Source organism: Sphingomonas sp. 4RDLI-65, assembly GCF_049472435.1.
Classification (GTDB): domain Bacteria; phylum Pseudomonadota; class Alphaproteobacteria; order Sphingomonadales; family Sphingomonadaceae; genus Sphingomonas.
On the sequence record NZ_JBCEBT010000001.1, the window covers coordinates 915,184 to 1,028,229 of the forward strand.

Annotated in this window: 104 protein-coding genes, 2 tRNA genes, 1 pseudogene and 2 riboswitches (2 of these 109 cut by a window edge); of the genes and pseudogenes, 61 read left to right on the forward strand and 46 right to left on the reverse strand. The window is 67.0% G+C overall.

The genetic code is table 11. From position 1 onward, the window contains the following. The 3 genes from VH567_RS04025 to VH567_RS04035 all read left to right on the forward strand — a co-directional run. On the forward strand, window positions 1–2,102 hold the 3' portion of the coding sequence (locus VH567_RS04025) for a molybdopterin cofactor-binding domain-containing protein (protein WP_423323346.1). The gene continues 103 nt to the left of window position 1, outside the view; 2,102 of the gene's 2,205 nt are visible here — the last part of the coding sequence; its start codon lies off the left edge, out of view; the stop codon is at window positions 2,100–2,102. Window positions 2,103–2,244: 142 nt separating this feature from the next. After that, the gene (locus VH567_RS04030; RefSeq protein WP_423323348.1) at window positions 2,245–3,168 is read left to right on the forward strand and encodes an XdhC family protein; all 924 of its coding nucleotides are present in this window, start codon (window positions 2,245–2,247) and stop codon (window positions 3,166–3,168) included. Next, window positions 3,155–3,772, forward strand: a complete 618-nt coding sequence (locus tag VH567_RS04035) for a nucleotidyltransferase family protein (protein WP_423323350.1) — start codon at window positions 3,155–3,157, stop codon at window positions 3,770–3,772. The genes VH567_RS04030 and VH567_RS04035 overlap by 14 nt, the downstream gene beginning before the upstream one ends. Here the strand turns inward: VH567_RS04035 and VH567_RS04040 are convergent. The 4 genes from VH567_RS04040 to VH567_RS04055 all read right to left on the reverse strand — a co-directional run bounded on the left by VH567_RS04040 (window position 3,747) and on the right by VH567_RS04055 (window position 8,706). Continuing rightward, window positions 3,747–4,955, reverse strand: a complete 1,209-nt coding sequence (locus VH567_RS04040; RefSeq protein ID WP_423323352.1) for an ABC transporter permease — start codon at window positions 4,953–4,955, stop codon at window positions 3,747–3,749. The two genes, VH567_RS04035 and VH567_RS04040, sit on opposite strands and share 26 nt — an antisense overlap. Before the next feature lie 190 nt (window positions 4,956–5,145). Continuing rightward, the gene (locus VH567_RS04045) at window positions 5,146–5,802 is read right to left on the reverse strand and encodes an ABC transporter ATP-binding protein (RefSeq protein WP_423323722.1); all 657 of its coding nucleotides are present in this window, start codon (window positions 5,800–5,802) and stop codon (window positions 5,146–5,148) included. Between the two features lie 58 nt (window positions 5,803–5,860). Further along, window positions 5,861–7,246, reverse strand: a complete 1,386-nt coding sequence (locus tag VH567_RS04050) for an efflux RND transporter periplasmic adaptor subunit (RefSeq protein ID WP_423323354.1) — start codon at window positions 7,244–7,246, stop codon at window positions 5,861–5,863. Continuing rightward, window positions 7,246–8,706: an efflux transporter outer membrane subunit gene (locus VH567_RS04055; protein ID WP_423323356.1), complete on the reverse strand. Its 1,461-nt coding sequence runs from the start codon at window positions 8,704–8,706 to the stop codon at window positions 7,246–7,248. Before VH567_RS04055 ends, VH567_RS04050 begins: the two co-directional genes overlap by 1 nt. A 335-nt stretch (window positions 8,707–9,041) precedes the next feature. On the opposite strand from VH567_RS04055, the gene otsB reads away from it, so the two are divergent. From otsB to VH567_RS04070, 3 genes are read left to right on the forward strand one after another with little or no spacing between them, the layout of a single operon-like run. Further along, window positions 9,042–9,824, forward strand: a complete 783-nt coding sequence (gene otsB / locus VH567_RS04060) for a trehalose-phosphatase (RefSeq protein WP_423323358.1) — start codon at window positions 9,042–9,044, stop codon at window positions 9,822–9,824. Beyond that, on the forward strand, window positions 9,821–11,629 hold the full coding sequence (locus VH567_RS04065; RefSeq protein ID WP_423323360.1) for a glycoside hydrolase family 15 protein: 1,809 nt from the start codon (window positions 9,821–9,823) through the stop codon (window positions 11,627–11,629). Before otsB ends, VH567_RS04065 begins: the two co-directional genes overlap by 4 nt. Continuing rightward, window positions 11,626–13,014, forward strand: a complete 1,389-nt coding sequence (locus VH567_RS04070) for an alpha,alpha-trehalose-phosphate synthase (UDP-forming) (protein WP_423323362.1) — start codon at window positions 11,626–11,628, stop codon at window positions 13,012–13,014. Before VH567_RS04065 ends, VH567_RS04070 begins: the two co-directional genes overlap by 4 nt. Window positions 13,015–13,146: 132 nt before the next feature. On the opposite strand, the gene VH567_RS04075 is transcribed toward VH567_RS04070, so the two are convergent. Further along, the gene (locus tag VH567_RS04075) at window positions 13,147–14,220 is read right to left on the reverse strand and encodes a mechanosensitive ion channel family protein (RefSeq protein ID WP_423323364.1); all 1,074 of its coding nucleotides are present in this window, start codon (window positions 14,218–14,220) and stop codon (window positions 13,147–13,149) included. 308 nt (window positions 14,221–14,528) lie between these two features. Here VH567_RS04075 and VH567_RS04080 point away from each other — a divergent pair, with 308 nt between their 5' ends. The 6 genes from VH567_RS04080 (at window position 14,529) to VH567_RS04105 (ending at window position 22,380) form a co-directional block, all read left to right on the forward strand. Then, entirely contained in the window at window positions 14,529–16,199 is a 1,671-nt protein-coding gene (locus VH567_RS04080) for an MFS transporter (RefSeq protein WP_423323366.1), read from the forward strand. Beyond that, complete coding sequence (locus VH567_RS04085) at window positions 16,196–17,353, forward strand: HlyD family secretion protein (protein ID WP_423323368.1); 1,158 nt, start codon at window positions 16,196–16,198, stop codon at window positions 17,351–17,353. The genes VH567_RS04080 and VH567_RS04085 overlap by 4 nt, the downstream gene beginning before the upstream one ends. Before the next feature lie 302 nt (window positions 17,354–17,655). Next, complete coding sequence (locus VH567_RS04090) at window positions 17,656–19,068, forward strand: efflux transporter outer membrane subunit (RefSeq protein WP_423323370.1); 1,413 nt, start codon at window positions 17,656–17,658, stop codon at window positions 19,066–19,068. A gap of 147 nt (window positions 19,069–19,215) precedes the next feature. Next, window positions 19,216–19,932: an NTP transferase domain-containing protein gene (locus VH567_RS04095; protein ID WP_423323372.1), complete on the forward strand. Its 717-nt coding sequence runs from the start codon at window positions 19,216–19,218 to the stop codon at window positions 19,930–19,932. Then, window positions 19,929–21,059, forward strand: a complete 1,131-nt coding sequence (locus VH567_RS04100) for a hypothetical protein (RefSeq protein WP_423323374.1) — start codon at window positions 19,929–19,931, stop codon at window positions 21,057–21,059. The genes VH567_RS04095 and VH567_RS04100 overlap by 4 nt, the downstream gene beginning before the upstream one ends. Before the next feature lie 202 nt (window positions 21,060–21,261). Further along, a complete protein-coding gene (locus tag VH567_RS04105) occupies window positions 21,262–22,380 on the forward strand; it encodes a CDP-alcohol phosphatidyltransferase family protein (RefSeq protein ID WP_423323376.1) in 1,119 nt (372 codons plus the stop codon). A gap of 25 nt (window positions 22,381–22,405) precedes the next feature. Here the strand turns inward: VH567_RS04105 and asnB are convergent, their stop codons facing one another. Further along, window positions 22,406–24,349: an asparagine synthase (glutamine-hydrolyzing) gene (gene asnB, locus VH567_RS04110; protein ID WP_423323378.1), complete on the reverse strand. Its 1,944-nt coding sequence runs from the start codon at window positions 24,347–24,349 to the stop codon at window positions 22,406–22,408. Between the two features lie 114 nt (window positions 24,350–24,463). Here asnB and VH567_RS04115 point away from each other — a divergent pair, with 114 nt between their 5' ends. From VH567_RS04115 to VH567_RS04150, 8 genes are all read left to right on the forward strand, one after another. Next, window positions 24,464–25,807, forward strand: coding sequence for a lipopolysaccharide biosynthesis protein (locus tag VH567_RS04115; RefSeq protein WP_423323380.1), 1,344 nt, complete (start codon window positions 24,464–24,466; stop codon window positions 25,805–25,807). Between the two features lie 132 nt (window positions 25,808–25,939). Beyond that, window positions 25,940–26,404 (forward strand): DUF2141 domain-containing protein, encoded by a 465-nt coding sequence (locus tag VH567_RS04120; protein WP_423323382.1) that lies wholly within the window; start codon window positions 25,940–25,942, stop codon window positions 26,402–26,404. Window positions 26,405–26,582: 178 nt separating this feature from the next. Then, window positions 26,583–27,557 (forward strand): diacylglycerol/lipid kinase family protein, encoded by a 975-nt coding sequence (locus VH567_RS04125; RefSeq protein WP_423323384.1) that lies wholly within the window; start codon window positions 26,583–26,585, stop codon window positions 27,555–27,557. 13 nt (window positions 27,558–27,570) lie between these two features. Then, window positions 27,571–28,476, forward strand: coding sequence for a hypothetical protein (locus VH567_RS04130; RefSeq protein ID WP_423323385.1), 906 nt, complete (start codon window positions 27,571–27,573; stop codon window positions 28,474–28,476). Then, window positions 28,473–29,228, forward strand: a complete 756-nt coding sequence (locus tag VH567_RS04135; RefSeq protein ID WP_423323387.1) for a nucleotidyltransferase family protein — start codon at window positions 28,473–28,475, stop codon at window positions 29,226–29,228. Before VH567_RS04130 ends, VH567_RS04135 begins: the two co-directional genes overlap by 4 nt. A gap of 212 nt (window positions 29,229–29,440) precedes the next feature. Next, a complete protein-coding gene (dapB, locus tag VH567_RS04140) occupies window positions 29,441–30,223 on the forward strand; it encodes a 4-hydroxy-tetrahydrodipicolinate reductase (RefSeq protein WP_423323389.1) in 783 nt (260 codons plus the stop codon). 4 nt (window positions 30,224–30,227) lie between these two features. Next, the gene (nth, locus tag VH567_RS04145) at window positions 30,228–30,905 is read left to right on the forward strand and encodes an endonuclease III (RefSeq protein ID WP_423323391.1); all 678 of its coding nucleotides are present in this window, start codon (window positions 30,228–30,230) and stop codon (window positions 30,903–30,905) included. Window positions 30,906–30,972: 67 nt separating this feature from the next. Beyond that, window positions 30,973–31,049, forward strand: a tRNA-Arg gene (locus VH567_RS04150). Between the two features lie 63 nt (window positions 31,050–31,112). On the opposite strand, the gene VH567_RS04155 is transcribed toward VH567_RS04150, so the two are convergent. Further along, window positions 31,113–31,994, reverse strand: coding sequence for an aldo/keto reductase family oxidoreductase (locus VH567_RS04155; protein WP_423323393.1), 882 nt, complete (start codon window positions 31,992–31,994; stop codon window positions 31,113–31,115). 94 nt (window positions 31,995–32,088) lie between these two features. Here VH567_RS04155 and VH567_RS04160 point away from each other — a divergent pair, with 94 nt between their 5' ends. From VH567_RS04160 to VH567_RS04175, 4 genes are all read left to right on the forward strand, one after another. Continuing rightward, a complete protein-coding gene (locus VH567_RS04160) occupies window positions 32,089–32,994 on the forward strand; it encodes a LysR family transcriptional regulator (RefSeq protein ID WP_423323395.1) in 906 nt (301 codons plus the stop codon). Between the two features lie 140 nt (window positions 32,995–33,134). Beyond that, window positions 33,135–33,857, forward strand: a complete 723-nt coding sequence (locus tag VH567_RS04165; RefSeq protein WP_423323397.1) for a response regulator — start codon at window positions 33,135–33,137, stop codon at window positions 33,855–33,857. After that, on the forward strand, window positions 33,854–35,287 hold the full coding sequence (locus VH567_RS04170) for a sensor histidine kinase (RefSeq protein ID WP_423323399.1): 1,434 nt from the start codon (window positions 33,854–33,856) through the stop codon (window positions 35,285–35,287). Before VH567_RS04165 ends, VH567_RS04170 begins: the two co-directional genes overlap by 4 nt. Before the next feature lie 237 nt (window positions 35,288–35,524). Next, entirely contained in the window at window positions 35,525–36,376 is an 852-nt protein-coding gene (locus VH567_RS04175; protein ID WP_423323401.1) for an EF-hand domain-containing protein, read from the forward strand. Window positions 36,377–36,441: 65 nt separating this feature from the next. On the opposite strand, the gene VH567_RS04180 is transcribed toward VH567_RS04175, so the two are convergent. After that, on the reverse strand, window positions 36,442–37,032 hold the full coding sequence (locus VH567_RS04180) for a hypothetical protein (RefSeq protein ID WP_423323403.1): 591 nt from the start codon (window positions 37,030–37,032) through the stop codon (window positions 36,442–36,444). A gap of 53 nt (window positions 37,033–37,085) precedes the next feature. Continuing rightward, the gene (locus VH567_RS04185) at window positions 37,086–37,292 is read right to left on the reverse strand and encodes a hypothetical protein (RefSeq protein WP_423323404.1); all 207 of its coding nucleotides are present in this window, start codon (window positions 37,290–37,292) and stop codon (window positions 37,086–37,088) included. Between the two features lie 146 nt (window positions 37,293–37,438). Here VH567_RS04185 and VH567_RS04190 point away from each other — a divergent pair, with 146 nt between their 5' ends. Then, window positions 37,439–38,734 (forward strand): glycoside hydrolase family 130 protein, encoded by a 1,296-nt coding sequence (locus VH567_RS04190; protein WP_423323406.1) that lies wholly within the window; start codon window positions 37,439–37,441, stop codon window positions 38,732–38,734. 114 nt (window positions 38,735–38,848) lie between these two features. On the opposite strand, the gene VH567_RS04195 is transcribed toward VH567_RS04190, so the two are convergent. Further along, the gene (locus VH567_RS04195) at window positions 38,849–39,454 is read right to left on the reverse strand and encodes a cysteine hydrolase family protein (protein ID WP_423323408.1); all 606 of its coding nucleotides are present in this window, start codon (window positions 39,452–39,454) and stop codon (window positions 38,849–38,851) included. A gap of 84 nt (window positions 39,455–39,538) precedes the next feature. On the opposite strand from VH567_RS04195, the gene pncB reads away from it, so the two are divergent. Then, window positions 39,539–40,843 (forward strand): nicotinate phosphoribosyltransferase, encoded by a 1,305-nt coding sequence (pncB, locus tag VH567_RS04200; protein WP_423323410.1) that lies wholly within the window; start codon window positions 39,539–39,541, stop codon window positions 40,841–40,843. Window positions 40,844–41,002: 159 nt separating this feature from the next. Continuing rightward, the gene (locus VH567_RS04205; protein WP_423323412.1) at window positions 41,003–43,924 is read left to right on the forward strand and encodes a TonB-dependent receptor domain-containing protein; all 2,922 of its coding nucleotides are present in this window, start codon (window positions 41,003–41,005) and stop codon (window positions 43,922–43,924) included. 72 nt (window positions 43,925–43,996) lie between these two features. On the opposite strand, the gene VH567_RS04210 is transcribed toward VH567_RS04205, so the two are convergent. Then, window positions 43,997–44,335 (reverse strand): DUF2794 domain-containing protein, encoded by a 339-nt coding sequence (locus tag VH567_RS04210; protein WP_423323414.1) that lies wholly within the window; start codon window positions 44,333–44,335, stop codon window positions 43,997–43,999. A 13-nt stretch (window positions 44,336–44,348) separates the two neighbouring features. Further along, window positions 44,349–45,053 (reverse strand): serine O-acetyltransferase EpsC, encoded by a 705-nt coding sequence (gene epsC, locus VH567_RS04215; protein ID WP_423323417.1) that lies wholly within the window; start codon window positions 45,051–45,053, stop codon window positions 44,349–44,351. 174 nt (window positions 45,054–45,227) lie between these two features. Here epsC and VH567_RS04220 point away from each other — a divergent pair, with 174 nt between their 5' ends. The 4 genes from VH567_RS04220 to VH567_RS04235 all read left to right on the forward strand — a co-directional run bounded on the left by VH567_RS04220 (window position 45,228) and on the right by VH567_RS04235 (window position 48,539). Continuing rightward, window positions 45,228–45,995, forward strand: coding sequence for a sulfite exporter TauE/SafE family protein (locus tag VH567_RS04220; protein ID WP_423323419.1), 768 nt, complete (start codon window positions 45,228–45,230; stop codon window positions 45,993–45,995). 134 nt (window positions 45,996–46,129) lie between these two features. After that, window positions 46,130–47,032, forward strand: coding sequence for a hydrogen peroxide-inducible genes activator (locus tag VH567_RS04225; RefSeq protein WP_423323421.1), 903 nt, complete (start codon window positions 46,130–46,132; stop codon window positions 47,030–47,032). A 101-nt stretch (window positions 47,033–47,133) separates the two neighbouring features. Further along, window positions 47,134–47,766, forward strand: coding sequence for a fasciclin domain-containing protein (locus VH567_RS04230; protein ID WP_423323423.1), 633 nt, complete (start codon window positions 47,134–47,136; stop codon window positions 47,764–47,766). A 137-nt stretch (window positions 47,767–47,903) separates the two neighbouring features. Beyond that, window positions 47,904–48,539, forward strand: a complete 636-nt coding sequence (locus tag VH567_RS04235; RefSeq protein ID WP_423323425.1) for a fasciclin domain-containing protein — start codon at window positions 47,904–47,906, stop codon at window positions 48,537–48,539. Between the two features lie 121 nt (window positions 48,540–48,660). On the opposite strand, the gene VH567_RS04240 is transcribed toward VH567_RS04235, so the two are convergent. The 3 genes from VH567_RS04240 to pgsA are packed head-to-tail and all read right to left on the reverse strand — an operon-like array spanning window position 48,661 to window position 49,921. Next, window positions 48,661–49,110: a molybdenum cofactor biosynthesis protein MoaE gene (locus VH567_RS04240; RefSeq protein WP_423323427.1), complete on the reverse strand. Its 450-nt coding sequence runs from the start codon at window positions 49,108–49,110 to the stop codon at window positions 48,661–48,663. Further along, entirely contained in the window at window positions 49,107–49,367 is a 261-nt protein-coding gene (moaD, locus tag VH567_RS04245) for a molybdopterin converting factor subunit 1 (RefSeq protein ID WP_423323429.1), read from the reverse strand. The genes VH567_RS04240 and moaD overlap by 4 nt, the downstream gene beginning before the upstream one ends. A gap of 2 nt (window positions 49,368–49,369) precedes the next feature. Then, window positions 49,370–49,921, reverse strand: a complete 552-nt coding sequence (gene pgsA, locus VH567_RS04250) for a CDP-diacylglycerol--glycerol-3-phosphate 3-phosphatidyltransferase (protein WP_056419973.1) — start codon at window positions 49,919–49,921, stop codon at window positions 49,370–49,372. 114 nt (window positions 49,922–50,035) lie between these two features. Here pgsA and VH567_RS04255 point away from each other — a divergent pair, with 114 nt between their 5' ends. Further along, entirely contained in the window at window positions 50,036–51,361 is a 1,326-nt protein-coding gene (locus VH567_RS04255; RefSeq protein WP_423323431.1) for an MFS transporter, read from the forward strand. Between the two features lie 104 nt (window positions 51,362–51,465). On the opposite strand, the gene VH567_RS04260 is transcribed toward VH567_RS04255, so the two are convergent. Next, complete coding sequence (locus VH567_RS04260; protein WP_423323433.1) at window positions 51,466–51,630, reverse strand: hypothetical protein; 165 nt, start codon at window positions 51,628–51,630, stop codon at window positions 51,466–51,468. A gap of 195 nt (window positions 51,631–51,825) precedes the next feature. Between VH567_RS04260 and VH567_RS04265 the strand changes: the two genes are divergently transcribed. The 3 genes from VH567_RS04265 (at window position 51,826) to VH567_RS04275 (ending at window position 56,014) form a co-directional block, all read left to right on the forward strand. Continuing rightward, window positions 51,826–52,944 carry a DUF47 family protein gene (locus VH567_RS04265; protein WP_423323724.1) on the forward strand — a complete coding sequence of 373 codons (1,119 nt, stop codon included), beginning with the start codon at window positions 51,826–51,828 and terminating at the stop codon, window positions 52,942–52,944. 168 nt (window positions 52,945–53,112) lie between these two features. Next, complete coding sequence (locus VH567_RS04270) at window positions 53,113–54,111, forward strand: inorganic phosphate transporter (RefSeq protein WP_423323435.1); 999 nt, start codon at window positions 53,113–53,115, stop codon at window positions 54,109–54,111. Window positions 54,112–54,220: 109 nt separating this feature from the next. Continuing rightward, window positions 54,221–56,014, forward strand: coding sequence for an autotransporter domain-containing protein (locus VH567_RS04275; RefSeq protein WP_423323437.1), 1,794 nt, complete (start codon window positions 54,221–54,223; stop codon window positions 56,012–56,014). A gap of 108 nt (window positions 56,015–56,122) precedes the next feature. On the opposite strand, the gene VH567_RS04280 is transcribed toward VH567_RS04275, so the two are convergent. Next, window positions 56,123–56,198 (reverse strand) — tRNA-Ala (locus VH567_RS04280). 83 nt (window positions 56,199–56,281) lie between these two features. Further along, a complete protein-coding gene (locus tag VH567_RS04285) occupies window positions 56,282–56,608 on the reverse strand; it encodes a TIGR02300 family protein (RefSeq protein ID WP_031395784.1) in 327 nt (108 codons plus the stop codon). Window positions 56,609–56,707: 99 nt separating this feature from the next. On the opposite strand from VH567_RS04285, the gene aroA reads away from it, so the two are divergent. Together aroA and cmk are read left to right on the forward strand one after the other, a co-directional pair. Continuing rightward, window positions 56,708–58,042 (forward strand): 3-phosphoshikimate 1-carboxyvinyltransferase, encoded by a 1,335-nt coding sequence (aroA, locus tag VH567_RS04290; RefSeq protein WP_423323440.1) that lies wholly within the window; start codon window positions 56,708–56,710, stop codon window positions 58,040–58,042. Window position 58,043: 1 nt separating this feature from the next. Continuing rightward, window positions 58,044–58,679 carry a (d)CMP kinase gene (gene cmk, locus VH567_RS04295; protein ID WP_423323442.1) on the forward strand — a complete coding sequence of 212 codons (636 nt, stop codon included), beginning with the start codon at window positions 58,044–58,046 and terminating at the stop codon, window positions 58,677–58,679. 260 nt (window positions 58,680–58,939) lie between these two features. Here the strand turns inward: cmk and VH567_RS04300 are convergent, their stop codons facing one another. After that, window positions 58,940–59,197, reverse strand: a complete 258-nt coding sequence (locus VH567_RS04300; RefSeq protein ID WP_056486791.1) for a SemiSWEET family transporter — start codon at window positions 59,195–59,197, stop codon at window positions 58,940–58,942. A gap of 275 nt (window positions 59,198–59,472) precedes the next feature. Between VH567_RS04300 and rpsA the strand changes: the two genes are divergently transcribed. Both rpsA and VH567_RS04310 read left to right on the forward strand, forming a co-directional pair. Further along, the gene (gene rpsA, locus VH567_RS04305) at window positions 59,473–61,191 is read left to right on the forward strand and encodes a 30S ribosomal protein S1 (protein ID WP_055879635.1); all 1,719 of its coding nucleotides are present in this window, start codon (window positions 59,473–59,475) and stop codon (window positions 61,189–61,191) included. A 160-nt stretch (window positions 61,192–61,351) separates the two neighbouring features. Next, complete coding sequence (locus tag VH567_RS04310; protein WP_128454226.1) at window positions 61,352–61,630, forward strand: integration host factor subunit beta; 279 nt, start codon at window positions 61,352–61,354, stop codon at window positions 61,628–61,630. A gap of 435 nt (window positions 61,631–62,065) precedes the next feature. Here the strand turns inward: VH567_RS04310 and VH567_RS04315 are convergent, their stop codons facing one another. From VH567_RS04315 to VH567_RS04325, 3 genes are all read right to left on the reverse strand, one after another. Then, window positions 62,066–63,958 (reverse strand): hypothetical protein, encoded by a 1,893-nt coding sequence (locus VH567_RS04315; RefSeq protein WP_423323445.1) that lies wholly within the window; start codon window positions 63,956–63,958, stop codon window positions 62,066–62,068. After that, window positions 63,955–64,608 (reverse strand): TonB-dependent receptor, encoded by a 654-nt coding sequence (locus VH567_RS04320; protein ID WP_423323447.1) that lies wholly within the window; start codon window positions 64,606–64,608, stop codon window positions 63,955–63,957. The genes VH567_RS04315 and VH567_RS04320 overlap by 4 nt, the downstream gene beginning before the upstream one ends. A gap of 324 nt (window positions 64,609–64,932) precedes the next feature. Continuing rightward, on the reverse strand, window positions 64,933–65,115 hold the full coding sequence (locus tag VH567_RS04325) for a hypothetical protein (RefSeq protein ID WP_423323449.1): 183 nt from the start codon (window positions 65,113–65,115) through the stop codon (window positions 64,933–64,935). Between the two features lie 313 nt (window positions 65,116–65,428). Here VH567_RS04325 and VH567_RS04330 point away from each other — a divergent pair, with 313 nt between their 5' ends. Continuing rightward, window positions 65,429–66,499, forward strand: coding sequence for a PA0069 family radical SAM protein (locus VH567_RS04330; protein WP_423323452.1), 1,071 nt, complete (start codon window positions 65,429–65,431; stop codon window positions 66,497–66,499). 382 nt (window positions 66,500–66,881) lie between these two features. Here the strand turns inward: VH567_RS04330 and VH567_RS04335 are convergent, their stop codons facing one another. Beyond that, window positions 66,882–67,241, reverse strand: a complete 360-nt coding sequence (locus tag VH567_RS04335) for a VOC family protein (protein WP_423323454.1) — start codon at window positions 67,239–67,241, stop codon at window positions 66,882–66,884. 123 nt (window positions 67,242–67,364) lie between these two features. Further along, window positions 67,365–68,900 carry an aminoacyl--tRNA ligase-related protein gene (locus VH567_RS04340; RefSeq protein WP_423323455.1) on the reverse strand — a complete coding sequence of 512 codons (1,536 nt, stop codon included), beginning with the start codon at window positions 68,898–68,900 and terminating at the stop codon, window positions 67,365–67,367. An 85-nt stretch (window positions 68,901–68,985) separates the two neighbouring features. On the opposite strand from VH567_RS04340, the gene VH567_RS04345 reads away from it, so the two are divergent. Continuing rightward, on the forward strand, window positions 68,986–69,879 hold the full coding sequence (locus VH567_RS04345; protein WP_423323456.1) for a DMT family transporter: 894 nt from the start codon (window positions 68,986–68,988) through the stop codon (window positions 69,877–69,879). A gap of 3 nt (window positions 69,880–69,882) precedes the next feature. On the opposite strand, the gene VH567_RS04350 is transcribed toward VH567_RS04345, so the two are convergent. From VH567_RS04350 to glmU, 8 genes are all read right to left on the reverse strand, one after another. Further along, entirely contained in the window at window positions 69,883–70,395 is a 513-nt protein-coding gene (locus VH567_RS04350; RefSeq protein ID WP_423323457.1) for a CcdC protein domain-containing protein, read from the reverse strand. A gap of 52 nt (window positions 70,396–70,447) precedes the next feature. Beyond that, complete coding sequence (gcvPB, locus tag VH567_RS04355; RefSeq protein ID WP_423323459.1) at window positions 70,448–72,052, reverse strand: aminomethyl-transferring glycine dehydrogenase subunit GcvPB; 1,605 nt, start codon at window positions 72,050–72,052, stop codon at window positions 70,448–70,450. A gap of 139 nt (window positions 72,053–72,191) precedes the next feature. After that, the gene (gene gcvPA, locus VH567_RS04360; RefSeq protein ID WP_423323461.1) at window positions 72,192–73,550 is read right to left on the reverse strand and encodes an aminomethyl-transferring glycine dehydrogenase subunit GcvPA; all 1,359 of its coding nucleotides are present in this window, start codon (window positions 73,548–73,550) and stop codon (window positions 72,192–72,194) included. Between the two features lie 132 nt (window positions 73,551–73,682). Continuing rightward, entirely contained in the window at window positions 73,683–74,054 is a 372-nt protein-coding gene (gcvH, locus tag VH567_RS04365; protein ID WP_423323463.1) for a glycine cleavage system protein GcvH, read from the reverse strand. Window position 74,055: 1 nt separating this feature from the next. Continuing rightward, a complete protein-coding gene (gcvT, locus tag VH567_RS04370; RefSeq protein WP_423323465.1) occupies window positions 74,056–75,303 on the reverse strand; it encodes a glycine cleavage system aminomethyltransferase GcvT in 1,248 nt (415 codons plus the stop codon). A 47-nt stretch (window positions 75,304–75,350) separates the two neighbouring features. Next, a riboswitch (glycine riboswitch) is annotated at window positions 75,351–75,458 on the reverse strand. Beyond that, window positions 75,459–75,562, reverse strand: a riboswitch (glycine riboswitch). Window positions 75,563–75,818: 256 nt separating this feature from the next. Beyond that, complete coding sequence (gene glmS, locus VH567_RS04375; protein ID WP_423323467.1) at window positions 75,819–77,642, reverse strand: glutamine--fructose-6-phosphate transaminase (isomerizing); 1,824 nt, start codon at window positions 77,640–77,642, stop codon at window positions 75,819–75,821. A 17-nt stretch (window positions 77,643–77,659) separates the two neighbouring features. After that, entirely contained in the window at window positions 77,660–78,094 is a 435-nt protein-coding gene (locus VH567_RS04380) for a hypothetical protein (protein ID WP_423323469.1), read from the reverse strand. Then, window positions 78,091–79,389: a bifunctional UDP-N-acetylglucosamine diphosphorylase/glucosamine-1-phosphate N-acetyltransferase GlmU gene (glmU, locus tag VH567_RS04385; RefSeq protein WP_423323726.1), complete on the reverse strand. Its 1,299-nt coding sequence runs from the start codon at window positions 79,387–79,389 to the stop codon at window positions 78,091–78,093. Before glmU ends, VH567_RS04380 begins: the two co-directional genes overlap by 4 nt. A gap of 167 nt (window positions 79,390–79,556) precedes the next feature. Here glmU and VH567_RS04390 point away from each other — a divergent pair, with 167 nt between their 5' ends. Further along, on the forward strand, window positions 79,557–80,225 hold the full coding sequence (locus VH567_RS04390; RefSeq protein WP_423323471.1) for an HAD-IA family hydrolase: 669 nt from the start codon (window positions 79,557–79,559) through the stop codon (window positions 80,223–80,225). Then, window positions 80,222–80,581, forward strand: a complete 360-nt coding sequence (locus tag VH567_RS04395) for a hypothetical protein (protein WP_423323473.1) — start codon at window positions 80,222–80,224, stop codon at window positions 80,579–80,581. The genes VH567_RS04390 and VH567_RS04395 overlap by 4 nt, the downstream gene beginning before the upstream one ends. Window positions 80,582–80,623: 42 nt before the next feature. On the opposite strand, the gene VH567_RS04400 is transcribed toward VH567_RS04395, so the two are convergent. The 4 genes from VH567_RS04400 to VH567_RS04415 all read right to left on the reverse strand — a co-directional run bounded on the left by VH567_RS04400 (window position 80,624) and on the right by VH567_RS04415 (window position 83,256). Next, window positions 80,624–81,586: a nucleotidyltransferase domain-containing protein gene (locus VH567_RS04400; RefSeq protein WP_423323728.1), complete on the reverse strand. Its 963-nt coding sequence runs from the start codon at window positions 81,584–81,586 to the stop codon at window positions 80,624–80,626. Window positions 81,587–81,678: 92 nt separating this feature from the next. Further along, window positions 81,679–82,539 carry an HprK-related kinase A gene (locus VH567_RS04405; RefSeq protein WP_423323475.1) on the reverse strand — a complete coding sequence of 287 codons (861 nt, stop codon included), beginning with the start codon at window positions 82,537–82,539 and terminating at the stop codon, window positions 81,679–81,681. Next, entirely contained in the window at window positions 82,536–82,811 is a 276-nt protein-coding gene (locus tag VH567_RS04410; RefSeq protein WP_423323477.1) for an HPr-rel-A system PqqD family peptide chaperone, read from the reverse strand. Before VH567_RS04410 ends, VH567_RS04405 begins: the two co-directional genes overlap by 4 nt. Window positions 82,812–82,815: 4 nt before the next feature. Further along, complete coding sequence (locus VH567_RS04415) at window positions 82,816–83,256, reverse strand: hypothetical protein (protein ID WP_423323479.1); 441 nt, start codon at window positions 83,254–83,256, stop codon at window positions 82,816–82,818. A 127-nt stretch (window positions 83,257–83,383) separates the two neighbouring features. On the opposite strand from VH567_RS04415, the gene VH567_RS04420 reads away from it, so the two are divergent. From VH567_RS04420 to VH567_RS04460, 9 genes are all read left to right on the forward strand, one after another. Further along, the gene (locus VH567_RS04420; protein ID WP_423323481.1) at window positions 83,384–84,610 is read left to right on the forward strand and encodes an ATP-binding protein; all 1,227 of its coding nucleotides are present in this window, start codon (window positions 83,384–83,386) and stop codon (window positions 84,608–84,610) included. A 46-nt stretch (window positions 84,611–84,656) separates the two neighbouring features. Beyond that, window positions 84,657–85,715 carry a substrate-binding domain-containing protein gene (locus VH567_RS04425; RefSeq protein ID WP_423323483.1) on the forward strand — a complete coding sequence of 353 codons (1,059 nt, stop codon included), beginning with the start codon at window positions 84,657–84,659 and terminating at the stop codon, window positions 85,713–85,715. A 235-nt stretch (window positions 85,716–85,950) separates the two neighbouring features. Further along, the gene (gene pstC, locus VH567_RS04430) at window positions 85,951–87,327 is read left to right on the forward strand and encodes a phosphate ABC transporter permease subunit PstC (RefSeq protein WP_423323485.1); all 1,377 of its coding nucleotides are present in this window, start codon (window positions 85,951–85,953) and stop codon (window positions 87,325–87,327) included. After that, entirely contained in the window at window positions 87,320–88,618 is a 1,299-nt protein-coding gene (gene pstA / locus VH567_RS04435; protein ID WP_423323487.1) for a phosphate ABC transporter permease PstA, read from the forward strand. Before pstC ends, pstA begins: the two co-directional genes overlap by 8 nt. Next, a complete protein-coding gene (gene pstB / locus VH567_RS04440; protein ID WP_423323489.1) occupies window positions 88,618–89,382 on the forward strand; it encodes a phosphate ABC transporter ATP-binding protein PstB in 765 nt (254 codons plus the stop codon). The genes pstA and pstB overlap by 1 nt, the downstream gene beginning before the upstream one ends. A gap of 14 nt (window positions 89,383–89,396) precedes the next feature. After that, a complete protein-coding gene (gene phoU, locus VH567_RS04445; protein ID WP_423323491.1) occupies window positions 89,397–90,080 on the forward strand; it encodes a phosphate signaling complex protein PhoU in 684 nt (227 codons plus the stop codon). A 5-nt stretch (window positions 90,081–90,085) separates the two neighbouring features. Further along, on the forward strand, window positions 90,086–90,778 hold the full coding sequence (phoB, locus tag VH567_RS04450; protein WP_307086425.1) for a phosphate regulon transcriptional regulator PhoB: 693 nt from the start codon (window positions 90,086–90,088) through the stop codon (window positions 90,776–90,778). A gap of 116 nt (window positions 90,779–90,894) precedes the next feature. Further along, on the forward strand, window positions 90,895–91,242 hold the full coding sequence (locus VH567_RS04455) for a hypothetical protein (RefSeq protein ID WP_187504877.1): 348 nt from the start codon (window positions 90,895–90,897) through the stop codon (window positions 91,240–91,242). Window positions 91,243–91,349: 107 nt separating this feature from the next. Continuing rightward, window positions 91,350–92,249, forward strand: a complete 900-nt coding sequence (locus tag VH567_RS04460; RefSeq protein WP_423323494.1) for an SDR family NAD(P)-dependent oxidoreductase — start codon at window positions 91,350–91,352, stop codon at window positions 92,247–92,249. Window positions 92,250–92,431: 182 nt separating this feature from the next. Here VH567_RS04460 and VH567_RS04465 read toward each other — a convergent pair whose 3' ends face one another. The 3 genes from VH567_RS04465 to VH567_RS04475 all read right to left on the reverse strand — a co-directional run bounded on the left by VH567_RS04465 (window position 92,432) and on the right by VH567_RS04475 (window position 94,457). After that, the gene (locus VH567_RS04465) at window positions 92,432–92,788 is read right to left on the reverse strand and encodes a PilZ domain-containing protein (RefSeq protein ID WP_423323496.1); all 357 of its coding nucleotides are present in this window, start codon (window positions 92,786–92,788) and stop codon (window positions 92,432–92,434) included. Window positions 92,789–92,988: 200 nt separating this feature from the next. Then, window positions 92,989–93,357 carry a phasin family protein gene (locus tag VH567_RS04470; protein ID WP_423323498.1) on the reverse strand — a complete coding sequence of 123 codons (369 nt, stop codon included), beginning with the start codon at window positions 93,355–93,357 and terminating at the stop codon, window positions 92,989–92,991. A gap of 86 nt (window positions 93,358–93,443) precedes the next feature. Further along, window positions 93,444–94,457, reverse strand: coding sequence for an NAD-dependent epimerase/dehydratase family protein (locus VH567_RS04475; protein ID WP_423323500.1), 1,014 nt, complete (start codon window positions 94,455–94,457; stop codon window positions 93,444–93,446). A gap of 123 nt (window positions 94,458–94,580) precedes the next feature. Between VH567_RS04475 and VH567_RS04480 the strand changes: the two genes are divergently transcribed. From VH567_RS04480 to VH567_RS04510, 7 genes are all read left to right on the forward strand, one after another. Further along, window positions 94,581–95,882 carry a UDP-glucose dehydrogenase family protein gene (locus VH567_RS04480; RefSeq protein WP_423323501.1) on the forward strand — a complete coding sequence of 434 codons (1,302 nt, stop codon included), beginning with the start codon at window positions 94,581–94,583 and terminating at the stop codon, window positions 95,880–95,882. 64 nt (window positions 95,883–95,946) lie between these two features. Beyond that, window positions 95,947–96,561: a TetR/AcrR family transcriptional regulator gene (locus VH567_RS04485; protein ID WP_423323502.1), complete on the forward strand. Its 615-nt coding sequence runs from the start codon at window positions 95,947–95,949 to the stop codon at window positions 96,559–96,561. A gap of 344 nt (window positions 96,562–96,905) precedes the next feature. Next, a complete protein-coding gene (locus tag VH567_RS04490; protein ID WP_423323504.1) occupies window positions 96,906–97,304 on the forward strand; it encodes a hypothetical protein in 399 nt (132 codons plus the stop codon). Then, complete coding sequence (locus VH567_RS04495) at window positions 97,301–98,578, forward strand: efflux RND transporter periplasmic adaptor subunit (protein ID WP_423323506.1); 1,278 nt, start codon at window positions 97,301–97,303, stop codon at window positions 98,576–98,578. Before VH567_RS04490 ends, VH567_RS04495 begins: the two co-directional genes overlap by 4 nt. Before the next feature lie 137 nt (window positions 98,579–98,715). Next, complete coding sequence (locus VH567_RS04500; protein WP_423323508.1) at window positions 98,716–101,892, forward strand: efflux RND transporter permease subunit; 3,177 nt, start codon at window positions 98,716–98,718, stop codon at window positions 101,890–101,892. Between the two features lie 10 nt (window positions 101,893–101,902). After that, the gene (locus VH567_RS04505; RefSeq protein ID WP_423323510.1) at window positions 101,903–103,315 is read left to right on the forward strand and encodes an efflux transporter outer membrane subunit; all 1,413 of its coding nucleotides are present in this window, start codon (window positions 101,903–101,905) and stop codon (window positions 103,313–103,315) included. A gap of 97 nt (window positions 103,316–103,412) precedes the next feature. Continuing rightward, window positions 103,413–103,715, forward strand: coding sequence for a hypothetical protein (locus VH567_RS04510; RefSeq protein WP_423323512.1), 303 nt, complete (start codon window positions 103,413–103,415; stop codon window positions 103,713–103,715). A gap of 51 nt (window positions 103,716–103,766) precedes the next feature. On the opposite strand, the gene VH567_RS04515 is transcribed toward VH567_RS04510, so the two are convergent. Then, window positions 103,767–104,030 carry a hypothetical protein gene (locus VH567_RS04515; protein ID WP_423323513.1) on the reverse strand — a complete coding sequence of 88 codons (264 nt, stop codon included), beginning with the start codon at window positions 104,028–104,030 and terminating at the stop codon, window positions 103,767–103,769. Between the two features lie 124 nt (window positions 104,031–104,154). Here VH567_RS04515 and VH567_RS04520 point away from each other — a divergent pair, with 124 nt between their 5' ends. Further along, the gene (locus tag VH567_RS04520; RefSeq protein ID WP_423323515.1) at window positions 104,155–104,307 is read left to right on the forward strand and encodes a hypothetical protein; all 153 of its coding nucleotides are present in this window, start codon (window positions 104,155–104,157) and stop codon (window positions 104,305–104,307) included. A gap of 61 nt (window positions 104,308–104,368) precedes the next feature. After that, window positions 104,369–105,475, forward strand: coding sequence for a lactonase family protein (locus tag VH567_RS04525; RefSeq protein WP_423323517.1), 1,107 nt, complete (start codon window positions 104,369–104,371; stop codon window positions 105,473–105,475). On the opposite strand, the gene VH567_RS04530 is transcribed toward VH567_RS04525, so the two are convergent. The 6 genes and pseudogenes from VH567_RS04530 to VH567_RS04555 all read right to left on the reverse strand — a co-directional run. Continuing rightward, a complete protein-coding gene (locus VH567_RS04530; RefSeq protein ID WP_423323519.1) occupies window positions 105,447–105,722 on the reverse strand; it encodes a hypothetical protein in 276 nt (91 codons plus the stop codon). The genes VH567_RS04525 and VH567_RS04530 overlap by 29 nt on opposite strands. A gap of 92 nt (window positions 105,723–105,814) precedes the next feature. Continuing rightward, window positions 105,815–107,359, reverse strand: a pseudogene (locus tag VH567_RS04535) (DHA2 family efflux MFS transporter permease subunit). 286 nt (window positions 107,360–107,645) lie between these two features. After that, a complete protein-coding gene (locus VH567_RS04540) occupies window positions 107,646–108,806 on the reverse strand; it encodes an efflux RND transporter periplasmic adaptor subunit (RefSeq protein ID WP_423323521.1) in 1,161 nt (386 codons plus the stop codon). Then, window positions 108,803–110,206 (reverse strand): efflux transporter outer membrane subunit, encoded by a 1,404-nt coding sequence (locus VH567_RS04545; RefSeq protein WP_423323523.1) that lies wholly within the window; start codon window positions 110,204–110,206, stop codon window positions 108,803–108,805. The genes VH567_RS04540 and VH567_RS04545 overlap by 4 nt, the downstream gene beginning before the upstream one ends. Then, window positions 110,203–110,673 carry a MarR family winged helix-turn-helix transcriptional regulator gene (locus VH567_RS04550; RefSeq protein WP_423323525.1) on the reverse strand — a complete coding sequence of 157 codons (471 nt, stop codon included), beginning with the start codon at window positions 110,671–110,673 and terminating at the stop codon, window positions 110,203–110,205. The genes VH567_RS04545 and VH567_RS04550 overlap by 4 nt, the downstream gene beginning before the upstream one ends. A 126-nt stretch (window positions 110,674–110,799) precedes the next feature. Next, a protein-coding gene (locus VH567_RS04555; protein ID WP_423323527.1) for an autotransporter domain-containing protein crosses the window boundary here: on the reverse strand, window positions 110,800–113,046 show its 3' portion. Its footprint extends 1,266 nt past the window's final position; 2,247 of the gene's 3,513 nt are visible here — the last part of the coding sequence; its start codon lies beyond the right edge, outside the window; its stop codon occupies window positions 110,800–110,802.

Sequence of the window (113,046 nt, forward strand, 5' to 3'; positions counted from 1 at the left end):
AGGTCACCGGCGTTGCGGACTATGCGTATGAGGGTACGCCAGATGGTATCGCCTATGCCGCGATCGTCGGTACGCCGGTCGGCAGCGGGCGCATCCTCGGTATCGACGTTAGCGCTGCTGAGGCTTTGCCCGGCGTCATCGTGGTCATTCATGGCGATGCGCGCATGCCTGCCGGCGAGTCCAATTCCCGCGCGATGCCGCTGTTCGATACCGATGTCATTCTCCACCTCGGCCAGCCGGTCGCGATCGTCGTTGCCGAGGATCAGGCGATCGCGCGCGATGCCGCGGCGCTGGTCGTGGTTCGCACCGAGGCGGGCGAGGATCGGTTCGACGTCGAGGCACAGCCGGTCGACACAGCGCCGAAGATCGGCTTCCTCCCGCCGATCGACAATGGCGATCTCGACGCGGTGATGGCGGATGCGGCGGTGACGTTCGACCGGACCTACACGACGCCCGTGCATTTCCCCGCCGCGCTGGAGCCGCATGCGACCACCGCTTGGTGGGAGGGCGACAAGCTGACCGTGCGGTCGAGCAACCAGGTGATCGGCGGTGCGCGGAAGACGATCGCGAAGGCACTGAAGATCGATGCGGACAGGGTGCGCGTGCTGGCGCCGTATGTCGGCGGCGGGTTCGGCGGGAAGACCGGCGTCGGTCCCGAGGCGATCCTCGCGGCGATCGCGGCGGAGGTCGTCGGGCGGCCGGTCAAGGTCGCGCTGCCCCGTCGCCAGACCGCGTATATGGTGCATCACCGCTCGCACACGACGCAGCGGATCCGGATCGCCGCCGACGAGCACGGCGTGATCTTCGGCATGGGGCATGAGAGCGTCGTCGCGCAGAACGACGATGGCGAGTTTCTCGAGCCGGTGCCGTTCGGGACGCTGCCGCTGTACCGGGGCGCCGCGCGGCGGTTCAAGACCGACCTTGTGCGCGTGGATTTGCCCGCAAGCGGTGCTGTGCGTGCGCCGGGCGAGGCGGTCGGCACGTTCGGGGTCGAGTGCGCGATGGACGAGCTGGCCGAACAGCTCGGGATCGACCCAATCGAACTACGGCGTCGCAACGAGCCCGAGACCGATCCGGTGAGCGGCAAGCCGTTCTCCACGCGGCGGATGCTCGATTGCTATACGCAGGGCGCGGAACGGTTTGGTTGGCCGGCGAAGGTGCCGGCGCCGGGCTCGGTGCGGGACGGCGAATGGCTGGTCGGGATCGGCATGGCGGCGAGCCTGCGCGGCAACTTCACGGTCGAGGCACAGGCGCGCGTGCGGCTGGAGGCAGACGGGCGCGCGACGGTCGAGTGCGACATGACGGACATCGGTACCGGGACGTACACGATTCTGGCGCAGACCGCGGGCGAGATGTTGGGGCTGCCGGTGGCGGACGTGACGGTGCGGCTCGGCGACAGCGACCTGCCGCCGAGCGCCGGCTCGGGCGGGTCGTTCGGGGCTGGCAGCGCGTGTTCGGCGGTGGTGCTGGCGTGCGGGGATATCCTCGGCGAACTCGCGCTCAGGATGAACGCGGCGCCTGAGGATCTGAGCCTGCGCGACGGGTGCGTGAGTGCTGGCGGACGGTCGGTGAAGCTTGCCGATCTGGTGCGCGGCGAGGCGATCGTGGCGATGGGCAAGACCGGGCCGGGTGCCGAGAGCAAGCGCACCAGCCAGGCTAGCCACGGCGCGCACTTCGTCGAGGTCGCGGTGAACGCGGTGACGGGCGAGACGCGGGTGCGGCGGATGCTCGGCGTGTTCGATGTCGGGCGGGTGCTTAATCGCAAGACGGCGACGAGCCAGATCACCGGCGGGATGGCGTGGGGGATCGCCTATGCGCTCAGCGAAGAGGGCATCGTCGACACTCGGACCGGGGCGTTCGTGAACCCCGATTTCGGCGAGTATCATGTCGCGGTGAATGCCGACATTCCGCAGCTTGAGGTGCATTTCATCGAGGAGATCGACGACTCCGCGAACCCGGTCGGGGCGAAGGGCGTTGGCGAGCTTGGGATTTCCGGCGCCGGCGCGGCGGTGGCGAATGCGATCTACAACGCGACCGGGGTGAGGGTTCGGGATTTTCCGGTGACGCTCGACAAGCTGTTGGCGGGTTTGCCCGCAATCTGATCCTCCCCGGCACGGGGAGGGGGACCGCGCCTCTTGGCGTGGTGGAGGGGGCGACCCCAAGCGTAACGTCTGCGGCTGGCCCCCTCCACCAGCTGCGCTGGTCCCCCTCCCCGCGTGCGGGGAGGATTAGAAGAGAGACAACATGGCCGAAAACGATAGCGTGCTCGCTGCTGCGAAGGCCTGGAAGGGCGAGAAGATGGCGATCGCCACGGTCGTCTCGACCTGGGGATCCGCGCCGCGGCCCAAGGGAAGCCATATGCTCGTCCATGCCGACGGGCGGTTCGAGGGATCCGTCTCCGGGGGCTGCGTCGAGAGCGACATCCTCGCCACCGCCGCCGAGGTGATCGCCGGCGCGCCGTTCCAGCTGCGCAACTACGGCGTCGCGGATGCGGCGGCGTGGGAAGTCGGGCTGCCGTGCGGCGGCGAGATCGCAGTGATGGTGCAGCCGGTGTCGGCAGAGGGGTTCGATCCCGAGTTGTTCGACCGGATCGCCGATGCGCGGGATCACGGCGATGCGCTGACCGTGACGACCGACCTCAAGACCGGGCACAGCGATGCTCGGCCGCTGGAAACGGGCGAGATGTTCGTCAATCGCTACGATCCACCACGCCGACTGCTGATCGTCGGCGCGGTGCAGATCGCGCAGGCCTTGGCGGGGCTCGCGCGCGAACTCGGGATTGAGACGGTGGTGATCGATCCGCGCGCGCGCTTCCTCACCGAGGAGCGGTTTCCGGGCGTGACGCTCGACGATCGCTGGCCGGACGAGGCGATCGCCGCGCTCCGCCCGGGACCTTCCACCGCGGTCGTGACGCTGAGCCACGACATCAAGATCGACGATCCTGCGCTGATCGCGGCGCTCGCGTCCGACGCCGCCTATGTCGGTGCGCTCGGCAGTCGCAAGAGCCATGCGGCACGGCGCGAGCGGCTTGCCTCGGAAGGCGTTACGGCCGAGAACATCGACCGGATCGATGCGCCGGTCGGGCTCGACATCGGCGCGATCGGGCCGTCGGAAATCGCGCTGTCGGTGGCCGCGGCGATGATAGGAGCGTTCAATGATCGCCGCTGAAAACGTCTTTCTCATCCTCCTCGCCGCAGGACGCTCGGAGCGGTTTGGGATCCCCAACAAGCTCGAAGTGCCGTTCCTCAACAAGCCGCTCGGGATGCACGTTGTCACCGCGTTCGAGAACATTCCGTTCAAGCGCCGGCTGGTTGTCACCGATGGCTGCAAGCTCGACTTCATCAGCCATCATTTCGAGGTGGTGCATAACGACGATCCGTCGACGGGCATGTCACGGTCGGTGAAATTGGGCGTGCAGCGCGCCAAGGACGAGGGCGCGGAGGCGGTGCTGATCGCGCTCGCCGACATGCCGCGCGTGACCGCGGCGCATATCTACCGGATGCTCGATGCCGCCGACAGCGCCGATGCCGTCGTTGCGTCAAGCGATGGCGAGAAGCCGAGCCCCCCTGCCCTGTTCGGGCGCGATCGGTTCGATTTTCTGCTCACGCTCGACGGCGATGCGGGTGCGCGCGACCTGGTGAAGGCAGGGCGGCACGTCGTGACCGCACCCGCCGAGCTGATCGATATCGACACGCCCGAGGATCTGGACCGGCTGCAGGCGCTGGTCCACGATCCCAAGGCAGCGATCACTCGTGCCTTAACGCGTCGATAGGGTTCATCGCAGCCGCACGACGGGCGGGGAAATAGCCGAACACCACGCCGATGACCGCCGAGATGACGAAGGCAAAGATGTTGATCTCGGGCACGAATATCCACTGAACCTTGATCAGCGGCGCGATGATCGCGATCGCCAACTGCGCGATGACGAGGCCGATGACGCCGCCGAGGCACGACAGCGCGATCGCCTCGACGAGGAACTGCATCAGCACCTCGCGGGCGACTGCGCCGATCGCGAGGCGGATGCCGATCTCGCGCGTGCGCTCGGTCACCGACACCAGCATGATGTTCATGATGCCGATCCCACCGACCACCAGGCTGATCCCGGCGACCGCGGCGACGATGCCGGTGAGCAGCGTAGTCGTGCCGGTCAGCGTGTCGGAAATCTGCTTGGTGTCGAAGATGTTGAAGTCGTCTTCCTTGCCCGCGGTGATCGTGCGGCGTTCGCGGAGCAGGTCGGTGATCGAGGCCTGGACAGTCGCGGTCGAGAATTTCTGGTCGACGCCGACAAGCATCAGGCGGATGTCCCGGCTGCCGGTGAAGCGGCGCTGGACCGCCTTGATCGGCATGATGACGACATCGTCCTGATCGCCGCCGAACCCGGCCTGGCCGCGGGCTGACAATACGCCGACCACGTCGCAGCTGATCGCGCCGATTCGCATGCGCAGGCCGACCGCGTCTCCGCCGCGGAACAGGTTGGTGCGGACCGTGTTGCCAATGATGCAGACGGCCTTGCCCGCGGCTTCCTCGACGGGCGAGAAGATGCGGCCTGCGGCGAGCGGCCAGGGCTGGACCTGGAAATAGGCGGAGGTGGTGCCGTTGATCGTGGTCGACCAGTTGGCGCCTTCGTAGATGGCGGTCGCGGTGGCTTGCGCCTGCGGGGCGACCGCGGTGACCCCGGCGATCTGGTTAGCGATCGCCTCGACGTCCTCGGGCTTGAAGTCGGGCGGACGCGGGCCCCCGCCACCGCGGCCGAAGCCCTGGCCGGGGCGGACCTGCAGGATGTTGGTGCCGAGCGCGGAGATCGACTGCTGGACGGCGGCGGTGGTCGCCTTGCCGAGGGTTACCATCGTGACGACCGCACCGACGCCGATGACGATGCCGAGGATGGTCAGGAATGACCGCAGGAGGTGGCGGCGGATCGAGCGGAGCGCGAGGGACAGGGTGGTGCCGAACATCAGCCTGGTTCCCCGCGCGAGACTTCTTCCCCCCCGCCCGCTTGCGGGAGGGGGTTGGGGGGTGGGCTCACGGGTTCGGCCGATGCTGCCGTCGAGATACGCGCTGGAGCTACGGCTGGCGGTGCGTTCGGCGTGAGCGCGTGCCCACCCCCGGCCCCTCCCGCTTGCGGGAGGGGGGAAGATAGGGCGCTCACGATTCCACCCTCTGGCCTTGGCGGTGCTGGCTTTCGATGCGTTCCACCAGGCCGTCCTTGAAGTGGACCACGGTGCGCGCGAACGCAGCCATGTCAGGTTCGTGGGTGACCATCAGGACCGTGATGTTCTTCTCCGCGTTCAGCCGCGTGAGGAGCTGCATGATCTCGACCGAGCGTTCGCTGTCGAGGTTGCCGGTCGGTTCGTCGGCAAGCAGCACGTCGGGGCTCGTCACCAGCGCGCGGGCGATTGCGACGCGTTGTTGCTGGCCGCCGGAGAGTTCCGCCGGGGTGTGGTCCCACCAGTCCGCGAGGCCGACCGTGTCGAGGCTCGCCATCGCCGCGTCCCTGCGCGCGCGCTTTTCGTCGCCGCGGTAGAGCAAGGGGAGTTCGACATTCTCCAGCGCGGACGTGCGCGATAGGAGGTTGAAGCCCTGGAACACGAAGCCGAGATATTTGCGACGGAGCAGCGCGCGCTGGTCGCGGTCGAGCGTCTCGACATGGTGGCCGCGGAACAAAAAGGTCCCGTCGGTCGGCACGTCGAGACAGCCGAGGATATTCATCGTCGTCGACTTGCCCGACCCCGACGGGCCCATCACCGCGACGAAATCGCCCGCCGCGATGTCGAGGTCGACGCCCTTAAGCGCCTGGAACATCGTCGCGCCCTGCCCGTACGTCTTGGTGACGCCGCGCAAGGAAATGAGCGGGGGCGGATTACTGGCCACCGCCCCCACCCTTGCTCGCGCCGCCCGAGCGACGGGCGCCGCCGCTGCGCTTGGTGTCGTCCGACCCGCTGGCAAGCTGCCCGGTGATGACCTGCGCGCCGGGCTGGAGATTGCCCGACAGGACTTCGGTCATCGTGCCGTTGGTGTCGCCGGTGGTAATCTGCACAGGTTGCGGCGTGCCGTCCGCACCCTTGACGTAGATCGTCTGCTGCGCGCCGCGGCCGAGCGTCGCGGTCCGCTCTGCCCCGCCGCCGCCACGCCGCGGCCGGAAGGTCAGCGAGCCGGCGATGCCGCCGCCTGCATCGCCGGTGGCGGCGGTCGGCTTGAAGCGCAGCGCGGCGTTGGGGACGAGCATGACGTTGCGCTTGTCCGAGGTGACGATGTCGGCGGTCGCGGTCATGCCCGGGCGCAGCGTCAGCGACGGGTTCGCCACGGTGAGGTCGGCGGCGTAGGACACGACCTGACCGGTGGTCGATGTCGTGGTCGTTGTGCTCGACGAGGTCGCCGAGCTGACCGTCAGGTTCGACCCGAGATCGACGCGGCTGATCGTCGCCGGGAAGGTCTGGCCGGGGAACGCGTCGACGGTAAAGCTGGCCTTCTGGCCGATCTTGACCTCGCCAACGTCCGCTTCGTCGATCGCGACCTCGAGTTTCATCTTGGTGAGGTCTTCGGCGATCACGAACAGCGTCGGCGTGTTGAACGACGAGGCGACGGTTTGGCCGGGATCGATCTGGCGCGCGAGCACCACCCCCGTAACCGGCGAACGGATGATCGCCCGCGCGCGCTGCGTCTGGTTCTGTGCGAGGAGCGCGCGGCTGGCGACGACGTTGGCTTCGGCAACCTTCTGTGCGGCGACGGCGCGTGCGTAGTCGGCGCGGCCGGTCTGGAGCTCGGTCTTCGACGGCACGCGACCACCCGAAAGTCGCGAAACCTCTTCGAGGCGGTTCAGCTGAGCACGCGATTCGGCGACGGTCGCCTGAGCCTGCGCGACCTGCGCCTGGTTCGCCGCGAGCTGGGCGCTGGTCTGGCGGATCTGGTCGTCGAGCTGTTCGGGGTCGATCAGCGCGAGCGGCTGGCCGGCGACGACGCGGTCGTTGACGTCGACGACGACCTTGGTGACGAGACCCGACAGCTGCGAGCCGACCGTGACCTGCGTCGTCGGCGCGAGCTTGCCGGTGGCCGATACCGTGACCGTCAGGTTGCCGCGCTGGGCGGCTTGCGTCGAATATTGCGTCTGTTCCTTCGCGCCGAAGCACTTCGCGAGCAACAGGCAGAGCAGGACCACGCCGACCGCGATCACCACCCATTTTATGTAGCGTTTCCAGGGGGCCTGCGGCTTTACGCCGAGGAAGTCGTCGATCGATGCGTCGGCCATCAGCGTGCCTCTGGATTGGATTGGGGCGCTTCGGGAATCACGGTGGAGTCCCAGCCGCCGCCGAGTGCGGCATAGAGTGCGATCAACGCGTTGGCGGCATCGGCGCGTGCTTGCGTCGCGCCGTTGCGCGCGGACAGGAGCGCGGTTTCCTGCTGGTTGAGCGTGGTGAAATCGGTGAGGCCGGTGCGGTATTGGCTGCGGCTGAGGATCGCGGAATTGTTCGACGCGTCGAGCGCGATGGCGAACTGGCGCTCGCGTTCCTGTGCGGACTGGAGCGCGACGACGGCGTTCTCGACGTCCTCCAGCGCGGTGAGGATGGTGGACTTGTAGAGCGCCAACGCGCCGTCGGCGGCGGCTTCGCTGGTGCGGACCTGGCTTCGCAGACGGCCGCCGTTGAAGATCGCCTGCGTCAGGCCGGCGAACAGGCTGCCAGTGATCGCGTCGCCGATGTTGCCGATCGAGGTCGCGTTGGTGTTCAGATTGCCGGTGATCGCGAGCGCCGGATAGAGTTGCGCCTTGGCGACGCCGATCCGCGCGGTTGCGGCGGCGAGCGCGCGTTCGGCGGAGCGGATGTCGGGACGCTGGCGCAGCGTGTCGGCGGGGATGCCGACGCCGACCGCGGCGGGGCCGGTCGGGATCGCCTTGGCAGGCGCCATCAGCGGGCGGAGCGCGCCCGGGGCCTGGCCGGTCAGCACGCCGATCCGCGCGACCGCGGCGGCATATTGCTGGTCGAGGCTCGGGATCGTCGCGGCGGTCTGCGCGCGCTGGGCGCGCGCCTGTTCGGCGTCGACGCTGGAGACGAGGCCGGCTTGTACGCGGAAGCCGGCGATCTCGAGATTGTCGTCCTGGATGGCAAGCGAGGCGCGGGCGTTGGCGAGTTGCTGCTGGTACAGCCGCGCGAGGACATAGTTGCGCGCGACCTCGCTTTCGACGGAAATGAGCACGGTGGCGTAGTCGTAGCCCGACGCGGCGTAATCCGCGCGGCTGGCCTCGACGGTGCGGCGGATCTCGCCGAACACGCCGACCTGGTAGCTGGCGCTGGCGCCGAGCGTGAAGCTGTTGGCGCCGCCGCCGCCGGTGTCGACGACGGTGCCGTCGGGCAGCGTGAACGAGCGCCCGCCGCCGCGGACATTCTCGTTGCGCTGATAGCCGGCCGAGCCGCTGAGCGTGGGGAGCAGCGAGGCGCGGTTCTGGATCAGGCTCTCGCGCGCCTGGCGGAGGCGGGCGACCGATTGCGCGATGTCGAGATTGGCGGCGGCGGCTTGCTCGACGAGCTGGCCGAGGACCGGGTCGTCGAACTTCTGCCACCAGCGGGTGAGGTCTTCGGGCTTGGTTTCGGGGGTGACCGAATAGGCGTCGGGAACGCCGAGTTCGGCGGCGACCTTCGGGTGGTAGTCGGGGCCGACGGTGCAGCCCGCCAAAAGCACTGGAACGACGAGGAGGGCGCGGACGCGAGACATGGGGGCGAGGCATGGCCAACGGGCGTTTGCTAGTCCAGCGGTTTTGTGTCGCGAGGTGTCGCAGCTGGGGTCGATGCTGGAGAACTTCGACCGGCTTCGTAGCCCCTGACGTGTTCGGCACCGATCCAGATCGAACGTGTAGGCGCGGCGCAGAGCAGGTCACGCCCGCTTCCTTGTTCTCCCGAAAGCGGGAGCCCAGTCTGGTCCCCGCCTTCGCGGGAGAACAAGGAGAGGCGGCACGGATTTCGTTGAGGTCACCCAAAATAATCGAACCGGCTCCGTTCCAATTTTGCAGTGCAGCGGAACGTAGCGGCACCTCTACGGGTTGGACGATAATGCTAGCCGAACGCCAGCCCGCGACTGATGTCCTCGCGCCGCCGCCTGTCGTGCTCGATCCGCCACCCGTGGCCCTCGACAATGTCAGCCTCTTCTTCGATTTCGACGGGACGCTCGTCGATCTCGCACCGACGCCCGATGCCGTGTTGGTCGATCAGCGCCTGCTCGACCGGCTCGATACGCTCGCCGACCGCTTCCCCGGACGCGTCGCGATCATCAGCGGGCGCTCGATCAGCCAACTCGATGCGATGCTGGGCCGTCATGCGCAGCTGTTCGCTGTCGCTGGCAGCCACGGCGCCGAACGTCGCACCCCCGAAGACGGTCACATCGCCGCCGATCGCCCGGCTTCGCTGGAAGCCGCCGCGGACGCGTTGCGCGCGTTCGCCGATGCCAATGGACTCGTCTACGAAGCCAAGAGCCTCGGCGCCGGGTTGCATTACCGGATGGCGCCGGACTTCGAACCCGACGCCGTCCGCCTCGCCGAGGATCTCGCCGCCACCCACGGCCTTACGCTCCAGCGCGGCAAGATGATGGTCGAGCTGCGGACCCCCGGCGACAAGGGTGCGGCCTTGCGCGATCTGATCGCTGCGCCGACAATGGCAGGGAGCATACCGTATTTCTTCGGCGACGACGTGACCGACGAAGACGGGTTCGAAGCCGCGCGCGCCCTTGGTGGTGCGGGTATTCTCATCGGCGAGCCGCGCGCGACCGCAGCCGCCTATCGCCTGAACGACGTTGCCGCGCTCCGTGACTGGATCGCCGCCATATTGGAAACACGATGACCGCAGCTACCCCCGCCCTCGCCAAAAAAGCCGACATGAACCTGTGGCCGATCGGCAATTGTCAGGTTTCCGCGCTGATCGACAAGACCGGCACGTTCGTCTGGGGCTGCGTCCCGCGCGTCGATGGCGACCCGGCATTCTGCGCGCTGCTCGGCGGCGATGCACCCGAGACCGGATTCTGGGCGATCGAGCTCGAAGGCGGCGCGAAGACCACGCAAAGCTATATCCGCAACACGCCGATCCTGGTGACCCGCCACGAGGACGAAGCCGGCAACGCGGTCGAGGTGATCGACTTCTGCCCGCGGTTCGTCCGCGAAGGTCGCACCTATCGTCCGACCAGCTTCGTCCGGATCGTCAAGCCGGTCGCGGGCTCGCCGCGGATTCGCATCCGCATGCGCGTCGCGACCAACTGGGGCAAGCCGACCGAGCATACGCAGGGGTCGAACCACATCCGCTTCCTGATGGACGACCAGACGTTGCGGCTGACCACCGATGCGCCGGTCGGACACATAGTCGGCGAAAACTGGTTCCGGCTCGAACGCCAGATGCACCTGTTCCTCGGTCCCGACGAGAGTTTCGCGGGCGTGCTGCACGAGGCGGCCGAGGCGATGCTGTCGCGGACCAAGGACGAGTGGCGGCACTGGGTGCGCGGGTTGGCGACGCCGGTCGAATGGCAGGACGTCGTCATCCGCGCGGCGATCACGCTGAAGCTGTGCCAGCATGAGGAGACCGGCGCGATCGTCGCCGCGCTCACCACCTCGATCCCGGAGCATGAGGGGTCGGAGCGCAACTGGGACTATCGTTACTGCTGGATCCGCGACGCCTATTACACGGTGCAGGCGCTGAACCGTTTGGGTGCGCTCGATGTGCTCGAAGGGTATCTCGAATATCTGCGCAACATCGTCGACGCGTCTAAGGGGGGCCATGTCCAGCCGCTCTACGGAGTCGGCGGCGAATCAACGCTGGTCGAGCGGATCGAGAGCGATCTCCCCGGGTATCGCGGGATGGGTCCGGTCCGCGTCGGCAACCAGGCGTATGAGCAGATCCAGCACGACGCGTACGGCCAGATCATCCTGTCCGACGTCCAGGCGTTCTTCGACAAGCGGCTGTTCCGGATGTCGAGCGAAGAGGACTTCAAGAGCCTCGAACTGGTCGGCGATCGTGCGTGGGAGACGTACGACAAGCCCGACGCCGGGCTGTGGGAGCTGCGCACCAAGGCGCACGTCCACACCTATTCGGCGGCGATGTGCTGGGCAGCGTGTGACCGGCTGGCCAATGCGGCGGAGGTTCTCGGGCTCGAGGATCGCCGGACGTTCTGGGAGGAGCGGGCGAACACGATCCGCACCACGATCGAGCAGTCGGCGTGGCGCGAGGATACGCAGCGTATCTCGGCGACGTTCGGTGGCGACGATCTCGATGCGAGCCTGATCCAGCTGCTCGACCTGCGCTTCTTCAAGCCTGACGATCCGCGGTTCCAGTCGACGCTGAAGGCGGTCGAGGAGGGGCTGCGGCGCGGCAGCCACATGCTGCGCTATGCGACCGAGGACGATTTCGGCCTGCCGCATACCGCATTCAACGTCTGCACCTTCTGGCTGATCGAGGCGCTGCACGCGACCGGTCGGACCGCCGACGCGCGCGCGCTGTTCTGCGAGATGGTGGCGCGGCGTACGCCTGCGGGCCTGCTGTCGGAGGATATCGATCCGAATACCGGCGAGCTGTGGGGGAATTACCCGCAGACCTATTCGCTGGTCGGGCTGATCAACTGCGCGGTCCTGCTCAGCAAGCCGTGGAGTGCCGTCCGATGAGCCGCCTCGTCGTCATCTCGAACCGCGTCCAGTCGGTCGATGCACCTTCGGGCAACCAGGGCGGCCTCGCCGTCGCGCTGCTTGCCGCTCTCCGGGAAAAGGGCGGCGTATGGTTCGGGTGGTCGGGCGAAACGACCGACAAGTTCACCGGCCACATCAATTTCCAGCAGGGCAAGGGCGTCACCACCGCGACGATCGACCTCGAAGAGCAGGATTTCGACGAATATTATAACGGCTATGCGAACCGCACCTTGTGGCCGCTGTTCCATTACCGAATCGACCTGACCGAGTTCGAACGCGACTTCTCCAGCGGTTACGCGCGGGTGAACAAGCGGTTCGCGGAGACGGTGCTGCCGCTGATCGAGCCCGACGATCTGGTGTGGGTCCACGATTATCATCACGTCCCGCTCGGCCAGGAACTGCGCAAGCTCGGCGTCGAGAACAAGATCGGGTTCTTCCTCCACATTCCGTGGCCGCCGATGGCGATGCTGCTGTCGCTGCCGAGCCACCGCGCGCTGGTCGAATCGATGTTCGCCTATGACGTGGTCGGGTTCCAGACGCAGGACTGGCTCGACAGTTTCCTGCATTACGTCACCAGCCAGCTCGATGGCGTGGTCGGCGAGGATGGCTGGGTGACAGTCGGCGACCGGACGATCAAGGCGATCACGACGCCGATCGGGATCGAGACCGCCGACTTCGAGAAGTCGGCGAACAGCGACACCGCACGGCATGCCAAGGAGCGGATGTACATGTCCGCGACCGGCCGCAGCCTGATCGTCGGGGTCGACCGGCTCGATTATTCGAAGGGGCTGGCCGAGCGGTTCGCCGGGTATGAGCGCTTCCTCGGGTCGCATCCCGACCGTGCGGGGCTCGTCTACATGCTCCAGATCGCGCCGCCGAGCCGCGAGAAGGTCGACACGTATCAGGAGATCCGCGCGAACCTCGACTCGATGTCGGGGCGGATCAACGGCGAATATTCGGACATCGACTGGACGCCGATCCGCTACGTCAACCGCGGCTTCCCGCGCGACGTGCTGGCGGGCATTTATCGCGCGGCACGCGTCGGGCTGGTGACGCCGCTGCGCGACGGGATGAATCTGGTCGCGAAGGAATATGTCGCGGCGCAGGACCCGAACGATCCGGGCGTGCTGATCCTGTCGCACTTCGCCGGCGCGGCGACGCAGTTGAAGGATGCGGTGCTGGTCAATCCGTACAGCCCCGAGGAGATGTCCGACGCGATCGCCAAGGCGCTGGCGATGCCGCTGGCGGAGCGCAAGGCGCGCTGGGAGAAGCTGATCGACAACGTCCGCAAGGAGGACGTGATGTGGTGGTGCGAGCTGTTCATCACTGCGCTCGAAGCAGTGCCGGAGCACGTCGAGGCGTAACCAATCCTCCCCTGCAAGGGGAGGTGGCTGGCGCTTGCCAGACGGAGGGGTGATCCGCCCTCGATAGCGCGCCTCCCCTCCGGCAGTCCCTTCGGGCTGCCACCTCCCCATGAGGGGGAGGATTAACTGGGGCTAGCCGCGGCTCACCGGGTCCGCCGCCATCAACAGGCGGTTGCGTGGGATCGCCTCGGGCATTTCCTCGCGGATATATTTCAGCAGCGCCTCTCGGACATCGCAACGCAGGTCGAACGCAATCGCCGCATCCTTGGCCGTCATCAGGCCGCGCAGTTCGATGCAGTCCGCCTTCACGTCCGTCACCTGGAGGTTGTAGAACCGCTTGTCCCAACGCGGGTTGGACGTGACGATCTCGCCCAGTTTTTCGCGCAGCCGCGGCACGTCGGCCGACGGATCGAGATACCAGAACACCGAGCCCATCAGCTGACTCGTCTCGCGCGTCCAGTTCTGGAAGCTCTGCTCCAGGAACTTCGAGACCGGCACGACAAGACGGCGTTCGTCCCAGATCTTGATGACCACGAAGGTCAGGTTGATCTGCTCGACCCGGCCCCATTCGCCGTCGACGATCAGCACGTCGTCGATCCGGATCGGCTCGGTAAACGCCATCTGCACGCCCGCGATCAGGTTCTTCAGCGCGGGCTGCGCCGCGGCACCGACCACGAGGCCGGCGATACCGGCGGAGGCCATCAGCGTGACGCCGATCGAGCGGATGCCGGGCACGCTCAGCAGCATCAGGCAGACGCTGATGAAGACGATGAAGAACGTGCCGATGCGGCCAAGGATCGCCGCGCGCGTGCGCTTGCGGCGGGCGCGGAGATTGTCCTCGACCGAGATATCGGCGCGGATCTCGATCACGTCCTGGAACGCACGGAGCGCCGCAACCGCCAGCCACCCGAGTAATGCGGGCACGAGAAAGCCGAGCAGCTGCTTCCACAGATCCTCGATATCGTTGTCCATCGGCAGGATCCGCGCGACGAACGCGACCGACACCGAGACGAACACCGCACGCAAAGGGCGGCGGACGCGGGCGAGGACGAGGCCGTCGGTCTTGGCGGTCGAGCGGCGCTGCGCATGCCCGCCGATCCGCATCGTCAGCCAATGCGCGACCAGCGCGACGAGGATGGCCGCCGAAACGACGGCGACGCTCTCCAGCCAGACCCATTCGGGGGGTATGTGGAGCGATCTGAACATGCGCATTCTGGCGCAACGGTCGGGGGAACGCGGATGTTCCGCTGCAGTGCAGCATTTTGGGTCGCGTTGAACCTAGGAAGGCCATCAGGCCAGCGCAGGCCACCACCCTTACCGAAGCCACCACCCCGGCGGAGGCCGGGGCCCAGTTGGAAAGGTCGAAGTAACGACGGACCGTCCACAGTTAATCCCGTCCCCCAACTGGGCCCCGGCCTCCGCCGGTGTGGTGACGTTTTTTTGCTGCCGTTTACTTGCCGTCTCTAGCGATAGCCGATGACGCCCCGCCCCGATCATGCCAGAACCACCCGACCATGGTCGCCCAGAGAATCAGACACTTCCTGAGCGAAGAGAACTGGCAGTTCGCCGATCACGAACGCCCCGTCCTCCCCGGCTCTCCGGGCTCTCCCGCGCACCCGAGACATCGCCAGATCGCCTATGCGCTGATCGGCATCCTGCTCGGCCTCACGGTCGGGTTCGGCAACGCGCTGATCAGCGCCAACACCTACACGCTCCAAGGCGCACTCGGGCTCGATCCTGCCGAGATTGCTTGGCTGCCGACGGTCTACGTGATGACCAACGTCAGCATAAACCTGCTGATGATCAAGTTCCGCGCGCAGTTCGGGCTGCGGCCGTTCGCGATGATCTTCCTCATCCTGTACGTGCTGATCACGCTCGCGCATCTGTTCGTCCACGGCTTCGCGACCGCGATCGCGGTGCGCGCGATCAGCGGGATGGCGGGCGCCGCGCTGAGCAGCCTGTGTCTCTATTACGTGATGCAGTCGCTCCCCGCGAAATGGCGATTGAAGGCCGTCGTGCTCGGCATCGGCATCCCGCAATGCGCGACGCCGCTCGCGCGGCTGTTCTCGCCCGACCTGTTGGCGATGTCGCAGTGGCGGACCTTGTACCTGTTCGAACTCGGGCTCGCGCTGCTGTCGCTCGCCGCGGTCGCAGCCCTCCGCCTGCCGCCGACGACGCGGAGCAAGGCGTTCGAGCCGCTCGACTTCCTCACCTTCGTGCTGTTCGCCGGCTCGACCGCGCTGTTCGCCGCCGTCCTCGGCCTCGGCCGGATCGTGTGGTGGACCAACGCACCGTGGATCGGCTGGGCGCTGATCGTCGCGATCCCGATGTTCGCCGCCGCGATCGTCGTCGAGCATCACCGCGCCAACCCGCTGCTCAACACACGCTGGCTGGGCAGCGCCGATATCGTCCGCTTCACGATCGTCATCGTGATGGCGCGGATCGTGCTGTCGGAGCAGACCTATGCGTCGGTCGGACTGCTGACGGTATTGGGGCAGAACAACGACCAGCTTGTGCCGTTCTTCCTGATCATCTTCGTCGCTTCGGTTTGCGGCGTGATCGCGAGTGCGGTGACGCTCGACGTCGAGCGGCTCGGCCACCCGATCATGTTGGCGATTGGGCTGGTCGCGGTGGCCGCGTGGTTCGATTCCTACGCGACCAGCTTGACGCGCGCGCCGCAGATGTACGTGACGCAGGCGATCATCGGCTTCTCGGCGACGTTCTTCCTCGGCCCCGCGCTGCTGTTCGGGATGACCCGCGCGCTGAAGGAAGGCGCGGGCCACATCATCAGCTTCATCGCGCTGTTCGGGATTATCAATTCGCTCGGCGGGCTTGGCGGCACCGCGCTGCTCGGCAGCTACCAGGTGATCCGCGAGAAGGCGAACAGCGCGGCGCTGGTCCAGCAGATCTCGCCGACGGACCCGATCGTGACGCAGCGCATCGCCGCCGGTGGCGCCGCGGTCGGCCGGGTGATCGTCGACCCGACGCTGCGCAATGCCGAGGGCGCGGCGATCCTGTCGCAAACCACGACGCGCGAGGCGAACGTGCTTGCGTATGCCGACGTCTTCCGGTTGATCGCCGTTCTTGCTGGCGCGACGTTCGGGTATCTGCTGTTCCTGCTGGCGAGACGCGCGCGACGCGAAAGACGGGCGCGGCTTGAGGGCCCGGTTGAGGGGACGACATGAGCGACGCACGCAGCCCGGTGGCCGAGGGGCCGGCGACCGAAGAGAAGATGGCGGAGGCGCCTGCTGCGGCGGTGCCGGCCACCCCGGTCGGGTCGGGCTGGCGTCCGCAACCGCCGAGCTCGACGGTCATCGTCATCATCGTCCTGCTCGCGGTCGCGGGCGTGTGCGCGGTGCTGGCGGCGTGGCGGCTGCCGCCGTTCGCGACGAGCTATCAGTCGACCGACAACGCCTATGTCCGCGGGCGGACGACGGTGATCAGCCCGCAGGTCAGCGGCTATGTGACGCAGGTGCTGGTGCGCGATTTCGCCGACGTGAAGCAGGGCGATCCGCTGGTGAAGATCGACGACCGCATCTATCGCCAGCGCGTCGATCAGGCGCAGGCGCAGGTCGATGCGCAGGCAGCCACGCTCGCCAACAGCCGCCAGACCGCGGCCAGCCGCGAGGCGACGTTCGCCGCGCAGGACGCCGCGGTCGCCAATGCGGAGGCGCAGCTGATGCGCGCGCAGGCCGACATGGCGCGCGTCAACGACCTCGTGACCGATGGCTCGGTATCCTTGCGCGAACGCGACCAGACGCTGGCGGCGTTGCGGCAGGCGCAGGCGCAGGTCCGGCAGGCGAAGGCGGCGCGGGAGATCGCCCGGCAGGATATCCGCACGGTCGAAGTCGGGCGTGGTGGCCAGCAGGCGGGGGTCTCCGGGGCCGAGGCTGCGCGGCAACTCGCGCGGATCGACCTCGCCAACACCGTGATCCGCGCGCCCGAGACGGGGCGGTTGAGCGAGGTCGGCGTGCGCCTCGGGCAATATGTCACGGCGGGGTCGCAACTGATGTTCCTGGTGCCGCCGGAGACGTGGGTGATCGCGAACTTCAAGGAAGCGCAGACCGCGCGGATGGTGGTCGGCCAGCCGGCGTCGTTCACGGTGGACGGGTTGGCGAACGCGCGGCTGACCGGGCGGGTCGAGCGGATCTCGCCCGCGGCGGGGTCCGAGTTCGCGGTGCTGAAGGCGGACAATGCGACGGGGAATTTCACCAAGGTGCCGCAGCGGATCGCGGTGCGGATCCGGGTGGATGCGGGGCAGCCGCTGAGCGCGCGGTTGCGGCCGGGTATGTCCGTGCAGGCGCGGGTGGATACGGCCGGCGGGCCGGGGGTTCGGTGATGGGGCCTGAGCTTGGCATTGCGCTCGCTGCTTGTTCTCCCGCGAAGGCGGGAGCCCAGTCTGGGTTCCCGCCTTCGCGGGGAAACATGGTTTGCTCTGGTCGCGGGCCTGGCAGCGTGAAAGAGCGGCTAACTTCTGCTCGAACAATCCTCACCCCGACGAAGTTCACCCCCCCGGCGGAGGCCGGGGCCCAATTGGGGGACGGTCGTAACGAAGCGCTGTCCACCGTTACTGCGACCTCTCCAATTGGGCCCCGGCCTTCGCCGGGGGGGAAGCGTTTTCCGAGATGGTATTCGCGCGAGTTGTGGCGCTCGGTAGGAGCACGATCAGCGAGCGCGGGCGCCGCCCTCCCCCTCGCCCTCCTCGCGACCGCCTGTATCGGCCCCCGCCCCGAAGCCCCTGCAACCACCGCCGTCGCCCCGCCCCCGGCATGGCGCACCGCGCTCGGGACCGGCGCGCCGATCCGTGCGGACTGGTGGAGCGCGTTCGGCGATCCGGTCCTCACCGATCTCGTCGCCCGAGCACTCGCCAACAGCCCCGACCTTGGCTCCGCCGCTGCGCGCATCGACGAAGCCCGCGCCGCCGCGCGCCTTGCCCGCGCGCAGCAGACGCCGCTCGTCAGCGGCTCGGCACCTAGCACCACCGGCCAGACCGTCAGCCCGCTCGGTACGCCCTCCGACGCGATCGGCGCGCAGCCGGCGGTCTCGATCAGCTATGATCTCGACCTGTTCGGCCGCCTCCGTCTCGCGAGCCAGGCCGCGCGCGCGCAGTTGCTGGCCAGCGAGGCCGCGCGCGACACCGTCCGGCTCGGCATCGCGAGCAGCGTCGCGACCGGGTACATCACGCTCCGCGCGCTCGACCAGCGCCTCGCCGTCGCCCGCCAGACGCTGGCCGCACGCGCGGAAGGCCTGCGGATCGCGCGGCGACGGGCGGAGACCGGCTACACCTCGAACCTCGAACTGCGGCAATCGGAGGCGGAATTCCACGCCACCGAACAGCTCGTCCCTGCGGCGCAGCTCGCGATCAGCCGGCAGGAGAATGCGCTGAGCCTGCTGCTCGGCGACAATCCCGGCCCGATCCCGCGCGGGCGCACGCTCGACCAGTTGGCGGCGCCCGCGATCCCCGACGGCCTGCCCGCCGACCTGCTCCGCCGCCGCCCCGATCTCTACCAGGCCGAGCAGACGCTGGTCGCGACCGACCGCTCGCTCGACAGCGCGCGCGCGGCGATGTTGCCGAACCTGGCGCTGACCGGCTCGGCGGGTGTGGTGCTGTCGACCGCGCTGGCGAACCCGATCGCGGTGTTCTCGATCGGGGCGAGCGTGCTCAGCCCGATCTTCGACGGCGGGCGATTGGGGGCGCAGGCCGATGCCGCCACCGCGCGCCGCGACCAGGCCGCGTTCGCGTATCGCCGGACGGCGTTGCAGGCGTTCCGCGAAGTCGACGACAGTCTCGCCGGCGTTCAGCGTTCGGGGCAGCAGGCGGTGGCGCTCGCGGGGCAACGTGATGCGCTGGCGGGGGCGCTGCGCAATGCCTCGAATCGCTACCGCGCAGGATATTCGGCGTATATCGACCAGCTCGATGCGCAGCGCGGGCTGCTCACCGCGGAGCTCTCGCTGGTGCAGGCGCGGGCGGATCGGCTTACCGCGTATGTGACCTTGTACCAGGCGATGGGTGGTGGCTGGTCTCGGGAGGATGCGGCGGCGGTTCGACGATAATGTTCCCCCGCGAAGGCGGGGGCCCAGGATCAAGCAGCGCAGCGTTCGTTACCCTGGGCTCCCGCCTCCGCGGGAGAACACGCAGCAGGTAGAAGGTCGCGCGACCATGCATTTTCCTGCCACACTTCGCCCGTACAGCCTCACGCCATGAAGGCCATCATCCTTGCCGCGGGTCACGGATCGCGGCTCCTGCCACTCACGCTCACCACGCCGAAATGCCTGGTCGAGGTGGGCGGTCGCGCGATCCTCGATCACCAGCTCGACGCGGTCGCCGCGGCCGGGTTCGAGGGGGCGGTGGTGGTCGGCGGCTACCGGATCGACCAGATCGCTGCGCATCTGGATGCGCGAGACGGGGGACTGCCGACCGAGCTCGTCTTCAACCCGTTCTGGGCGATCGCCAACAGCATCGGCAGCGTCTGGGCAGCGCGTGCGTATCTCGAAGCGCCGTTCGCGTTGATGAACGGCGATACGGTGTTCGAGCCGACGATCCTGCGCACCGCGCTCGGCGGCGACACGGGCGGCGTGGCGTTGCTGGTCGAGCCGCTCGACGATGCCGGGCTCGACGACATGCTGGTGGAAGCAGACGGCGACCGCGTGATCGCGGTCGGCAAGCACCTCGTCGGCCATGAGGCGACGGACCGCTCGCTGGGGCTGATCGTGTCGCACGGCAGCGCGGCCTATGCCGAGGCGTTACGCGAAGTGATCGGCGAGGAGAACGGCATCCACGCCTATCACCACGCCGTCGTCGCCCGCGTCGCGCGGGGGCCGGGCGTCCGCGCCGTCCGTATCCCGCCGGACGCGCACTGGCAGGAGATCGACCGGCCCGAGGATATCGCGCTGTGGGAAGGCGATAACCGGGCATGACCCGCCCCGGCGCGCGCGGAAAGGTCGCGTTCCTGTTTCTCGGCGAGACGCTGCTGATCCCGCATCTCTATCCGATCGTCGAGGCGCTTGCCGCGACGTCGGACGTGCCGATCGAACTCTGGGTGAGCACGTCGGTGCACGAGACGTTGCTGACGCGCTGGACGGCGCCCTTCCCGACCGTTCGCATTCGCCGCGCGCCGGGGTTTCGTGTCGTTGCGGATGACGGCAGCGGGCGTAATCCCGTGTTGCCGGCGAAGATGCCTATGCTGTTGCGGTTGCTACCCTATTTGCGGAGTGCACGCGTCGTCGTGTGTGCCGAGCAGACGAGCTTGTGGCTCCCGCGGCTGTTTCCGATGCGCGCGAAGTTCGTGAAGACCTCGCACGGGGTTGGGTCGATGAGCGCGCGCGACGACCCGCGCAGGCGCGCGGCGGCGTTGACGCTGGTGCCGAGCGAACTGGAGCGGCAGACGTACCTCGATCGCGGGTTCGCGCCGGAGAAGTTCGTCGCGACCGGCTATGTGAAGGCGGACTTCACGCATCGGACGCATACCGCGCCGCCGTTCGCGGATAGCCGACCGGTGGTGTTGTATACGCCGCACTGGCAGCAGCATCGCTCGTCGTGGTGGCGCTGGGGGGCGGAGGTGGTGCGGCGGATCGTCGCGGACGGGCGCTACAATCTGATCTTCGCGCCACACCAGCGTTTGGTCGAGAAGGCGCCGGAGGTGGCGGATCTGATGCGGGAGATCGGTGATCTGCCGCATGTGCACTGCGACATCGACGGGTTCGCGATGGTCGACGGGAGCTATACCGGGGTGGCGGACGTGTATCTCGGCGATACGTCGAGCCAGGTGATCGAGTATCTGATGCGGCCGCGGCCTTGCGTGTTTCTCAATGCGGGGGGTGCCGCGTGGGAGGGAGATCCGAACTACGCGATGTGGGTTTGCGGGGAGGTAGTTTGGGACGTTGCGGATGTTGTTGCGGCGGTGGATCGGGCGGCGCTCGTCCATCATCAATACGAAGTGATTCAGGCAGAGTTTGCCGGGCAATCGCTCGGCGCGGTTGAAGGGGGCGCGGCGCGGGCGGCGGGGGAAATCCTTCGTCTGCTGGAAGCCACGCCGGCCCCGTAAATTCTCCACCACCCCGGCGAAGGCCGGGGCCCAATTGGGGGACGTTGCCAACGAAGGACTGCGCGAGGTTACTCCGGTCATTCCAATTGGGCCCCGGCCTTCGCCGGGGTGGTGGTTCGGGGTGGTGTTTCGGGAGGGCATGCACCGCCACCTAACTCCGCCCCCTCTCGCTTTCACGACCAGATCGGGTAACGGGTGCGTCATGGTAGATTCAACCGCCCCCACGCCAGCGCTCCGAACCGTCCGGGCGAACGACACGCTGCTCTGGGGCATGACCAATGCCGAGCGGATCCGGCGGATCGGCGTCGCGCAGGGGTTGCCGGAGGACGGTGGCGAAGGCCCCGTCATCCTCGCCAACCTCGCCTACGCCTTCGATCCGGTGTGGATCGCGCATCTGAAGTCGCGACCCGGTACGGTCGTGACTCGCACCGGCGTGCCCGTCCTCGCGCATGTCCGCGACGCCGACGAGCGCGCGCGGATGACCGCGGCGATGCTCGGCGAGGCGCCGCTGGTGACCGGGCTGACGGTGATCGCCGCCGAAGCCGAGGAAGGTATTCTCAACGAGGCGCTGCGCAAGCGCGAGCGGCCGTTCGCTGAACTGCTGACCCCCGCCGCGGTGCCGGCGATCGAGCGCGCGAGCTATGTCGGCGCGTACAAGGGCGTCACCGACCTGCTGACCAAGTATCTGTGGCCGGAATGGGCGCTGGCGATCACGCGGGTCTGCGCGCGCGCGGGGATCACGCCGAACCAGGTGACCGCGCTCGGATCGGTGCTGTGCATCGTCGCGACCGTGGCGTTCTGGTATGGCTGGTTCTGGACTGGGCTCGCGACCGGGCTTTTCTTCATGGTGCTCGATACGGTCGATGGGAAGCTGGCCAGGTGCACGATCACCTCGTCGAAGCTTGGCAACGCGTGGGATCACGGCGTCGACCTGGTGCATCCGCCGTTCTGGTGGTGGGCGTGGGCGGCGGGCTGCGCGCCGTATGGGCGGCCGCTCGAGGATGGCGTGTTCTGGGCGGTGATCGGGACGATGCTGTTCGGCTACGTCGCGCAGCGGCTGATCGAGGGGGCGTTCATCGTCCGGTTCGGGATGCACATCCATGTGTGGGAGCGGTTCGACAGCTGGTTCCGGCTGATCACCGCGCGGCGGAACCCGAACATGGTGATCCTGTTCGCGGGGTTGCTGGTGACGCGACCGGACTGGGGAATCATCGGGGTCGCCGCGTGGACCGCGATCTCGCTGGTAGTGCATCTGGTGCGGCTGGTGCAGGCGATGCTGCGCAAGGCCAAGGGCGAGACGTTGGTGAGCTGGTTGGCGTAAAAATCCTCCCCCGCCAGGGGGAGGATCAGGCGATGTGCAGCGCCTTGGGCCGTCCGATCCACCACAGGCAGTAGATCGCCAGCGCGTACAGGAAGCGGCTGTAATCCCGCTTGCCCGCGCGGTGATCCGCGAACACCTTGTCGACCGCGCCGGCGCGCCAGATGCCCTGCTCGCGAACGCCGCTGTCGCGCCACAACTGCTCAGCATACGCGCCGAAATCGCCGGCGAACCACGCCGCCAGCGGCATCTGGAAGCCTTGCTTGCGGCGGTCTAGTATCCCTTCCGGCAGCCACGGAGCGATCGCCTGGCGGATTACGTGTTTCCCGACCTTGCCCTTCAGCTTCATGTCGGCGGGCATCGACAGCGCCAAGTCGACCATCCCCTGCCCCAGCATCGGTACGCGTACCTCGAGCGAATGCGCCATGCTCGCGCGGTCGACCTTGGTCAGCATCGCCCCCGGAAGGTTCAGCGCCAGATCGGCGAGCCCGAACTGCTCGAGCGTGTCGGTCGAGATCGCGTCCGCGTCGGGGAAATATTCCGCACACAGCGCGGCGATCCCGCCCTCTTCCTCGGCGATGAACTCGGCCGAGAATATCTCGCGGCGGAAAGCTTCGTTCGTGATCTGCGTCTTGGCGAAGAATCGCGCGATGCCGTTCGGGAGTGCGGCGCTGCCGGTGGTTTTCCGCCAGCGCTGCAGGACCGCGTTCGCATGACGCGACGGCAGAGTCGGCACCGCATCCAGCGCGCGTGCCAACCGCCGCAGCGGTGCCGGCAATGCCCCGATCCGGCGTTCGGTCGCGTGGCGCTTGTAGCCGAAGAACAGTTCGTCGCCGCCGTCGCCCGACAGCGCGACGTTAACCTCCTGCGCGGCGATCTGGCTGACGTACCAGGTCGGCACCGCGGAGGGATCGGCGAACGGCTCGTCATAACAATGCTGGACCTCGGGCAGCATCGCCTGCGCATCCGCGAGTTCCAGCGTGCGCGTCACGTGGTGGCAGCCGAGATGCCGCGCGATCGCCTCGGCATGCGGCGATTCGTCGAAGCGGGGGTCGGGGAAGCCGATCGTGAAGGTGCGCACCGGCCGATCCGAGACCTGCGCCATTGCCGCGACGACCGCGGAGGAGTCGACGCCGCCCGACAGGAACGCACCGACATCGACGTCGGCGACCATCTGCTTGCCGATCGTGTCGAGCCATTGGTCGCGGAACTGCTCGATCCACTCCGCCTCGGAGCGCGGCTCGGCCGGATGATACGCGGGCGTCCAGTAAGCGCGCATCGTTGGCGCGCCGCTCGCTTCGACGGTCATCACATGGCCCGGCGGCAGCGTGCGGACCTGCGCGTAGATCGAGCGCGGGGTGCGGACATGGCCGAAGCTGAAATAATCGTGGAGCGCGCGGCGGTCCACGTCGAACGCCATCCCCGGCAGCAACGTCAACGTCTTGAGCTCGGAACCGAACGCGAACCCCGCCGCCTGATCGGTATAATAGAGCGGCTTGACCCCGATCGGGTCGCGCGCGAGGATCAGGCGTCGGGCGTGCGTGTCCCACACCGCGACCGCGAACATGCCGTCGAGCTTCGCCCAGACGTCGTCGCCCCAGCGTTCGTAGCCGGCAAGGATGACCTCGGTATCGCCCGCGCTGTCGAACACCCGCCCGAGCGCCTGCAACTCGCGCCGCAATTCGCAAAAATTGTAGATCTCGCCATTGAAGACAAGTGCATAGCGGCCGTCGGGCGAATGGAACGGTTGGTGCCCGCCCTCGATATCGATGATGCTCAGCCGGCGCATCCCGAAGCCGAAATCGCCGTCGGTCATCACGCCCTGGTCGTCGGGCCCGCGGTGTAGGATCGCGTCGCACTGCGCGGTGATGAGGTGTGCAGCGACGAGGCGGGGCGAAACCGCACCGCTGCCCCGTGCGTAAAGGCCGGCAATTCCGCAGATGACGAACGATCCCTCGCATGACGGCAGCACCGCCGCCCGATCGCGCGCGGTCTAGGAGCCGCCTGCCGCTTTGTCACCTCCGCGCACCCCTTTGCCGCCGCGTAGCTTGCCGCCTCCGCGATCCCGCTCTAGGGGCCGATCCAGATGGTTCAGGACCCCGCTCCTATTCCGGGCCCGGCGGCTTCACCGGCTCGTGCCGGCACGACCGGGATTTTCCGGGCGGCAGCGCGCAACCTCGGCTGGCTGCTCGCGAGCCGCAGCGTGCTGGCGATCCTGTCGCTCTTCTATCTCGGGTTCGCGACGCGCACGCTGGGCGTGGTCGATTTCGGCCGGTTCGCGCTGATCTCGGGCGCGGCGCAGGCGCTGGCGACCTTCGTCGGCTTCCAGACGTGGCAGATCATCGTCCAATACGGCGTCGAGCCGATCCAGCACGGCGATACGCCCCGGCTCGCGCGGCTGCTGCGGTTGTCGGCGATCCTCGACCTGTGCAGCGCGCTGGTCGGTGCGGTGCTGAGCGTGGGTATCCTGTATGCCTGGAGCGACGGGTTCGGCATCCCGCCCGACCTGATGCGCGACACGCTGATGTTCGCGGTGGTGCAGTTGGTGACGATCCGCTCGACCCCGCTCGGCATCCTGCGGCTGCGCGACAAATTCTCGCTGTCCGCGCTCGCCGACAGCATGACGCCGATCATGCGCTTCATCGGCGCGGGTGCGGCGATCCTGTTCGAACCGACCATCCGCGGCTTCATGATCGCCTGGGCGGTCGCCGAGATCGTGACCGCCGCGACCTACTGGATCATGGTCGCCAAAAGCGGCGACCTGCACCTGCTTGCGCGCGGGCGTGGCAGTTGGGCGCAGATCCGCGACGAGAATCCCGGTATCGTCCGCTTTTCGCTGAGCACCAACGCCAGCGCGACGCTGGGCCTGTCGAGCAAGCAGATCCCGCTGCTGCTGGTCGGCGCGTCGATCGGCCCGGCGGCGGCCGGCGCGTTCCGGCTCGCGACGCAGCTGGCACAGGCGCTGGCGAAACTGTCGCAGATGATGTCGCGCGCCGCCTTCCCCGAGATCGTGCGCGCGGTACGGACGGCCGAGCCGACGCGCCTGCGCCGCATCCTGGTCCGGACGATGCTGGCGAGCACCGCCGCCGCGCTCGTCATCCTCGCCATCGTCGCGCTGGTCGGCGAACCGATCCTGAAGCTGGTCGGCGGCAAGTCGTTCGGTCACGCCTATCCGGTGCTGCTGTGGCTCGCCGCCGCCGGCTGTTTCGATCTCGCCACCGTCAGCCTCGACACGGTGATGACCGCGTTGCACCGCGCGGGCACGGTGTTTGCGATCCGTGCGGTTGGCGTGCTGCTGCTGTTCGTCACGGCGTTCGCGCTGATGCCGACCTATGATTCGACCGGGGTCGCCGCCGCGGTCGCGGTCGGATCGGTTGCGGTCGCGATCCTGCTCGGCTTTGCCGCCGCGCGGATGACGCGCCCCCGATAAAGGCCCCGGCAAGGACCCCGATAAGGACCGGATGCGGCGAACGGGCCGGTCGGCACGATAAAGGCGGCGTTCACGTCGACGCTGTCATCGCGTCGCCCCGCTATCGCCACTTTTCCGGGTCTTTATATACCGATGAAATACCTATCATCCCTGGGTCTGGCCGCGCTGGCCGGTCTGTTCGCGCCCGTCCAGGCACAGGCGGCGGAGACGTGCGAGGGCACGCCCGGCACCGGCAAGGCAAAGCTCGTGCTCGAGGCGACGACGCTGCACAATGCAGTCGGCGAAGTCGCCTTCACGGTGTATGCCGATGACAAGAAGCGCTTTTTGGCGAAGGGCGCGAAACTGGTGCGCGCCCGCGTGTCGGCGGCGACGCCGCGCGCCTGCTTCTGGCTGAAGCCCGGCTATTACGCGATCGCGCAGTATCACGACGAAAACAGCGATCACAATTTCAACCGCACGCTGTTCATGCCGAAGGAGGGCTTCGGCTTCTCCAACGACGCGCCGACCTCGATCGGTCTTCCTTCGTTCGAATCGGTACGGACGCCGCTGTCTGCGCCCGGAACGGTGGTGCGGATGAAGATGCGCTATCGCCGGTAAGTGAACCGACTGACGCCAAACAGAAATCTTTCTGACATAAATCTATGGCGGTTACGTGCCATGATGGGTAGTTTATATTGTGGCTGATGCGGTTTCCAATTTTCAGGCGTTTCAGGGGCACTCACTCGCGCCGCCCGTGCCGTCGCCAGTCCCGGCGCCCGTCGTCTGGCGTCCCGGCGTGAGCCCGCGCGATGCAGCGGCGAAGATCCGTACCGGCATCATCTGCAACCCCAAGAGCCATCGCAACCGCAGCAGCGTCGAGGCGACCAAGCCGTTCCTGTCGGGTACCGTGGTGGCGGTGACGCCGCGCACGCAGGCCGAACTCGCCGAAGTGCTGACCGATTTCGCGCGCCACGGGATCGAGTTGCTGGTGATCGACGGCGGCGACGGCACGATCCGCGACGTGATGACCGCCGCCGCGCGCGTCTGGACCGGCGCTGCACCGCGGGTGGCGATCGTACCGTCGGGCAAGACCAATGCGCTCGCGCTCGATCTCGGCATTCCCGACACCTGGACGCTCGACCAGGCGCTGACCGCCGCGCGCGACGGCAACGTCAAGACGCGCAGTCCGATCGAGATCGTCCGCAAGGACACCGGGTTGCGCCTCCACGGCTTCCTGTTTGGCGCAGGCGCGTTCGTCCAGGCGACCGCGCTTGCCCAGCGCACGCACCGCGCGGGCGCGTTCAACGGCGTCGCGGTCGGGCTGGCGCTATGCTGGGCGATCCTCCAGACGCTGTTCGGCGGCGCCAACAGTGCGTGGCGCGCGGGCAACCGGATGCGGATTCGCTTCCAGGGTGGCGACGTGACCGGACCGCATGCGCCCGGTGCGAACGCGGACACCGATCGGGCACGCTATATCATGCTCGCCTCGACGCTGAAGCGGATGCCGGTCGGGATCCGTCCGTTCGGCGTGCCCCGCGGCGGCATGAAGACGCTGGTGGTCGACGCGCCGCCGCGCTGGCTGGCCGCCGCGACGCCGCTGATCGTGGCGGGGTCGCCCGCCGCCTGGCTCGATCGTGCGGGCTATCACCGGATCGATGCGCCATCGCTCGAGCTGTCGATCGAGTCGGGGTTCATCCTCGATGGCGAGATCTATCCCGGCGGCGACCTGATCGTACGCGAAGGCAAGCCGCTCCGCTTCGTCGTCCCGTGATCAAGCGCAGGCCGTGACCACATTGGACGACGTCGTCCGGCGCCAGCTTCGCGCGTCGACGATTCCTGCGGTGCGCGACGTGGCAGCGCTGCTCGCCGAGCCTTGGGACGTGGTGGCGGTGCTGTTCTACGGCTCCAACCTGCGCACCGGGCTGACCGAGGGCGTGCTCGACTTCTACGTGCTGACCGCCGGGCCGCCCGAGCGCGGCATCTGGCCGACCGTCAGCTACCGCGAGTTCGCGCTGCACGGCGAGACGCTGCGCGCGAAGATCGCGACGATGCGGCTCGCGACGTTTGCGAAGGCCGCCGCGGCACGGACGCTCGACACCACCATCTGGACGCGGTTCGTGCAGCCGTCCGCGCTGGTTTGGGTACGCGACGACGCGACGTCGGAGGCAGTCGTGACCGCGATCGGTGATGCGGCGAAGTCGGCGGCGCGGTTCGCCGCCGCGCTCGGCCCCGCGAGCGGGACGGCCGACGACTATTGGCGCGCACTGTTCCGCCAGACCTATGCCGCCGAGCTGCGCGTCGAGCGCAAGGGTCGCGAGGGGCAGATCCTCGGCTTCGATCCCGATCGCTACGCTGCGCTCCTCCCGCTCGCCTGGACGGCGGACGGGATCGCATTCGCGGATAGCGCAGGCGTCCTCCAACCGACACTCACGCTCTCCCGCCGCGCGGCACTGGTGCGCGCGTGGGGCCACCGGCGGCGCGCGGGCAAGCCGCTTAACGTCGTCCGCCTGATGCGCGCCGCGTTCACCTTCGAAGGTGCCGCGCGGTACGGCGCGTGGAAGGTCGAGCGGCATACCGGGATCCCGGTGCCGTTGACGCCGTGGCGCGAAAAGCACCCTATTCTCGCGGCGCCCGGCGTGTTCTGGCGGGTCTGGCGTGCGCGCACCAACGAGGCGGCGAAACCGGCATGAACGATGGTTTCGGCGCGCTGATCCTCGCCGGCTCGCGTGGCGGCGTCGATCCGGTCGCGGCCTATGGCGGCGCATCGCACAAGGCGCTGATCGTGCTCGACGGCCAGACGCTGCTCGCGCGGGTCGCCCAGGCCCTACGCGACGCGGGCGCGACCAGGATCGCCGTTTCGGTTTCCGATGACGCGGTCCGCGCGGAGGCGTTGGCGCTCGGCCTCACCGTACTGACCGCCGCCACCGGCCCGAGCCTCAGCGTGCGCGAAGGAATCGAGGCGCTCGGCACGCCGCTGCTCGTCACCACCGCCGACCATGCGCTGCTCGAGCCTGAGTGGATCACGCGCTTTCTCGCCGACGCCCCCCCGGAGGCCGACGTTGCCGCGCTGCTCGCCCGTCAGGACGTGATCGAGGCCGCCGCGCCGGGCACGCGCCGCACCTATCTGCGCTTTGCCGATGGCGCATGGTCGGGGTGCAACCTGTTCCACTTCGCCACCCCCCGCTCGGTCGCCGCGCTCGACCTGTGGGCGCAGGTCGAGGCGGATCGCAAGCGACCTTGGCGGATCGTCCGGCGGCTCGGGATCGGCACATTGTTGCGCTATCTGTCGGGCCGGCTGACGCTGGTCGCGGCGATCGCGCACCTCGGCCGGCTCGCGGACCTCAACGCCGCCGCAGTGTCGACGCCGTTCGGCCTCGCCGCCGTCGACGTCGACAAACCCGCCGATCTCGACTTGGTCCGAGCGCTGACCGCGGGCCGATAAACGCCCCGCCCTTAGCCTCACCAAATACCCGTCATCCCAGCGGAAGCTGGGATCTCCCCGTGAGACCTTCGTCGCGTGCCACGCGGAAGACTCCAGCTTCCGCTGGGGTGACGGGATTTAGGCCTCTCCCGTAAAATCAAAACCACGAAGAAATTGCCCGGCGTTATCGTTCGCCCCTGTCCCCAAACCCTGCCTTGGTGCAAAGCGCTGCCATGCAAACGTCAGCCCCCGCAATCGCGCCCCACCCCGCCCCGCACGCCACCGCCACCCCGTCGATCGGCATCTACGGCAGCGCCGGCCGCATGGGTCGTGCGATCGTCGATGCGATCGAGGCGGCGGGTGCGACGCTCGCCGGCGGGGTCGACGCGCGCGAGGATCCCAATGAACTTGCCCGGACCGCGGACGTGCTGGTCGATTTCTCGACGCCCTCCGCGGTCGAGGCGCATCTTGCCGCCGCCCGCGCGGCCGGCACCGCGATCGTGATCGGCACCACCGGCCTGTCGCCGCAGCACCAGTCGATGATCGACGCCGCCGCGCAGGACATCGCCATCCTCCAGACCGGTAACACCTCGCTCGGCGTCACGCTGCTCGGCATCCTGGTGCGCGAGGCCGCCGCGCGGCTCGGCTCCGACTGGGACGTCGAGATCGTCGAGATGCACCACAAGCACAAGGTCGACGCGCCTTCGGGCACCGCGCTATTGCTCGGCGAAGCGGCCGCCAAGGGTCGCGGCACCACGCTCGCCGAACTCCGCGTCGACAGCCGTGCAGGGCTGGTCGGCGCGCGCACCGAGGGCACGATCGGGTTCGCCTCCTTGCGCGGCGGGTCGGTGATCGGCGACCACAGCGTGATATTCGCGGGCGAAGGCGAAAGGATCGAGCTCAACCACCGCGGCGATGATCGCTCGATCTTCGCGCGCGGCGCGGTCCGCGCGGCGATCTGGCTCGCCGGCCAGCCCGCCGGCCGCTACCGGATGGGCGACGTGCTCGGGCTGTAGGACGGTGAAGAAGGCCGACGTCATCGAGTTCTACGCGCGTCTGGCCGAAGCCGATCCGCATCCCGAGACCGAGCTCGAATTCGTCAATCCCTACACGCTGGTGGTCGCCGTCGCGCTGTCGGCGCAGGCCACCGACGTCGGCGTCAACAAGGCCACGCGCGCCCTTTTCCGCGAGGTAGACACGCCCGCCAAGATGGTCGCGCTCGGGCTCGACGAGCTGAAGCGCCACATCAAGACGATCGGCCTGTTCAACACCAAGGCGAAGAACGTCATCGCGCTCTCGCAGATGCTGATCGACGATTTCGGCGGCGAAGTGCCCAACGATCGCGACTCGCTCGAACGCCTGCCGGGCGTCGGGCGAAAAACCGCCAACGTGGTGATGAACGTCGCGTTCGGCGCGGAGACGTTCGCGGTCGACACGCACATCTTCCGCGTCGGCAACCGCACCGGGCTCGCGCGCGGCAAGACCCCGCTCGCGGTCGAACTCAAGCTCGACAAGGCCACGCCGCAGCCCTTCCGCCTCCACGCGCATCACTGGCTGATCCTGCACGGCCGATACGTCTGCAAGGCCCGCACGCCCGAATGCTGGCGCTGCATCGTCAGCGATCTCTGTGCGTTCAAACCCAAGACGCCGCCGCCGAAGGTCAGGTCCGCTGCGGTCTCGGCCCGTTCCAGCCCGTGAAGTAACGACGCACCGACACGAAAACGTCTGGCGCACCCCGATCCGCTTTGCTAGGCGGTCGCTTCAGGCACCCGTAGCTCAGCTGGATAGAGCGCTGCCCTCCGAAGGCAGAGGCCACTGGTTCGAATCCAGTCGGGTGCACCACAGTCGGGGCCATATCGGCCGACCGCTCCTGCTCCACCTCCGCCTCCATCAGCTCGCGTGCTATCAGTGCTGGTCGGTCTTGCCGCCGATCGTCTCCAGCACGGCGATGGCGTCTGCGGGCAGGAGCAGTTCGGCCGCGGCGAGGTTTTCGTGGAGGTGGCCGGTCGACGACGTGCCGGGGATCAGCAGGATGTTGGGCGCGCGCTGCAACAGCCAGGCGAGTGCGACCTGCATCGGGGTCGCGCCGACCGTCTGCGCAACCTGCGTCAGCGCGGTCGATTGCAGCGGCGAGAAGCCGCCGAGCGGGAAGAACGGGACATAGGCGATGCCCGCCTTGGCGAGTTCGTCGATCAGCGCGTCGTCGTCGCGGTGCGCGAGGTTGTACTGGTTCTGGACGCAGACGATGTCGGTGATCGATCGCGCCTCGCGGACTTGGCGCGCGGTCGCGTTGCTGAGGCCGATATGGCGGATCAGCCCGTCGCGCTTGAGGTCGACCAGCGTGGCGAGTTGCGCCGCGATCGGGCCCTCGGCAGGGCCATGCGCATCGAACATCAATCGGAGATTGACGATCTCGAGCGTCTCCACGCCGAGGTTGCGGAGATTGTCGTGGACCGCGCCGGTCAGGTCGGCGGGAGAAAAGGCGGGATCCCAGGACCCGTCGTGCCCGCGCCGCGCGCCGATCTTGGTGACGATCACCAGGTCGTCGGCATAGGGATGCAGCGCCTCGCGGATCAGCCGGTTGGTGACATGGGGGCCGTAGAAATCGCTCGTGTCGATATGGTCGACACCGGCCGCGATTGCTGCGCGCAGCACGGCAAGCGCGGCGTCATGGTCCTTGGGCGGCCCGAACACACCCGGCCCGGCAAGCTGCATCGCGCCATAGCCGAGGCGCTTCACGGTACGATCGCCGAGTGAATAGGTGCCGGCGCTGGTGATCTCGGTCATGGTCGCTCTCCTCGATGTGTCGGCCCGTTATGAACGCTCGCGCTTGTCGCGATAATGGGACAGTATCGGCACAGGCTGTTCGAAGGCGCGCACAATGGCAGATATCGGCGACCTGAACGCGTTCGTCGCAGTCGCCCGTGCTGGCGGCTTTCGCGACGGCGCCCGGGCGAGCGGCGGCAGCGCGTCGGGGCTCAGCGAAGCGGTGCGGCGGCTCGAGGCGAGGCTCGGCGTGCGGCTGCTCAACCGCACCACGCGGAGCGTCGCGCCGACCGAAGCCGGGGCGCGACTGCTGGACCGGCTCGGCCCGGCATTGGCCGAGGTCGACGCCGCGCTCGACGTGGTCAATGGCTACCGCGATCGGCCGGCGGGTCCGCTGCGCCTCAACGTGCCCGTCAGCGCCGCGCGAATGGTGTTGCCGGGAATCGTGCCGGCGTTCCTGGCCGCCTATCCCGACATCCGCCTCGAGGTGATCGCCGACGACAGCTTCGTCGACGTGCTCGCGGCAGGCTGCGACGCCGGCATCCGGTTCGACGAGCGGCTCGAACAGGACATGATCGCGGTGCCGATCGGTCCCCGCGAACAGCGTTTCGCGACGGCCGCAGCGCCCGGCTATCTCGATCGATGCGGTCACCCCGCGCATCCCCGCGACCTGCTCGACCATGCCTGCCTGCGCGGCCAGTTCGCGAGCGGGGCGATGGACGCGTGGGAATTCGAACGCGCGGGCGAGATCGTCAAGGTCGAGCCCAACGGGCCGCTGATCGTCCGGATCGGCACCGCGACCGATCTCGCGGTCGACGCGGCGCTGGCGGGGACCGGCATCATCCACCTGTTCGAGGACTGGTTGCGTCCCCATCTCGACAGCGGTGCGCTGGTGCCCGTGCTGGAGCCGTGGTGGCAGCGCTTTCCCGGCATGTTCCTCTATTATCCCGGCCGCCGCTATCTGCCGGCGCCGCTGCGTGCGTTCGTCGATTTCGTCGGCGCCCGCCGGGCAGCGGGATGATAGTCCGGGTCGGAGGTCGCGCGCAGGCCGTTGCGAGCAACAGCTTTTCTCGAACCATGCCAGACACTTTGCCGCCAGCTGTGGCGCAAATACCACACGCCTGAAACATGCCGAACACACGCCGCGCATAGGAGCGACCGATGAGCTCAATTTCCGTTCCCGATTCGGCGAAACCCGTATTGCTGGTGGTCGACGACGATCACATGATCCGCACGCTGCTCGCGCAGAGCCTCGGCATGCACGGCTATCAGGTCGAGACCGCGACCAACGCGCAGGAGATGGACGGCGTGCTCGCGCGGCGTCCGGTCTCGCTGATCCTGCTCGACATCATGATGCCCGGCGAGGATGGCCTGTCGGTATGCCGCCGGCTGGCGCGGGCCGGCGCACCGCCGGTGGTGATGCTGAGCGCGCTGGGCGACGAACCCGACCGCATCCTTGGGCTGGAGATTGGCGCGAGCCATTATCTGTCGAAGCCGTGCAGCCCGCGCGAGATCCTCGCCACGGTCCGTGCCGCGTTGCGCGCGCGCGAGATCCAGGATGCGGGTGAGAGCCGGTCGTTCGGCTTTCTCGGCTGGCGGGTCGATTTCGCCGCGCACGAGCTGATCGATCCCGAGGGCACGCTGATCGACCTGACCGACGGCGAGTTCGCGGTGCTGCGGGCGTTCGTCGAGCGGCCGCGGCGGGTGCTGGCGCGCGATGCGTTGCTGGAGGCGGCGCGCGGGCCGGATACCGACGCGTTCGACCGCGCGATCGACGTCCAGGTCAGCCGGTTGCGGCGCAAGCTGCGATCGCGCGGCGACGAGATCATCCGGACGATCCGCAACGAGGGCTATTTCTTCGTACCCCGCGTCGTGCGGCAATGATCGGTGGCGGGACGGATATCGGGACGGATGCCATAACGACCGGCGCGGCGGGCGCCGTAACGACCGGCCCGGCGGTCGAGGGAACGGCCGGCGCGGCGATCGGCCGGCAGCGATCCTTGCCGCTGTTCGTGCGGATCTTTGCGCTGATGCTGACGACGGTGCTGCTCGTCCAGGTGCTGAACTTCGCGGTCGTGCTGTTCATTCCGCCGCCGATGCCGGTCATCTTCACGACCACGCGGGTCGCCGCCGTCGCACGAACGGGGCGCGATCCGGCCAGGCTGCTGTCGATTAGCATGACGAACGGCCCGCCGAGCCCGACCGACAATCCGCGCGATCGCCATCTGGCCGAGTCGATCGCCACCGACCTCGGCTTGCCGTCCGCCAAGGTCACCGTCGAGACCGAGCGCTCGGCGATGCCGATGTTCGCCGGCGCGCTGCGTCCACCGATACCGATGGGCATGGGGCGCCCGCCACGGCGACCGCCGGCGTTCGACAATGCGCTGTTCGGCCCGTTCGTCGTCTCGATCGAGATGCCGAACGGGAAATGGCGGGTGATCCGGCCCGGCCACGGCACTATCGGGCCGTGGCGGATGCGGATCATCCTGTGGTTCCTCGTCGCGATGGCAGTCGCCGCGCCGATCGCCTGGGCGCTCGCCCGCCGCGTCGCCAAGCCGATCCGGTTGTTCGCCGCCGCCGCCGAGCGACTGGGACGCGATCCGCGCACGGAACCGCTGCCGCTGTCGGGGCCGTTCGAGATCGCCGAGGCCGCCGCCGCGTTCAACCTGATGCAGGAGCGGCTCAACCGCTATGTCGAGGATCGCACGACGCTGATCGCCGCGGTCGCGCACGACCTGCGCACGCCGTTGATGCGGCTGTCGCTGCGGCTCGAAAAGGCGCCGGAGGACATCCGTGCCTCCAGCGAGACCGATATCCAGGAGATGAGCCAGCGGATCGGATCGGCGATGGCGTTCGTCCGCGACATGACCCGCCACGTCCGCCGCCAGAAGCTCGATCTGCGGTCGCTGGCGGAAAGCGTGACCGACGATTTCGCCGACCAGGGCGATGCGGTCGTGCTGGAGCCGGGCGCGGCCTTGACGATCGAGGGCGATGCGCCGTCGTTGAAGGCGCTGCTCGCCAATCTGGTCGGCAACGCGGTCAAATATGCGGGCCACGCCGACGTGCGCATCGTGCGCGGGGCGGGCGTCGCGATCATCGAGGTGTCCGACACCGGGCCGGGGCTGGCACAGCCCGATCTCGACCGTGCGTTCGAGCCGTTCTTCCGCGCCGAACAGTCGCGCAACCGCGATACCGGCGGCAGCGGCCTCGGCCTCGCCAGCGTCCGCGCCGTCGCCCGCGGCCATGGCGGCGAGGCGACGATCGAGAACCGGCCGGACGGCGGGCTGCTGGCACACGTGACGTTGCCGGTCTGATCCGGGTCTGATCCAAGGCAGTCAATATCGCGGCCGCGTTCAATCCTCCCCCGCCAGGGGGAGGTGTCGCCGAAGGTGACGGAGGGGGAGGACACGCTACGGCGGTTCCCCTTTCCTCCCCCTCCGTCAGGCTGACGCCTGCCACCTCCCCCTGGCGGGGGAGGATCGCATCGTTCGCTTGAAACATGGCGGCAACGATCGGCGCGTCTGACAGGCTCGAAGTATCGAGGAGTTTGCATGCGTAGAATCGTTCTGATCGGTCTTGCCGGCGCGCTGGCGGGTTGCGCCACGCACACGCCGCCGCCTCGTGGGCCCGGTGGTCCGATGGCATCCGGACACAAGGGCGAAGGCGGTAGCCGAGAGCGTGGTCCAGAGCATGGCCCCGACCATGGCAGGGGTCAGTTGTTCGTCAGCCCGATGGGCGAACCGTTCCGCGCATCGCAACGCCCGGGCGCCGCGCAGGAACAATGGTTCGCGGGCGCCGACGCCGATGCCGATGGCCGCATCACCGAGGCCGAATTCCAGCGCGACGCGGCCCGGTTCTTCGCCGTGCTCGATCGCGGCAAGGACGGCGAGATCGATCCCGACGACATCGCCTATTACGAAAACACCCTGGTGCCCGAAATCAGGGTCGGCGGCAGCGGCGGCGGATCATCGAGGGGCAGCGGTGGCCGCGGTCCGCGTGGCAATGGTGGACCGCCGGGCGGGGGATCGGGCGGACGATCGGGCGGGCCCGGCGGCGGAAGCGGGGGCGGAAGCGGCGGCCCAGGCATGAAGTTCGGTGGCGACGACAAGGCGTCCGGCGCCGCCGTCCGCGAGCGACTGGGCGCGGCGCGCTACGGCTTTTTCGACTTGCCCGAGCCGGTCGCGGCGGCCGATCGCAATCTGAACCGTGGCATCGATGCGACCGAATTCGCCAAGGCCGCCGCGACGCGGTTTGCAGCGCTCGACAAGAACCACGATGGCGCGCTGACGCGGGGCGAACTGCCGCGTGCGGGTGCGGAGACGTGGCGGAACGGTTCGGATCGACCGCCCCCTCCCCCGCGCGAAACGGCGGAGCCCAGCCCTGCCCCGTCGACGACGCCGTAGCCGCGCGCGAAACGTCCAGCCCCATGACCGGCGCCACTGGTCATGGGGTCAGCGTCGGCCGACGATCAGGGCCGCGGCGGCATGCCATCCATCGGCGGCGGACCGTCGCCATCCGGGCCGTGACCGCCCGGACCACCACGTCCCGGACCACCACGCCCAGGCCCACGCCCACGCCCACCCGGCCCTGGACCATGCCGCAACCGCATCAAAGCCTCGAACGTCCGGCGCTGGGTCGGATCGAGACCATCGTAGAACGTCCGCGCCACGGTGAGCCGGCGGGTATCGTCGGCCGATCGCCGCGCGACGTCCTTCGCCATCCGATCGAGATGTTGCGCAAAGCCATCGCTCGGCGGAGCCGCATCGGTACGGGGCGACTCATCCGGGCCCGGCCCACGCCCGTCGCGTCCAGACGGCGGCGGTGGCGGAGGCATCATCGATTGCAGGAACGCGGCCAGCGCCGGTCGCTGTTCAGGTCGAAGGACCAGCACCAACGCGATGTCGTCGGCCTCGCGCGCCTGCATCTTTGCGATATCGGCGGCCGGTGGCGGACCATCACCCCGGCCCTGCGCGGCGACCGGCAGCGGCAACCCCATGATCGTCGCCAGCAACGCCGTACCGACCAGCGGCAGCGCCTTCGCCCAGAAGCTCGTCTTCATCGTCTTGTCCCCTTTGGTGAACCCGATTTCCCTGCGGGGAACCGGATGTCGGCTCAGCCGAGCAATCCCGAGATGATCCATCGGCGGCTGACCGCGGACTTTACGATCGCGGCACCGCAACATCGGCAGGCGGACCGCTGGATCGGTTCGCCCTTGATGTCGCGGTGCCGTGACCGCGGCAGATGCCGGCCGACCGCACAGTCGGCGGTTCGTGATGATTGCGTCTGCACGTCGCGCCCCCGCCGAAAGATCAGAATCATGGGATGGCGGACGATGTTTGCCGGGGTATTTCCGCGGCATTGCCAACGGCCGATCGGCCGGCAACGCCGGCACCTTTGCGATGCAGCCACCGGGCGACTTCGGCGTTCTGATCTGCGATACCGATCCGTCCCCAAGGGAGCCGTCCATGGCCGATACCGACCTCGTCACATTTTCCGACGTGATGCTGACGCCCGATCCCTCGCGGACCGTGATCCGGCCGTTCAACATCGAATATCCCGGACCGTTCAAGGTCGAGGGCCATCCGCGCGCATCGCGGGTGATCGACCGAGTGCTGTCGCTGACCACCGACGAACTTCACACCGAGCGCGCGCGGGTCACCGCCTCGCTCGACGAGCGACACCGCGACGTCGACGCCATGCTGCTCCACCGGTTCGGCGAAGTGATGGCGACGGTGCAGGATTCGCGGACGATCACGCACGACCAGCAGGTCCTGATCGGCGCGTATCTGAGCGAGGAATATTCGTTCGAGGCCGCCGCGCTGTTCAATCCCAGCATGGTCTTGCACCCCGAGCAGGACGACGCGCCCGAGGGCGGGCTGCGGTTCATCCTGTCGCTGCGCGGGATCGGCGAGGGGCATGTCTCGTCGGTAACGTTCCGCACCGGCAGCTGGTCGCCGACCCAGGGCTTCGCGGTCGATCGCGCCAGCCCCACCGCGGTGCCGCCGCGGATCGAGCCGTCGGACCGGGGCGCGACCGATGGCGGCCCCACCCGGCTATACTGCGGCGGTAGTCGCGAGGTGTCGGAGACGGTGCTGTTCCCGATCCTGCCAAGCCAGCGCCAGGGGATCGAGGACATGCGGCTCGTCCGGTTCTTCGACGGCGAGGCGCACCATTATCTCGGCACCTATACCGCGTTCAGCGGGTCGGAAACGCGCTGCGAGATGCTGCGCGGCGAGGATTTCAAGACGTTCGAGATGCAGCCGATGCGCGGCACGGTCGCCGCCACCAAGGGCATGGCGCTGTTCCCGCGCAAGATCGACGGGCGCTATGCGATGCTCGGGCGGCAGGACAACGAGAATATCTGGTACCTGACGTCGGACGATATCCTGACGTGGAACGGCGGCACCAGGATCGTCGAGCCGAAATGGCCGTGGGAATATATCCAGATGGGCAATTGCGGATCGCCGATCGAAATCGACGAGGGCTGGCTGGTGCTGACCCACGGCGTCGGCAGCGTGCGCAATTACTGCATCGGCGCGTGCCTGCTCGACAAGGACGACCCGACCAGGCTGCTCGCGCGGCTGACCGACCCGCTGATCGCGCCGAGCCCCGACGAACGCGACGGGTATGTGCCGAACGTCGTCTACAGCTGTGGCGGGATCGTGCATGAGCGGACGCTGCTGCTGCCGTTCGGGGTGGCGGACAACTTCGCGTCGTTCGCGACGGTGGATGTGGGAAGACTGGTCGCGGCGATGGCGTAAGGACGGCGGCGTGAAAGCTTGTTCCCCCGCGAAGGCGGGGGTCCAGACTGGGCTCCCGCCTTCGCGGGAGAACAAGAAAGGGAGCGATCTGCCGCCTGATGCACTGAACTCGGCTTACACCACGGGATCGGCCGATAAGACAGTCAGACGCTTGCCCCCGAAATCCTCCACCGCGACCGCCTCGATCTGCCGTTCGATACCGCGCGTAAGCCCGGCCGGAACCGTCACCGCGAAGCCGCGCGCGATCAGGCCTTCCACCGCCCAGCGGACGCAATAGTCCGCCGCGACGCCGATGACCGTCACGTCGCTGATGCCGCTGGCCGCGAGGCCGGAGAAGAAGTCTTCGCGCGGCATTGTACTGCCCGCACCGTGCGCGTCTTCGATCGCCAGCCCCGGCTCGGCCCACATGTCGAACACCCCCTTCTCGATCCGCCAGGCGGGGATCGCCGGATCGATCAGCGCGACGTCGAGCATGTTCTCCCAGCCTCGCGTGCCGCGGACGCAGTGGATCGGGAACAACGCCGCTTCGGGCGAGGCGGCATAGGTCTCGCGGTAATGCGTGTCGAAGGTGAACAGCACGCCCACGGTTTCATCGGGCGTCAGCGCCGCCAGCCACGCCTGCATCGGCGCGACCAACCCTTCCGCCCCGGCGACACTCAGCGCGCCGTCTGCCGCCATGAAATCCCACTGCGTATCCACCACGACCACGAACCGCGCCATCGCACCTCTCCTTCGGCCGCTGCTTGACACACTCGCGTCTTCTCGGACACCCGCAGCGTCCAAGCAACGCAGGAGCCCGTGCGCATGGCCGTGACCGATATCGCCACCCGGACGTACAACCATAATTTCCGGCTCGATCCGATCGTGCGCAGCCTGCTCGATACCGATTTCTACAAGCTGCTGATGCTGCAGATGATCCGGCAGGTTTACCCGGATGTCAGCGCCACCTTCGCGCTGATCAACCGGACGACCAGCGTGCGCCTCGCGGAAATCGTCGACGAGGACGAATTGCGGGCGCAGCTCGATCACGCACGGACGCTGCGGTTCGCGAAGAAGGAGCTGATCTGGCTCGCGGGCAACAGCTTCTACGGGAAGCAGAAGATGTTCGGGCCGGAGTTCATCGCCTGGCTCGCCGACTTCCGCCTGCCCGCCTACGATCTGCGGAAGGTGGACGGACAGTATGAGCTGCATTTCGACGGTCCGTGGACGCACACGACGATGTGGGAAATCCCCGCGCTGACGATCATCAACGAGTTGAAATCACGTGCGGCCCTGCGCGATCGCGGGCGGTTCGCACTCGATATCGTCTATGCGCGCGCCAAGGCGAAACTGTGGGAGAAGGTCGAGCGGTTGCGCGAGCTGCCCGACCTCGTCCTGTCGGATTTCGGTACGCGGCGGCGGCACGGCTTTCTCTGGCAGCGCTGGTGCGTGGAGGCGCTGAAGGAAGGTCTTGGCGACCGGTTCATCGGTACCTCGAACGTGCTGCTGGCGATGGATGCGGATCTGGAGGCGATCGGCACGAACGCACACGAACTGCCGATGGTGACCGCCGCACTGGCCGACAGCGACGCCGAACTTGCCGACGCGCCGTACCGCGTGCTCGAGCATTGGCGGCAACATTATAACGGCAACCTCCTGATCGCACTGCCCGATGCGTTCGGGACGACCGCGTTCCTGCGCAACGCGCCGCACTGGCTGGCGGAATGGACGGGCTTCCGCCCCGACAGCGCGCCACCGATCGCGGGCGGCGAGCAGATCATCCGCTGGTGGGAGGAACAGGGCGTCGATCCGAAAACGAAGCTGCTGATCTTCTCCGACGGGATGGACATCGACACGATCGAGCAGGTGTATCGCCATTTCCACGGGCGTGTGCGGATGAGCTTCGGCTGGGGGACCAACCTGACCAACGACTTTCGCGGCTGCGATCCCGACGGCGCGACCGCGCTGGAGCCGATCTCGCTGGTCTGCAAGGTGATCGCCGCCAACGGGCGGCCGGCGGTCAAGCTGTCGGACAATCCGGCCAAGGCGACCGGCGAACCCTCCGAAATCGCCCGCTATTTGCGCGTGTTTGGCGAAGCCGACCGGGCGAGCGCACCGGTGCTCGTCTAACTCGCCAAACGTGGCATCTGCGCAACACGCCAGCCACATTTCGCAACAAAATTGCTACACATGGCGATATTACCTTGCTTCGTTACGCCCCTGAGCCATCATTCGTATACAAAATATAAGAGCGGATGCGGTGCGGAAACACGAACAGGGGGATGGTTCATGCGTGCAGTGAAGACGTTCAAATATCTGGGCAGACATTCGGGCAAATATGCCAGCGTCGGTGGTTTGGCCCTGGCGACGATGCTAGCGGCGGCGCCGGTCCAGGCGCAAACCGTCACGACACCCGCGGCGGAGGCCACGGCACCCGTCGATCAGACCAGCGGGGAAGAGATCGTCGTCACCGGATCGCGTATCCGTCGCGATCCGCTGTCGCAGCCTTCGCCGGTCATCACGGTCGATGCGGAATCGATCCAGCGGACCGGGCTGTCGTCGGTTGCCGACGTGCTCCAGCGGCTGCCGAGCGCGGCCGGCGGGCTCAATTCGAAGGCTAATAATTCGGGGAACATCGGCAATCCGCCCGATGGCGGCGGCGTGGGTGCAGGGTCGGCCGAGATCGACCTGCGCTATCTTACCGCCAAGCGGACGCTGGTGCTGGTCGACGGCCTGCGCTTCGTCAACGGCGCGTCGGCGAGCGGGATTCCCTCGACGGTCGATCTCAACACGATCCAGGTCGGCTCGATCGAGCGGATCGAGATCCTCCAGTCGGGCCAGTCGCCGCTCTATGGCTCGGACGCGCTGGCCGGCGTCGTCAACATCATCACCAAGTCGCAGCAAAAGGGGCTGAAGGCATCCGCGCAGTTTGGTACGTTCCGCCAGGGCGACGGGCATACGCAGGACTATAATGTCAGCTACGGGATCCAGGCGCCGCGGACGAGCGTGGTGTTCGGCGGGAGTTACGTGAAGCAGGAAGCGGTCCGCACCGGCGACCGCGCGATCTCGCAATTCCCCAACCCCGGCCAGACGAGCTGTACCGATCCGATCGGCGGCTGTTCGAGCGCGACGGTGAACGGGTATGTCCAGCTGACCGGCGCGGCGCTGACGCTGAAGTCCGCACCGATCCTCGGACGTCCGCGCTACGATGCGGCGAACCCGACGGGCGCCAACAGCGACTTCCGCCTGCTCACGACCTCGGACCGGTTCAACTTCGCGCCGTTCAATTACTTCCTGACGCCGTCCGAGCGCTACGGCTTCTTCGTCAGCGCCAAGCAGGAGCTGACCGATAGCGTGAACCTGCGCGTGAAGATGAACTATACGCGGCGCAATTCGCAGAACCAGGCGGCGTTCCTGCCGCTGTTCGTCGGGCCGGACGCGGGCAACGGCAACCTGCTCGATACGATCTCGATCGACGCGACCAACCCGTACAACCCGTTCGGCTATACGCTGTCGGCGGGCGGCGCGGGCAATGCACCGGCGAACTATTCGACGGTGCGTCGTCGTCTCGTCGAGGCGGGGCAGCGGACCTATACGCAGACCGTCGACACGATGTCGGCGACCGCGACGCTGGATGGCTCGTTCACCGTCGGCAGTCGTAAATTCTACTGGGATGCCAATGCGGTGCTCGGCTTCAACGATGCCAAGCAGCTGTTCACCGGCAACATCAATGCGGCGCTGCTGCAACGTGCGCTCGGGCCGGTCGCGAACTGCACCGGCGCGTGCGTGCCGTTCAATATCTTCGGCGGGGCCGGCTCGGTCACGCCGGCGATGCTCGCCTATATCGCGTTCGACGAACGCGCGCGCAGTTCGCAGAGCCTGGAGGATTACACCGCCAACATCTCGGGCGACCTGTTCGACTTGCCGGCCGGTCCCGTCGGCATCGCCGCCGGCTACGAACACCGCGTCCAATATGGCAGCTTCACGCCCGATCCGCTGATCACCGCCGGGCTCGGCGCGGACATCCCCGCTCAGCCGGCGCGAGGACACTTCAACTCGGACGAGGTCTATGCCGAGCTGCGCGTCCCGCTGATCCACGACACGCCGTTCATCCACTCGCTCGAAGTCGGCGGCGCGGTACGGCATTCGAACTATTCGACCAGCGGCAGCAACACCACCTATACCGGCAGCGGCCTGTGGAAGCCGACCAGCGACCTACTGTTCCGCGCTTCCTACGCGCAGGGGTTCCGCGCCCCGAGCATCGGCGAGTTGTTCGGCGCGGAATCGCGGTCGGATGCGCCGATCGACGATCCCTGCACCAATGTCGCCGGCTCGCCGTTCCAGACGTCCGCCACCGTACGCGCGAACTGCGTCGCGAACGGCGTGCCGGCGAACGGGAGTTACCAGGAGCCCAATGGCGGCCAGCTGGGCGTGCTGACGGGCGGCAATACATTGCTCAAGCCCGAGACCTCGCGGACCTGGCTGTTCGGCGGCGTCTATGCGCCGAACTGGGCGAAGAGCAGCGGTTTTGCGAGCCAGCTGAGCATCGAGGGCAATTACTACGACATCAAGGTCACCGATGCGATCGCCCCCGTTGCAGCGCAGCTGACGCTGAGCCGGTGTGCGGAAACGGGTGACGCGCTGAGCTGCGCGGCGATCACGCGGACCTCGAACGGGCTGATCTCGCGGATCAATGCGCAGTTGCAGAACATCGGCGGGATCCGCACCCGCGGCGTCGACGTGACCGCGATCTATCGCTCGCCGCGCACCTCGGCGGGGACGTTCGGGCTGTCGCTCAACGGCAATATCCTGCTGAAATACGCCGAGACTTTCCCGGCGGCGACGGGCTTCACCACCACCGACTATCGCGGCACGACGCGCGGCTTCCCCGACCAGTCCTATCCCAAGTTCAAGGGAAATGCGGTCGTCGACTGGGATATCGGCGCGGCGCGCGCGTCGTTCACGGGACGCTACATCAACAGCGTGAAGGAAGCCGATGGCACGAAGCTCAAGAGCACTTTCTACGGCGACGTGCAGGTGACGCTGGCGCCGGGCTGGCTGGAGAACCGGCTGGGCCTGACGATCGGCGTGAACAACGTGTTCAACCAGGACCCGCCAGCGTGCTTCAGCTGCACCGGGCCGAACTATGATCCGACCACGTATGATGTGCCGGGGCAGTTCGGGTATGTCCGGCTGTCGTGGGGGCTTTGATCTGAGCGGAACTTAGCGGCGACGGCGTCCTCACAATCCTCCCCCTGGCGGGGGAGGATCGCAAAGTTCGACCTAGTCCTCGACCAGCTTCATGAAACGGCGCTCTACCGGGGCCAGTACCGGGCCCAACTCGTGCCCGCGCTTCACCACCGCGCCGCCTTCGCCGATAAGCGCCCACATGCCCTGCTTGTTACGCAGCGACGGGCGTTTCTCGATCCTGAACTCCGGCCGTTCGGCAGCCCGGCGGAAGGCGGCGAAGACGGCGGCGTCCTTGCCGAGATCGATCGCATAATCGCGCCAATGCCCCGCCGCGACCATCCGGCCGTAGAGATCGAGGATCCGGTTCAGTTCGAGGCGGTCGAAGCCGACCTGCGTCGCCTTGGACGGTGTCGGGAACGGCACGACGCCCATCAGCTATCACCCATCATGCGCGGTCGCGGCGGTCCTCGGGACGCTCATCCACATGGCCATCGGCGAGCAGCGCATCGAGCCGCTTGCGCATCGTCTCCAGCTCGCAGCGCATGAGCTCCATCTTCTGCGTGGCGGGGTCGAATGCCTCGCTGCACGGCGTACCATAGGGGACGAACCGCGGCAGTTCGGGCGCGTTGCCGCCCTCGATCGTGGTCGCGCGCGCAGGAATGCCGACAACCGTGGTACCCGCCGGCACGTCACGCGTGACGACCGCGTTGGCACCGACGCGCGAGCGCTTGCCGAGCGTGATCGGCCCCAGCACCTGCGCGCCCGAGCCGATGATCGCACCGTCGGAGATGGTCGGGTGGCGCTTGCCCTGCACGCCATTGTCGGGGCTGGTGCCGCCGAGCGTCACGCACTGGTAGATCGTCACATCGTCGCCGATCTCCGCGGTCTCGCCGATCACGACGAAGCCGTGGTCGATGAAGAAATTGCGGCCGATCGTCGCGCCCGGATGAATGTCGATCGCGGTCGTGAAGCGCGACCAGTGATTGACGCAACGCGCGAGGAAATAGAGCTTCGCCTTGTACAGGCGATGCGCGATGCGGTGATAACCGAGCGCCCAGACGCCGGGGTACAGCATGATTTCCGCGCGGGAATGCGGAGCGGGATCGCGTGCGCGGATGGAATCCAGATAGGCCAACAGTCCGCTCGACATCCGTAAGTCCCCTTCGCGATCCGTGTATCTAGGGCATCGGTGGGTCGATTTCCAGAACCGGACCGTTGGAGCGCAGCAATGACCGGATTGGGGTAAAGCCTATCTTTGTTGTGGGATTTGCCCGGACATTGCAGTTTGCGGCCAGAAATGACGGGATGATTTGCGGGGATGCCGATGTTCGATCTGACGACCTTGAGTTTCGAGACGCTGCTGCCCTTCATCCTCGTCGGGTTCGCCGCGCAGATCGTCGATGGCGCGCTGGGCATGGCGTTCGGGGTGATCTCGAACACGCTGCTGCTGTGGGTCGGCGTACCGCCCGCCGCCGCATCGGCGGGCGTGCACACCGTTGAGACCTTCACGACCGCGGTGTCGGGGATCAGCCATGTGCTGCACAAGAACGTCAATTGGACGCTGTTCCTGCGCCTGATGATCCCCGGCGTGATCGGCGGCATCCTGGGTGCGTACGTGCTGTCGAACATCGACGCGAGCACCGCCAAGCCCTTCATCCTCGCGTATCTGACGTCGATCGGCGTGTATCTGCTGTACCGCGGGCTGCGCTATCCGCCCAAGCAGAAGGAGCCGAAGATCGTCGAGCCGCTCGGGCTGGTCGGCGGGTTCCTCGATGCTGCCGGCGGTGGCGGCTGGGGGCCGGTGGTGACGTCGAACCTGCTGGTCCAGGGCGCGTCCCCGCGGACCACGATCGGCACGGTCAACACTGCCGAGTTTTTCCTGACCGCGACGATCTCGGCGACGTTCATCACGCAGCTCGGCTGGGCGGCGTTCACGCAGGCCACCGTGGGCTTGCTGATCGGCGGCGTGCTCGCGGCACCGTTCGGGGCGATGCTGGCGAAGCGCGTGCCGGCCAAGACGTTGATGGTGCTGGTCGGGGTAATCCTGACGCTGACGAGCCTGTTCGGGCTGTACCGCGCGATCTGGCACTGACGCCGTCTCCCACAGGAAGAACGAGCGTCACGCACGAAGCAGGCTGCCGCCGTTTTTGTGCGATGCGGCATTCCGACACTGGTGATATCGATCCGACACTCTATTTACTTAGCCATGATCGATAGAGGCGATTAATGGCTGCGACCTACCTACCCACGTTGAAACAGCTGCAATATCTGGTTGCGCTGAAGGACCATGGCCATTTCGGACGCGCCGCCGAGGCGTGTTTCGTCACGCAGTCGACGCTGTCGGCGGGCCTGCGCGAACTCGAGACGCTGATCGGCGTCGTGCTGGTCGAGCGGACCCGGCGCGTGGTGCGGTTCACGCCGCTGGGCGACGGGATCGCCGACAAGGCCCGACGCGTGCTGCGCGAGGCGGAGGAACTGGGTGACATGGCGCGCGCTGCCGGCCAGCCTTTGTCGGGCGACATGCGGATGAGCGTGATCCCGACGATCGCGCCGTTCATGCTGCCCCGCATCCTGCCGCGCCTGCGGAAAGATTATCCCGATCTGAAGCTGTTCCTGCGCGAAGAACCCAGTGGGCCGGCATGCGAGGGGCTGCATAATGGTCGGACCGACTGCGTGCTGCTCGCGCTCCCCTATGCCTGTGGCGAGGTGACGTCGGAGACGCTGTTCGAGGATCGGCTGTTCGTCGCCTATCCCTCGGGCGAGGTGCCGTCGGCGCTGCCGGCGATCCCGGCGTCGGCGATCGACGAGACCCGGCTGCTGCTGCTCGAGGACGGGCATTGCCTGAAGGATCATGCGCTCGGTGCGTGCAACCGGCCGGAACTGCGGGCGGAGGCGACGATGCTGGGTACGTCGCTGCATACGATCGTGCAGATGGTCGACAACGGGCTGGGCATCACGATGCTGCCCGAGATGGCGATCAAGGCGGGCATTCTCGACAACACCAACATCACCGCGCGACCGCTCGACGAGATCAACGCGGTCCGCCGGATCGCACTGGTGTGGCGCCGGGCCAGCCCGCGCGAGAAGGACTTCCAGTTGATGGCGAAGGCTCTGGCGGACGTTCAGTAGCGGGGCCAATAGCCCGGTCTGCCAACGCGAGATTGGCACGGATGCGCAACCAACTCGGCGTTCGATCGTATGGTTGGCGAGTTCCCGCTGGAGATCCGATGATGTCGAAGACGCTTCCGCTATTGCTGATCACGAGTGCGCTGGCGCTCGCTGCGTGCAGTGGCAAATCGAAGGACGACGTGGCCAGTGCGTCGACCAATCCTGCGAACCCGGCGCTGGCCGTACCCAATGGTCCGCCCGCAGTCGCCAACCCGACGGTCGGCGGCGTGCCGATGATGGCCACCCGGACGATCGTCGACAACGCGTCGGCCGCCCCCAATCTGTCGACGCTGGTCGCCGCGGTAAAGGCTGCCGACCTGGTCGGTACGCTGTCGGGTCCCGGGCCGTTTACGGTGTTCGCACCGACCAACGACGCATTTGGCCGGCTCGCACCGGGCATGGTCGACACGCTGCTGAAGCCCGAGAACAAGGCTTCGCTCACCAAGGTGCTGACCTATCATGTCGTGCCGGGCGTCATCACCGCCGACGATCTGCGCCAGCGGATCGCGGCGGGTGGCGGCACTGCGACGCTGACGACGGTGGAAGGCGATCCGATCACCGCGACGCTGGTCGGTGCGGTCGTCACGCTGACCGACGTCAATGGTAACAAGAGTTATGTCGAGACCGCAGACGTGCGCCAGTCGAACGGCGTCGTACATGTGGTGAACGGCGTAATCGTGCCGAAACTAAGCTGATCGGAACCGTTGCAGGGCTCGGTTCGTCGCATCGATGGCGCGGCTGGTCCGCCAAAACATTGAAGACCTGCCGAACCCATACCTAAGTTTTTCGTTCGAGTTCCTCATCGTCCCAACAACTATATTTGGAGTCGCACATGACCGTTAAGACGAACCTTCTGATTGCCGCCGCATCGAGCATGATCTTCGCCGCTGGCGCGACCGCACAGACGACGCCCGCAGCGCCTGCAGCGCCCGCGCAGACTGCACCGGCTGCAACCGCCACGCCGCAGGCAGCACCGGTCGCTGCGGCTCCGGCTGCACCGACCGCCGCGCCGACTACGACGATCGCCGCCGCGCTGCCGACGCTACCGAACCGTGCGACGCTCGCCAAGCTGGTGACGGCGGCCAAGCTGCAGACGACGCTGGCAGGCCCGGGCCCGTTCACCGTGTTCGCGCCGAGCGACGAAGCGTTCACCCGCCTGCCGGCTGGTGCGCTCGACACGCTGCTGAAGCCTGAATCGGCACCGACGCTCGCGACGATCATCAAGTATCACGTCGTCGCCGGCGCGGTGACGTCGGACCAGCTGAAGGCGCAGATCACCGCTGGTGGTGGCAAGGCCACGCTGACGACGCTCGCCGGCCAGCCGCTGATCGCCTCGCTCGGCCCGAACGGCAACATCGAGCTTACCGACACTGCCGGGATCAAGTCGTATGTCGATACCGCCGACATCAAGGAGACGAACGGTGTCGTCCACCTGACCAACGGCATGAGCGTTCCGAAGCTCGGCTGATTGAATTGCGGGCCGCTGTTTCCTTGGGAAGCGCGGCCCGTACTCATATTGTTTCCCCGCGAAGGCGGGGACCCAGACTGGGCTCCCGCCTTCGCGGGAGAACAAATTTAGGTAGGTGCGCTTATTTTTGCGGCGCTTCCCACCGAACAGCAGCGGCATGATCGCCATCCCGCGCCTCAACCCAGCTAGCCGTCGCACCACGCGTCTCGCGTTTCCAGAACGGCGCGTCGGTCTTCAGCCGGTCGATAAGATACGCACAGGCCTCCAGCGCCGCGCCGCGGTGCGCCGCCGTCGCCGCGACGAACACGATCCGCTCGCCCGGATGCATCGGCCCGACCCGGTGCACGATGATCGCCCCGCTCAGCCCCCAGCGTTCGATCGCGCCCTCGGCAACCCTCACCAACGCCGCTTCGGTCGCGCCCGGATAATGCTCGAGTTCGAGCGTACCGACACCGTCATCCGCGCGAACCAGCCCGGTGAATGTCGCGACCGCCCCCGCTCCTGCTGCCTCAGCGCGTGTCATCTCCGCGGCGATATCGATCGGCGCGTGCTGGACCGAGATATGGATCATCCGCCCGTCACCGGTGGGAAGATCGCGATCTCCTGCGCCCGACCGATCGGCGTATCCAAGGTCACGAAATCCTGATCGATCGCCGCGCGCAACCGCGAGCGGTTCTCAAACGCTTCGGCATGCCCGGGGCTCGTTTCCGCGAGCCAGTCGACCAGATCCGCCACCGTCACCACGCTCGCGGGCGGCTCGACCGATTCCTCGCCCGTGCCGATGCGCTCGCGCACCCAGGCGAAATACACCATCCGTATCTTCGCCATAGTCAGTCCATGTGCTTCAGGCCGACGCGGAGATAATCCCACCCGGTCAGCACGGTCAGGACGGCCGCGCCCCACAAGGCGACGATACCGACATTATGCACCCAGGCCATGTCGGGCACCGCGCCGCCGAGGATGATGCCGCCGAGCGACACGAGCTGCAGCGTCGTCTTCCACTTCGCCAACTGCGAAACGGGCACGGACACCTGCACCTGCGCCAGGAACTCGCGTAGCCCCGACACCGCGATCTCGCGCAGCAGGATCACCAGCGCGGCGATCACGTGGACGCCGGGAATATCACGCGTGCCGACCAGGATCAGGATCACCGCGGCAACCATGATCTTGTCGGCGATCGGATCGAGGAAGATCCCCAGCCGCGACACCGCGCCGCTCGATCGCGCGAGGTAACCGTCGAAATAATCGGTGATGCCCATCAGGCAATACAGCACGAAGGCGATGCCGTAGCCCGCCTCCCAGTCGGGCCACCACAGGAACCAGACCAGCAGGGGCACCGCGACGATCCGCGACAATGTCAGGAGGTTAGGCAAGCTTAGCACCCACCACCCCTATACCGGTCGGTCGCGCGGCGAAACCGGTTTAAGCGTTGGCGTGGGCATGGCGCTGGGCTAAGGGTTTCGCGTATTTTCGCAACGATCTGGGCGATTTCTCGCATGCTCAATGCCCTCGGGTTGCTGAAGCAACGTCGCTTCCTGCCCCTGTTCACCACGCAGTTTCTCGGCGCGTTCAACGACAACCTGTTCAAGACTTCGATGGTCCTGTTCGCCACCTATGCGGTCTTCAACGACCCGCAGATGGAGGCGAATTTCAACGCGCTGGCGACCGGACTCGGCATCCTGCCGTTCTTCCTGCTGTCCGCGCTCGCCGGGCAATTGGCGGACAGCCACGACAAAGCCAAGATCATCCGGATCGTGAAGACGGTCGAGATCGGCATCATGCTGCTCGGCGCGACCGGGCTGATGGTCGCGCGCTTCGGGCATCCGTCGCTGGGGATCGGGCTCATGCTCGGCGCGGTGCTGTGCCTCGGCGTGCATTCGACGTTTTTCGGCCCGATCAAATACGCGATACTGCCGCAGCATCTGGCGCCGTGCGACGTGCTCGGCGGCACCGGGCTGGTCGAGGCGGGCACGTATCTCGCGATCCTGCTCGGCACCGTGACCGCCGGCTGGATCCCGATCGAGGGCGCCGCCGCCAGCGTGCTGGTCGTCGCCGCGATCGGCTGGTTCGCCGGTCGCGAAGTGCCGCCTGCACCGCGCGAAGGTCCGCCGCTCAAGCTCGACTACAACCCGTTCACCGCGTCATGGCGCCTGATCAGCGCGACGCTGCACATCCCGCGGCTGTTCCTCGCGATCGTCGCGATCAGCTTCTTCTGGACGATCGGCGCGGTGCTGATCATCGTCTTCCCGCCGCTGGTGAAGAACGTGCTCACTGCCGACGAGCGAGTCGCAAGCTTCGTGATCGCGGTGTTCTCGGTCGGCGTCGCGATAGGTTCGGTGGTGATCAACTCGATGCTGCGCGGGCGGATCTCGGCGAAGTTCTCGCCCGTCTCGGTGATCGCGATGGGCGGCTTCGTGGTGCTGTTCTCGTTCCTCGCGCGGAACTGGACGCCCGCACCGGCAGGGCAATATTACGACTGGGCGGGCTTCATCCATCAGCCGGGTGCGCTCCCCGTGCTGGCGACGCTGCTGGCGATCGCGATCACCGGCGGGATGTTCGTCGTGCCGCTCTATGCGTTCCTGACGACCACGGTCGAGAAGGACCAGACCGCACGCACCGTGGCGGCGAACAACGTGGTGAATTCGGGGGCGATGACGATCGGCTCGATCCTGGTCATCGGCATCACGGCGATGGGCGTCACGCCACAGGACATGCTGTTCCTGGTCGCGGCGATGTGCCTGGTGTCCGCATGGCTCGCACAGAAACTGCACCGCGCCTGCGACGACGATGCCGCCGGGTGCCTGCCGACGCTGAGGAAGTAGGCGCGCTCCCTTTTCCGTTCGCCCTGAGCGAAGTCGAAGAGTGTGCCCCACGCCCAGGTGCTTCGACTGCGCTCAGCCCGAACGCGACGATAGGCGCGGCCGGCTCAAAAAATGAAGCTGTAGAAGCAGGTAAAGAACGCCGCGAAGCTGAGCGCGAACAGTTTCAGGTCGTGGTCGTCGTTGCGTGCGGCGACGACCACAGGTGGCGGCAGCGACCGGCGAAACGGGTGCCGGGCGGCTTCGTTGGTAAGGACTAGGCGTCTGGTCATGATGCAAACGTTAACGCCGCGTTTACTAAATCGACCAGTGGCAAAAGTGGTTAAACTTGCGCCGTCCGGGAATGGGACAGATCGGAGCATCCTGTAACCGCGGCCAGACCGCTTTGCGTATGGCTGTTCCTCCACCGCCAGCCGGTATAAGCATGGGCCTTCATCGCATCCCTGCGACTCCAGAGGACCCAAATTATCCAGCAGATTGCGGCACTTCCCTATGTCATCGACGCCGACGGCCATGCCCGCGTGATGCTGATCACCTCGCGCGATACCGGGCGCTGGGTGATCCCCAAGGGCAATCCGATCGTCGGGCTCGCCAGCCATGAGGCCGCCGCGCAGGAAGCGTATGAGGAGGCCGGCATCCGCGGCATCCCCTGCCCCGCCCCGGTCGGGCAATTCGCGTACCGCAAACGCCGCCGCACCGGCCGCTACCGCGACATGATCGTGACGGTGTTTCCGCTCGCGTTCGTCGAGCAACTGGACGACTGGCCCGAGCGTCATCAGCGCGACACCCGCTGGTTTACGCTTGATCGTGCGGCAGACGCTGTCAATGAGCCCGGCCTGAAGGCGCTGATCGCTGCTTTCCGCGAGCCGCCGATCCCGGCGTCGTTCGCGCAACGTATCTTACCCGTCGTGCGCAAGAGTGCGAAAAGGAGAATTCCGATGCTGGGCTGGTTCCAGTCGCTGATGCCGAAGCAGGGACGGTTCTTCGAACTGTTCGACGCGCATGCCGCGACCCTGGTCGCCGGCGCCGATGCGCTCGCACGGCTGCTCCACGGCGAAGGCTCGATCGAGGGTCAGATCGCCGAGATCGTCAAGCGCGAGCACGAGGCCGACGATATCACGCGCGAAGTCCTCCAGGACGTCCGCCGCGTATTCGTGACGCCGTTCGACCGCAGCGCGATCACCAGTTTGATCGGCGTGATGGACGACGCGATCGACCAGATGAACGGCACCGCGAACGCGATCGCGCTGTACGAGGTGACCGAATTCTCGGCCGAGATGCGCGACATGGCGGGCATCATCGTCGAGGCCGCGCGGATCACCGCGGAGGCGATCCCGCTGCTCCGCTCGCTCGGTACCAATGCGGGCCGGTTGCACGACCTGACCGCACGGCTGATCCAGATCGAGGGGCATGCCGACGACATCCACGACACGGGCCTGCGTGCGCTGTTCCAGGCGTCGAAGATCAGTGCGGACCCGATGACCTTCATCATCAACCGCGAGATCTACAGCAGCCTGGAGAAGATTGTTGATCGCTTCGAGGATGTCGCGAACGAGATCCAGGGGCTGGTCATCGACCATGCTTGATGTGTCGTTCGAGTCCGAGACCTCCCAAGGAGCTCCCCCCCGGCGAAGGCCGGGGCCCAATTGGGGGACGGCAATAATTGAGGACGGCGCGCCGTTACTCAAGCCTTCCCAATTGGACCCCGGCCTTCGCCGGGGGGGTGGAATGGTAGCGGATAGGGCGGCAATCGCATGATCCTCTCCCTCCCCCTCCTGATCGGCCTCATCGGCATAGCGCTGCTGTTCGACTTCCTGAACGGCCTCCACGACGCGGCGAACTCGATCGCCACCGTCGTCTCGACGCGCGTGCTGAAGCCGCAATACGCCGTCCTCTGGGCCGCGTTCTTCAACTTCATCGCGTTCGCCGTCTTCGGGCTTCACGTCGCGCAGACCGTCGGCACCGGGATCGTCCAGGCGCACGTCATCGACGCGCAGGTGATCTTCGCCGCGCTGATCGGCGCGATCGCATGGAACGTCATCACCTGGGTGCTCGGCATCCCGTCGAGCAGCAGCCATGCGTTGATCGGCGGCCTGCTCGGCGCGGGCATCGCCAAGGTCGGTTTCGGCGCGATCGTCTGGAAAGGCGTCATCGCCACCGTTGTAGCGATCTTCGCGTCGCCCGCGATCGGCCTGATGCTCGCACTGGTGCTGGTGCTTGCGGTGGCGTGGACGAGCCTCAAACTCACCCCGCTCGGAGTCGACAAGCGCTTCCGCAAACTCCAGCTGATCTCCGCCGCGCTCTACTCGCTCGGCCATGGCGGCAACGATGCGCAGAAGACGATGGGGATCATCGCCGTGTTGCTCTATTCGCAGGGCCTGCTCGGCGGCGAATTCCACGTGCCGCTCTGGGTCGTCCTCTCCTGCCAGGCGGCGATGGCACTGGGCACGCTGTCGGGTGGCTGGCGGATCGTCCACACGATGGGCTCGAAGATCACCCGCCTGACACCGGCGCAGGGCTTCTGCGCGGAGACCGGCGGCGCGATCACGCTGTTCGCCGCGACCTTCTGGGGCATTCCGGTGTCGTCGACACACACCATCACCGGCTCAATCGTCGGCGTGGGTGCCGCTCGGCGCCTGTCTGCGGTGCGCTGGAACGTGGCCAGCAACATCGTCGTCGCCTGGACGCTCACGCTGCCCGCAGCCGGGTTGATCGGTGCCGGCACCTATCTGCTGGTCGGGCTGTTCGTCTGAACCCTCCCCGCCGATCCCAGGCGACGGTCTATTGACGCAGCCGTAAACGGCTCCGACACTCCCGGTCGAGCGAAGGACAATGATCCTTCGCCGCCAGGGAGAGGACATCATGAAGACGACCTATGCGGCGTTGCTGTTCGGGACGGCGCTCGGCGTCGCGACTCCGGGCGTGGCGCAGACCGCCAGCCCGACCAGTGTCGCAAGCACCGAGACCTATAACCGCATGGTCGTGTTCGGCGACAGCCTTGCCGATGGCGGCTATTACCTGACGCTCGATCCCAGGCTGGCGCGCGATGCGGGCAGCTTCACGACCAACCCCGACCCGGTCGCGCCCGAGGTTCTGGCGGCCCGTCTCGGGCTCTCGCTCGACCCCGTCTATGGCAAGGGCGGCACCAATTACGCGGTCGGCGGCGCGCGTGTGACGGCAGCGAACGCGCTGTCGATCCCGGTCGCGACACAGATCAGCAATTTCCTCGCTGCCGGCGGCACGTTCGGTCCACGCGACCTCGTGTATATCCAGGGCGGCGGCAACGATTACTTCGCGTTCCAGGCGGCGGGCAGCACCAACACCGCGATCCTGACCACCGCGGCGACCCAGCTCGCCGCACAAGTCAGCCGGCTCCAGACGGCGGGCGCCACGCGTATCGTCACGCTCGCGGTCCAGACCGGCGGCGCGGCCGGGCTCCAGCTGTTCAACCGGACCTATGCCGCGGCATTGGCGGCGGCGAACGTCAACGCGCTGTATTTCGATACCGACCGGCTGTTCGGCGAACTCGTCGCGAGTCCCGCCACCTATGGCTACACCAACATCACCGGTGTCGCCTGTACCGTGCCGTCGTCGCTCGCCTGCACACGCGCGACGCTCGTCTCGCCCGACGCCAACGAGACCTATATCCTGGCCGATAGCGTCCATCCTTCGGGCAAGACGCAACGCATCCAGGGGCAGGCAGTGGCCAGCCTCGTCCAGGCCCCCGACCAGATCGCCGGACTCGGCTACGCGGCACAAGCGATGTTCCGCGGCCAGCGCGACCTGTTCGAAGGCGCAGAACGCGGCGGCGCACAACGCACCGGCCACGCGCTGTCGCTGTTCGGCAGTGCGGGCTATCACTATTACGCAAGCGGCAATTCCGCCCAGCGTGTCGGCATCACCGAACGTGGCTTTAGCGGCACCGCAGGCGCCGACCTCGCGATCGGCGACGCGTCGGGAGTCGGTCTCGCCGGCGGCTATTCGGATGGCACCGGCGACTTCAAGGCCGGCGCTGGCACCTACAAGCCGCGCGCCTGGTCGGTCAGCGGCTACGCGCGCGGCGAACTCGGCCCGGTGCGCCTGCTCGCGGACGGGACGTACGGCGAGATCGACTACCGCCACATCCGCCGCACCGTCCAGCTCGGCCCGGCGATCCGCTCGCATGAGGGCGAGACCGACGGCACCTACGTCGCCGGCCGCGTCACCGCCGCGTTCGATCTGATCACGGTCGGCGGCGTTGCATTCGGCCCCGACCTCGCGGCGCAATACGACCGCGTCCGCATCGCCGGCTATGCGGAAACCGGCGGGCTCTCGACCGCGGCGGCGTTCGGCAAGCAGGAGATCAAAAGCCTGACCGGCCGCTTCGGCGCCGTGGTCCGAACCGTCCCAGGCGAACCCGTGCGGTTTTTCGCCCGCGCCGGCTACGAGCGCGAGTTCGACGACGATCCGCGGACGCTGACGCTGACCCCGACGGGTGCGCCGATCAGCTTCACGAGCACGGTGGAACGCGCCGATCGCAGTTACATGAGTTACGCGATGGGCGTGGACGGCAATGTCGCGGAGCAGTTGTCGCTCCGCGCCGGTGTCGCCGGCTACGCGTTGCGCGACGATCGCGACAGCGTGTCGGCATTCGCAGGACTATCCGCCGCGTTCTAGATGTGCCGGATCAGCCTCGGGGTGCGGCGATGCCGCATCCCGCACCGCGATCGACTGGTTTGCGATGTCGGCTTGGAAAGCATCCGGCGTACCGGTCATCAACGGAAATGGTGGAGCCGAGGGGGATCGAACCCCTGACCTTTCGCATGCCATGCGAACGCTCTCCCAGCTGAGCTACGGCCCCATTCCCGTTGGGAGGCGGGTCACTAACCGGACCCGCCCGGGTTGGCAAGCGGCGTAAACACCGCCTGCCAAAATTATTCGAACTTAACGCTCGTGCTCGTCCTGCGGCGTCTCGACGCCGAGGTCGTCGTCGCCGCCGAGATCGACTTCGTCGTCCGCCGACGGCTCTTCGTCTTCGCCGGTGATCGAGGCGATATCCTCTTCCTCGTCACCCTCGAGATCCGCGTCGGGCTTCTTGGTGTCGGGCTTGGCGACTTCGAACGGCAGCGGCTGCTTCGACTTCAGGATGGGCTCGGGCTCCCATGCATACCCGCACTCGATGCAGGTCACGGGGTCGGCTTTTTCGAGGTCGTAGAAACGCGTCGCGCATTTCGGGCACGAACGCTTCGTGCCCCATTCCGGCTTGATCATGCCGATAGAACCTTTCGGATGAATGGATTGCGGGGGGATACCCTCGCAAAGTGGGCGCGCCTTGCCATAGCGCAAGGCCACTGTCAAAAGCCCGGCCCCATGGCACACCCCCTCCCCACTTCGATGGACGTCGTCGCGCGCGGTCCTTTGACCGGTTCGATCGCGGTCCCCGGCGACAAGTCTATCAGCCACCGCGCGTTGATGTTCGCGAGCCTGGCGGTCGGCACCAGCCGGATCGAAGGGTTGCTGGAGGGCGAGGACGTGCTCGCCACGGCTGCCGCCATGCGCGCGATGGGCGCGACGATCGAGCGTGGCGAGGACGGCATCTGGACCGTAGACGGCGTCGGCGTGGGCGGCTTGCTCCAGCCCGAGACCGCACTGGAGATGGGCAATTCGGGGACGTCGACGCGGTTGCTGATGGGGCTGGTGTCGAGCCATCCGATCACCTGCACTTTCACCGGCGACGCGTCGCTGTCGGGGCGGCCGATGGGGCGCGTGATCGAGCCGCTGTCGCAGATGGGGGCGGACATTACATCTTCGCCGGGCGGGCGGTTGCCGCTGATGGTGCGCGGCATGTGCCCGGCGGTGCCGATCGAATACACGCTGCCGGTCGCGTCGGCGCAGGTGAAGTCGGCGATTTTGCTGGCCGGGCTCAACACGCCGGGGATCACGCGGGTGATCGAGCCGGTCGCGACGCGCGATCATAGCGAGCGGATGCTGACCGGGTTCGGCGCGAAGCTGACGGTCGAGGAGACCGAGGCCGGGCGGATCATCTCGATCACGGGGGAAGCGGACCTGAAGCCGCAGGATATCGTCGTGCCGGGCGACCCGTCGTCGTCGGCGTTCTGGCTGGTCGCGGCGTCGATCGTGCCGGGGTCGGATATCGTCGTACGTAACGTTGGGCTGAACCCGACGCGGATCGGGATCGTCACGGCTTTGCGGATGATGGGAGCGGATATTACCGAGCTCGACCCGCGCACCGTCGGCGGCGAGCCCGTCGCCGATCTGCGCGTCCGGCATGCAGCCCTGACCGCGATCGAGGTCCCGGCCGATCTCGCGCCGAGCATGATCGACGAATATCCGGTGCTGTTCGTCGCCGCCGCCTTCGCGACCGGGACGACGATCGCGCGCGGCGCGCATGAACTTCGCGTCAAGGAATCGGACCGTATCACGACGATGCGGATCGCGCTCCAAGCGTGCGGCGTGGTTTGCGAGGAGTATGAGGACGGCATGGCGATCACCGGCTCGGGTGGTGCGGCGATTCGTGGTGGCGCTCGGATCGCCTCGAAACTCGACCACCGCATCGCAATGAGCATGGTGGTGGCTGGACTTGGGAGCCGCGAGCCCGTCACGATCGATGATGTATCGCCGGTGGCGACGAGCTATCCCGTGTTCTTCCGGTCGCTCGATGCGCTTACCGGCCGGGGGAATTAAGATGATCATCGCAGTCGACGGTCCGGCGGCTTCGGGCAAGGGCACCATCGCGCGCGCCTTGGCCAAGCATTATGGGTTGCCGTATCTTGATACCGGGCTGCTGTACCGCGCGGTCGCGCTGAGCGTGGCGCGGATGGGGCTCGATCCGGAGACCGAGGCCGACGCGGTCGCGGCGTGCGATTTCAGCGATGCGCTGCTGAGCGATCCGGCGTTGCGTGACGACGATATCGGCGCGCTGGCGTCGGTGGTGTCGGCGCATCCTCTCGTGCGCGCGGCGCTGCTGCACCGGCAGAAGCGGTTTGCGGGGCAAGAGGGTGGCGCGATCCTCGACGGGCGCGATATCGGGACGGTGATTGCGCCAGATGCGGATGCTAAGCTGTTCGTGAAGGCTACGCCGAATATTCGCGCGCAGCGGCGGCATGCGGAGTTGCAGGCGCGCGGTGGGACGGCGAGCAAGGATCGCGTTCTGGCGGATATTCGGGCTCGGGATGCTCGGGATAGCGGGCGGTCGACTGCGCCGTTGGTGATGGCGGCGGATGCTGCGTTGTTGGATACGAGTTTTCTGTCGATCGAGGCTTCGGTGCAAAGGGCGGTTGCGTTGGTTGAGGCGCAGCGGGCGAAGAAGGTTTCGGTTTAAGCCTTCCGCCCACTCCGGCGAGCGCACCACCCCGGCGAAGGCCGGGGCCCAATTGGAACGCCCGCAGTAACGAAGGGCGGTCCTTAGTTAGCAACGTCCCCCAATTGGGCCCCGGCCTTCGCCGGGGTGGTTGCTCTGTTGGGGTAAGCTACTGCGACCCAACATTGTTTCCCCGCGAAGGCGGGGACCCAGACTGGGCTCCCGCCTTCGCGGGAGAACAAGTAGGAGCGCGCGACGCTCCCGTAAGCGCGCGCCCTGCCCTAAAGCGCAGTAACCAGTGCCACCGCCCCAAACACCACCCCCGGAAAGTTCGCCACGACGATCGGCCAATCCCGCTTGTCTTTCAAAAACCCATACCCCACCCACAGCGCGCAATTCACCATCGTCGCGAACGGCTGGACCACCGATCCCTTCTGCCCGGCGAGGTTCAGCATGATCTGGTCGATGTACGACAGGTACATCACGATCGCCGTCACGGTGGCGACCCAGCCCAGCACGAGAATGCCGCGTTCGTTCAAATCTTCGCTCCTGTTGTGAGCAGCCCCTAACGAAGCCGGGCCGAACTTGCTCCGAGACCCGGTTTCGGCTATACGGAACCGTCCGGCGAGCGATGCTCGTGGAGGAAGGCGCGGAGACCCTCGAGTCTCACGCGCCGTTTTCGCATTCAGCGTCTACGTCCTCCGCGCCTCGTGCCGTCCGGATGCCGCGCCGGCGTTCGGTCGTCGCGGCAACGAAGGCCAAGACCAGCGGACCCAACCGCTTGGCCGGAAACAGACTAGGATTACTGAATTCTATGGCAACCCAGGTAATGCCGACCCGCGACGATTTCGCGGCGATGCTGAACGAAACGCTCGGCGACGCCGACAGCTTCGAGGGCCGCGTGGTGCATGGCACCGTGACCGGCATCGAGAACGACATGGCCGTCATCGACGTCGGTCTGAAGTCGGAAGGCCGCGTGCCGCTTCGCGAATTCGCAGCGCCGGGCCAGAAGGCTGACCTCAAGGTCGGCGACGAAGTCGAAGTCTATGTCGACCGCGTCGAGAACGTCCACGGCGAAGCGATGCTCAGCCGCGATCGCGCACGCCGCGAAGCCGCATGGGACAAGCTGGAAACCGAATTCTCCAAGACGACCCGCGTCGAAGGCGTGATCTTCGGCCGCGTGAAGGGTGGCTTCACCGTCGACCTGAACGGCGCCGTCGCGTTCTTGCCCGGTTCGCAGGTCGATATCCGCCCCGTGCGCGATGTCACCCCGCTGATGGACATCCCCCAGCCGTTCCAGATCCTGAAGATGGACCGCAAGCGCGGCAACATCGTCGTGTCGCGTCGCGCCGTTCTCGAAGAGACGCGCGCAGAGCAGCGTTCGGGCCTGATCCTCAGCCTGGCCGAGGGCCAGATCATCGACGGCGTCGTCAAGAACATCACCGATTACGGTGCGTTCGTTGATCTCGGCGGCATCGATGGCCTGCTGCACGTCACCGATCTCAGCTACAAGCGCGTCGGTCACCCGAGCGAAGTCCTGAACATCGGCGACACCGTCAAGGTGCAGATCATCCGCATCAACAAGGACACCCAGCGCATCAGCCTCGGCATGAAGCAGCTGGAGAGCGATCCCTGGGATGGCGCGATGGTCAAGTACCCAGTCGGCGCGAAGCTCACCGGCCGCGTCACGAACATCACCGAATATGGTGCGTTCGTCGAGCTGGAAGCGGGCATCGAAGGCCTCGTCCACGTGTCGGAAATGTCCTGGACCAAGAAGAACGTCCATCCGGGCAAGATCGTCTCGACCTCGCAGGAAGTCGACGTCATGGTCCTCGAAGTCGATTCCGAGAAGCGTCGCATCTCGCTCGGCCTCAAGCAGGCTCAGGCCAATCCTTGGGAGGCGTTCGCTGCCGCTCATCCGATCGGTTCGACCGTCGAAGGCGAAGTCAAGAACGCGACCGAATTCGGTCTGTTCATCGGCCTCGACAACGACGTCGACGGCATGGTCCACATGTCCGACATCGCATGGGGTGTTTCGGGCGAGGACGCGCTCAACCTGCATCGCAAGGGTGAGACCGTCGAGGCCGTCGTGCTCGACATCGACGCCGAGAAGGAGCGTATCTCGCTCGGCATGAAGCAGCTCGAGCGCGGCGGGCCTTCGGCCGGCGGCATCGCAGCGGCAGGCGACAAGCTGAACAAGAACGCGATCGTCACCGTGACCGTTCTCGAAGTCCGCGACGCGGGCCTCGAAGTGCAGCAGGGCGACGATGGCGCGACCGGCTTCATCAAGCGCACGGATCTGGGTCGCGATCGCGACGAGCAGCGTCCGGAGCGTTTCCAGGTCGGCCAGAAGTTCGACGCGATGGTCACCGGCTTCGATCGTTCGAAGAAGCCGACCTTCTCGATCAAGGCCATGCAGATCTCGGAAGAGAAGCAGGCCGTTGCGCAGTATGGTTCGTCGGACTCCGGCGCGACCCTCGGCAACATCCTGGGCGAGGCTCTCAAGGCCCGCACGGAAGCCGAAAAGAAGTAAGGCTAACCGCCTGTCGATGAAATGGCCCGGCATGTCTCGAACATGCCGGGCTTTTTCTTGTCCGGGCCACTTTGGTTTTTGACTGCGCCCGGATTAGTGCTAATGCCTCGCAGATTGACCTGTATCAATATGTAAGCGCTTTAGATGGGCGGGGGCTCGAATGATCCGATCTGAACTGGTCCTTAAGATCGCCGAGGCGCATCCGGACCTGCAACCGAACGAAGTCGAGCTGATCGTCAGCACCTTCTTCGACGAGATATCGAAGCGCCTGGCCGCCGACGGCCGGGTCGAACTGCGCGGTTTCGGCGCATTCTCGACACGCGCACGCGAGGCCCGCACGGGCCGCAACCCGCGCACCGGCGAAGTCGTCGACGTCGAAGCCAAGCGTGTGCCGTATTTCAAACCCGGCAAGGAAATGCGCGCACGCCTCAACGTGTAAGTGCTGGACGGTCGTATTGATCTTGGCGGCGAGGCTCGCCCGTCTTAAGACCGGCTTGGATGCGGGCGTGGCGGAATGGTAGACGCACCGGACTTAGACATGCTTGAGTGCCCGTAGGGAAACCTGCGGCGTAGAACTGCTCAAATTCGGGGAAGCCTGTAAAATGGGAATCCCGAGCCAAGCCCGCGATGCGTTTCGCGGGAAGGTGTAGAGACTAGACGGGCAGCACCTGCACTCCGGTTTCGCCGGAGCATGGTGAAGGGATAGTCCAGACCACAAACGCCCTCGGGCGGCGGTGAAAACCGTAGCTGGTAAGAAAATCCGTTGGGCCTTGGCCCGTGGGGGTTCGAGTCCCCCCGCCCGCACCATCCCCCCTCACGATCCCCCCGCACGATCCCCCTGCCAACGGCGCGTCGCCGGCATCTGCGCCCTTGCTCAGAACAGCTTGCGGAGCGTCAGCGTCACCATCCGCCCGACCGGGTCGAGGTAATCGCGTTGCAGGCGGTTCGGCACGTCGCCATTCGCATCGCGCACCCGCTGCCGCGCGTCGGTGACGTTGTTCACGTCGATCTTGAGCTGCAGCTTCTTCGCCCAGTCCTGGCGCTTGAGCATCCGCTCCAGCCCGACCGTCCCGCCCAGATTGATTTTCAGGATCGGCGAGGAGCGCAGGTCCGACGCCGGGTTGCTGCTCCGTGCCCGGCTTGCCCCGCTATACCAGAGGTCGAACGTCAGCCCGGTCCCCTGCCGATTGATCCCGCCATACGCATACCCCGAGACGCGGGCGGTGCCGTTGCTGATGATCGTATCGCCGCGCAGCAGGTCGAGCGTCGGCGAACCGCGTTGCAGCTCGACCTGGTCCTGCAGTTTTATCATCGGGCCGACGCCGGCATAGAAGCTGGGCCGCGTGTCCGGCTTGCCTGGCTCTCCCGGCTTTGCGGGGGTCGGCGCGCTGCCGACCATCCCGTTCGCGCTGATCGTCAGGTTGAGCGCGCGCTGGCGTTCGCGGAAGATGTTGATCGGGCGGTAGCTGACCGTAATCAGCCGTCCGTCGGCGTCGCGCACGGCGAGCCCCGGCAGCGCCGCCTCGGTCTGCGGGGTCAGAGCGTAGACGGTCGCGGTCTGGTTGCGGATCGTCGTCGTGTCGTAGGTCGCGGCCAGCCGGATCTCGCGCGCCTTGAACGGCTTGATGGTGGCGGTCAGCGAGCGGACGCTGCGCCGTTCGGCGACGAGATCGCGGTTGCCGCCGACGATCAACGTCACCAGCTCGGTGCGGCCCCGGGTCGAGTCGAACAGCGAGACATTGGCCAGGCGCACTTCGGGGGTCGATTGCTGCATCACCGCCGGGGCCGTCGCGCTGTGCCGGACCGAGCCGAGCAGCTGGACGCCCTGCACTGGTCCCCAGGTCGCGCCATAGGTCGCGTCGGTCAGCGCACCGAAGCCGCTCACGTCGCGCGCGGTCGCCGAGCCGTTGATCGAGAGGTCGCCGACGAACGCCAGCACGTCCTCGCGCCGCGATGCAAACGGCACGTCGATCGCCAAGCCGCCTTCGACGCGCGTCCGCCCCAGGTTCAGCGCGAACGGGTTCGGCCCCCGCGTCGAAGAAGTGGCTGTCGACCGTTCCAGCTCGGCGGTCGCGGTCACCGTCATCTCGCCCGCAGGCAGGCGAACGGGCGTATTGGTCGCCACCAGTTTCGTGCCGGCAGTCCGGGTCCGCAACCGGGCGACGTCGACCAGCCGCCCGCTCAGCAACGACGCGTCGAGCGGCGCGAACGGGTTGGCGCCGTTCGCGATCGCCGCGTTGGCCGGCGCCAGATCGATACCGCGCTCGCTGCGGCCGTCGACCTGCTGCTGGTCGAGCGCCGCGGTGACGTCCCAGCGCCACCCGGCGATCGCGCCGCGCAACGTTCCACCCGCATGCAGCGTGGTCGTCATCTGGCGCACGCGCAGGGGATCGGCCTCGATCAGGTAACGGTCGAGCAGCACCGGGCCAGCGAACGGCGAATAGGCGTTCGTCGCGGGGATGCTCAGCGTGGCGGGTGCCGGCCCGGCGACATGACGCTCAAGACTGCGCTCGGCGGACAGGCCGATCGAGCGCGAGATCGTCCCGCCGATCCGCCCGGCCATCACCGTCTCTACCTTCACCGCATCCTTGCGCGGCGCGAGCGTCCGATAAGGCCCGAGATCGAACAACCGCGGCTGGTTCGCGCCCGCGACGAAATCGGCGATCGAGGGCGCACCTGCTCGGTCGGGGACCGCCGCGACCGTGACGACCCGGCCTGCCGCTGCCGAGAGGGCCGGGTCGATCTCTCCCCTGCCCGCCCCCGTCACCCCGCCCCCGTCACGTTGCCCACGCCATCGAACAGGATCGCGGGATCGAGCGCGATGGCGCGATCCGACTGGAAGATCGCGTCGGTGTGGCGATACTCGATCGCCGCCGTCAGTCGGCTGTCGTCGTGCAGCCGGGTGAGCCCCAGATTGGCGGTGCGTGTGCTGCCCGCACCGCGCGTCGCGATACCGCCAGCCCCGCGCAGCTCGGTCTGACGAAAACGCCGCTTGGTAATGAAGTTTAGCACGCGCCGGGTTGGCGGATAGCCGAACCGCAACGCGACCGGCTCGGGCAGCACCTCGACCTTCTCGATCGCCTCGGGCGGCAGCGTGCCGATATCCTGATAGCCAGAGGTACGTTGGCCGTTGAGGAGGAAGATCGGATCCGATCCATCCGCCGACTGGGTCACACCGCGGATCGCACGCAGGAATTCGGCGATCGTGGTCGCGCCAGTCGCCGCGATCGCGGCGATGTCGAACGTCGCCAGCGGATCGACATCGGTGACGATCGAGCGCCGGTCACCGAAGATGACCAGCTCGGGAACGTCCGACAGATCGGGTGTATCGGTCGCCGCGGGTGGCGGGCCGCGTTCCCGCGCTGAGATCGGCGGCGACAGCGACTGTCCAGCGGCGGGCACGACCGCGAGCGTCACACCAAACGCCATCGACCAGCACGGCCCGGATTGTCGCCACCCACGACAAAGGCCGCCCGCGCTTTCCGGCATACGCATTCTCTCCCGCCCAGATGACAGCATAAGAGCTGCATCCGGCAGGTCCAGCCGAGCGAAGTGCGCTTAACGTGCAATGCGCGATCGCCCAGCGACGTGCTGCATCAGGTCACAGGCGTTATCCGCGGAAAACCGGCCTCTACCGCCGCGGTGCAAAGCCTTTCGATCGCACGAAAACGGATCTTTCTCCGGGTTCGACACCACTCAGGCATCGTGGGACCGATCCTTGCCCCGCCCCGTGCCCGACATTTACGCTCGTGCGGCGTTGATCAGGTCGACGAGCTGCTTGTTGATCGACGCGCCATGAAGATGAAGATGAACCGCGTCATATCCCTCGCGCCGCAACCGCTGCCGCAGGTCGTTGACCGACGTGCAGGCGCCCGACCGCGCCAGTTCGAAAGCGCGTTCCACCGTGGTGATCTGTTCACTCATGCGCCAGCCCTAGGCGCTAACCTCGGGTACGGCGAGCGATGATTGTCGCTACCGGCAATCACCTCGGAAATGGATGTAAATAGGCCACATTATCGATTTCCGGAAACGCGTGCAGTGGGCTTGAGCCACGCGTACCGGCCCCGTTGATCGAGCCGAAACAGGATCACTTGAGCCCGGTCGCCGCTAAGCCCCGTGAATCCGAGGAAGGCCGCGACGTCAGCAGGTCGCACGTCGGTTTCGTGATAGCGTAACCCGATATCGACGCCTCATTATTGTTCTTGCTATGTTCTATCACGGTGCCTAGTTTCGGGGGATGAAACAGGCTCGTCCGGTTCGCGGCGCGACTCTCAACGGGGAAAGCCGACGGTTCAATCTGCCGCAGACCGAGGCAGACGGCGACTGGCTCGACATGCGCGAGGGGATCGACGGCATCGCGCCGAAGCTGCGGACGACGGTGACGGTCGAGACGCCGCGGACGATCATCAGCCGCAACGCCTCGCCCGACGTGCCGTTCGACCGCTCGATCAATCCGTATCGGGGATGCGAACATGGCTGCATCTATTGTTTCGCGCGGCCGAGCCATGCGTTCCATGACCTGTCGCCGGGACTCGATTTCGAGAGCAAGCTGTTCGCGAAGCCTTCCGCCGCAGCGTTGTTGCGGGCGGAACTCTCGAAGCCGGGCTACGCCGTCGCACCGATGGCGTTGGGAACGAACACCGATCCGTACCAGCCGATCGAGTCGGACTGGCAGATCACGCGCGGCATCATCGAGGTGCTCCGCGAAACGGATCACCCGCTGACGATCACCACCAAGTCGGACCGGGTGGTGCGCGATCTCGACCTGCTGGCGCCGATGGCCGCCAAGGGCCTGGCGGCGGTGGCGATGTCGATCACCTCGCTTGATCCGAAGGTGGCGTCGACCGTCGAGCCGCGCGCGCCGCATCCGGAACGCCGGCTGGCGGCAGTACGCAAACTCGCCGATGCGGGGGTGCCCGTGTACGTGTCGATCGCGCCGGTCATTCCGGCGATCACCGATCACGAGATAGAGCATCTGATCGCGCGCGCGGCGGAAGCCGGGGCGACACGCGCGTTCTTCATTCCCGTACGCTTGCCGCATGAGGTCGCGCCGCTGTTTCGCGCGTGGCTCGACGAACATTTCCCGGATCGCGCGGGGAAGGTGATGGCGACGATCGCGTCGTTGCGCGGGGGACGCGATAACGATCCGAACTTCTTCACGCGGATGAAGGGGCAAGGTCCATGGGCGGACCTGCTCGGCACACGGTTCCGGATCGCGTGTGCGAAACACGGACTGAACCAGGAACGGATCGCACTCCGCAACGACCTGTTCCGCGCGCCGAGGGGGCCGCAGGGGGAGTTGTTTTGACCACCCGGAGATCGGCGCGCGCGGGTGCGGATAACCGGTTTCAGCGCGTGCCGTTTGATCTGTTCTCGTCATGCCGGGCCCTCCGGCAACGCTCGGGCCGGCTCGGGAAGACATCCAGGTGTCGTGGAGTCGAGAAAATCTGGGTTTGCGGAACGGTAGCACTCGAAATTCGTCGGCACTATCGCGATCGGACCTGCACGCGGTGGTCAACGCGGTCGTCACGCTCCCCTTGTTCTCCCGCGAAGGCGGGAGCCCAGCCTGGATCCCCGCCTCCGCGGGGAAACACGGGGCACCGGTCGGAGAGCGATAATCGCTGTAGCGCACTCGCAATGGTGAATGGTTGAATGTCGATCTGTCCCGACCGAAGCTGAACGCGCCTCTCTTATGAAGGATCGTCGGGTTGCCAGAGTTCGATCGGGTTGCCTTCCGGGTCATGGATGCGGGCGAAGCGGCCGAAGCCGGGCATGTCCCATTCGGGATTGGTGATTACCGCGATCCCGGCCGCACGGAGGGTCGCCAACAGGCCGTCGAGGTCGTCGACGCGCAGGTTGAGCATCCATGGGCGATCCGCGGGGAAATAGTCGGCATCGACCGCGAACGGGGCAAAGACGCTGGGTCCGGCCTGCGTCTCCCACGATCCGTATGGTATCGAGCCCACGCCGAGATGCTCGACATACCAGGCGCGGATCGCCTCCGGATCTTTTGCCCGGAAGAAGAATCCACCGATTCCCGTCACGCCCATGCCTGCCCCCTGATCTCGTCACCGAAGCTGATGCGACGATACCAGACGGAGCACCACGACGCCGCCTAAAGACTGGACCGTTTTGGTTGCTCCGCGGCATCGGGTACCAAGGGGCAGGCGCGCTCAGTAGGCGCGGCCGATCAGGATGCGTTCCACCGCGGATTCGCCGGTGAAGATGCACGCGCCATCATCACACCCAGTCTGGCCCATCGGCGCGTTGCGGATGGTGAGCTTGAGCGCCTTCAACCGCTCGACGACCTTGTCGAGCGCAGGCCCGGTCGGCTTGGACCAGCGAACGTCGACCCATCCGGGGTTCTTTACGCCGTCGGCGAAATGCGCCTCGACCGCGGCGAAGTCTGCGGCGGGGACGATGTTGCCCTTCACGCGGTTCATCGATTCGACGTGGAGCGTCGCCTGGACGTCGTGCAGCATCCCCGAGACCTCGCCGACGAACGCATCGCGCGCAACGGCGTTGCTGTCGAGCTTGCCATCCTCGCGGTAGAGGCGGTCGCGGCGGATGACCGTGACGTTGCCGCCCGCCACGTCGCGGCCGCCGACCTCGATCACGATCGGTGCGCCCTTCTTGACCCAGCCCCAGCGCTTGGTCGCAGCCTTGGCGGGCTTGAGGTCGAGCAGCGCGCGGACCGGTTCGCCGAGCGCGGACTGCTTGGCAAGTTCGGCCTGGAGCGACTTGCAATAGTCGACGATCGCCGCGTCCTCGGGGACGTCGCGCAACATGGGGACGATCACGACCTGCCACGGCGCGATCATCGGCGGCACGCGCAGGCCGTCGTCGTCGCCGTGGACCATGATCACCGCGCCGATCATCCGCGTCGACACGCCCCAGCTGGTCGTATTGCAGAGCTCGAACTCGCCGCCGGCATTCTGGAAGCGGATGTTCTGCGCGGAGGCGAAATTGGTGCCGAGGAAGTGCGAGGTGCCGGCCTGCAGCGCCTTGCCGTCCTGCATCATCGCCTCGATCGAATAGGTCGCGACGGCGCCCGGAAAGCGCTCGTTCTCGGGCTTCTCGCCGGCGATCACGTGGACGCCGAGGCATTCCTCCGCGAAATCGCGATAGACTTCGAGCATCTTGAGTGTTTCGTCGCGCGCTTCGTCAGCGGTGGAATGGGCCGTGTGGCCTTCCTGCCAGAGGAACTCGCTAGTGCGCAGGAACATGCGCGTGCGCATTTCCCAGCGGACGACGTTCGCCCATTGGTTGATCAGCACGGGCAGGTCGCGCCACGACTGGACCCAGCGCGCGAACGCGGCGCCGATCACCATCTCGGAGGTCGGACGGACGACGAGTGGCTCCTCGAGCTTGGCCTCGGGATCGGGGATCAGGCGGCCGTAGCCGTCGGCCTTGAGGCGGTGGTGCGTGACGACGGCCATTTCCTTGGCGAACCCGTCGACATGCTCGGCCTCCTTCTCGAAATACGAGAGCGGGATGAAGAGCGGGAAATAGCAGTTCTCGTGGCCGGTCGCCTTGATCCGGTCGTCGAGCAGGCGCTGGATACGCTCCCAGATACCGTAGCCCCAGGGGCGGATGACCATGCAGCCGCGGACGCCGGATTCCTCGGCGAGATCGGCCTCGGAGATGACGGCCTGGTACCAGGCGGAGAAATCCACCTCGCGGGTGACGGGGAGTGCGCGCTTTATCATGGGGTGCGCTTATCGCGAACGCGGCGCTTCGTCACGTGTGAGTTGCGGGGTGGCGACGCGGCGGTGGTTTGCGTAGGGGTCGCGTATGCCCACCGATCGCATCCTTCCCGCCATTGGCATGCGGTTGCTGTCGGTCGTGATCTTCGCGCTGATGAACACCGCGATCAAGCTGGCCGAACGGCACGGTGCTAGCGTGTCGGAGATCCTGTTCTTTCGGCAGTTCGGGGCGTGTTTGCTGGTGTCGGGGGTGATCCTCGCCGGGCCGGGTTTGCCTTCGGTGGCGACGAAGCGCCTGCCCGCGCACATTATACGCGCGATCGTTGGGCTGTCGGCGATGGCGTTTACGTTCAACGGGATCGTCGCGTTGCCGCTCGCCGAAGCGACGACGATCGGGTTCACGGTGCCGGTGTTCGCGACGATTCTCGGCGCGCTGGTACTGCGCGAGCCGACCGGGTGGCACCGCTGGGCGGCAGTTGCGGCGGGGTTCGCGGGGGTGTTGATCGTCGCGCAACCGGGCGGGGATCACTTTCCTCTGTGGGGCGCGGGGTGTGCCTTGGCGGGGGCGTTCGGGACGGCGAGCGTGTCGATCCTGTTGCGGCAGATCGGCAAGACCGAGAGCGCGTTGACGACGGTGTTCTGGTTCTCGGCGCTGTCGCTGATCCCGTTGTCGGTGTTCTACGCGCAGGCGGCACAGTCGCATGATCTGGTGGCGTGGGTGTGTCTCGCGAGCGTGGGTATCTTTGGTGGCCTCGCGCAGATCGCGATGACGACGTCGCTGCGCCTCGGGCCGGTGTCGGTGGTGGTGCCGATGGATTATTCGAGCTTGCTGTGGGCGACGTTGCTGGGGTGGCTGGTGTTCGACACGTTGCCGGCGGAGGCGACCTGGGTCGGGGCGCCGGTCATCGTGGCGAGCGGGTTGTATATCGTTTGGCGGGAGCATGTTCGGCGGCAGGACGAGACGGACCGCGCGATCGCTTGAGACCTAGCGAACGCGTGCCGTTTCCAGCATGCGTTTGGCGCGGAGGTACATCTCGACGCGCTGGGTGGTGAACAGGCCTAGCGCGAGTGCGGCCAGCATGTCGGTGATCGCGAAGGCGTTGAGGTGCAGCGCGTGGCCGTCACCGATCATCGCGCGCGCACCGCTTCGGACGGCCACGATCGCGACGAGGAACAGGACCGCGGCGGGGGACGACGTCGTGTTGAGCGCGTGGTTGTCGGGATCGATCGTGATCCGCATCATCTTGCCGCGCTGCCAGCCCAGTGCAGCACCCATGACCAGTGCGAGCGCGCAGAACAGCCAGGCGAGGCCCTGCGGCGGATACATCACGAACATGTAGAGCGCGACGGCCGCGTAGAGCGCGGGGAAGACCCAGAGGCGTTCCAGCTTGAGCGGTTTGACCACGCTCATGCGGCGCCAGCGGACCGCGAAGACGATGCCGATGATGACCGCCGTGATCGCGTAGCTGATCCAGCCTTGTGCTTCGTGCGCCTGCATTGATAGCCCCCCGCCCTGCCCAGTGATCCCGGGCTAGACGGGGAGCGTATCGTCACTCGGCGGCTTGCGCCAGCGGGGCCGGGTCCTTCCAGACCAGTACCGGTTTGCGCGCCGCAAGCGTCTCGTCGAGGCGCGCGCGGGGGGCGAAATGCGGCGCGGTCTTGAGGCTTGGGTCGCCGGCCTTGGCGCGTTCGGCGACCGAGCGGAGCGCGGCGATGAACTGGTCGAGCGCCGCCTTCGATTCGGTTTCGGTCGGTTCGACCAGCATCGCGCCGTGGACGACGAGCGGGAAATACATCGTCATCGGGTGGAAGCCCTCGTCGATCAGGCCCTTGGCGATGTCGATCGTCGAGAAGCCGGTGGCGAGACCCGAGTCCGAGAACAGCGCCTCGTGCATGCACGGACCCGACGGGCCGAACGGTGCGTCGAGCGTGTCGTCGAGGCTGCGCAGGATGTAGTTCGCGTTCAGCACCGCGTCCTCGGACACCTGGCGCAGGCCGTCCGCGCCATGGCTGAGGATGTACGTCAGTGCGCGCGTGAACATGCCCATCTGGCCGTGGAACGCGACCATGCGGCCGAAGCTGCCAGCGTGGTGCTCGTCGGCGTTTTCTTCTTCGATCAGGACAAACGTGTCGCCCTGCTTCTCGACGAACGGGAGCGGCGCGTACGGGGTCAGAGCTGCCGAGAACACCACCGGGCCCGAGCCTGGGCCGCCGCCGCCATGCGGCGTCGAGAAGGTCTTGTGCAGGTTGATGTGCATCGCGTCGATGCCGAGATCGCCCGGCCGGACGCGGCCGACGATCGCGTTGAAGTTCGCGCCGTCGCAATAGACGAAGCCGCCCGCCGCATGCACCGCGTCGGAGATCTCGCGCATGTCGCGCTCGAACAGGCCGCACGTGTTGGGGTTGGTGATCATCACGCCGGCGACGTCGGGGCCGAGCCGGGCCTTCAACGCGGCGGTGTCGACGCGGCCTTCGGCGGTGGCGGGGATGTCCTCGACGCTATAGCCCGCGAAGGCTGCGGTGGCGGGGTTGGTGCCGTGCGCGCTCTCGGGGACGAGGATGATTTTCCGCGCGCCTTCGCCCTTGGCTTCGAGTGCGGCGCGGATCGCGAGGATACCGCAGAGCTCGCCGTGTGCGCCCGCCTTTGGGCTCATCGCGACGGAGGTCATGCCGGTGAGCGTGACGAGCCAGTGCGCGAGTTGGTGGATGACTTCGAGTGCGCCCTGCACCGTGTCGACTGGCTGGAGCGGGTGGACGTCGGAGAACCCGGGGAGCCGCGCCATCTTCTCGTTGAGGCGCGGGTTGTGCTTCATCGTGCAACTGCCGAGCGGGAAGAAGCCGAGGTCGATGCCGTAGTTCTGGCGCGAGAGGCGCGTGTAGTGGCGGACTGTTTCTGGCTCGGAGAGACCGGGGAGGCCGATTGGTGCGGTGCGCGACAACGAACCAAGCTTGTTTCCCCGCGAAGGCGGGGACCCAGTCTGGGCACCCGCCTTCGCGGGTGAACAAAAATCTACGCCGGTGGTGTGGGTGTCGCCGATCTCGAAGATCAGGGCTTCTTCCAGCATCAGCGCCTTGTTGCCGGTTACCGATGCTGGGACGTTCCCCGTGTTCGCCTCGGGCGAAGTCGGGCGCCAGCCGCTCTGGTTGATGCTCATGCCAGTATCTCCCCAACCATTCCGTTCGTCTCGAGTAGGCATCGAGCTTGTCGAAATGCTGTATCGAGAGACATGTACCTCGATACGAGCCCTCGACAGGCTCGGTCTCTACTCGGCACGAACGGGGTAAAACGATCGCTCATGCCAGTATCTCCTGGAGTGCGGACGCAAGCGTTTCGACGTCCTCCGCGGTGGTCGTTTCCGTCACGGCGACGACGAGGCCGTTCGCGAGTGCGTCCTGGCCTGGGTAAAGCCGCCCGAGCGAAACGCCGGCGAGGATGCCGCGGTCGGCGAGCGTGCGGACGACGGGGCGGGCTTCGGTCGGGAGCTTCAGCGTGAACTCGTTGAAGAAGCTGTCGTTGACGAGCTCGACGCCGGGAATCTGCGACAGGCGTTCGGCCGCAATCACGGCACCCGCGTGGTTCACCTCGGCCAATTGGCGCAGGCCGGCTTCGCCTAGCAGCGTCATGTGGATCGAGAACGCCAGCGCGCAGAGGCCGGAGTTGGTGCAGATGTTCGACGTCGCCTTTTCGCGGCGGATATGCTGCTCGCGCGTCGACAGCGTCAGCACGAAACCACGGCGGCCGTCCGCGTCGACGGTCTCGCCGCAAAGGCGGCCGGGCATCTGGCGGACGTATTTGTCCTTGCAGCCGAACAGGCCGACATACGGCCCGCCGAACTGGAGGCCGACGCCGAGCGACTGGCCTTCGCCGACGACGATGTCCGCGTCCATCTCGCCGGGCGACGCGATCGCGCCGAGCGCGACCGGCTCGGTGACGACCGCGATCAGCAGCACCTTCTTCGCGTGGCACGCATCCGCGAGCGGGCGCAGATCGGCGATGCGACCCAGGATGTCGGGATATTGGACGACGACGCACGACGTATCGTCGTCGATCTTGGCGATCAGCTGGTCGAGGTCCATATCGGCGGCCAGTTCGGGCGCGGCGGTGTCGAGCACGTCGCCGGTGAACTTGGCCATCGTCTTCGAGACCGAGACGTAATGCGGGTGGAGGCCCGACGACAGGATCGCCTTGCCGCGTTTAGTGATGCGGCGCGCCATCACGATCGCCTCCCAGCACGCGGTCGAGCCATCGTACATCGAGGCGTTGGCGACGTCGGTGCCGAGCAGCCGCGCGACCTGCGTCTGGAACTCGAACAGCATCTGTAGCGTGCCCTGCGCGATTTCCGGCTGGTACGGCGTGTAGGCGGTGAGGAACTCGCCGCGCTGGATCAGGTGGTCGACCGATGCGGGGACGTGGTGCTTGTACGCGCCGCAGCCGAGGAAGAATGGCGCTTCGCCGGCGGTGAGGTTCTTTTTCGCAAGCGCGGACATGTGGCGTTCGACCGCCATTTCGGAGGCGTGCATCGGCAGGTCGCGGACCGGGCCGTCGAGACGGGCGGCTTCGGGCACGTCGACGAAGAGGTCGTCGATGGTCGCGGCGCCGATGACGGAAAGCATCGCCTCGCGGTCGGGCTGGGTCAGGGGAAGGTAGCGCATCGGCATCGACTCCCCCCTCCCGCATGCGGGAGGGGTCGGGGGTGGGCGCCCGGCCTGTTGCGGGCGGAACGTCTGGAGGTGAGCGCGTGCCCACCCCCTGCCCCCTCCCGCTAGCGGGAGGGGGTTCTAGGTTTACAGCCCTTCGACGAACGTCGCGTAGGCGGCTTCGTCCATCAGGCTGTCGAGTTCGCTCGGATCGCTGAGCGTGAGCTTGAAGAACCAGCCGGCGGCTTCGGCGTCCGAGTTCACCAGGCTGGAGTCATCGGTGAGCGCAGCATTGCCCTCGGTAACCGTGCCCGAAACCGGCGAATAGACGTCGGACGCGGCCTTGACCGACTCGACGACGGCGGCTTCGTCGCCCCTCGACAAGGTCTTGCCGGCTTCGGGGACGTCGACGAACACGACGTCGCCAAGCTGGCTCTGCGCGTATTCCGAAATACCGACGGTGCCGATGTCACCGTCGACGTCGACCCATTCGTGATCCTGCGTGAAGTAACGGCTCATATCACTTGGCTCCTGCGCGGACGTAGCGGTGGGGAATGAAGGGCATCGCGGTGACGGTGGCGGTGTGGACCTTGCCGCGTTGCGCGATTTCGATGCGGGTGCCGGGCGTCGACAGCGCGAGCGGCACATAGGCCATCGCGATCGGCTTCCCGAGCGTGGGTGCGAAACCCCCGCTCGTAAGGCGACCGATCGTCGCGCCGGTATCGTCGATCACTTCGGCGCCTTCGCGGGCGGGCTGGCGACCCTCGACGATCAGGCCGACTCGCTTGGTGGCGGGGCCATGTTCGCGCTGGGTGAGGATGCGCTCGGCGCCGGGGAAGTCAGCGGCCTCGCGGCGGCGCTTCGACAGCGCGAAGCCGAGATCGGCCATGACCGGCGTGATCTCGGGATCGAGGTCGTGACCGTAGAGCGGCAGGCCTGCTTCGAGACGCAGCGAATCGCGCGCGCCGAGGCCGATCGGCTTGATCTCTGCGAGCGCCAGCAGCGCGTCGGCGAACGCGACGGCGTATTCGGCGGGGAGCGAAATCTCGACGCCGTCCTCGCCGGTATAGCCCGAGCGGCTGATCCAGAGCGGCACATCGTTCCAGTGGAACGCGCCGGCGGTCATGAACACGAGGCTGTCGATACCGGGGACAATCCGCGTAACCGCCTCGACCGCTTTCGGACCCTGCACTGCGAGCAGCGCCTGGTCTTCGAGGATGTTGATCGTGACGTCGTCGGGCAGATGCTCGATCAGGTAGCTGATGTCGTCATACTTGGTCGCGCCGTTGACCACGACGTAGAAGCTGCCGCTTGCGGTCGGCGACGGGTGGAGCGGGTCGTACGCCTCGGGCTCGACGTCCTGCGCGGAGAAGGGCGATGGCTGATCGTCGGGCAGGCGCGTGGCCATCAGGTCGTCGAGGATGCCGCCGTCCTGTGCGAGCAGCAGCGAATAGCGCATCTTGCCTTCTGCGAGCCCGGCGATGTCGCCCGGCAGGACGGTTTCGAGCGCGTGCGCGACGCCTTCGCCGGAGAAGACGAGCTGGCCCATGTGGCTGACGTCGAAGAGGCCCGCCGAGTCGCGCGTCCAGGCGTGTTCGGCCATGATGCCTTCATACTGGATCGGCATCTCGTAGCCGGCGAACTCGACCATCCGCGCGCCCTGCGCCCGGTGCCACGCGTCGAGCGGCAAGGGCAGGATCTCGGGCTCGACGTAATCGTCCGCCTGGTCGATGATGCTGGCGTAATCGCGCAGGTCTGGGTCGCTCATGCTCGTCTCCGTCGAAGGGGCGCGCGGCACCCGGTGGTGCTGCGATCCGAACCCCCTCTGTCACGGGACCTGAGAGCTTTCGCGCGAACAATGTCCAGCGCTTACCCCTTCGGTGGCCCTCGGCGCGAGGCCAGGACGCTTTCCAGAGTGTCGATCAGCCTCGCGCGGTCTCTGGTGCCTGAGAGATTCCGGGGTGGTTGCTCCTTCGGCGGTTCCATCAGCCCTGAAAGGACCGGAAACGCTCTCCCGCGCGGTGCCATGCCGGTTGCCCGACATCGACGCCGCGAGTTGTGACGCGGCGCACAATCTTAGTCAATCGAGGGTTTGGGATTCGAGGAGAAAACGCTCGCTCGACCTGAGAAGAAAGCACCACCCCGGCGAAGGCCGGGGCCCAGTTGGCAAGGTGCCCGTAACAGCGGACCATCCGTCGTTACTACCGTTCCCCAACTGGGCCCCGGCCTTCGCCGGGGTGGCGGACTTATCTCAAGGTATACGACCCGACAGTAAGCTGACCGCTATTCGACCGTCACGCTCTTCGCGAGGTTACGCGGCTGATCGACATCCGTGCCCTTGAGCACCGCCACGTGATACGCGAGCAACTGCACCGGCACCGCATACACGAGCGGCGCGATCAGCGGGTGGACCTTGGGCATGGTGATCGTCGCCATGCAGCCTTCGCCGGCCGCCTGGATGCCGTCGTAATCGGAGATCAGCACGACCTTTCCGCCGCGCGCCATGACTTCCTGCATGTTGCTCACGGTCTTGTCGAACAGTGGCCCCGACGGCGCGATGACGATGACCGGGACATGCTCGTCGATCAGCGCGATCGGGCCGTGCTTCATCTCGCCGGCGGCATAGCCCTCGGCATGGATATAGCTGATTTCCTTCAGCTTCAGCGCGCCCTCGAGCGCTAGCGGATAGTCCGTCCCGCGGCCGAGATACAGTACGTCGCGCGCGCCGGCGATGTTGTGTGCCATCGCCTCGATCGCCTCGTCATACGCGAGCGCGCCGTTTAGCGCTGCGGGAGCCTCCGACAGGTGCCGGACGATCTCGCGCTCCTGGTCTTTCGTCAGCAACCCCTTTGCGCGTGCCAGGTTTGCGGCGAGCGCGGCGAGCACGGCGAGCTGGCAGGTGAACGCCTTGGTCGAGGCCACGCCGATCTCCGGGCCCGCATGCGTCGGCAGCAACAGGTCCGCCTCGCGCGCCATCGAACTGGTCGGCACGTTGACGACGACCGCGATCTTCTGGCCCTCGGCCTTCGCATGGCGCAGCGCGGCCAGCGTGTCCGCGGTCTCGCCCGACTGCGAGATGAACAGCGCGAGGCCGCCATCCTCCATCACCGGCGCGCGGTAGCGGAATTCGGAGGCAACATCGAGGTCGACCGGCACGCGCGCGAACTGCTCGAACCAGTATTTGGCGACCATGCCGGCGTAGAAGCTCGTCCCGCACGCGACGATCGTAACACGCTTGATCGTCGACAGGTCGAACTCCGGAATCGGCAGCGAAACCTCGCCTTCCATCCGCTTGAGGTACGAGCGCAAAGTTTGGGCGACGACGATCGGCTGCTCGTAGATTTCCTTCAACATGTAATGCCGATGGTTGCCCTTCGAGATCACCTCGCCGGTGATCCCGGACAGCGTGATCGCGCGCTCGACGGGATTGTTATCGCGGTCATAGACCTGCGCGCCGTCGCGCGTGAGCACGACCCAGTCACCCTCGTCGAGATACGCGATCCGCTGCGTCAGCGGCGCGAGCGCGAGCGCGTCCGAGCCGAGATACATCTCGCCGTCGCCGTGCCCGACGACCAGCGGCGAGCCGAGGCGCGCGCCGATCAGCAAGTCGGGATGCTGGCGGAACAGGATCGCGAGCGCGAACGCACCGTGCAGCCGTGGCAGCACGTCGCGGACCGCCGATACCGGATCCATCCCCGCCTCGACCTTCTCGCTGACCAGATGCGCGACGACTTCGGTATCGGTCTCGCTCGTGAAAGTCCGACCGCGCGCGATCAGTTCGTCGCGCAGCGGCTTGAAGTTCTCGATGATGCCGTTGTGAACGACCGCGACTTCGCCCGTCGCATGCGGATGCGCGTTGTTGGTGGTCGGGCCGCCGTGCGTCGCCCAGCGGGTATGGGCGATCCCGGTCTTGCCGGGCAGCGGATGCGCCGCGAGTTCGTTCGCCAGATTGACCAGCTTGCCCGACGCACGCCGCCGTTCGATCGCGCCATCGTGATCGGTGGCGATACCGGCCGAATCATAACCGCGATATTCGAGCCGCTTCAGCCCGTCGAGCAACCGGCCCGCAACGTCTTCGCCGCTCAGAATTCCAACGATGCCACACATAGCGTCTGTCCGTTCGTTCAGTCGACCGAGAGGAGCTGTTCGCCCCGCTCGATGACGACATGGGTCTGGTAATAATATTTGCCGGTCGGGCGGCCGTCGGAGGTAAAATCGATCCGCACGCGGCGCGCTTCGCCATCGACATGGATCGTCCGACCCTGCAGCGCGGTTTCGGCGGGCGCGCCAAGCTGGGTTTCGAGCTGCGCCTGCGCGATCGGCCGGACTTCGAGCGAGAGGTTGCGCGGATCGCGATAATCGCTTTCCGAATTGAGGTAGAGGCTTGAGCCCTGCCGACCCGACGCGCGTACCGTCATCACGAACACGCCAGGATAGGCGCCAGGGGCGAGACCGGCGGCACGCTCGATCGCGACCATCGGCGAAATCGCATCGCGCGACACCTGCGGCGTAGCGCATCCCGCCAGTACCACGGCTCCAACAACGATCAGGGATTTCATGCGCGCTTCCTCGCCAGCATTCTTTCACGGAAGCGCTTGGCCCAACCGGGTTTGGCGACCTGCGGGGGGCGGACCAGGGCCAGAGCATCGGCATCGACGTCCTGAGTCACCACGGATCCGGCAGCGACGATCGCGCCGGCGCCGATCGTGACGGGCGCGACCAGCGCCGAATTCGAGCCGATGAACGCCCCCTCGCCGACGACCGTGCGGTATTTGAAATAGCCGTCGTAATTGCACGTGATCGTGCCCGCGCCGATGTTTGCGCCCGCGCCGATATCCGCGTCGCCGATGTAGGTCAGATGGCTGACCTTCGCGCCCTCGCCGATCACGGCTTTCTTGACCTCGACGAAGTTGCCGACCTTGGCGTGCGAGCGGAGGTCCGCGCCGGGGCGGAGGCGCGCGAAAGGCCCGACATCGGCGCCCTTGCCCACGCTCGCGCCCTCGATGTGGCTGAACGCGTGGATCGTCGCGCCGTCTTCGATACACGCGCCGGGGCCGAATACGACGTTGGGCTCGATCACCACGTCGCGACCCAGCACCGTGTCGTGCGCGAACCAGACCGTGTCTGGGGCGATCAGCGTGACGCCGTCGGCCATCGCCCGCGCTCGACGCTCCGCCTGCCAGGCGGCTTCGACGCCGGCGAGTTCGCCGCGGCTGTTGACGCCGGCCACTTCGTCCGCGGCCGTCTCGATCACCGCCGACGACCGGCCTGCCGCGCCCGCTAGCCCGACGATATCGGTAAGGTAATATTCGCCCGCCGCATTGTCGTTGCCGAGCCGGTCGAGCAGCGCGAACAGGTCGGTTGCGCGCACTGCCATCAGCCCCGAGTTGCAGAGCGTCACCGCGCGTTCCGCTTCCGACGCGTCCTTATACTCGACGATCCGGTCCATCCGCCCCGCAGCATCGGCGATCACGCGGCCGTAAGCGCCGGGCTCGGCCGGACGGAAGCCGAGCACGACGACCGCAGGCGTATCCTCGCCGTGCAGCCGGTCGATCATCCGCTGCATCGTTTCTGCGGTGACCAGCGGCACGTCGCCGTAGAGGATCAGCACGTCGCCCTCGAACCCTGCAAGCGCCGCGCGCGCCTGCGCGACCGCATGGCCGGTACCGAGCTGCTCCGCCTGAAGCGCGGTGACGATACCCAGCGGTGCGACCGCGGCCTCGACCTGCTCGCGCCCTGCGCCCGTCACGACCACCGTCTTGGCCGGACGCAGCACGGCCGCGCTCGCGACCAGATGCAGCAGCATCGGCCGCCCCGCGATCGGGTGAAGCACCTTGTGCAGGTCCGACTTCATCCGCGTGCCCTTGCCCGCGGCGAGGATCACGACGGCGATAGAGTGTACGGGCGGGCGGGCGAGCGAATGCGCCGGAATCGGTTGGTCGTCGGAATGCGTCGTCATGGAAGGATCGCTGCCACGAAAGCCTTGCCAATTCCATAGCGTCGCTGGCAGGCCCCTTCGCAATGACGCATTTTTCATTCGATATGGTCGGGTTCGACCTCGACGGCACGCTGCTCGACACCAGTGGGGATCTTGCCGCGGCGGTCAACCACGCGCTCGTTTCGGTCGATCGCCCGCCGCTCACCGTCGAGCAGGTCAAGCCGATGATCGGCGGCGGGGCCCGGCATATGCTGAAACAGGGCCTGACCGCGACCGGCGGCTATGACGAGGCGATGCTCGACACGCTGCATGCCAAGCTGCTTGCCTATTACGAGGCGAATATCTGCGTGCTGACCAAGCCCTATCCCGGCGCGATCGAGGCACTCGATGCATTGGCAACGAAGGGCGTCACGCTCGGCATCGTCACCAACAAGATCGAGCGGTTCGCGCGGATCGTGCTCGGCGAACTGGGGCTGACCGACCGGTTCGCCTGCATCCTCGGCGGCGATACGCTGGCGGAATCCAAACCCTCGCCGATGCCGATCCGCGAGATGGTGAAGATGTGCGGCGGCGGTCGCGCCGCGTTCGTCGGCGATTCGATCTTCGACATCCAGGCGGCGCAGGCGGCAGGGTTGCCGGCAATCGCGTGCAGCTTCGGCTTCCTGATGCAGCCGGTCGCGGAACTTGGCGCGGAGGCCGTGATCGACGGCTTCCCGGAGTTGATCCCGACGCTCGAAAGGCTCGGCGCATGAACCGGACCGTTCTCACCCGCGTCGCGCTGGTCCTGGCGGTGGTGTTCGCGGTGACGATGGCGTTGCTGCCGAAGCCACCGCACATGCCGATCGACCAGTTCGGCGACAAGTTCGGGCACATGCTTGCGTTCGCGACGATGGCGCTGCTGGCGGCACTGTCCTATCCGACCGCGCGACTGTTTCGGATCGGCGAGCGGCTGTCGTTCCTTGGCGCGATGATCGAGGTGTTGCAGTCGATCCCGTCGCTGCACCGCGACTGCGATATCCACGACTGGATCGCGGATACGCTGGCGATCACTCTGGTGCTGGTGCTGGTATGGTTCGCACGACGAGGCCGCGGCGCGCGGTTGCCGTAAGGCGGCCCTCACACCTACCTCCTGAACTGGGGAGCGAGAAGGTCAGCCCTTGCGCCACTTGGTCCAGAGATGCCGGGCAAGCATCGCCGGCGGCATACGCAGCCAGTGCGAGCGGACGTAAAATGCGAACCGCGTGACCGGACGGGTCGGCCGACCCCAGCCGTCGCGCGCGGTGAGCCGGCGGATGTAGAGGCGGTCGATGCCGCGCGCCTCGGTCTCGCCAAACAGCGCATCGACCAGCCGCAGCGAGCGCGCCACCTCATGGTGCAGACCATGCCGTTGCGCTTCCCCGTCGAGGCCGTCGATGCCGAACTCCTCGACCAGGCAGCGGATATCCCACAGGTTGCGCATCCCCCCCGCCAAGTCGCCATCCGCGAACAGATGCGCGGCGGCGTGGACGATCATTCCGTTCGGCGACAGCGTACGCAGCCCGTTTTCCAACGCCACGCTGTCCGCAATCAGCGCATCCGCGTCCGGCGTTATCCGCGCGGTCAGCGGCAGGATGGTGTGGTGGACGTCGATCATCCGGTCACGCTCGCGGTGGATCAGCGGCGGCAGTTCGTGCATCCAGCGGCGATAATAGACGTCGTCATACGGGTCCGGCTTCACCCATTCCCAGCCCGCGGCAAGCAGCGCCGCCTCGACCGTATCGAGCGCGCAGCGTGGCACCAGGATGTCGAGATCGCCGATCGATCGCCCCTGCCCCGCCGACAGCCCGGCCGCGACGAATGCGGTGCCCTTCAACACCACGACCGGACCGTCGATCGCGGCCAGCGCCCGCCGCGCCATCTCCGCTTCCCATAACGCAGCACGACGCCCGTGTTCGGCGGCGGCACGAGCATCGGCGAGGATCGCTCGTACCGCGCCCGGCATCGGCAGTCCGTCAAGCCGCAGCGCGAGCGTGCCGATCAATTGCTCCGCGCGCGCCATCGCCAGCAATGCCGTCCAGCCCTCCGCATCGAGCCCGACGACACCCGACGGATCGGCAAGCGCGCGGCCGAGCATGCGGGCGTCGGTCACACCGCGGCCAATAGCCGCGTCGGTCACACCGCGGCCAATAGCCGCATCGGTCACAACGCGGCCAATTGCCGCATCGGTCACAACGCGGCCCATAGCGCCTCCACCTGCGCGATCGCGCTCGCCCCATCGGGATAGTCGATCGCAACCAAAGGCACGTCCGCGATCAGCCCGGTCAGCGCGCGGAAACCCGCCTCGCCGAGCGCGACGTAATTGGTCGACGCCTGCGTCATCCTGATAAACGCCTCCGCAGGCGGGACCGATCGCGTCTCCGCTTCGAAGCCGTAGCGCGGGAACAACAGCAGCGCCGGCGTCGCGGGCACGTCCATCGCATCGATCGCTCGCGCGTCGGGGACCATGTGGCGAATGTCGCCCTTCGGCGTCGCGCGCATCAGCGGCCCCATTCGCGCGTCGGGCCATGCCGCCTCGGCCGCGGCGATCGCTTCGTTCTTCAGGCTTATCAGCCGCGGAAACGCATGGACCAGCCCGGTCGCGGGATCGAGCAGCGCGAACTCGTCGCCCATGAACCGCCAGCCCCGTGCCGCCAGCAGTGTCGCGAGCGTCGATTTCCCCGCGCCCGAGATGCCGGTCATCAACAGCGCGCGACCATCGCGTTCGACCGCGGAGGCGTGGAGCAGCAGATAACGGCGCGCACCGAGCGCCATCTGGAGGTTCATCGCCATCTCCGCCGCGAGCAGGCCCTGCCGCAACGGCAGCGGTGCCGCCTCGGGCAGCATATAGTCGCCGCCGATCTCGACCGAGGGGCGGAGTATCCGGCGCCACGGCCGGCGCGCGAACAGGCGGACGGTGAAGTCGGGCACGCCGTCCAAGGGCTTGGGATAGTCGCGGTACAGCGTTTCGAGCAGCGCGATCGGCGCGCGCCAGTCGGAGCCGATGCGGAAACCGACCGGGCCGATGCGGACGGCGAAGGCGTGCCTCATGTCCGCTCGACGAGCCCGGCGTCGACCAGTTCGTCGAGCCGCGCCGCCAGCGCAGCCCGGTCCGCATGCTCGAGATCATAGTCGCGCCCAAGCCGGTCGAGCAGCGCATCGAGCGAGAGGCCGCCTTCGCCCAGCGCCGCCAGGATCTGCGGCGCCGGCTCGGTCAGCAGGTGCGTGATCCCCGATGCGCGGTGATAGACCGCGGTGAACGCGTCGAGCGGCGCGATCAGCAGGCCATCCTCGCGGGGAGCGCAATAAAGGGCCTCGTGCACGGCCTCAGCCGCGCGGCATCTGCAACGATGCGAAGCAGGTGAAGCCGCCCTGGCCGCGCTGCAACCGGCGGATATAGTTGACGTAGGCGCGGCTGCGGTCGGAATCGGTGCCGGGCAGGTTGCTGCCATTGGCGATCGATCGCTTGATCTCCTCGCCCTTGAACGCGCGCGTCGCGGGCGGGAAAGCACCCTTGGTCCGCGCGGGCACGACCTTGCCGTCGGAATCGATATAGCTGCCCGCACGGCCGGAATCGGGAATCGGGATCTCGCAGTTCAGCACCGAGCCCACCGTCTGCGCGAGCGCCGGGCGAATCGACACCACCGCGCCCGCACCGACCGCGCCAAGCGCAAGCACGCGGCGACGCGTTGGCACTGCGCTGTGCGGATCGGCGTCCGGATCAGCGTCCGGCATCGGGTCCTGATCGGCTCGGTTGTCGTCGCTCATAGTGCCCCTGCTACACCGCAGCCCTTTCACAATCCTGAAGCCCTGACAATATAGCCCGGTTGACGATCGGCGCATCGTGCCGAACTAGGACGGACGTGCGCCGCGTTCACGCGCCCTGGAGATTAGAATGCTTTCCGGATTTGGCCTGCGTACCTTCTGGGCGATCGTCGTCGTCTGCGTCGCCGCGGTCGCGGTGTTCGCGATCACCCGCGACGTGCAGGGCGCGATCGTCGCGCTGGTCGGCGGGATCGCCGCCGCTCTGGTCGCCGCCGGGACGGGCGAGGAAGCGCCTGCCCTCGATTCCGGCGTTACGGCGAGCGTATCGATCCTCGACGACGTGCTCGATGCGATCGTCGCGCCGGTGCTGCTCGTGCAGAACGGACGCGTGACGCTCGCCAATGCCGCCGCGCGCACGCTGCTCGGCGCGCATATCCTCGGCGAGGATGCGCGAGTCGCGATCCGGCACCCGGCCGCCGCCGAGCGACTCGGCACGCCGGGACCGATCGATGGCGAGCGCCCGATCGAGCTGGTCGGGCTCGGCACGCGCGACCAGCGCTGGGAGATGCGGCTTGGCGAGGCGTCGGACGGCCAGCGCATCGTCCACCTGATCGACCAGACCGGCAATTACGCGGCCGAGCGGATGCGGATCGATTTCGTCGCCAACGCCAGCCACGAGTTGCGCACGCCGCTCGCCTCGATCCTCGGCTTCATCGAGACGCTGCGCGAAGAGGCGGGGGAGGATGCCGAGGTACGCGCGCGATTCCTCAAGGTGATGGACGACGAGGCGCGACGGATGCAGCGGCTGGTCGAGGACCTGATCTCGCTGAGCCGGATCGAGGCGGAGAAATTCCGGCTGCCCGACCAGGCCGTCGATCTCGCGCAACTGGTCAAGGATACGCACGAGGAACTGGCCGAGGCGGCGGGGGATCGCGGACATGATCTGGTCGCGACGATCGGCCCCGGCCCCGCCGCGGTGTCGGGCGACCGTGTCCAGCTGTCGCAGATGCTCCACAATCTGATCGGCAACGCGATGAAATACGGCCGTGCGGGAACGCCGGTCACCGTCGAGTTGAAGCGCGATCCCGCCGGCATGCTCCGGCTGTCGATTCGCGACGAGGGCGACGGCATCGCAGCCGTGCACATCCCGCGGCTGACCGAGCGCTTCTACCGCGCCGATGCCGGGCGCAGCCGGTCGCTCGGCGGGACCGGGCTGGGGCTGGCGATCGTCAAGCACATCGTCGAGCGGCATCGCGGGCGGCTCGACATCGCCAGCCAAGTCGGCGTCGGGACGACCGTCGTCGTCATCCTCCCGCCTGCCGCGATGTCGGCAAAAGCCGGTGTCATAAAAGGGTAACGCAAGTGTCACACAGGATCGCCTCAAGCGCCGCTATGGGCGGTGCATGACGGGAATTCTGGTGCAGCGGTTCGTTCTTCTAGGTGTGGCAGGCGCTCTGGCCGCGTGCGTCGATCAGGCGAACGGCGGCGGTGCGGGCTCGCGTGACCAGATCACCGCAGTCGGGTCTTCGACCGTCTATCCGTTCACGACCATCATCGCCGAGCAACTCGTGGCGAACGATCCCGATGCGAAGGCGCCGGTGATCGAATCGACCGGGACCGGGGCCGGCATGAAGCTGTTCTGTGCCGGGATCGGCGCCGGCCATCCCGATATCGAGGACGCCTCGCGGCGGATGAAGGCCAGCGAGTACGCCGCGTGCGCGAAGAACGGCGTGCGCGACGTGATCGAAATTCAGGTCGGGATCGACGGCATCGCCTTTGCGGAGGCGAAGAACGGCCCGAAGCTGCAGCTGACGCCGACCGATCTCTACAAGGCGCTGGCCGCCAATCCGGGCGGCAAGACGAACACCGCGCGGGTGTGGCGCGACGTGAACCCGGCGCTGCCCGCGGTGCCGATCCAGGTTTACGGCCCGCCCGCAACGAGCGGCACGCGCGATGCACTGGCCGAGCTGATCCTGACCAAGGGGTGCGAGGCGAGCGATCCGACCGCCAAGGCACTCGCGAAATCCGATCCCGAGGCGCACAAGGCGCTGTGTACGCGGGTGCGCGAGGACGGCGTGTATGTCGATGCGGGCGAGAACGACAATCTGATCGTCCAGAAGCTTCAGTCGAACCCGAATGCGATCGGCGTGTTCGGGTACAGCTATCTGGAGGAGAACAAGGACGACGTGAACGGGGTCTCGATCTCGGGCGTCGCGCCAACCTATGCGACGATCGCGGACAATGCGTATCCGGGGTCCCGGCCGCTGTATATCTATGTGAAGAAGGCGCATCTGACCGCGATTCCGGGGCTGCGGAACTTGCTGAAGCTGTATGCGGCGAACTGGGGCGCGAGTGGACCGTTGGTTAAGCGCGGGCTGATAGCGGCGCCGGCGGATATCCAGGCGCGCTCGGCGGCGATCATTGCCAACGAGACTGTGCTGGATCCGGCGGTGTTGAAGTGATGCGTTTGTTCTCCAGCCGTGCTCCTCACCTAGTTCCCCCCCCGACGCGGGGGAACGGAAGCGTTACGGTGATGGCCTCACACAGCAAGGCAACCACCCCGGCGAAGGCCGGGGCCCAATTGGGCAAAGCTCCCTTGGCAAATGCTGCGCGCGGTTACTTGAACCTTTCCAATTGGGCCCCGGCCTTCGCCGGGGTGGTGCACACCAGCGTGGTAGCACCGGGAGCATACCTCTGATGTCGGTCATCGCCCTCCTCGTCCTAGTCCTCGGTCTCGGCCTGATCGGCTGGCTCACCGCCCGCGTCCGCGCCACCCGCTTCCGCGCCGGCAGCACCGCGCGGTTCAGTTCGCTCCCGTCGCATCACGGCTGGTACGTCGCGCTATGGACCGCGATCCCGCCGCTCGTCTTCCTCGTGATCTGGTCGATGACCGCGCCCGCGCTCGTCACCGATGCCGTGCTCGCAACGCCGGCGGCAGTACAGCTCCCCCCGCCCGGCTTCGATCGCGCGTCGATCCTGTCCGAAGCACGCAGCCTCGCCGAGGGCCGCAGCTTCGGCGCATTCCACGCGCTCGCCCGCACGCTGGCACCGGCCTACGCCGCCGCGCAATCGCGCTACGACTGGATCGCGACCGCACTCGCCTTGCTGCTCGCCTTCGCCGGCGGCGCGTTCGCCTTCACCCGCGTGAAGCCCGGCTTCGGCGCGCGGACGCAGGTCGAGCGGGTCGTGATGCTGATGCTGCTCGGCGCGTCGTTGATCGCGATCCTGACCACGGTCGGTATCGTCGCCTCGCTGCTGTACGAATCCGCGCGGTTCTTCTCGGTCGTGCCGATCACCGACTTCCTGTTCGGCACGCACTGGAGCCCGCAGGTCATCGACGGCCGCGATCCGGGTGCGTCGCTCGGCGCGGTGCCGCTGTTCTGGGGGACGTTCTTCATCGGCGCGGTGATCGCGATGATCGTCGCGATTCCGTTCGGTTTGATGAGCGCGATCTACCTCACGCAATACGCCGCGCCGACGACCCGCAAATGGATGAAGCCGATCCTCGAGATGCTCGCGGGCGTGCCGACCGTCGTCTATGGTTATTTCGCCGCGCTGACCGTCGCGCCCGCGGTGCGCGATCTCGCGGTGTCGGTCGGGATCAGCTGGGCGTCGTCCGAAAGCGCACTCGCCGCCGGCCTCGTGATGGGGATCATGATCATCCCGTTCGTGTCATCGATGGCCGATGACTCGATCGCCGCGGTCCCCTCGTCGATGCGCGACGGCAGCCTGGCGATGGGCGCGACCTCGTCCGAGACGATCCGCCGCGTGCTGCTCCCGGCCGCTCTCCCCGGCGTCGTCGGTGGCGTGCTGCTCGCGGTCAGCCGCGCGATCGGCGAGACCATGATCGTCGTCATGGCGGCTTCGGGCGTCGCGACGCTGACTCTCAACCCGTTCGCCAGCACCACGACGGTCACCAAGCAGATCGTCGACCTGCTGACCGGCGAGGCCGAGTTCGACAGCCCCAAGACGCTTGCCGCGTTCGCGCTCGGCCTGACGCTGTTCGTCGTCACGCTCCTTCTCAACATCGTCGCGCTGCGCGTCGTCAAACGGTACCGCGAAGCCTATGAGTGACACGCTCGTACCCCAGATTCCCGTGAGTGCCGCCGAGCCGCCACGCCGCGTGCCGACCGACTGGACGACCCAGGCGATGCAATCGCGCATCCGCCGCCGCTACGCGTCCGAGCGCCGCTTCCGCTTCGCCGGGCTCGCCGCGGTGTGGCTGTCCGCCGCGTTCCTCGCCTATCTGCTGATCACGATGGTGATGCAGGGCGCGAGCGGCTTCGTCGAGACGCGCGTGTCGCTCCCGGTCGATCTCGCCGCCGCGAAACTGCCGATCGAGCCCGCCCGCCTCGTCGGACGCGGTGCCGATCTCGCGCTCGCAGGTGCGGGGCTGGAAGGCACTGTCGACCTCGCCGCCACCAAGGCGTTCGGCAAGGACGGCACCGACCTGCTCTCCGACGGCGCGTGGGCCGTGGTCCGCGATGCGATCAAGGCCGACCCGTCGCTGCTCCAGCGCAAGGCCATGTTCGAGGTCCCCGTCTCCAGCCCGATCGACGTCGCCGCCAAGGGTAACGGCACCCCCGAAGCCGAGGCGGTCGTCGCGCGACTGAAGGCAAGCGGCGCGCTTACGAGAGGCTTCAACGCCGGCTTCCTCACCTCAGCGGACTCCACCGATGCCACCCGCGTCGGCATCTGGGGCGCGTTCAAGGGATCGCTGCTGACGATGGTCGTCACGCTGCTGCTCGCCTTCCCGATCGGCGTGCTTTCGGCGCTGTATCTGGAAGAATATGCGCCGAAGAACCGCTGGACCGACCTGATCGAGGTGTCGATCAACAACCTCGCGGCGGTCCCCTCGATCATCTTCGGCCTGCTCGGGCTAGCCGTCTTCCTCGGCACGTTCGGCATGCCCCGCTCTGCACCGATCGTGGGCGGCCTGACACTCGCGCTGATGACGATGCCGGTTATCGTGATCGCCGGCCGCAACGCGATCAAGAGCGTACCGCCGTCGATCCGTGACGCCGCGCTCGGCATCGGCGCGTCGCCCGTTCAAGTGGTGTTCCATCACGTCCTGCCGCTCGCGCTGCCAGGCATCCTCACCGGCACGATCATTGGCATGGCGCGTGCGCTCGGCGAGACCGCGCCGTTGCTGATGATCGGCATGCGCGCATTCATCGCAGCCCCGCCGTCGGGCCTCAGCGATCCTGCGACCGTGCTGCCCGTCCAGATCTTCCTGTGGTCCGATCAGGTCAGCCGCGGCTTCGTCGAGAAGACGTCGGCGGCGATCATCGTCCTGCTCGTCTTCCTGCTCGCGATGAACGGCGTCGCGATCTACCTCCGCAACCGATTCGAGACCCGCTGGTGATGACCAAGAACCTGAAGATGACCGCGCGCAACGTCTCCGTCGCGTACGGCAGCAAGATCGCGATCAATGACGTCTCGATCGACGTCGACCAGGACGAGGTCGTCGCGTTCATCGGCCCGTCGGGCTGCGGCAAGTCGACGTTCTTGCGCACGCTCAACCGCATGAACGACACCGTCGCCAGCGCCCGTGTGACCGGCGAGATCAAGCTCGACGGCCAGGATATCTACTCGCCCGACATGGACGTGGTGCAGCTCCGTGCCCGCGTCGGCATGGTGTTCCAGAAGCCGAACCCGTTCCCGAAATCGATCTACGAGAACGTCGCCTACGGCCCGCGCATCCACGGTCTGGCGGGTGCCAAGGCCGATCTCGATCGGATCGTCGAGAAGTCGCTGCGCCGCGCCGGCCTGTGGGACGAGGTCAAGGATCGCCTGAGCGACAGCGGCACGGCATTGTCCGGCGGCCAGCAGCAGCGGCTCTGCATCGCCCGCGCGATCGCGGTCGATCCCGAGGTCATCCTGATGGACGAGCCGTGTTCGGCGCTCGATCCGATCGCGACCGCCAAGATCGAGGAGCTGATTCACGAACTGCGCGGCCGCTATGCGATGGTGATCGTCACGCACAACATGCAGCAGGCCGCGCGCGTCAGCCAGAAGACCGCGTTCTTCCACCTCGGCACGCTGGTCGAATACGGCAACACCTCGGACATCTTCACCAATCCCCGCGAAGAGCGGACCAAGGATTACATCACCGGCCGGTACGGCTGAGTGGGGGACCACGCATGAACACGCATACGGTCAAGGCCTTCGACAACGACATCGGCGAGCTCCGCGGGTTGATCTCGCAGATGGGCGGGCTCGCCGAGGACGCGATCGACAAGGCGATGCAGGCGCTGCAACGCAACGACCTCGCGCTCGCGGAACAGGTGCGCGTTGCCGACAAGCAGATCGACGTCATCGAAGCGGAGGTCGAGCGCCTCGCGGTGCGGATCATCGCGCTGCGCGCACCGATGGCGGTCGACCTGCGTGAGGTCGTCGCGGCGCTGAAGATCGCCGGCGTCGTCGAGCGGATCGGCGACTACGCCAAGAACATCGCCAAGCGCGTGCCCATGATCGAGAGCGAGCACCGCATCGAGCCGATCTCGATCCTGCCCGCAATGGGCCGGATGGCGAGCGAAATGGTCCACGACGTGCTCGACGCGTTCGCCGCGCGCGATGCGGAAGAAGCCGTCCGCGTGGTCGAAAGCGACGCCGCGCTCGACGATTTCTACGACAGCATCTTCCGCACGCTGGTGACCTACATGGTCGAGAATCCGAAGACGATCAGCCAGGTCGCGCATCTGCTGTTCGTCGCGAAGAATCTCGAGCGGATCGGCGATCACGCCACCAACGTCGCCGAGATGGTCTATTTCGCCGCCACCGGCACCCAGATGACCGACCGCGACCGCGGCGGTCTGCAGGAGTAATCGACATGGCCCGTGCACGGATGCTGCTCGTCGAGGACGACGCCGCGCTCGCCGAACTGCTGGTCTGGCATTTCAAGCGCGAGGATTTCGAGATCGCGCATACGCCCGATGGCGAGGAAGCCTTGCTGCTCGCCAAAGAGAAGGTGCCCGATATCGTCCTGCTTGACTGGATGGTCGAGGGGCTCTCGGGGATCGAGGTCTGTCGCCGTCTACGCCGCGCACCCGAGACGCAGAACGTGCCGATCATCATGCTGACCGCGCGTGGTGAGGAAGAGGATCGCGTCCGCGGACTCGAAACCGGTGCCGACGATTACGTGACGAAGCCCTTCTCCCCGCGCGAACTCGTCGCCCGCGTCGGCGCGGTCCTCCGCCGCGTCCGCCCTGCCCTTGCCGGCGAAGCGCTCAGCTATGCCGACATCGAGATGGACACGGTCGGCCACAAGGTCCGCCGCTCGGGCGAAGTCGTGTCACTCGGACCGACCGAGTTCCGGCTGCTCAAGCATTTCCTCGAGCATCCGGGCTGGGTGTTCTCGCGTGAACGCCTGCTCGACGCGGTGTGGGGACACGACTCGGATATCGAGAGCCGGACGGTCGACGTGCACATCCGGCGGCTGCGCAAGGCGATCAACGTCGGCGAGCGTCCCGACATCATCCGCACCGTCCGCTCGGCGGGCTATTCGCTCGATACGGGGGGCTGACGACCCTGTCCCGCGGTGGAGCGAATGGAATCGGATGCGAAACGAAGGACCCAAGCGCGACTTAGTGCGTTCAGACGTCGCGCTACCAAAATGGTGCACCCATTTAGGAGATTCCTATGAAGTCCATCCTTCTCGCCGCTGCCGCTCTTCTCGCGTCGCCCGTGATCGCCCAGACGACGCCGCCGGCAGACCCCGCCGCGCAGACCGCACCGGCCGATCCCGCCATGCAGACGGCACCCGCGGATCAGGCAGCCCCTGCCGACCCCGCAGCACCCGCTGACCCGGCAATGGCGGCACCCGCCGATCCGGCCGCAGCACCTGCCGCACCGATGGCGGCCCCTGCCCCGACCGGTGGCGTGACGTTCGGTCAGCCGACCGTGACCCCGCCGACGCCGGCACCCGCGGAGTATCCGGTATGCTCGAAGACGGTCAAGGACGGCTGCCGCAACCGCGGCGGCAAGTAAGCTACCAAGTAAGCTACGCAGCAAGCGGCAGGTGATCCTGCCGCTTGCCTAGCTGGCTTTACGTTCTAGGAAAGGCGCTCCAACTATAAGAGAGGAGCGCCTTTTCCATGTCTATAGGTTTTGAGGGCCGCGTCGCCATCGTCACCGGCGCCGGCGGCGGCCTGGGCCGCGAATATGCGCTCGAACTCGCCCGCCGCGGCGCGAAAGTGGTCGTCAACGATCTCGGTGGATCGCGCGACGGCACCGGCCATTCCGACGCCGCGCTGAAAGTCGTCGAGGAAATCGAGGCGGCCGGCGGCGAAGCGATGTCGAACGGCGGCAGCGTCACCGAATACGACCAGATGGTCGAAATGGTCGCCAAGGCTTCCGAGAAATGGGGCGGCGTCCACATCCTGATCAACAACGCCGGCGTGCTGCGCGACAAGAGCTTCGCCAAGATGGAGCCCGCCGACTTCAAGTTCGTCGTCGACGTCCACCTCAACGGCTCGGCCAACGCCACCAAGGCGGTGTGGGACACGATGCGCGCGCAGAATTACGGCCGCATCCTGATGACCGCATCCTCGACCGGGCTGTTCGGCAATTTCGGCCAGGCGAACTACGGCGCGGCCAAGCTCGGGCTCGCCGGCCTGACCAAGACGCTCGCGATCGAGGGCGCCAAGAACAACATCAAGGTCAACACGATCGCGCCGACCGCGGGGACGCGGATGACGCAGGACATCTTCCCCGAGGAGGCGTTCAAGGCCTTCTCCCCCGACAAGGTCGCCCCCGCCGCGGTGTTCCTCGTGTCGGAAGACGCGCCGACCAACATCATCGTCGGTGCTGGCGCCGGCGTGTTCCAGGCGGCGTATGTGACGCTGACTCAGGGCAAGCTGCTCACCGGCGACGATCTATCGGTCGAGGGCGTCGCTGCGCATTGGGACGCGATCATCGACCGTGCGGGTGAAATCGTCCCGCAATCCGGCTCGGAACAGTCGCTGAGTATCCTCAACAAGCTGCAGGGCCGCTGAGTAACCGCAATCCTCCCCCGCCAGGGGGAGGTGGCACCGAAGGTGACGGAGGGGGAGGACACGAAACCTGCGTGGTCGCTTACCTCCCCCTCCGTCTGGCAAGTGCCAGCCACCTCCCCCTGGCGGGGGAGGATCGGTGTCCCACCACAATCCAATCGATGGGGTAGCCCGGGGGCCCCGCCCTATTTTGCGTAGGGATCGTTTAGCGCGGCTAACCACCCGGCGGACGGTGCAATGCTGCGATACCCCGCCGGGCGGCGCGCTCTGGCCTCGGCGACGTCGATCGGCGCCTGGAACCTGAGCCCGGCGAGACCGCTCCGCACCCATACCACCTCGGCTACGACCTGCTCGATCCGCCCGATCGTCACCACGACGACGCTCCCGACGATCAGGTCGCCGGGCTGGGCGATGCAGATACCGGTTTCGGAGATGTTCGTGACGCGGTGTGGACTGCTTGCCGCGCGGCCGGCGCGAAACAGCTCTGTGCTGAGCATCACGCTGGTGCGCGTCGCGCGCGACAGGGGAACTGGGCTATCCATTTCGGCCGTTCGCTAAAGGTGGCAGACGAGTATGCCTTAAAAGCTGGCCCGACTTTCGCAACATAAGTTATAATTTCGATCAAGGTTTACGCCGCATGGCTCCGTCATCGGATTGGAGCGGCGGCGTTCTTGCTCGTCCGTACGCCGCTCCAACCCCGCGCCGTTACGCCTTGCTGCGGCATGCCGATCATCAGGTCCGTTCAGCGAGATCCGTCGTTCCGCAGCGGCGCGACCGCGTCCTTGCCGAACTTCATGATCATCTCGCCGATCTCGCGCGCCTGGGTCATGCTGCGCTGGCTCTGCTCGCGCAGATAGTCGCCCTGGATCTTCATCACCTGCGACAGGTCCTTGGCGTTCGCCGCCTCGCGCATCGCCGCAAAGGCCTCGCGCGTGTTCTGCTCGGCCTGGTCGATCATCGTCCGGCCGATCGTCGCGCCGCCCTCGGCGATCTTGCCGCTCGATTCCTTCATCGCCTCGCCTGCATCCTGGGCGGCACCCGCCATCCGGTCGGCTGCGGCCTTGGCGGCGTCGCCACCCTTGCCCATCGCGGTCTTTACATCGTCTGCCATGGTCTCGCTCCTGTCTCTGGCTCGATGCGTCTTCAACCGTCGCTGCTATCTTTGGTTGCACCACCGGAGCACCGCCCCGGAAACCCTCAGGCGGCCGGCATCCGGTGATACGCCCGAAACCACGCGACGAACGCGGCGACGCCGTCCTTCACCGATGTCTCGGGGCGATACTGCGTCAGGGCGTGGAGCAACGACGCATCGGCATAGGTCCGCGGCACGTCGCCTGGCTGCATATCCATCATGTTGAGCGTCGCCGTCTCGCCGAGGCACGCCTCCAGAGTCCGGACATAGTCCATCAGCGGAGTCGGGGTGCCCCCCGCGATGTTGACGACGCGGAACGGCGCGACCTTCGACAGCGTGTCGACGTCGGCGACCCGGTTGGCCTCGTTCGGTATCACGTCCGCCAGTCGCACGATCGCCTCGACCAGATCCTCGACATAGGTGAAGTCGCGCGCCATCTGGCCCTGCCCGTACACGTCGATCGGCCGGCCGTTCAGGATCGCATCGGTGAACTTGAACAGCGCCATGTCGGGCCGCCCCCACGGGCCATAGACGGTGAAGAAGCGGAACATCGTCATCGGCAGGCCGAACAAATGCGACTGGCTGAACGCCATCGCCTCCATCGCCTTCTTCGTGGCGGCATACAGGCTGAGCGGTTCGTCGGCGCGGTCCAACTCGCGGAACGGCATGCTCTCGTTCGCGCCGTACACCGACGAGGTCGACGCCATCAGCAGATGCTTGCACCCGACCGCCTTGGCGATGTCGAGCACGTTCCACGAGCCGATCAAATTGCTGTCGACATAGGTACGCGGCGCCTCGATCGAATAGCGTACGCCCGCCTGCGCCGCGAGGTGGACGATCACGTCCGGTTTCGCGAGATCGGCAGCGGCGGCGAGCGCCTCGCGGTCCTCCAGCATGCCGGTGACGAGCCGGAACTGCGGGTGCTGTTGCAGCAGGTCGACGCGCGCCTGTTTGAGGCGGACGTCGTAATAGGCAGTCATCCCGTCGAACCCGACGACGTCGTGACCATCGCTCAACAGCCGCGAGGCAAGGTGGAAGCCGATGAAGCCGGCGGCACCGGTGATCAGGTAACGGGTCATCGGCACACAGGCTCCAGCAGAGTTTCGGTCGGACACCCCGCGCGCTTGCATGGTCGGCGATTTATCTCAATAGGTCCGCCAGCTTTACGGGCCAGCTACGGGCCAGCTTTCGAGGAAACGTCGATGCGCATCACGATGATCGGTTCGGGCTATGTCGGCCTGGTGTCGGGCGCCTGCTTCTCCGATTTCGGCCATGACGTGATCTGCGTCGACAAGGATCCGGCAAAGATCGACGCGCTGCTCGCTGGCCGCATGCCGATCTACGAGCCCGGCCTCGACCAGCTCGTCGCGACAAACGTCGCCGCAGGCAGGCTCGCGTTCACCACCGACCTGGCCAGCGCGGTGGCCGGCGCCGATGCGATCTTCATCGCGGTCGGCACGCCGTCGCGGCGCGGCGATGGCCATGCCGACCTCAGCTATGTGTTCGCCGCGACCGAGGAAATCGCAGCGGCGGTGACCGGGCCGACCGTGATCGTCACCAAATCGACCGTTCCCGTCGGCACCGGCGACCGCGTCGAGGCGATCCTGCGCGAGAAGCGGCCCGACATCGACGTCGCGGTGGTCTCGAACCCCGAATTCCTGCGCGAAGGCGCCGCGATCGGCGATTTCAAGCGCCCCGACCGGATCGTCATCGGCACCGAGGACGAGCGCGCCAAGCAGGTCATGCGCGACGTGTACCGCCCGCTGTATCTCAACGAATCGCCGATTCTGTTCGTCGGCCGGCGCACGTCCGAGCTGATCAAATATGCGGCGAACGCGTTCCTCGCGACCAAGATTACCTTCATCAACGAGATCGCCGATCTGTGCGAAGCGGTCGGTGCCGACGTCCAGGATGTGTCGCGCGGGATCGGGCTCGACAACCGGATCGGCAAGAAATTCCTGCATGCCGGACCCGGCTATGGCGGCTCGTGCTTCCCCAAGGACACGCTGGCTCTGCTGAAGACCGCGGAGGACTACAACACGCCGGTGCACATCGTCGAAGCGGTGGTGAAGGTGAACGACAGCCGCAAGCGCGCGATGGGGCGCAAAGTCCTGCATGCGCTCGGTGACAACCCGCGCGGCAAGACGGTCGCGCTGCTGGGCCTTACGTTCAAGCCGAACACAGACGACATGCGCGACGCGCCGAGCCTGGCGATCGCGATGGCGCTGGCGGATGCGGGCGTCACGGTGCGCGCGCATGATCCGGAGGGCATGGGACCGGCAAAGGCGATGCTGCCCGATCTGGTATATTGCACCGACGCCTATGATGCGGCCGACGGCGCCGACGCGGTGGTGATCGTCACCGAGTGGGACGCGTACCGTGCGCTCGATCTCGCGCGGCTCAAGGGACTGCTCGCCGCGCCGGTGATGGTCGACCTCCGCAACGTCTACCAGCGCGCCGACGTCGAACAGGCCGGGTTCGCGTACACGGCGGTCGGTCGGTGAGCGCGCCCAGCAACATATTCCAGTCACTGGACCTTTTGCGCGCTCTCACTATATACCGAACGGTATGAATAGGCTTTGCACGCTCACTGCCCCCAAGGGCCGCCCCCGCGAGTTCGATCTCGACGTGGCGTTGGCGGGCGCGCTGCGCGTGTTCTGGCGCAACGGGTACGAAGGCGCGTCGATGGCCGAACTGACCGCGGAGATGGGGATCACAAAGCCCAGTCTCTATGCGGCGTTCGGCAACAAGGAAGCGCTGTTCCACAAGGCGCTCGACCTCTACGAGCGCGAGAAGCTCGCTTATATGACGTCTGCGCTGGCCGCACCGACGGCGCGTGCCGTAGCGGAAAACCTTCTTCGGGGCGCGCTCCAGATGCAGATGAGCACCTGCGATCCCAAGGGGTGTCTCAGCGTCATCAGCAGCGTCGCGTGCAGTGCCGAAGCCGAACCGATCAAGGCCGAAGTCGCGAAGCGCCGCGCGTCGTCCGAGGCCGCCTTGATCCGCAGGTTCGACGAAGCCAAGGCGGCAGGCGAATTTCCCGATGGCCTCGAGTCGCACGCCTTGATGCGGTATCTGTTCGCGATCATGCAGGGCCTGACGATCCAGAGCGGATCGGGCGCGACCTGCGGCGAACTGAACCAGCTCGTCGAGACGGCCATGTCGGTCTGGCCGACCAAATAGGCGGTGCACGCTGGCAAAATTGTCACGCATTTTGTTGCGGTGCAATTTAAAATACCGTCCGGTACAAAAGTCTGTTGACTAGATGAACCCCAGGTTTATATACCGACTGGTATCGAAGCTCTCTCCTAGTTCGGATGGGGCAACCGGGGACACCAAACCATGACCACGGTTCAAACCTAACACCGGATGGCTTCGGCCGACCGGATCCACGAAAATTTAAGCGGGCAAGCGCGGCACGGGGATGTGCCGGCAACGACCGCGCACGCCTTGCGACCAGCTGACGTTGGTGGACCGTCCACCGACGAAGGCCAGCGCTTGCCCAAGATCAAAAGGGGGACAATCCCATGGCTTATCTCGACCTCGACAACATGTTCGCTTCGCCCGTCACCAGCCGCACCCAGGCTGTAGCCGCCCCTGCCCCGACCGGTTTCTCCGCGCTCGAATGGAGCGTCATCGCCCTCGCCAAGCGCGACACGTTGCGCAGCCTGTCCGGCCCGAGCCGCATGTCGCGCGCAATGGGCAGCCTGTTTGGCTTGAGCACCGCGTCGCGGCTCGCCGACCCTCGGCTGGAGGCATTACGGCGGATGGCGGTGTACGCCTGGCGCCGCGGCTTCGCGCTGCCGATGGCCGAAATCCAGGGTTTCCTCGCCGCCGGCTTCGCCGAGGCGCAGATCGAAACGCTCGTCGAGAGCGTGACCGGCATGCGCGTCGGCGCCCAGCAGAAGCGGAGCATCGCAGCGTGAACCAGATGACCACGATCACGGCCGCGAACGACGCCGACGTCGCGTCTTCGCCGCCCATGGACCGTCATCGACGGCCGGCATGGCAGCGCGGTGCGATGGTGCTCGTGCCGATCGCCCTGCTTGGTGCGGTAGGCGTGAAGATGTTCGACCACCCGGATGCGGCAATGGCGGCACCCCCGCCCGCCTCCGTCACGGTCGCGTCGCCATTGGTGCGGCAGGTCAGCGAATGGGACGATTATGTCGGCCGCTTCGCACCGAGCCGCACGGTCGAGATCCGGCCACGCGTCGCGGGCGAAGTCACCGGTATCCACTTCCGCGACGGCGAGATCGTCAGCAAGGGCCAGTTGCTCTTCACGATCGACTCCAGGCCGTTCGCCGCTGCTCTGGCCGAGGCGCATGCCAACGTCGCAAGCGCACGCAGCGCCTTGTCGCTGGCCCGCACCGATCTAGGCCGCGCGCAGCGGCTGGTTGCGGACGAAGCGGTATCGGCGGGCGAAGTCGATGCCCTTCGTGGCAAGCTCGAAGCAGCCCAAGCCGCACTCGCCGCAGCGCAGGCACGCGAACGCGCCCGCGCCTTGGACGTCGGCTTCACGCAGGTACGCGCACCGATCGGTGGTCGCATCTCCGATCGCCGCGTCGATGCGGGCAACCAGGTCGCGGGCGGCGAAGGCACCGGCGGCACGGTGCTGACGACGATCAACGCGCTGGATCCGATCTACTTCACGTTTGATGGCTCCGAGGCGCTGTACCTCAAGACGCAGCGCGCACGGCAGCCCGGCGCGTCGCCGGCCGCGGTCGAGATCCAGTTGCAGGACGAGACCGAGCATCGCTGGAAGGGCAAGCTCGACTTCACCGACAACGGTCTCGACCAGCGCTCGGGCACGATCCGTGGCCGCGCCGTGCTCGCCAACTCGGGGTATTTCCTGACGCCGGGGATGTTCGGCAACATGCGGCTTGCGAGTGCGGGGACTCGGCAGGCTCTGCTGGTGCCGGACGATGCGGTGCAGACCGATCAGGCGCGCAAGGTTTTGCTGACGATCGATGCGAAGAACGTCGTGAGCCAGAAGCCGGTCGAACTCGGCCCGGTGGTCGATGGCCTGCGGATCGTGCGCTCGGGGATCGGGCCGAACGATCGGATCATCATTCAGGGTACGCAGATGGCGATGCCGGGCGCGATCGTCGCGCCGAAAGTCGGCCGGATCGTGGTCGCGTCGGGTGCGACAGCGCCAGCGTCCGTCCAGCCCATCTCGGGTGAAGCTACCCTCGCGAGATAGGCGTCCACCCCGGCGAAGGCCGGGGCCCAAATGGGATAGCGTTTCGACTTAATCACTGCGGTTCGCCCAATTGGGCCCCGGCCTCCGCCGGGGTGGTGTTGGGGCGTGCCCGTCGCTCTTCTTCGAGGACACAAACCATGCGCTTCTCGCGCTTCTTCATCACCCGGCCGATCTTCGCGGGCGTGATCGCGGTGATCATCACGATCGTCGGTGCGATCGCCTACATGACGCTGCCGGTGTCGCAATATCCCGACATCGTTCCCCCCACCGTCACCGTCAGCGCGACCTATCCCGGCGCCTCGGCCGAGACGGTCGCCGAGACCGTCGCCGCGCCGATCGAGCAGGAGATCAACGGCGTCGACAACATGCTGTACCAGTCGTCGCAATCGACCGGTGACGGCAAGGTCACGATCACCGTCACCTTCAAGATCGGCACCAATCTCGACGCCGCGCAGGTGCTCGTCCAGAACCGCGTCGCGGTCGCCGTCCCGCGCCTGCCGGAAGACGTCCAGCGTCTCGGCGTCGTGACGCGGAAAACGTCGCCCGACTTCCTGATGGTGGTGAACCTCGTCTCGCCCGACAACTCGCTCGATCGCGGCTACATCTCCAACTACGCGCTGACGCAGGTTCGCGATCGCCTCAGCCGCATCGACGGCGTCGGCGACGTGCAGCTGTTCGGCGCGCGCGATTATTCGATGCGTGTCTGGATCGATCCCGGCCGCGCCGCCGCGCTGGACCTCACCGCCGGCGAGATCGTCGCGGCGCTGCGTGCGCAGAACGTCCAGGTCGCCGCCGGCACGCTCGGCCAGCCACCCTATGACAAGGGCAACAGCGCGTTCCAGCTCAACGTCGAGACACAGGGCCGCCTCACCGACCCCAAGCAGTTCGCGGACGTAGTGATCCGCACCGACGCACAAGGCCGCCAGGTCCGCGTCTCGGACGTCGCGCGTGTCGAACTCGGCGCACAGGATTACGGCGCGAATACCTATCTCAGCGGCAAGCCTACGGTCATCGCCGCGGTCTTCCAGCGTCCCGGCTCGAACGCACTCGGCGCGGCACAGGCCGTCACCGCAGAGATGGAGTCGATGTCGAAGCGCTTCCCCAAAGGCCTCGAATACAAGGTGATCTACAACCCGACCGAGTTCATCGCGCAGTCGATCGACGCAGTGAAGCACACGCTCTTCGAGGCGATGATCCTCGTCGTGCTCGTCATCCTCGTCTTCCTGCAGAAATGGCGCGCGGCGATCATCCCGATCGTGGCGATCCCGGTCTCGCTGATCGGCACCTTCGCGGTGCTCGCCGCCGCCGGGTACAGCCTCAACAACCTCTCGCTGTTTGGGCTCGTCCTCGCGATCGGCATCGTCGTCGATGATGCGATCGTCGTGGTCGAGAATGTCGAGCGCAACCTCGAACACGGACTCTCCCCGCTGGAGGCGGCGCGCACGTCGATGGACGAAGTGTCGGGCGCACTGGTCGCGATCGTGCTCGTGCTATGCGCGGTGTTCATCCCGACCGTGTTCCTCACCGGACTCTCGGGGGCGTTCTACCGCCAGTTCGCGGTGACGATCTCGACCGCGACGATCATCTCGCTGCTCATCTCGCTGACGCTGTCGCCGGCGCTCGCCGCGATGCTGCTCAAGCCGACCGCCCCCGCCGACTCCGGCAACCGCCTGACCCGCACGCTGCGGCGCGCCGGCGATGCGTTCAACCGCGGGTTCGAGCGGATGAGCGACAGCTATGCCCGCCTCACCGCGCGCCTCGTCACGGCGCCGAAGCGGATGATGATCGCCTATGCCGCACTGATCGCGGTCACGGTTGGCGTGTTCATGGTCACCCCGTCGGGCTTCGTCCCCGCGCAGGATCAGGGATACTTCCTGACCGTCATCCAGCTTCCGCCCGGCTCGTCGGTCGAGCGTACCGACGCCGTCATGCAGAAGGTCGCCAAGCGCATCCTGCCGCTCGCCGGCGTCAAGGGCGCGGTCATGCTCGCAGGCTTCGACGGCCCGTCGCAGACGCTCGCCCCTAACAGCGCCGCCGCCTACATCCCGCTGAAGAGCTTCGAGGAACGCAAGAAACTCGGCGTCACATTGGCCAGCATCATGGCGGAATCGCAGAAGGCGACCGGCGACATCACCGAAGCACGCCTGCTGATCGTCCCGCCGCCGCTGATCCAGGGTATCGGCTCGGCCGGTGGCTATCGCCTGATGGTGCAGGACCAGGGCGGCCACGGTTACGCCGACCTCGGCAAGACGTCGTATGCCCTGATCGGCAAAGCGAACCAGACCCCGGGCCTCGCGCAGATCTACACCTTCTTCGACACCGCCACCCCGCGTATCTTCGCCGACGTCGACCGTGCCAAGACCAACCTCTTGGGCGTCCCCCCGGAGCGCGTGTTCGAGGCGTTGCAGGTCTATCTCGGCTCGGCCTTCGTCAACGACTTCAACCTGCTGGGCCGCACCTACCGCGTCACAGCGCAGGCCGACGCGCCGTTCCGCAACACCACCGCGGACATCGCCAACCTCAAGACGCGCTCCAATTCGGGCCAGATGGTCCCGGTCGGCTCGGTCTCGACGTTCAAGGACAAGACCGGCCCGTACCGCGTCGTCCGCTACAACCTGTTCCCCGCGGTCGAGGTCGATGGCGACACCGCCAAAGGCTATTCCTCGGGCCAGTCGCTGGTCGCAATGGAGAAGCTCGCGGACGCGTCGCTGCCCGCCGGCTACGCGCACGAATGGACCGGGATCGCGTATCAGCAGAAAGCCGCCGGCAGCACCGCCGCGCTCGTCTTCGGCATGGCGGTGGTGTTCGTCTTCCTCGTGCTCGCCGCGCAATATGAGAGCCTGACGTTGCCACTCGCGATCATCCTGATCGTGCCGATGTGCCTGCTGGCCGCGATAACCGGCGTGAACCTGCGGGGCATGGACAACAACGTCCTGACGCAGATCGGCCTGGTCGTGCTGATTGCGCTAGCCGCGAAGAACGCGATCCTCGTGGTCGAGTTCGCCAAGCAGGCCGAGGAACAGGACGGCCTCACCCCGGTCGAGGCCGCAGTGCGCGCGGCGAAGGACCGGTTGCGGCCGATCCTGATGACGAGCTTCGCCTTCATCCTCGGCGCGGTGCCGCTGGTGATCGCGACCGGTGCCGGTGCGGAACTCCGCCAGGCGCTGGGGACCGCGGTGTTCTTCGGGATGATCGGCGTGACCGGGTTCGGGCTGCTCTTCACCCCCACCTTCTATGTCGTCGCACGGGCGCTGGCGCTGCGGTTCGAACGCCGCCGCCCTGCCCCCGCCGCGACCCTTCAGCCAGCCGAATAGGACCAGCATCATGAAGTCCGCCCTCCTCGCGAGCCTCTCGGCGCTGACGCTCGCCGCGTGCGCCGCCGGCCCCGACTATGTCGCGCCGATCACCCCCCCCAAGGCGGCGGCGTCGTTCGTGACCGCCAACGCCGCGACCGTTACGACGGCGCCGGACAACGACTGGTGGCGGATGTACCGCGACCCGGTCCTCGACGGGCTCGTCGCGGATGCGCTTGCGGCGAACACCGACCTGCGCGTCGCGGTCGCCCGCCTCGACAGCGCCCGCGCGTCCCTGCGCGGCGCGAAGACCGACCGCGAGCCACAGGTGAACGCGGGCGCGAGCGGCAATTACGCCCGCACCTCGCAACTCCAGAACCTGCCCGGTCTCGACCGCGAGCGCGCCACCTACGACGTAGGCTTGGACGTCAGCTACGAGGTCGATCTTGCCGGCCGAGTCCGCCGCAACGTCGAAGCCGCGCGCGGTGACGTCGGTGCGGCACTGGCCGATGCGGACGCCGTCCGCGTCTCGATCGTCGCCGCCACCACCCGCGCTTATGTCGACGCAGCCTCGTCCGCCGAACGCCTCGCGGTCGCCAAGCGGATCGTCGACCTGCTCGACAAGTCGAACACGCTGACCGGAAAACGCGTCGACGCTGGTCGTGCAGCCCGCCTCGATCAGGTCCGGATCGCAGCCCTGCGTGATCAGCGCGCCGCCAACATCCCGCAGATCGAAGCCGAGCGCCAAGCCGCGCTGTTCCGCCTCGCCACGCTCACCGGCCGCACCCCGCAGGACCTGCCCGCAACCGCTGGCGCTCGCACCACCACGCCACGCCTCGACCAGCCGATCCCGATCGGCGACGGCGCGACGTTGCTAGCCCGCCGCCCCGACATCCACGCCGCCGAACGCCGGCTTGCGGCGGCGACCGCGCGGATCGGCGTCCAGACCTCGCAACTCTATCCGCAGATCTCGCTCGGCGGCTCGATCGGCTCGACCGCGCTGAGCGTCGGCGACATCTTCACCGGCGGCCCCATCCGCTGGCTGCTCGGCCCGCTACTGAACTGGTCGCTCAACCAGTCGGCGGCGCGTGCCCGCATCGCCGGCGCCGAAGCTGACACCCGCGGCGCACTCGCCACTTTCGACGGCAGCGTCCTGACCGCGCTAGAGGAAACCGAGACGGCATTGTCCAACTACGCCCGCGAACTCGATCGCCGCACGCAGTTGCAATCCGCGCACGACAACGCCGCCACCGCCGCCCGCATCACCCGCGCCCGCCAGCGCGAAGGCCAGATCGACTTCCTCGACGTCCTCGACGCCGAGCGTACGCTGGCCGATACGGATACCGACCTTGCGGCAGCCGACGCCCGGATCGCCGGCGCCCAAGTCGACTTGTTCCGTGCGCTAGGCGGCGGCTGGCAGGCACCAGCGCGGATTCCAGCGTAATCGCCCGACATACGCCACGATCCGGCGCATTAACCACGTCCGGCAATACCCCAGAAACCTAAAGTGCATCAGGATTTCGGCAATAGCGGAGACATTTATGACCGAAGATGCCCCAGGCCCCGGCGCAGCGACCGACGCAAGCACGCAGGCGTGGCGTGCGCAGGTCGCGTATCACCAGGATCGCGCGAAACAGGAAAAGGTACTCGCCCGGCGTTCGCGGTCCGAGGCCGGACGCGCCGCGCATCTGGTCCTCAGCGAACGCCACCAGCAGCTCGCAGCGTCCGCCGAGCTCGTCACCGACATGCCCGATGCCGAACTGCCGCAAAGCTCGTCGCTGCATCATACCGGCTGGTTGATGCGCGAGAGTTATGGCGACGTCATTCCGGAAGCTAAGGCGTAACCGGGGCAATCCGCCCTGCGCGGTCAGGCCCGCGCAATCCGCCCCAAGCAATCAGACCTGGTCGATATCGACCTTGCCGAGATTGATGCCGTCGTACAGCGCTAGCAGCGCGGTGACTTCCTCGATCACGGTCTCGTTCTCCGCACGCCAGCGGGCGGTCGCATCGTGCTGCGGCACGCCGTCCTGCCCGTCATGCAGGGTAAACCCCTGATCGATCAGCCAGATCGCATCCGTCGCCCGCGAACGCTGGCGTCGCAGATGATAGACCCATTGCTCGATTATTCCCGACGGAACCAGTCTATCCAGATCACCCATGCCGCTGCGGTAAGCCAAGCTCGTCGGCAGCGCCAGTCCGGCGGCACGCGTTTCCGGGGGTATCTTCGCCGGTTAACCTTCTCGCGAAATTTGAACGAAACATACCGGGTCCATCGGTCTGCATATGGATCCGCTTCCGCACCCGTCCGTGATCGAGCGCCGCATGGACGACCAGTCGGTGCTGGCGCGCCGCGCGCCGAATTCGGTGATCGCGCGCATGCACGAAGACATTGCGCGGCTGTACCGCGAACAGCTGATCGCGCTGCTCCGGGCCTGACGTCGGACCATATCGCCGGCTGGCGTTCGCGTGCCACGCCGAACCGCGGTACAGCCGCCCCATGATACCGCCCGAACCGTCGCAAGCCTCCGTTTCGCTCTGGATCGGCACGTATGCCGGCGGCGGCGGCGCGGGCGTCTATCCGCTGCAGGGCGCGCAGGCCGGGCAAGACGCGGCGGGATTGTCCGTCGGCATGCCCTGTGCCGATGCGGCCAATGCTTCGTTCGGCGCCTATTCGTCACGGTTCGATCTTCACTATCTGGTTAATGAACAGGATGACGGCGCGCTTGGCATCTATCGGCGAGACGCAACGGCGCTGACGCTGGTCGGACGCGTGGCGACGGGTGGTGCGGCACCATGCCACGTCGCGCTCGACGCCACGCAATCCTGCGTCGCGATCGCCAATTATGCCAGTGGCAGCGTCGCCTTGTACCGGCTCGACGCGGGCGGGATGCCGATCGTGCCGCCGTCGGTGCATGCCAACACCGGCAGCGGACCCAATGCCGAGCGCCAGCAATCGCCGCACGCGCACTGGGTCGGCTTCGGGCTCGAAAACCGCTTTCTATATGCGACCGACCTGGGAACGGATCAGGTGCTGGGGTTCGCGGTCGACCAGAAGCACGGCACGCTCGGCACGCCGCATACCGCGTTTGCCGCGCCGCCCGGATCGGGCCCGCGCCATCTGCTGTTTCATGCACGGCATCCGCGCAAAGCCTATCTCGCCTGCGAGTTGACCAGCATGCTGATCGTGCTCGACGTCGAGGATGGTTTGCTCCGCCACCGTGCCGCGCTGTCCACGCTGCCGGTCGATTGCACGGAGGCCAACATCGTCGCGCACATCGCCGCGAACGCCGCGGGCGACCGGCTGTACGTGTCGAACCGCGGTCATGACAGTATCGCCGTCTTCGCGCTGGACGACGAGGGCGATGGCCGGGGCGATGGCCGGGGCGAGGTCACCCCGATCCAGCACATCGCCAGCGGCGGTGCGTCACCCAGGTTCTTCCTGATATCGGAAGACGAACGCCGGATGGTCGTCGTGCACGAGCGCGATCACCGGGTGACGATGCTCGACATCCTGCCGGACGGGACGCTCGCCCCGACCGATCTCGTGGTTGAGATACCCGGCGCCGCGTTCGCGTTCAGCTCACGCTGGCGATCAGCAGCGTGAGCTCGTCGCGGCCTGGGTTCAGGTCGAGTTGCATGGGCTTCACCGCGCGGCGCTTGGCGGGATAGGATGCCCGCACCGCGTCGCACAGGTCCTTGACCGGCACGCGGACGCAGGCCCCTTCGTCACACAGCAGTCGCGGCGTGCTGACCGATTTGAGGCAGGTCACGGGCTCGCCGGCCAAGGCAGGTGCCGCCGTGAACAGCAGGCATGCAGCGGCGATCCGCAAAGCGGTGTTCTGGATAGTCATTTGGTCTGGCCCCCCACAGGCGTTTCAGTCGTCGTGAGATTTCCTTATAGGACCAACTCATTGCGATAGTGTTTCGAAATGGGAATTTAACGTCAGTCCGCGGCGATCGGTCCTTGCGGCGGATCGGCACGGCGGGTGCACCACACCAGCAGGATCAGCGCGAGGCACAGCCACGACGACAGCCGGAACAGGTCGGTCGAGGCGAGCAGATACGCCTGCCCGACCATCTGCCGGGTGATCGCCGCGGCCGCCTGGACGTCGGTCAGCCCCATCCGCGTCAGCGCCTCGCGCGCCAGTTGATACGGCGATCCTGTCCCGACCGCCTCGGACAAGCGGCTCTGGTGGAGCGTCTCGCGCCGGTCCCACGCGGTCGTGATCAACGACGCGGCAAAGCTGCCCGCGGTGATGCGGACGAAGTTCGAGATGCCGGTCGCCGACGGCAGCCGCTCGGCCGGGATGCGGTCGAACGAGATCGTCAGCATCGACAGGAAGAAGCTGCTCATCGCGATTCCCTGCACCAGCATCGGCAGCATCAGGTCGTAGAAGCTCGCATAGGTCGTGTAGCCCGAGCGCAGGTAATAGGAGTAGCCGAACGCCGCGAACGCAACCGTGGCGAGCAGCCTTGCATCGAACTTGCCCGCAAGCTTGGCCATGAACGGGGTCAGGATCACCGCGACCGCGCCGCTTGGCGCCGCGACCAGCCCGGCCCAGGTCGCGGTATAGCCCATCTGCGTCTGCAACCAGAGCGGCAGCAGCAGCGTGTTGGCAAAGAACACCGCATAGCCGAGGCAGAACGCAGTCGTGCCGATCGCGAAGTTACGGTTCTTGAACAGCGACAGGTTCACCGCGGGATTGGCGTCGGTCAGTTCCCAGATCAGTTAGCCGACGAAGCCGATCGCGGCGACGATCGTCGCGATGACGATCCGGTCGGCGGCGAACCAGTCGTCGTTCTTGCCCAGATCGAGCACGATCTGGAGCGCGCCGACCCAGATCACCAGCAGGATCAACCCGACCTGGTCGATCGGCAGCTTCCGCGTCGGCGTGTCGCGCTTGCCGAGCTTGTTCCAGCAGACGAACGCGGTGAACACGCCGAACGGCACGTTGATCAGGAAAATCCAGCTCCAGTGATAATTGTCGGAGATGTAGCCGCCGAGGATCGGGCCCATGATCGGCGCGACGAGCGTCGTCATCGACCAGATCGCGAGCGCGGTGCCGCGCTTATGCGCGGGGAAGATCGCGATCAGCAGCGCCTGGCTGCCTGGGATCATCGGCCCCGAGACGGCGCCCTGGAGGACGCGGAAACCGATCAGCGACGGCAGGTCCCACGCGATCCCGCACAGGAACGAAGCGATCGTGAACAGGAACACCGAGACGCAGAAGGTCCGTACCACCCCGAACCGGCCCATCAGCCAGCCGGTCAGCGGCACGGCGACCCCGTTGGCGACGGCAAACGCAGTGACGATCCAGGTGGAGTTATCGCTGGAAACGCCGAGATTGCCCGCGATCGTCGGCAGCGAGACATTGGCGATCGTGGTGTCGAGCACCTGCATGAACGTGCCGAGCGCAAGCGCGAACGCGGTGAGCGCGAGCGAGCCGCCGACGAGGGGGGCCGGGCCGGGGCCGGAGGGGGCGGCCATTATACGGCGCTCCGGTGAGAGCGATACGACACACCATCACAACCACCCCGGCGAAGGCCGGGGCCCAATTGGGAAAGCCGAGGTGACGAAGGGACCCGTGCAGTCACGTTCGTCCCCCAATTGGGCCCCGGCCTCCGCCGGGGTGGTGCCCCAAACAAAGCGAACCGCCCGCTTCTTGTTCTCCCGCGAAGGCGGGAGCCCAGTCTGGGCTCCCGCCTTCGCGGGAGAACAAGGAAGGGCAGACCGAGTTCAGTCCGGCACGCCACACCACGACCACACGCAATCATCACCGGTTCGCCGCAATGATCTGCCCGATCTTCGCCTCGACCGCAGCATCCCCCGCGCCCGTCGCCAACCCCTTGTACGCGGCGACCGCAGGCCGCCCGACCATCGTCCCAGACTTGTCTGCCGTCTCGACCGTCGCATTCACCGACAGCCCGACCCGCAACGGGTTCCGCCGAAGCTCGCCCTTGTCGAGCGCGATCCGCACGGGCACGCGCTGCGTGATCTTGATCCAGTTGCCGCTCGCATTCTGCGGCGGCAACAGCGCGAACGCGTTGCCGCTGCCCGCACCCAGCCCGATGACGCGCCCGTGATAGACCAGGTCGTCGCCGTACATGTCCGCCGTCACCGTCACCGGCTGCCCGATCCGCAGGTCACGCAACTGCGTCTCACGGAAGTTCGCGTCGACCCACACCCGGTCCAGCGGCACCACCGCCATCAACGGCATGCCCGCCGACACCTGCTGCCCGAGCTGCACCGTCCGCTGCGCGACGACGCCGTCGATCGGCGCGACAACGTGCATGTGGCTCCGCGTAATCGCCGCGCGTCGATAGGCCGCGATCGCCGCCATCACCGCGGGGTTGTTCGACACGGTGGTGCCCGCAACGCCGCTGCGCGACTGCGCCTGCTGGCTGCGCGCAAGCTGTAGCGTCGCGCTCGCCACCTTCACCTGGTCCGCCGCATGGCTCAGTTCCTCGCCCGAGATCGCGCCCTCGGCTGCTGCGCCACGACGTCGTGCAAGATCGTTCCGCGCCCGCGCCAGTTCCGCCTCGGCCTGCACGACCGCAGCACCCGTTTCGTTCACTTTCGAGAAGTCCGACCGGGTCGAGCGCACCGCCCGCGCCAGTTCCGCCTCGGCCGATGCCAGACCGACGTCGGCGGTCGCCGCATCGAGATCGATCAATGGCTGCCCCGCCTTCACGACCTGCGTATTGTCGGCATGGATCGCGGTCACCTGCCCCGGATCGCGCGCGGTGATCGCCACCACGTCGCCCGCGACATACGCATCGTCGGTCTCCTGCTCGGGCGCCGCCAGCAGGAAATGGAACACCGCCCACACGATCGCGCCGATCACCACGATCGCGCCGAGGATCGAAAGCGCGCGCTTGCGCCCCTGCGGATTACCGGCCGGAGCTGGCGTCGACTGAGTCTGCGTGTCGGTCATCGGTTCAAATCCTGCAAATCGAAACCACCGCCCAGCGCCAGCACCAGCTGGACACGCTGTTGCGCGGCATTGGCGGCAAGGTCGGCATCGGCCTGTTCGGCCGCCAGCAGCCGCACGTCGTTGTCGACGAGATCGAGCCGGCTATCGAGCCCGCTCGACACGCGGATCGCGTTCAACCGCCCGGTCTCGGCATAGCCGCGCACCACCTCGCGTTGCCGCATCCTGTCGGCGTCGAGCGCACCGATCCGCGCGACCGCATCCGCGGCCTCGCGCACCGCGCCGACGACGCGGTCGTTGTAATCCGCAGTCGCCAGGTCGAGCGCCGCGGTGGCCCCGGCGAGATCCGCCTTCAGACGGCCACTATCGAAGATCGGCAGGTGGATCGCCGGCCCGACACCCACCGTCCCGGCATCGAGCGACACCAGATTGCCCAACCCGATCGCCTGGAATCCCGCCAACGCCGCCAGGTTCACGTTCGGATAGAACGCGCGCCGGGCCACCTGACGTCCCGCCGCCGCCGCCTCGATCCGCGCCTGCGCCGCCGCGATATCCGCGCGCCTCGCGAGCAGATCGGCCGGCACCGTCCTCGGCAGCGGCAACACCGCATCGAGCTTCAGCGCGGTCGCCCCGATCGTCGCCGGATAGTCCACCCCGCGCCCCGCCAGCGCCGCCAGCGCGTTCTTCGCGAGCACCTGCCCTGCCTCGGCACGCACCAGCGCCTGTCGCGCCTGCGCCAGCAACGTGCTCGCCGCCTGCGCATCCAGCTTGCTGCCGAGCCTGTTGCGGATCCGCACGTTGACCAGCCGCAGCGTATTCTCGCGCGTCGCGATCGTCCGCTGTGCAATCCCCGCCTGCGCCTCGGCGCGTTCGAGATCGATATACGTCTGCACCACCGCGCCCGACAGCGCCAACCGCGCCGCGGCCACGTCGAGTGCCGCCGCCCGCGCCGACGCACGCGCGCCCAGGATCGCCGCCCTCTGCCGCCCGAACAAATCGAGGTTCCAGCTCAAATTCGCCGCGACGGTGCCGACGAACCGCGTGGTCCCCGCATAGGGCGGCGGAATCGTATAGCGGCCGCTCAACCGCGCGAACTGCTCCTGCGCATCGAGCGTGACGTTCGGACCGTTCTCCGCGCGGTTGGTGGCCAGCACCGCCTGCGCCTGCGATACCCGCGCCAGCGCCGCGTCGAGCGACGGATTGCCCGCCACCGCATCGCTTATCAGCCGATCGAGTTGTGGATCGCCAAACCCGCGCCACCAATCTGCGGCGATCGCCGGCGCCGGATCGGCTGCAAGCCCCAGCGCGGTCGCCGATATCGGCGCCACGACGGTCTCCGAAGCCGGCACCGCGCACCCCGCCAGCAGGACGGCGACCGAAGCCGCAAAGATCATCCGCATCATACGCCACGCCCCTCGATTGCCGCGTTATCCAGCGTGCCGCGCAGCTTTTGCATCAGCGCGATCAGCGTATCGACCTCGGCCCGGTCCCAGTCCTTCAGCGTGGCATTCCAGAAATCGATCACCCGATCCCGACAGCGCAGCGCCACCGCCTCCCCGTCCGGCGTCGGCTCGAGATTCACGACCCGCCGATCGTCCGTCGCCCGCGCGCGCGTCACCCATCCACGCTGCTCCAGCGTATCGACCAGCCGAGTGGTCGCGCCCTTGTCATGCGCCAGGTCGCGCGCGAGATCGGCGGAGGTATTTGCCCGTCCTGTCCAGATCGACACCAAGGCCGACCACTGCGTGATGGTCAGCCCCTCTTCGACGAACACCGGCTCCAGCGAAGCCTGCCCGATCTGGTGGATGCGACGCGCCAGATAACCCAGCGAACAATCGGGTCCGAAATCGGCTTTGGAGTAAATTGCCATATGACTGCCTTGGCAACCATTGCCCAGGCAGTCAATAGCTCCTTGTGTTTCGCTGCCGTTTTCACGGCCGGCATGAAAAGGGGCCGCCCGCAGCAGCGGACGACCCCTTCCCCCGTGTTTCACAGTTCAGAAGCGGATCTTGATCGATCCCTTGTACGACTGGTTCGACACGTCCTTGCGCTCGACGGTCGTGTCGGCACCGACCGAAACGTCCACCCGGTCGCCGACCAGCGTCAGCCCGGCGCTGATCTCGCCCCAGTTCTTGTCCTGACCGGCCAGCGCGAACAGTGCGTTCGGGCCGATCCCACCGACGAAGTTCGCGCCGAACACGCCCGGCGTCGACTGGAAGTCATGGACGAAGTTCGCCGCCGCATAGGGCTGGATCGAGCCGCCACCGCTCAGCGACAACCCGGCGCGCCCCTGGAGGCTGTCGAAGCTGTCGCGGTCGACGAACAGGGCCGGTCCGCCGCCATTCTCGACCGACTTGCCAAAGCCGATATGGCTGGCACGAAGCGACACGCGCGGACCGACCTTGAGCATCGACAGGTCGAACGCCTTGCCGAGCCCGACCTCGCTGACCAGCGTCAGCGCCTTGTCGGTGCCGCGCAAACGGTAGGCCGTGCCGACGAAACCGACATTGCGGTCGGTCTTCGCGACGAACGCACCTGCGCTGAACTGCGTATCGAGGACGATCCCCGATGCGCTCTCCAGCTTGCCGTACAGCGTGCCCTGGAACAGTTCGCCCTTGGCGCGCTGGGCGATCCCGGCGGTGGTGCCGTCGGTGTTGGTGTACGAGAACGAGAAGCCGATCACCGCCCCCTCGCCGGCCTGCTTTTCCAGACCTGCGGCGGCGAAATAACCGTCGAACTTGTCGTGCCCGCCAAGCGGGTTCGTCCCCGGCATCGAGCGGCTCTTGCCGTCGATATAGCCGCCCGCGATGAAGCCGCTCATGTCGTCGGGCAGACGGCCCTGCTGCAACACGGTACCGCTCGAGTCGCTCATCATGTCCTGCCCGCCGGAAAGGTCGCTCGCCATCAGCGATGCGACTTGGACCGGCTTGCCGATCAGCGCGAGCGTGCCGCCGAGCCCACCGCGCGTATCCATCTGCGCGATGTGATCGCGGTAGAACCGCGACATCGTGTCGATCGAGGCGACGCCGAGGCTCGACTTGAGCGTTTCGGCGCGCGGCGCAAGCCCCTCCAGCGTCGACCGGATCGTCGCTGCATTCTGCAAGTCGAGCGAACCGTACACAGTGCTCAGCGCCGCATAGTTCGACCGGTTCTGGTCGAGCAACTGCGCATAGGCGCCCTGCACCGGGGTGCCCGCGACGACGTTGCGATATTGCCCCGCGAGGATCCGGACCTGCACCGCGTTGGTACTGTAGACATAGCTCGGCGTCAGGATCGCGCTCAGCGGAGTCGCCGCGGCGAACGCGCCGCTGATGCCACCCTGCGCGGTCACGATCGTGTAGAGGTCGTTGTACCGGATCGTCTGGCCCGCGACCGGTGCGAAGCCGACCCGGCCGCCCAGGTTAACGATGCCGTTGGTCGCCACGCCGGCCGCGTTGAACGTCGTCGCGACGAAGGCGAGCTTGTCGGACGTGCCGTTTGGCCCGAGATCGACCAGCAGGTTGGTGCCCGAGGCGAGCACGCCGTTGCCGCCGATCGTCAGCGTGCCGATCGTACCGGTCGTGCCCGGCGCGATCATCCCGGCAACGCTGGTGAAGAACGGCGTGTTGATCCGCCCCGATCCGGTCAGCAGCCCGGCCAGCATGAAGTAATCGCCGGGCGTCGCGATCGTGCCGTCGTTCTGGACGACACCCGTCACCTGGTTGATCGTCATCAGGCTGGTCAGCGACCCCGCCGACGTCACCGCCAGCTTCGCCGTGCTGCCCGCCACGGTGAACTTGTCGACCGTCACGGACGAGCCGAGCGTGGTCGTGCCCGCCGCCGACAACGTTACGTCGTAATAGCGCGCACTACGCTGCGTCGTGCGGTCCGGATCGATATTGTTGGGCACGAAATTGGTCGCGCCCGGCAGGCCATTGGCCAGCGTCGGCGACAGCACCGCCTGCGCCACCGCAGTGCCGGCCTGGGCGGTATTTTCGAGCAGAAGATCGCCGGATACCATGCCGGGGGTCGACGCGGTCTCGACGATCGCCGCGTCGGGCTTGGCGAGGGCAGGCGCGTCCGCGGTGGTCGTCACGGGTACGCCGTTGATCGTCTCGACACCCGTCTTCACGTCGACGCAATCGGTCTGGAAGCAGACCTGGCCGAACTTGTTGCCGTCGCCGGCAATCCCCGCGCCGGTCGTGGTCGGCACACCGTTGACCAGCTTGCCGTCGACGATGATCTGGTAGTTCGGATCGAGCGC

Excerpts from the sequence above, each read along its gene's own strand:
- VH567_RS04045 (WP_423323722.1), bottom strand. The coding sequence starts at position 5,802 with ATGTTCCAGGCGCTTAAGGGCGTCGACCTCGACATCGCGGCGGGCGAT.
- VH567_RS04415 (WP_423323479.1), bottom strand. The coding sequence starts at position 83,256 with ATGAGCGACGACAACCGAGCCGATCAGGACCCGATGCCGGACGCTGAT.
- VH567_RS04230 (WP_423323423.1), top strand. The coding sequence starts at position 47,134 with ATGTCGAAGACGCTTCCGCTATTGCTGATCACGAGTGCGCTGGCGCTC.
- glmS (WP_423323467.1), bottom strand. The coding sequence starts at position 77,642 with ATGTGTGGCATCGTTGGAATTCTGAGCGGCGAAGACGTTGCGGGCCGG.
- pncB (WP_423323410.1), top strand. The coding sequence starts at position 39,539 with ATGGCCGTGACCGATATCGCCACCCGGACGTACAACCATAATTTCCGG.
- otsB (WP_423323358.1), top strand. The coding sequence starts at position 9,042 with ATGCTAGCCGAACGCCAGCCCGCGACTGATGTCCTCGCGCCGCCGCCT.
- VH567_RS04115 (WP_423323380.1), top strand. The coding sequence starts at position 24,464 with ATGGTTCAGGACCCCGCTCCTATTCCGGGCCCGGCGGCTTCACCGGCT.
- VH567_RS04050 (WP_423323354.1), bottom strand. The coding sequence starts at position 7,246 with ATGGCCGACGCATCGATCGACGACTTCCTCGGCGTAAAGCCGCAGGCC.
- VH567_RS04030 (WP_423323348.1), top strand. The coding sequence starts at position 2,245 with ATGGCCGAAAACGATAGCGTGCTCGCTGCTGCGAAGGCCTGGAAGGGC.
- VH567_RS04390 (WP_423323471.1), top strand. The coding sequence starts at position 79,557 with ATGACGCATTTTTCATTCGATATGGTCGGGTTCGACCTCGACGGCACG.
- VH567_RS04545 (WP_423323523.1), bottom strand. The coding sequence starts at position 110,206 with ATGATGCGGATGATCTTTGCGGCTTCGGTCGCCGTCCTGCTGGCGGGG.
- VH567_RS04070 (WP_423323362.1), top strand. The coding sequence starts at position 11,626 with ATGAGCCGCCTCGTCGTCATCTCGAACCGCGTCCAGTCGGTCGATGCA.
- gcvH (WP_423323463.1), bottom strand. The coding sequence starts at position 74,054 with ATGAGCCGTTACTTCACGCAGGATCACGAATGGGTCGACGTCGACGGT.
- moaD (WP_423323429.1), bottom strand. The coding sequence starts at position 49,367 with ATGGCGAAGATACGGATGGTGTATTTCGCCTGGGTGCGCGAGCGCATC.
- VH567_RS04530 (WP_423323519.1), bottom strand. The coding sequence starts at position 105,722 with ATGACTATCCAGAACACCGCTTTGCGGATCGCCGCTGCATGCCTGCTG.
- VH567_RS04120 (WP_423323382.1), top strand. The coding sequence starts at position 25,940 with ATGAAATACCTATCATCCCTGGGTCTGGCCGCGCTGGCCGGTCTGTTC.
- VH567_RS04500 (WP_423323508.1), top strand. The coding sequence starts at position 98,716 with ATGCGCTTCTCGCGCTTCTTCATCACCCGGCCGATCTTCGCGGGCGTG.
- VH567_RS04080 (WP_423323366.1), top strand. The coding sequence starts at position 14,529 with ATGGTCGCCCAGAGAATCAGACACTTCCTGAGCGAAGAGAACTGGCAG.
- VH567_RS04180 (WP_423323403.1), bottom strand. The coding sequence starts at position 37,032 with ATGAAGACGAGCTTCTGGGCGAAGGCGCTGCCGCTGGTCGGTACGGCG.
- VH567_RS04105 (WP_423323376.1), top strand. The coding sequence starts at position 21,262 with ATGGTAGATTCAACCGCCCCCACGCCAGCGCTCCGAACCGTCCGGGCG.
- VH567_RS04550 (WP_423323525.1), bottom strand. The coding sequence starts at position 110,673 with ATGGCAATTTACTCCAAAGCCGATTTCGGACCCGATTGTTCGCTGGGT.
- VH567_RS04465 (WP_423323496.1), bottom strand. The coding sequence starts at position 92,788 with ATGGATAGCCCAGTTCCCCTGTCGCGCGCGACGCGCACCAGCGTGATG.
- VH567_RS04510 (WP_423323512.1), top strand. The coding sequence starts at position 103,413 with ATGACCGAAGATGCCCCAGGCCCCGGCGCAGCGACCGACGCAAGCACG.
- VH567_RS04515 (WP_423323513.1), bottom strand. The coding sequence starts at position 104,030 with ATGGGTGATCTGGATAGACTGGTTCCGTCGGGAATAATCGAGCAATGG.
- phoB (WP_307086425.1), top strand. The coding sequence starts at position 90,086 with ATGGCCCGTGCACGGATGCTGCTCGTCGAGGACGACGCCGCGCTCGCC.
- epsC (WP_423323417.1), bottom strand. The coding sequence starts at position 45,053 with ATGTCGAGCGGACTGTTGGCCTATCTGGATTCCATCCGCGCACGCGAT.
- VH567_RS04035 (WP_423323350.1), top strand. The coding sequence starts at position 3,155 with ATGATCGCCGCTGAAAACGTCTTTCTCATCCTCCTCGCCGCAGGACGC.
- VH567_RS04400 (WP_423323728.1), bottom strand. The coding sequence starts at position 81,586 with ATGCTCGGCCGCGCGCTTGCCGATCCGTCGGGTGTCGTCGGGCTCGAT.
- VH567_RS04270 (WP_423323435.1), top strand. The coding sequence starts at position 53,113 with ATGATCCTCTCCCTCCCCCTCCTGATCGGCCTCATCGGCATAGCGCTG.
- VH567_RS04520 (WP_423323515.1), top strand. The coding sequence starts at position 104,155 with ATGGATCCGCTTCCGCACCCGTCCGTGATCGAGCGCCGCATGGACGAC.
- VH567_RS04345 (WP_423323456.1), top strand. The coding sequence starts at position 68,986 with ATGCCCACCGATCGCATCCTTCCCGCCATTGGCATGCGGTTGCTGTCG.
- phoU (WP_423323491.1), top strand. The coding sequence starts at position 89,397 with ATGAACACGCATACGGTCAAGGCCTTCGACAACGACATCGGCGAGCTC.
- VH567_RS04455 (WP_187504877.1), top strand. The coding sequence starts at position 90,895 with ATGAAGTCCATCCTTCTCGCCGCTGCCGCTCTTCTCGCGTCGCCCGTG.
- VH567_RS04225 (WP_423323421.1), top strand. The coding sequence starts at position 46,130 with ATGGCTGCGACCTACCTACCCACGTTGAAACAGCTGCAATATCTGGTT.
- VH567_RS04175 (WP_423323401.1), top strand. The coding sequence starts at position 35,525 with ATGCGTAGAATCGTTCTGATCGGTCTTGCCGGCGCGCTGGCGGGTTGC.
- VH567_RS04475 (WP_423323500.1), bottom strand. The coding sequence starts at position 94,457 with ATGACCCGTTACCTGATCACCGGTGCCGCCGGCTTCATCGGCTTCCAC.
- VH567_RS04135 (WP_423323387.1), top strand. The coding sequence starts at position 28,473 with ATGAACGATGGTTTCGGCGCGCTGATCCTCGCCGGCTCGCGTGGCGGC.
- VH567_RS04205 (WP_423323412.1), top strand. The coding sequence starts at position 41,003 with ATGCGTGCAGTGAAGACGTTCAAATATCTGGGCAGACATTCGGGCAAA.
- VH567_RS04160 (WP_423323395.1), top strand. The coding sequence starts at position 32,089 with ATGGCAGATATCGGCGACCTGAACGCGTTCGTCGCAGTCGCCCGTGCT.
- VH567_RS04340 (WP_423323455.1), bottom strand. The coding sequence starts at position 68,900 with ATGATAAAGCGCGCACTCCCCGTCACCCGCGAGGTGGATTTCTCCGCC.
- VH567_RS04055 (WP_423323356.1), bottom strand. The coding sequence starts at position 8,706 with ATGTCTCGCGTCCGCGCCCTCCTCGTCGTTCCAGTGCTTTTGGCGGGC.
- VH567_RS04525 (WP_423323517.1), top strand. The coding sequence starts at position 104,369 with ATGATACCGCCCGAACCGTCGCAAGCCTCCGTTTCGCTCTGGATCGGC.
- gcvT (WP_423323465.1), bottom strand. The coding sequence starts at position 75,303 with ATGAGCGACCCAGACCTGCGCGATTACGCCAGCATCATCGACCAGGCG.
- VH567_RS04195 (WP_423323408.1), bottom strand. The coding sequence starts at position 39,454 with ATGGCGCGGTTCGTGGTCGTGGTGGATACGCAGTGGGATTTCATGGCG.
- VH567_RS04380 (WP_423323469.1), bottom strand. The coding sequence starts at position 78,094 with ATGAAATCCCTGATCGTTGTTGGAGCCGTGGTACTGGCGGGATGCGCT.
- VH567_RS04470 (WP_423323498.1), bottom strand. The coding sequence starts at position 93,357 with ATGGCAGACGATGTAAAGACCGCGATGGGCAAGGGTGGCGACGCCGCC.
- pstC (WP_423323485.1), top strand. The coding sequence starts at position 85,951 with ATGTCGGTCATCGCCCTCCTCGTCCTAGTCCTCGGTCTCGGCCTGATC.
- VH567_RS04065 (WP_423323360.1), top strand. The coding sequence starts at position 9,821 with ATGACCGCAGCTACCCCCGCCCTCGCCAAAAAAGCCGACATGAACCTG.
- VH567_RS04425 (WP_423323483.1), top strand. The coding sequence starts at position 84,657 with ATGACGGGAATTCTGGTGCAGCGGTTCGTTCTTCTAGGTGTGGCAGGC.
- VH567_RS04170 (WP_423323399.1), top strand. The coding sequence starts at position 33,854 with ATGATCGGTGGCGGGACGGATATCGGGACGGATGCCATAACGACCGGC.
- glmU (WP_423323726.1), bottom strand. The coding sequence starts at position 79,389 with ATGAAGTCGGACCTGCACAAGGTGCTTCACCCGATCGCGGGGCGGCCG.
- dapB (WP_423323389.1), top strand. The coding sequence starts at position 29,441 with ATGCAAACGTCAGCCCCCGCAATCGCGCCCCACCCCGCCCCGCACGCC.
- VH567_RS04540 (WP_423323521.1), bottom strand. The coding sequence starts at position 108,806 with ATGACCGACACGCAGACTCAGTCGACGCCAGCTCCGGCCGGTAATCCG.
- VH567_RS04330 (WP_423323452.1), top strand. The coding sequence starts at position 65,429 with ATGAAACAGGCTCGTCCGGTTCGCGGCGCGACTCTCAACGGGGAAAGC.
- VH567_RS04240 (WP_423323427.1), bottom strand. The coding sequence starts at position 49,110 with ATGATCCATATCTCGGTCCAGCACGCGCCGATCGATATCGCCGCGGAG.
- VH567_RS04395 (WP_423323473.1), top strand. The coding sequence starts at position 80,222 with ATGAACCGGACCGTTCTCACCCGCGTCGCGCTGGTCCTGGCGGTGGTG.
- VH567_RS04040 (WP_423323352.1), bottom strand. The coding sequence starts at position 4,955 with ATGTTCGGCACCACCCTGTCCCTCGCGCTCCGCTCGATCCGCCGCCAC.
- VH567_RS04220 (WP_423323419.1), top strand. The coding sequence starts at position 45,228 with ATGTTCGATCTGACGACCTTGAGTTTCGAGACGCTGCTGCCCTTCATC.
- VH567_RS04075 (WP_423323364.1), bottom strand. The coding sequence starts at position 14,220 with ATGTTCAGATCGCTCCACATACCCCCCGAATGGGTCTGGCTGGAGAGC.
- VH567_RS04235 (WP_423323425.1), top strand. The coding sequence starts at position 47,904 with ATGACCGTTAAGACGAACCTTCTGATTGCCGCCGCATCGAGCATGATC.
- VH567_RS04505 (WP_423323510.1), top strand. The coding sequence starts at position 101,903 with ATGAAGTCCGCCCTCCTCGCGAGCCTCTCGGCGCTGACGCTCGCCGCG.
- VH567_RS04310 (WP_128454226.1), top strand. The coding sequence starts at position 61,352 with ATGATCCGATCTGAACTGGTCCTTAAGATCGCCGAGGCGCATCCGGAC.
- VH567_RS04095 (WP_423323372.1), top strand. The coding sequence starts at position 19,216 with ATGAAGGCCATCATCCTTGCCGCGGGTCACGGATCGCGGCTCCTGCCA.
- pstA (WP_423323487.1), top strand. The coding sequence starts at position 87,320 with ATGAGTGACACGCTCGTACCCCAGATTCCCGTGAGTGCCGCCGAGCCG.
- gcvPB (WP_423323459.1), bottom strand. The coding sequence starts at position 72,052 with ATGAGCATCAACCAGAGCGGCTGGCGCCCGACTTCGCCCGAGGCGAAC.
- VH567_RS04190 (WP_423323406.1), top strand. The coding sequence starts at position 37,439 with ATGGCCGATACCGACCTCGTCACATTTTCCGACGTGATGCTGACGCCC.
- rpsA (WP_055879635.1), top strand. The coding sequence starts at position 59,473 with ATGGCAACCCAGGTAATGCCGACCCGCGACGATTTCGCGGCGATGCTG.
- VH567_RS04350 (WP_423323457.1), bottom strand. The coding sequence starts at position 70,395 with ATGCAGGCGCACGAAGCACAAGGCTGGATCAGCTACGCGATCACGGCG.
- VH567_RS04210 (WP_423323414.1), bottom strand. The coding sequence starts at position 44,335 with ATGGGCGTCGTGCCGTTCCCGACACCGTCCAAGGCGACGCAGGTCGGC.
- VH567_RS04335 (WP_423323454.1), bottom strand. The coding sequence starts at position 67,241 with ATGGGCGTGACGGGAATCGGTGGATTCTTCTTCCGGGCAAAAGATCCG.
- VH567_RS04255 (WP_423323431.1), top strand. The coding sequence starts at position 50,036 with ATGCTCAATGCCCTCGGGTTGCTGAAGCAACGTCGCTTCCTGCCCCTG.
- VH567_RS04490 (WP_423323504.1), top strand. The coding sequence starts at position 96,906 with ATGGCTTATCTCGACCTCGACAACATGTTCGCTTCGCCCGTCACCAGC.
- VH567_RS04185 (WP_423323404.1), bottom strand. The coding sequence starts at position 37,292 with ATGATTCTGATCTTTCGGCGGGGGCGCGACGTGCAGACGCAATCATCA.
- VH567_RS04085 (WP_423323368.1), top strand. The coding sequence starts at position 16,196 with ATGAGCGACGCACGCAGCCCGGTGGCCGAGGGGCCGGCGACCGAAGAG.
- VH567_RS04100 (WP_423323374.1), top strand. The coding sequence starts at position 19,929 with ATGACCCGCCCCGGCGCGCGCGGAAAGGTCGCGTTCCTGTTTCTCGGC.
- aroA (WP_423323440.1), top strand. The coding sequence starts at position 56,708 with ATGGCACACCCCCTCCCCACTTCGATGGACGTCGTCGCGCGCGGTCCT.
- VH567_RS04260 (WP_423323433.1), bottom strand. The coding sequence starts at position 51,630 with ATGACCAGACGCCTAGTCCTTACCAACGAAGCCGCCCGGCACCCGTTT.
- VH567_RS04285 (WP_031395784.1), bottom strand. The coding sequence starts at position 56,608 with ATGATCAAGCCGGAATGGGGCACGAAGCGTTCGTGCCCGAAATGCGCG.
- VH567_RS04420 (WP_423323481.1), top strand. The coding sequence starts at position 83,384 with ATGCTTTCCGGATTTGGCCTGCGTACCTTCTGGGCGATCGTCGTCGTC.
- pstB (WP_423323489.1), top strand. The coding sequence starts at position 88,618 with ATGACCAAGAACCTGAAGATGACCGCGCGCAACGTCTCCGTCGCGTAC.
- VH567_RS04165 (WP_423323397.1), top strand. The coding sequence starts at position 33,135 with ATGAGCTCAATTTCCGTTCCCGATTCGGCGAAACCCGTATTGCTGGTG.
- VH567_RS04480 (WP_423323501.1), top strand. The coding sequence starts at position 94,581 with ATGCGCATCACGATGATCGGTTCGGGCTATGTCGGCCTGGTGTCGGGC.
- VH567_RS04460 (WP_423323494.1), top strand. The coding sequence starts at position 91,350 with ATGTCTATAGGTTTTGAGGGCCGCGTCGCCATCGTCACCGGCGCCGGC.
- cmk (WP_423323442.1), top strand. The coding sequence starts at position 58,044 with ATGATCATCGCAGTCGACGGTCCGGCGGCTTCGGGCAAGGGCACCATC.
- VH567_RS04405 (WP_423323475.1), bottom strand. The coding sequence starts at position 82,539 with ATGAGGCACGCCTTCGCCGTCCGCATCGGCCCGGTCGGTTTCCGCATC.
- VH567_RS04155 (WP_423323393.1), bottom strand. The coding sequence starts at position 31,994 with ATGACCGAGATCACCAGCGCCGGCACCTATTCACTCGGCGATCGTACC.
- gcvPA (WP_423323461.1), bottom strand. The coding sequence starts at position 73,550 with ATGCGCTACCTTCCCCTGACCCAGCCCGACCGCGAGGCGATGCTTTCC.
- VH567_RS04485 (WP_423323502.1), top strand. The coding sequence starts at position 95,947 with ATGAATAGGCTTTGCACGCTCACTGCCCCCAAGGGCCGCCCCCGCGAG.
- VH567_RS04325 (WP_423323449.1), bottom strand. The coding sequence starts at position 65,115 with ATGAGTGAACAGATCACCACGGTGGAACGCGCTTTCGAACTGGCGCGG.
- VH567_RS04275 (WP_423323437.1), top strand. The coding sequence starts at position 54,221 with ATGAAGACGACCTATGCGGCGTTGCTGTTCGGGACGGCGCTCGGCGTC.